At 66.4% G+C, this 115,343-nt stretch carries 105 protein-coding genes and 1 pseudogene (1 of these 106 running past the window's edge); 51 read left to right on the plus strand and 55 right to left on the minus strand.

Features of this window, described 5'->3' with window-relative positions; translation table 11 throughout:
- Nucleotides 1–243 (minus strand): hypothetical protein (locus AAGA11_02100; protein ID MEM9601631.1); only part of this gene is annotated, 243 nt, incomplete at its 3' end.
- A gap of 9 nt (nt 244–252) precedes the next feature.
- On the opposite strand from AAGA11_02100, the gene AAGA11_02105 reads away from it, so the two are divergent.
- The 4 genes from AAGA11_02105 (at nt 253) to AAGA11_02120 (ending at nt 5,028) form a co-directional block, all read left to right on the plus strand.
- On the plus strand, nt 253–930 hold the full coding sequence (locus AAGA11_02105) for a hypothetical protein (GenBank protein MEM9601632.1): 678 nt from the start codon (nt 253–255) through the stop codon (nt 928–930).
- Between the two features lie 88 nt (nt 931–1,018).
- Nucleotides 1,019–2,842 (plus strand): DNA helicase RecQ, encoded by a 1,824-nt coding sequence (gene recQ, locus AAGA11_02110; GenBank protein ID MEM9601633.1) that lies wholly within the window; start codon nt 1,019–1,021, stop codon nt 2,840–2,842.
- Between the two features lie 189 nt (nt 2,843–3,031).
- Nucleotides 3,032–3,535, plus strand: a complete 504-nt coding sequence (locus tag AAGA11_02115; protein MEM9601634.1) for a GTPase domain-containing protein — start codon at nt 3,032–3,034, stop codon at nt 3,533–3,535.
- On the plus strand, nt 3,532–5,028 hold the full coding sequence (locus tag AAGA11_02120) for a HAMP domain-containing sensor histidine kinase (GenBank protein ID MEM9601635.1): 1,497 nt from the start codon (nt 3,532–3,534) through the stop codon (nt 5,026–5,028). The genes AAGA11_02115 and AAGA11_02120 overlap by 4 nt, the downstream gene beginning before the upstream one ends.
- 68 nt (nt 5,029–5,096) lie before the next feature.
- On the opposite strand, the gene AAGA11_02125 is transcribed toward AAGA11_02120, so the two are convergent.
- The 10 genes from AAGA11_02125 to AAGA11_02170 all read right to left on the minus strand — a co-directional run bounded on the left by AAGA11_02125 (nt 5,097) and on the right by AAGA11_02170 (nt 17,122).
- A complete protein-coding gene (locus AAGA11_02125) occupies nt 5,097–5,462 on the minus strand; it encodes a response regulator (GenBank protein ID MEM9601636.1) in 366 nt (121 codons plus the stop codon).
- Between the two features lie 22 nt (nt 5,463–5,484).
- On the minus strand, nt 5,485–6,699 hold the full coding sequence (locus AAGA11_02130; protein MEM9601637.1) for a hybrid sensor histidine kinase/response regulator: 1,215 nt from the start codon (nt 6,697–6,699) through the stop codon (nt 5,485–5,487).
- A 264-nt stretch (nt 6,700–6,963) separates the two neighbouring features.
- On the minus strand, nt 6,964–10,311 hold the full coding sequence (locus AAGA11_02135; GenBank protein ID MEM9601638.1) for a DEAD/DEAH box helicase: 3,348 nt from the start codon (nt 10,309–10,311) through the stop codon (nt 6,964–6,966).
- A 44-nt stretch (nt 10,312–10,355) separates the two neighbouring features.
- Nucleotides 10,356–12,083, minus strand: a complete 1,728-nt coding sequence (locus tag AAGA11_02140; GenBank protein ID MEM9601639.1) for a BatD family protein — start codon at nt 12,081–12,083, stop codon at nt 10,356–10,358.
- A complete protein-coding gene (locus tag AAGA11_02145) occupies nt 12,083–12,805 on the minus strand; it encodes a tetratricopeptide repeat protein (protein ID MEM9601640.1) in 723 nt (240 codons plus the stop codon). The genes AAGA11_02140 and AAGA11_02145 overlap by 1 nt, the downstream gene beginning before the upstream one ends.
- Nucleotides 12,806–12,810: 5 nt before the next feature.
- Nucleotides 12,811–13,788 (minus strand): VWA domain-containing protein, encoded by a 978-nt coding sequence (locus AAGA11_02150; GenBank protein MEM9601641.1) that lies wholly within the window; start codon nt 13,786–13,788, stop codon nt 12,811–12,813.
- Complete coding sequence (locus tag AAGA11_02155; GenBank protein ID MEM9601642.1) at nt 13,785–14,747, minus strand: VWA domain-containing protein; 963 nt, start codon at nt 14,745–14,747, stop codon at nt 13,785–13,787. The genes AAGA11_02150 and AAGA11_02155 overlap by 4 nt, the downstream gene beginning before the upstream one ends.
- Entirely contained in the window at nt 14,740–15,288 is a 549-nt protein-coding gene (locus tag AAGA11_02160; GenBank protein MEM9601643.1) for a DUF4381 domain-containing protein, read from the minus strand. Before AAGA11_02160 ends, AAGA11_02155 begins: the two co-directional genes overlap by 8 nt.
- On the minus strand, nt 15,285–16,163 hold the full coding sequence (locus AAGA11_02165) for a DUF58 domain-containing protein (GenBank protein MEM9601644.1): 879 nt from the start codon (nt 16,161–16,163) through the stop codon (nt 15,285–15,287). The genes AAGA11_02160 and AAGA11_02165 overlap by 4 nt, the downstream gene beginning before the upstream one ends.
- On the minus strand, nt 16,160–17,122 hold the full coding sequence (locus AAGA11_02170; GenBank protein ID MEM9601645.1) for a MoxR family ATPase: 963 nt from the start codon (nt 17,120–17,122) through the stop codon (nt 16,160–16,162). The genes AAGA11_02165 and AAGA11_02170 overlap by 4 nt, the downstream gene beginning before the upstream one ends.
- A 225-nt stretch (nt 17,123–17,347) precedes the next feature.
- Here AAGA11_02170 and AAGA11_02175 point away from each other — a divergent pair, with 225 nt between their 5' ends.
- Genes AAGA11_02175 through AAGA11_02195 form a run of 5 tightly spaced genes read left to right on the plus strand, consistent with a single transcriptional unit; the run spans nt 17,348 to nt 20,829 of the window.
- Complete coding sequence (locus AAGA11_02175; protein MEM9601646.1) at nt 17,348–17,788, plus strand: flavodoxin domain-containing protein; 441 nt, start codon at nt 17,348–17,350, stop codon at nt 17,786–17,788.
- On the plus strand, nt 17,785–19,038 hold the full coding sequence (locus AAGA11_02180; protein MEM9601647.1) for a valine--pyruvate transaminase: 1,254 nt from the start codon (nt 17,785–17,787) through the stop codon (nt 19,036–19,038). The genes AAGA11_02175 and AAGA11_02180 overlap by 4 nt, the downstream gene beginning before the upstream one ends.
- Nucleotides 19,035–19,487: a GNAT family N-acetyltransferase gene (locus AAGA11_02185; protein ID MEM9601648.1), complete on the plus strand. Its 453-nt coding sequence runs from the start codon at nt 19,035–19,037 to the stop codon at nt 19,485–19,487. The genes AAGA11_02180 and AAGA11_02185 overlap by 4 nt, the downstream gene beginning before the upstream one ends.
- 27 nt (nt 19,488–19,514) lie before the next feature.
- The gene (xthA, locus tag AAGA11_02190; protein ID MEM9601649.1) at nt 19,515–20,333 is read left to right on the plus strand and encodes an exodeoxyribonuclease III; all 819 of its coding nucleotides are present in this window, start codon (nt 19,515–19,517) and stop codon (nt 20,331–20,333) included.
- On the plus strand, nt 20,323–20,829 hold the full coding sequence (locus AAGA11_02195; protein MEM9601650.1) for a gamma-glutamylcyclotransferase family protein: 507 nt from the start codon (nt 20,323–20,325) through the stop codon (nt 20,827–20,829). Before xthA ends, AAGA11_02195 begins: the two co-directional genes overlap by 11 nt.
- Before the next feature lie 24 nt (nt 20,830–20,853).
- Here the strand turns inward: AAGA11_02195 and AAGA11_02200 are convergent, their stop codons facing one another.
- The 9 genes from AAGA11_02200 to hfq all read right to left on the minus strand — a co-directional run bounded on the left by AAGA11_02200 (nt 20,854) and on the right by hfq (nt 29,231).
- Complete coding sequence (locus AAGA11_02200) at nt 20,854–21,675, minus strand: methylated-DNA--[protein]-cysteine S-methyltransferase (GenBank protein MEM9601651.1); 822 nt, start codon at nt 21,673–21,675, stop codon at nt 20,854–20,856.
- 86 nt (nt 21,676–21,761) lie between these two features.
- Nucleotides 21,762–22,736 (minus strand): HTH-type transcriptional regulator CysB, encoded by a 975-nt coding sequence (gene cysB, locus AAGA11_02205; GenBank protein ID MEM9601652.1) that lies wholly within the window; start codon nt 22,734–22,736, stop codon nt 21,762–21,764.
- Nucleotides 22,737–22,755: 19 nt separating this feature from the next.
- Nucleotides 22,756–24,051: an adenylosuccinate synthase gene (locus AAGA11_02210; GenBank protein ID MEM9601653.1), complete on the minus strand. Its 1,296-nt coding sequence runs from the start codon at nt 24,049–24,051 to the stop codon at nt 22,756–22,758.
- A 3-nt stretch (nt 24,052–24,054) separates the two neighbouring features.
- On the minus strand, nt 24,055–25,233 hold the full coding sequence (locus AAGA11_02215; protein MEM9601654.1) for an ATP phosphoribosyltransferase regulatory subunit: 1,179 nt from the start codon (nt 25,231–25,233) through the stop codon (nt 24,055–24,057).
- Nucleotides 25,234–25,307: 74 nt separating this feature from the next.
- Nucleotides 25,308–25,490 (minus strand): DUF2065 domain-containing protein, encoded by a 183-nt coding sequence (locus AAGA11_02220; protein ID MEM9601655.1) that lies wholly within the window; start codon nt 25,488–25,490, stop codon nt 25,308–25,310.
- 20 nt (nt 25,491–25,510) lie between these two features.
- Complete coding sequence (gene hflC / locus AAGA11_02225; GenBank protein MEM9601656.1) at nt 25,511–26,383, minus strand: protease modulator HflC; 873 nt, start codon at nt 26,381–26,383, stop codon at nt 25,511–25,513.
- 2 nt (nt 26,384–26,385) lie between these two features.
- Nucleotides 26,386–27,540: an FtsH protease activity modulator HflK gene (hflK, locus tag AAGA11_02230; GenBank protein ID MEM9601657.1), complete on the minus strand. Its 1,155-nt coding sequence runs from the start codon at nt 27,538–27,540 to the stop codon at nt 26,386–26,388.
- Between the two features lie 129 nt (nt 27,541–27,669).
- On the minus strand, nt 27,670–28,956 hold the full coding sequence (gene hflX / locus AAGA11_02235; protein ID MEM9601658.1) for a ribosome rescue GTPase HflX: 1,287 nt from the start codon (nt 28,954–28,956) through the stop codon (nt 27,670–27,672).
- Nucleotides 28,957–28,979: 23 nt separating this feature from the next.
- The gene (hfq, locus tag AAGA11_02240; GenBank protein MEM9601659.1) at nt 28,980–29,231 is read right to left on the minus strand and encodes an RNA chaperone Hfq; all 252 of its coding nucleotides are present in this window, start codon (nt 29,229–29,231) and stop codon (nt 28,980–28,982) included.
- Between the two features lie 265 nt (nt 29,232–29,496).
- Here hfq and AAGA11_02245 point away from each other — a divergent pair, with 265 nt between their 5' ends.
- The 4 genes from AAGA11_02245 to mce are packed head-to-tail and all read left to right on the plus strand — an operon-like array spanning nt 29,497 to nt 35,367.
- Nucleotides 29,497–31,401 carry a propionyl-CoA synthetase gene (locus AAGA11_02245; protein ID MEM9601660.1) on the plus strand — a complete coding sequence of 635 codons (1,905 nt, stop codon included), beginning with the start codon at nt 29,497–29,499 and terminating at the stop codon, nt 31,399–31,401.
- A gap of 8 nt (nt 31,402–31,409) precedes the next feature.
- Nucleotides 31,410–32,942, plus strand: coding sequence for an acyl-CoA carboxylase subunit beta (locus tag AAGA11_02250; GenBank protein MEM9601661.1), 1,533 nt, complete (start codon nt 31,410–31,412; stop codon nt 32,940–32,942).
- A gap of 32 nt (nt 32,943–32,974) precedes the next feature.
- The gene (locus AAGA11_02255) at nt 32,975–34,966 is read left to right on the plus strand and encodes an acetyl/propionyl/methylcrotonyl-CoA carboxylase subunit alpha (protein MEM9601662.1); all 1,992 of its coding nucleotides are present in this window, start codon (nt 32,975–32,977) and stop codon (nt 34,964–34,966) included.
- Nucleotides 34,963–35,367: a methylmalonyl-CoA epimerase gene (gene mce / locus AAGA11_02260; protein MEM9601663.1), complete on the plus strand. Its 405-nt coding sequence runs from the start codon at nt 34,963–34,965 to the stop codon at nt 35,365–35,367. Before AAGA11_02255 ends, mce begins: the two co-directional genes overlap by 4 nt.
- 20 nt (nt 35,368–35,387) lie before the next feature.
- Here mce and AAGA11_02265 read toward each other — a convergent pair whose 3' ends face one another.
- The 5 genes from AAGA11_02265 to hrcA form a co-directional block, all read right to left on the minus strand.
- Nucleotides 35,388–36,221, minus strand: coding sequence for a tRNA threonylcarbamoyladenosine dehydratase (locus tag AAGA11_02265; protein ID MEM9601664.1), 834 nt, complete (start codon nt 36,219–36,221; stop codon nt 35,388–35,390).
- 6 nt (nt 36,222–36,227) lie between these two features.
- Nucleotides 36,228–37,352, minus strand: coding sequence for a molecular chaperone DnaJ (gene dnaJ / locus AAGA11_02270; protein MEM9601665.1), 1,125 nt, complete (start codon nt 37,350–37,352; stop codon nt 36,228–36,230).
- A gap of 72 nt (nt 37,353–37,424) precedes the next feature.
- Complete coding sequence (gene dnaK, locus AAGA11_02275; protein MEM9601666.1) at nt 37,425–39,359, minus strand: molecular chaperone DnaK; 1,935 nt, start codon at nt 39,357–39,359, stop codon at nt 37,425–37,427.
- Nucleotides 39,360–39,444: 85 nt separating this feature from the next.
- Nucleotides 39,445–40,107, minus strand: a complete 663-nt coding sequence (grpE, locus tag AAGA11_02280) for a nucleotide exchange factor GrpE (GenBank protein ID MEM9601667.1) — start codon at nt 40,105–40,107, stop codon at nt 39,445–39,447.
- 99 nt (nt 40,108–40,206) lie between these two features.
- Nucleotides 40,207–41,265 (minus strand): heat-inducible transcriptional repressor HrcA, encoded by a 1,059-nt coding sequence (gene hrcA, locus AAGA11_02285; GenBank protein ID MEM9601668.1) that lies wholly within the window; start codon nt 41,263–41,265, stop codon nt 40,207–40,209.
- A gap of 146 nt (nt 41,266–41,411) precedes the next feature.
- On the opposite strand from hrcA, the gene AAGA11_02290 reads away from it, so the two are divergent.
- The 4 genes from AAGA11_02290 to AAGA11_02305 are packed head-to-tail and all read left to right on the plus strand — an operon-like array spanning nt 41,412 to nt 44,626.
- Entirely contained in the window at nt 41,412–41,588 is a 177-nt protein-coding gene (locus AAGA11_02290; GenBank protein ID MEM9601669.1) for a hypothetical protein, read from the plus strand.
- Nucleotides 41,575–42,759: an FAD-dependent 5-carboxymethylaminomethyl-2-thiouridine(34) oxidoreductase MnmC gene (gene mnmC / locus AAGA11_02295; protein MEM9601670.1), complete on the plus strand. Its 1,185-nt coding sequence runs from the start codon at nt 41,575–41,577 to the stop codon at nt 42,757–42,759. The genes AAGA11_02290 and mnmC overlap by 14 nt, the downstream gene beginning before the upstream one ends.
- A gap of 49 nt (nt 42,760–42,808) precedes the next feature.
- The gene (locus AAGA11_02300; protein MEM9601671.1) at nt 42,809–43,672 is read left to right on the plus strand and encodes a ribokinase; all 864 of its coding nucleotides are present in this window, start codon (nt 42,809–42,811) and stop codon (nt 43,670–43,672) included.
- 3 nt (nt 43,673–43,675) lie between these two features.
- Complete coding sequence (locus AAGA11_02305) at nt 43,676–44,626, plus strand: nucleoside hydrolase (protein ID MEM9601672.1); 951 nt, start codon at nt 43,676–43,678, stop codon at nt 44,624–44,626.
- A 23-nt stretch (nt 44,627–44,649) separates the two neighbouring features.
- Here the strand turns inward: AAGA11_02305 and sthA are convergent, their stop codons facing one another.
- Entirely contained in the window at nt 44,650–46,113 is a 1,464-nt protein-coding gene (gene sthA, locus AAGA11_02310; protein MEM9601673.1) for a Si-specific NAD(P)(+) transhydrogenase, read from the minus strand.
- Entirely contained in the window at nt 46,061–47,758 is a 1,698-nt protein-coding gene (locus AAGA11_02315) for an alpha/beta hydrolase (protein ID MEM9601674.1), read from the minus strand. The genes sthA and AAGA11_02315 overlap by 53 nt, the downstream gene beginning before the upstream one ends.
- Before the next feature lie 181 nt (nt 47,759–47,939).
- Here AAGA11_02315 and AAGA11_02320 point away from each other — a divergent pair, with 181 nt between their 5' ends.
- From AAGA11_02320 to AAGA11_02335, 4 genes are read left to right on the plus strand one after another with little or no spacing between them, the layout of a single operon-like run.
- On the plus strand, nt 47,940–48,533 hold the full coding sequence (locus AAGA11_02320; GenBank protein ID MEM9601675.1) for a gamma-glutamylcyclotransferase family protein: 594 nt from the start codon (nt 47,940–47,942) through the stop codon (nt 48,531–48,533).
- Complete coding sequence (locus AAGA11_02325; GenBank protein MEM9601676.1) at nt 48,526–48,798, plus strand: hypothetical protein; 273 nt, start codon at nt 48,526–48,528, stop codon at nt 48,796–48,798. Before AAGA11_02320 ends, AAGA11_02325 begins: the two co-directional genes overlap by 8 nt.
- A 28-nt stretch (nt 48,799–48,826) precedes the next feature.
- The gene (locus AAGA11_02330) at nt 48,827–50,191 is read left to right on the plus strand and encodes an amidase family protein (GenBank protein MEM9601677.1); all 1,365 of its coding nucleotides are present in this window, start codon (nt 48,827–48,829) and stop codon (nt 50,189–50,191) included.
- A gap of 21 nt (nt 50,192–50,212) precedes the next feature.
- Nucleotides 50,213–51,607, plus strand: a complete 1,395-nt coding sequence (locus AAGA11_02335) for a hypothetical protein (protein MEM9601678.1) — start codon at nt 50,213–50,215, stop codon at nt 51,605–51,607.
- Nucleotides 51,608–51,665: 58 nt separating this feature from the next.
- Here the strand turns inward: AAGA11_02335 and AAGA11_02340 are convergent, their stop codons facing one another.
- The 7 genes from AAGA11_02340 to AAGA11_02370 are packed head-to-tail and all read right to left on the minus strand — an operon-like array spanning nt 51,666 to nt 59,895.
- Complete coding sequence (locus AAGA11_02340; GenBank protein ID MEM9601679.1) at nt 51,666–53,585, minus strand: O-antigen ligase family protein; 1,920 nt, start codon at nt 53,583–53,585, stop codon at nt 51,666–51,668.
- Nucleotides 53,557–54,342 (minus strand): polysaccharide deacetylase family protein, encoded by a 786-nt coding sequence (locus AAGA11_02345; protein ID MEM9601680.1) that lies wholly within the window; start codon nt 54,340–54,342, stop codon nt 53,557–53,559. Before AAGA11_02345 ends, AAGA11_02340 begins: the two co-directional genes overlap by 29 nt.
- Nucleotide 54,343: 1 nt before the next feature.
- Entirely contained in the window at nt 54,344–55,498 is a 1,155-nt protein-coding gene (locus AAGA11_02350; GenBank protein ID MEM9601681.1) for a glycosyltransferase family 4 protein, read from the minus strand.
- 16 nt (nt 55,499–55,514) lie between these two features.
- Entirely contained in the window at nt 55,515–56,888 is a 1,374-nt protein-coding gene (locus AAGA11_02355; protein MEM9601682.1) for a hypothetical protein, read from the minus strand.
- A 3-nt stretch (nt 56,889–56,891) separates the two neighbouring features.
- On the minus strand, nt 56,892–57,743 hold the full coding sequence (locus tag AAGA11_02360) for a CpsD/CapB family tyrosine-protein kinase (GenBank protein ID MEM9601683.1): 852 nt from the start codon (nt 57,741–57,743) through the stop codon (nt 56,892–56,894).
- A complete protein-coding gene (locus AAGA11_02365) occupies nt 57,743–59,263 on the minus strand; it encodes an XrtA system polysaccharide chain length determinant (protein ID MEM9601684.1) in 1,521 nt (506 codons plus the stop codon). Before AAGA11_02365 ends, AAGA11_02360 begins: the two co-directional genes overlap by 1 nt.
- Before the next feature lie 59 nt (nt 59,264–59,322).
- Nucleotides 59,323–59,895: an XrtA/PEP-CTERM system exopolysaccharide export protein gene (locus AAGA11_02370; GenBank protein ID MEM9601685.1), complete on the minus strand. Its 573-nt coding sequence runs from the start codon at nt 59,893–59,895 to the stop codon at nt 59,323–59,325.
- Nucleotides 59,896–60,281: 386 nt separating this feature from the next.
- Here AAGA11_02370 and AAGA11_02375 point away from each other — a divergent pair, with 386 nt between their 5' ends.
- On the plus strand, nt 60,282–60,797 hold the full coding sequence (locus AAGA11_02375; protein ID MEM9601686.1) for a J domain-containing protein: 516 nt from the start codon (nt 60,282–60,284) through the stop codon (nt 60,795–60,797).
- A gap of 28 nt (nt 60,798–60,825) precedes the next feature.
- Here AAGA11_02375 and AAGA11_02380 read toward each other — a convergent pair whose 3' ends face one another.
- A complete protein-coding gene (locus AAGA11_02380) occupies nt 60,826–62,211 on the minus strand; it encodes a TIGR03013 family XrtA/PEP-CTERM system glycosyltransferase (protein ID MEM9601687.1) in 1,386 nt (461 codons plus the stop codon).
- Nucleotides 62,212–62,569: 358 nt separating this feature from the next.
- Here AAGA11_02380 and tviB point away from each other — a divergent pair, with 358 nt between their 5' ends.
- Complete coding sequence (gene tviB / locus AAGA11_02385; protein ID MEM9601688.1) at nt 62,570–63,847, plus strand: Vi polysaccharide biosynthesis UDP-N-acetylglucosamine C-6 dehydrogenase TviB; 1,278 nt, start codon at nt 62,570–62,572, stop codon at nt 63,845–63,847.
- Between the two features lie 21 nt (nt 63,848–63,868).
- Entirely contained in the window at nt 63,869–64,876 is a 1,008-nt protein-coding gene (locus AAGA11_02390; GenBank protein MEM9601689.1) for an NAD-dependent epimerase, read from the plus strand.
- A 27-nt stretch (nt 64,877–64,903) separates the two neighbouring features.
- Here the strand turns inward: AAGA11_02390 and AAGA11_02395 are convergent, their stop codons facing one another.
- Nucleotides 64,904–65,173: a GIY-YIG nuclease family protein gene (locus AAGA11_02395; protein MEM9601690.1), complete on the minus strand. Its 270-nt coding sequence runs from the start codon at nt 65,171–65,173 to the stop codon at nt 64,904–64,906.
- Nucleotides 65,174–65,294: 121 nt separating this feature from the next.
- Here AAGA11_02395 and AAGA11_02400 point away from each other — a divergent pair, with 121 nt between their 5' ends.
- Nucleotides 65,295–65,552 carry a hypothetical protein gene (locus AAGA11_02400; GenBank protein ID MEM9601691.1) on the plus strand — a complete coding sequence of 86 codons (258 nt, stop codon included), beginning with the start codon at nt 65,295–65,297 and terminating at the stop codon, nt 65,550–65,552.
- An 11-nt stretch (nt 65,553–65,563) separates the two neighbouring features.
- On the opposite strand, the gene nagZ is transcribed toward AAGA11_02400, so the two are convergent.
- The 9 genes and pseudogenes from nagZ to AAGA11_02445 form a co-directional block, all read right to left on the minus strand.
- A complete protein-coding gene (nagZ, locus tag AAGA11_02405) occupies nt 65,564–66,613 on the minus strand; it encodes a beta-N-acetylhexosaminidase (GenBank protein ID MEM9601692.1) in 1,050 nt (349 codons plus the stop codon).
- A pseudogene (gene ispF, locus AAGA11_02410) lies at nt 66,610–67,034 on the minus strand (2-C-methyl-D-erythritol 2,4-cyclodiphosphate synthase). Before ispF ends, nagZ begins: the two are co-directional and overlap by 4 nt.
- Nucleotides 67,035–67,178: 144 nt before the next feature.
- The gene (locus AAGA11_02415; protein ID MEM9601693.1) at nt 67,179–67,565 is read right to left on the minus strand and encodes a 2-C-methyl-D-erythritol 4-phosphate cytidylyltransferase; all 387 of its coding nucleotides are present in this window, start codon (nt 67,563–67,565) and stop codon (nt 67,179–67,181) included.
- A gap of 141 nt (nt 67,566–67,706) precedes the next feature.
- Nucleotides 67,707–67,997: a cell division protein FtsB gene (ftsB, locus tag AAGA11_02420; GenBank protein MEM9601694.1), complete on the minus strand. Its 291-nt coding sequence runs from the start codon at nt 67,995–67,997 to the stop codon at nt 67,707–67,709.
- 33 nt (nt 67,998–68,030) lie between these two features.
- Nucleotides 68,031–69,317 carry a phosphopyruvate hydratase gene (gene eno / locus AAGA11_02425; protein ID MEM9601695.1) on the minus strand — a complete coding sequence of 429 codons (1,287 nt, stop codon included), beginning with the start codon at nt 69,315–69,317 and terminating at the stop codon, nt 68,031–68,033.
- Between the two features lie 76 nt (nt 69,318–69,393).
- Nucleotides 69,394–70,245, minus strand: a complete 852-nt coding sequence (gene kdsA, locus AAGA11_02430) for a 3-deoxy-8-phosphooctulonate synthase (GenBank protein MEM9601696.1) — start codon at nt 70,243–70,245, stop codon at nt 69,394–69,396.
- Between the two features lie 5 nt (nt 70,246–70,250).
- Nucleotides 70,251–71,891, minus strand: coding sequence for a CTP synthase (locus AAGA11_02435; GenBank protein MEM9601697.1), 1,641 nt, complete (start codon nt 71,889–71,891; stop codon nt 70,251–70,253).
- 61 nt (nt 71,892–71,952) lie between these two features.
- Complete coding sequence (tilS, locus tag AAGA11_02440; GenBank protein ID MEM9601698.1) at nt 71,953–73,284, minus strand: tRNA lysidine(34) synthetase TilS; 1,332 nt, start codon at nt 73,282–73,284, stop codon at nt 71,953–71,955.
- Complete coding sequence (locus tag AAGA11_02445) at nt 73,259–74,215, minus strand: acetyl-CoA carboxylase carboxyltransferase subunit alpha (protein ID MEM9601699.1); 957 nt, start codon at nt 74,213–74,215, stop codon at nt 73,259–73,261. Before AAGA11_02445 ends, tilS begins: the two co-directional genes overlap by 26 nt.
- Nucleotides 74,216–74,344: 129 nt before the next feature.
- Here AAGA11_02445 and AAGA11_02450 point away from each other — a divergent pair, with 129 nt between their 5' ends.
- Complete coding sequence (locus AAGA11_02450) at nt 74,345–74,974, plus strand: hypothetical protein (protein ID MEM9601700.1); 630 nt, start codon at nt 74,345–74,347, stop codon at nt 74,972–74,974.
- A gap of 108 nt (nt 74,975–75,082) precedes the next feature.
- Entirely contained in the window at nt 75,083–77,212 is a 2,130-nt protein-coding gene (locus AAGA11_02455) for a hypothetical protein (protein ID MEM9601701.1), read from the plus strand.
- On the opposite strand, the gene AAGA11_02460 is transcribed toward AAGA11_02455, so the two are convergent.
- From AAGA11_02460 to AAGA11_02470, 3 genes are read right to left on the minus strand one after another with little or no spacing between them, the layout of a single operon-like run.
- A complete protein-coding gene (locus AAGA11_02460; protein ID MEM9601702.1) occupies nt 77,141–77,365 on the minus strand; it encodes a SlyX family protein in 225 nt (74 codons plus the stop codon). The two genes, AAGA11_02455 and AAGA11_02460, sit on opposite strands and share 72 nt — an antisense overlap.
- On the minus strand, nt 77,356–78,075 hold the full coding sequence (locus tag AAGA11_02465; GenBank protein ID MEM9601703.1) for a response regulator transcription factor: 720 nt from the start codon (nt 78,073–78,075) through the stop codon (nt 77,356–77,358). The genes AAGA11_02460 and AAGA11_02465 overlap by 10 nt, the downstream gene beginning before the upstream one ends.
- Nucleotides 78,072–80,036, minus strand: coding sequence for a PAS-domain containing protein (locus AAGA11_02470; GenBank protein MEM9601704.1), 1,965 nt, complete (start codon nt 80,034–80,036; stop codon nt 78,072–78,074). The genes AAGA11_02465 and AAGA11_02470 overlap by 4 nt, the downstream gene beginning before the upstream one ends.
- A gap of 214 nt (nt 80,037–80,250) precedes the next feature.
- Between AAGA11_02470 and AAGA11_02475 the strand changes: the two genes are divergently transcribed.
- From AAGA11_02475 to meaB, 10 genes are all read left to right on the plus strand, one after another.
- Nucleotides 80,251–82,221 (plus strand): AMP-binding protein, encoded by a 1,971-nt coding sequence (locus tag AAGA11_02475; protein ID MEM9601705.1) that lies wholly within the window; start codon nt 80,251–80,253, stop codon nt 82,219–82,221.
- Entirely contained in the window at nt 82,218–83,060 is an 843-nt protein-coding gene (locus AAGA11_02480; GenBank protein MEM9601706.1) for an ABC transporter ATP-binding protein, read from the plus strand. The genes AAGA11_02475 and AAGA11_02480 overlap by 4 nt, the downstream gene beginning before the upstream one ends.
- Before the next feature lie 39 nt (nt 83,061–83,099).
- Nucleotides 83,100–84,101, plus strand: coding sequence for a branched-chain amino acid ABC transporter permease (locus AAGA11_02485; protein MEM9601707.1), 1,002 nt, complete (start codon nt 83,100–83,102; stop codon nt 84,099–84,101).
- 3 nt (nt 84,102–84,104) lie between these two features.
- Nucleotides 84,105–85,181 (plus strand): branched-chain amino acid ABC transporter permease, encoded by a 1,077-nt coding sequence (locus AAGA11_02490; GenBank protein MEM9601708.1) that lies wholly within the window; start codon nt 84,105–84,107, stop codon nt 85,179–85,181.
- A gap of 67 nt (nt 85,182–85,248) precedes the next feature.
- Nucleotides 85,249–86,538 (plus strand): ABC transporter substrate-binding protein, encoded by a 1,290-nt coding sequence (locus tag AAGA11_02495; protein ID MEM9601709.1) that lies wholly within the window; start codon nt 85,249–85,251, stop codon nt 86,536–86,538.
- Nucleotides 86,539–86,613: 75 nt separating this feature from the next.
- Nucleotides 86,614–87,444, plus strand: coding sequence for an ABC transporter ATP-binding protein (locus AAGA11_02500; GenBank protein MEM9601710.1), 831 nt, complete (start codon nt 86,614–86,616; stop codon nt 87,442–87,444).
- Nucleotides 87,444–88,667 (plus strand): phenylacetate--CoA ligase family protein, encoded by a 1,224-nt coding sequence (locus AAGA11_02505; GenBank protein MEM9601711.1) that lies wholly within the window; start codon nt 87,444–87,446, stop codon nt 88,665–88,667. Before AAGA11_02500 ends, AAGA11_02505 begins: the two co-directional genes overlap by 1 nt.
- 125 nt (nt 88,668–88,792) lie before the next feature.
- Nucleotides 88,793–90,490, plus strand: a complete 1,698-nt coding sequence (locus tag AAGA11_02510) for a methylmalonyl-CoA mutase family protein (GenBank protein MEM9601712.1) — start codon at nt 88,793–88,795, stop codon at nt 90,488–90,490.
- Entirely contained in the window at nt 90,487–92,631 is a 2,145-nt protein-coding gene (gene scpA / locus AAGA11_02515; protein MEM9601713.1) for a methylmalonyl-CoA mutase, read from the plus strand. Before AAGA11_02510 ends, scpA begins: the two co-directional genes overlap by 4 nt.
- Entirely contained in the window at nt 92,628–93,614 is a 987-nt protein-coding gene (meaB, locus tag AAGA11_02520; protein MEM9601714.1) for a methylmalonyl Co-A mutase-associated GTPase MeaB, read from the plus strand. Before scpA ends, meaB begins: the two co-directional genes overlap by 4 nt.
- Here the strand turns inward: meaB and AAGA11_02525 are convergent.
- Nucleotides 93,600–94,040: a GNAT family acetyltransferase gene (locus tag AAGA11_02525; protein MEM9601715.1), complete on the minus strand. Its 441-nt coding sequence runs from the start codon at nt 94,038–94,040 to the stop codon at nt 93,600–93,602. The two genes, meaB and AAGA11_02525, sit on opposite strands and share 15 nt — an antisense overlap.
- Nucleotides 94,041–94,199: 159 nt before the next feature.
- On the opposite strand from AAGA11_02525, the gene ttcA reads away from it, so the two are divergent.
- The 7 genes from ttcA (at nt 94,200) to AAGA11_02560 (ending at nt 101,023) form a co-directional block, all read left to right on the plus strand.
- A complete protein-coding gene (gene ttcA / locus AAGA11_02530) occupies nt 94,200–95,054 on the plus strand; it encodes a tRNA 2-thiocytidine(32) synthetase TtcA (protein MEM9601716.1) in 855 nt (284 codons plus the stop codon).
- 46 nt (nt 95,055–95,100) lie between these two features.
- Entirely contained in the window at nt 95,101–96,681 is a 1,581-nt protein-coding gene (locus tag AAGA11_02535; GenBank protein MEM9601717.1) for a hypothetical protein, read from the plus strand.
- 86 nt (nt 96,682–96,767) lie between these two features.
- On the plus strand, nt 96,768–97,493 hold the full coding sequence (cmoA, locus tag AAGA11_02540; protein MEM9601718.1) for a carboxy-S-adenosyl-L-methionine synthase CmoA: 726 nt from the start codon (nt 96,768–96,770) through the stop codon (nt 97,491–97,493).
- Nucleotides 97,490–98,464, plus strand: coding sequence for a tRNA 5-methoxyuridine(34)/uridine 5-oxyacetic acid(34) synthase CmoB (gene cmoB, locus AAGA11_02545; GenBank protein ID MEM9601719.1), 975 nt, complete (start codon nt 97,490–97,492; stop codon nt 98,462–98,464). The genes cmoA and cmoB overlap by 4 nt, the downstream gene beginning before the upstream one ends.
- A 60-nt stretch (nt 98,465–98,524) precedes the next feature.
- Nucleotides 98,525–99,454, plus strand: a complete 930-nt coding sequence (locus AAGA11_02550; protein ID MEM9601720.1) for a hypothetical protein — start codon at nt 98,525–98,527, stop codon at nt 99,452–99,454.
- 34 nt (nt 99,455–99,488) lie between these two features.
- The gene (gene mnmD, locus AAGA11_02555) at nt 99,489–100,136 is read left to right on the plus strand and encodes a tRNA (5-methylaminomethyl-2-thiouridine)(34)-methyltransferase MnmD (protein ID MEM9601721.1); all 648 of its coding nucleotides are present in this window, start codon (nt 99,489–99,491) and stop codon (nt 100,134–100,136) included.
- A gap of 275 nt (nt 100,137–100,411) precedes the next feature.
- Nucleotides 100,412–101,023, plus strand: a complete 612-nt coding sequence (locus AAGA11_02560) for a histidine phosphatase family protein (protein MEM9601722.1) — start codon at nt 100,412–100,414, stop codon at nt 101,021–101,023.
- Nucleotides 101,024–101,025: 2 nt separating this feature from the next.
- Here the strand turns inward: AAGA11_02560 and AAGA11_02565 are convergent, their stop codons facing one another.
- The gene (locus tag AAGA11_02565; protein ID MEM9601723.1) at nt 101,026–101,649 is read right to left on the minus strand and encodes a hypothetical protein; all 624 of its coding nucleotides are present in this window, start codon (nt 101,647–101,649) and stop codon (nt 101,026–101,028) included.
- Nucleotides 101,650–101,830: 181 nt separating this feature from the next.
- Here AAGA11_02565 and AAGA11_02570 point away from each other — a divergent pair, with 181 nt between their 5' ends.
- The 5 genes from AAGA11_02570 (at nt 101,831) to AAGA11_02590 (ending at nt 107,215) form a co-directional block, all read left to right on the plus strand.
- Nucleotides 101,831–103,177, plus strand: coding sequence for a UDP-glucose/GDP-mannose dehydrogenase family protein (locus AAGA11_02570; protein ID MEM9601724.1), 1,347 nt, complete (start codon nt 101,831–101,833; stop codon nt 103,175–103,177).
- 94 nt (nt 103,178–103,271) lie between these two features.
- On the plus strand, nt 103,272–104,600 hold the full coding sequence (locus AAGA11_02575; GenBank protein ID MEM9601725.1) for an MATE family efflux transporter: 1,329 nt from the start codon (nt 103,272–103,274) through the stop codon (nt 104,598–104,600).
- Entirely contained in the window at nt 104,590–105,606 is a 1,017-nt protein-coding gene (murB, locus tag AAGA11_02580) for a UDP-N-acetylmuramate dehydrogenase (protein MEM9601726.1), read from the plus strand. Before AAGA11_02575 ends, murB begins: the two co-directional genes overlap by 11 nt.
- 29 nt (nt 105,607–105,635) lie before the next feature.
- Nucleotides 105,636–106,586, plus strand: coding sequence for a TPM domain-containing protein (locus AAGA11_02585; GenBank protein ID MEM9601727.1), 951 nt, complete (start codon nt 105,636–105,638; stop codon nt 106,584–106,586).
- Entirely contained in the window at nt 106,580–107,215 is a 636-nt protein-coding gene (locus tag AAGA11_02590) for a TPM domain-containing protein (GenBank protein MEM9601728.1), read from the plus strand. Before AAGA11_02585 ends, AAGA11_02590 begins: the two co-directional genes overlap by 7 nt.
- A 56-nt stretch (nt 107,216–107,271) precedes the next feature.
- On the opposite strand, the gene AAGA11_02595 is transcribed toward AAGA11_02590, so the two are convergent.
- Nucleotides 107,272–107,745 (minus strand): MarR family winged helix-turn-helix transcriptional regulator, encoded by a 474-nt coding sequence (locus AAGA11_02595; GenBank protein ID MEM9601729.1) that lies wholly within the window; start codon nt 107,743–107,745, stop codon nt 107,272–107,274.
- 366 nt (nt 107,746–108,111) lie between these two features.
- On the opposite strand from AAGA11_02595, the gene AAGA11_02600 reads away from it, so the two are divergent.
- Nucleotides 108,112–108,972, plus strand: coding sequence for a MoxR family ATPase (locus AAGA11_02600; protein MEM9601730.1), 861 nt, complete (start codon nt 108,112–108,114; stop codon nt 108,970–108,972).
- Nucleotides 108,973–108,976: 4 nt separating this feature from the next.
- Nucleotides 108,977–110,185 carry a VWA domain-containing protein gene (locus AAGA11_02605; protein ID MEM9601731.1) on the plus strand — a complete coding sequence of 403 codons (1,209 nt, stop codon included), beginning with the start codon at nt 108,977–108,979 and terminating at the stop codon, nt 110,183–110,185.
- A gap of 8 nt (nt 110,186–110,193) precedes the next feature.
- Here the strand turns inward: AAGA11_02605 and AAGA11_02610 are convergent, their stop codons facing one another.
- The 4 genes from AAGA11_02610 to AAGA11_02625 all read right to left on the minus strand — a co-directional run.
- A complete protein-coding gene (locus tag AAGA11_02610) occupies nt 110,194–111,393 on the minus strand; it encodes an MFS transporter (GenBank protein ID MEM9601732.1) in 1,200 nt (399 codons plus the stop codon).
- A gap of 42 nt (nt 111,394–111,435) precedes the next feature.
- Nucleotides 111,436–112,998, minus strand: coding sequence for a response regulator (locus tag AAGA11_02615; protein ID MEM9601733.1), 1,563 nt, complete (start codon nt 112,996–112,998; stop codon nt 111,436–111,438).
- A gap of 132 nt (nt 112,999–113,130) precedes the next feature.
- Nucleotides 113,131–115,005: an ABC transporter permease gene (locus AAGA11_02620; protein MEM9601734.1), complete on the minus strand. Its 1,875-nt coding sequence runs from the start codon at nt 115,003–115,005 to the stop codon at nt 113,131–113,133.
- Between the two features lie 63 nt (nt 115,006–115,068).
- Nucleotides 115,069–115,343 carry the 3' end of an ABC transporter substrate-binding protein gene (locus tag AAGA11_02625; GenBank protein ID MEM9601735.1) on the minus strand. 703 nt of this gene lie beyond the right edge of the window, so only the last 275 of its 978 coding nucleotides appear in the window; the start codon falls outside the window, past its right edge; it ends in the stop codon at nt 115,069–115,071.

Consider the following 115,343-nt stretch of genomic DNA (forward strand, 5'->3'; position numbering starts at 1 on the left):
GATGGCGGCGATGGCGGCGATGGCGGCGATGGCGGCGACGGCGGCGATGGCGGCGATGGCGGCGATGGCGGCGATGGCGATGGCGATGGCGATGGCGATGGCGGCGGCGATGGCGATAGCGGTGGAGATGGCGGCGGCGGCGGCGATGGCGATGGCGGCGGCGATGGCGATAGCGGTGGAGATGGCGGCGGCGACGGCAATGGCGATGGCGATGGCAGCGGGGGTTCGACACCCGACCAGCACGCCGCAAGCGTGGCCGTGTTGGGCGCCGGCACATCACTGGTCAACAGCATCGACTGGGTCGACGCCACGCTCGACGCGTCAGCGCCAGGGAATAACGCCTGCGAGACGGGCGGCGGCGTGGTGCGCGGCAGCCAAGGTCACACCACCACGTTGCACTACCACGGCTGCACGGCAACGCTCGGCGGCCAAAGCGTCACCTTGCGCGGTGAAGCGCACACCAACTGCGTCGACCACAGCGGCGCGTGTGTCTACGCCCTGACAGGCCTCGGTATTCGCGTGTCGGACCTCGACATCGAACTCACCGGTGACGCACGACGGATCGATTCCGACAGCGCCCGCAGTCTCGACGGCAGCGCACTGTCGGTGACCACCAACGGCAGCTCGGCGCAACTGAACGGCTACACGCTGCACCACGACGCCGCAGGGCTCGATGCGCTCGAGGGCCATTTTCACCACAGTGGTATCGCCTACACACTCGATTCGAGCACCGCGCTGTCTCTGCCGACGACAGGCTGTCTGCAGTCGGGCGAGGTGCGACTGACCGATCCGACCACCGGCACGGTCACGATCACCCCGTACCCCGGCGGCAATCTGTCCGTGGCGTCGCCGACGGGCAGCAGCACGCTCAACTGCAGCGAGGTCACGCCCTGGCCACCCCGGGCAGCGGCGACGCCGGGCCTTCGCTGAGGCCCATCGGGCGGCGCTGAGACACCGGACCGGGCGGCGAGCGCGTTCGACCGGTTTGCTATGATGGGGCACCCTCTGCCCCGAACCCGTGCCCGTGTCCGCGCTCGCCTCTCACTCTGCCGAACAGGTCCTGCGCGACGTCTTCGGCTTCGATCACTTCCGCCCCTTGCAGGCCGAGATCGTCTCGCACGTGGTGGAGGGCAAGGACGCCGTCGTGTTGATGCCCACCGGTGGCGGCAAGAGCATCTGCTACCAGGTGCCGGCGCTGGTGCGTGCGGGCGTCGGCGTGGTGATTTCGCCGCTGATCGCGCTCATGCAGGATCAGGTCAGTCACCTGCAACAGCACGGCATCGCGGCGGGGTGCCTGAATTCGTCGCAAACGCCGGAGCAAAACCGCGACGTCCTCGCGCAGCTTGAGAGCGGCACCCTGAAACTCTTGTACGTCGCCCCGGAGCGGGTCGTGCAGGACGCCACCCTGGCGCTGTTCGACCGCCTGGAACTGGCGCTGTTCGCCATCGACGAATGCCATTGCGTGTCGCAGTGGGGTCACGACTTCCGTCCCGAGTACGCGCAACTCGATGTCCTCGCAACACGCTACCGGGGCGTGCCTCGCATCGCCCTGACCGCCACCGCTGATCGCACCACGCAGGGCGACATCCGCGCCCGCTTGCAGCTCACACACGCCGAGACGTTCCTCAGCAGCTTCGACCGCCCCAACATCCACTACCAGATCGAGGCACGCCACAGCGGCATCGAGCAGCTCACCCGCTTCCTGAGCGAAGAACACCAACAGCACTGCGGCATCGTGTACTGCCTGAGTCGAAAGAAAGTTGACGACACCGCGGCGAAACTGGTCGCCCGGGGATTCAATGCCCTGCCCTACCACGCCGGGCTCGACGCCCAGGTGCGTGCTGACCACCTCGAACGCTTCCTGCGCGAAGACGCGGTGGTGGTGGTCGCCACCGTGGCCTTCGGCATGGGCATTGACCGGCCCGACGTCCGCTTCGTCGCCCATCTGGACCTGCCGCGCAGCATTGAGGCCTACTACCAGGAGACCGGCCGGGCCGGACGGGACGGCCTGCCCTCTAGCGCCTGGATGGTCTACGGCCTGCAAGATGCGATGACCCACCGGCAAATGATCGACGGCGGCTCGGATTCCGCGCAACAGCACGTGGAACGGGCGAAGCTCGAGGCACTGCTGGGGCTCTGCGAGGCGACCACCTGCAGACGCTGTGCGCTGCTGAGCTATTTCGACGAGACGCGAAGCGAGGCCTGCGGCAACTGCGACAACTGCTGCTCGCCACCTGAAACCTGGGACGCGACAGACGCCGCGCGGATGGCACTCTCCTGTGTGTACCGCACCGGTCAGCGGTTCGGCGTGGCCTACGTGATCGATGTCTTGCGCGGTGAAGGCGGCGAGCGCGTGCGGCGACTCGGCCACGACACGCTCTCCACGTTCGGCATCGGCAACGACATCAGCACCGCCGAGTGGCGGAGCGTGTTCCGGCAGCTGATTGCGCTGGGCTACCTGCACAGCGACAGCGCCCGCATGGGTGCGCTGGTGCTCGACGAGAGCGCCCGGCCCCTGCTGCGCGGCGAACACACCCTGGCCTTGCGGCGCGACGCGGTCGTCAAGCGGGGCCGGCGGCGACGCGGCGGCCGTTCGGCCACACCGGCGCACATCGACCCCGACCTCTGGGCCAGACTGCGCGCCCTGCGGCTCGATCTGGCCGCCGTGGACGACGTGCCCGCCTACCGCGTGTTTTCCGATGCCACCCTTGCGGAACTGGCCAGCGCCCAACCCACGCACCTGGCAGACATGTTGGGGGTTTCCGGCGTGGGTGACGCCAAGCTCGACCGCTACGGCGAGGCCTTCGTGTCGTTTTTCAGGTCACACAAATTGACCACTTGAAGTGGCGTAGCCGACCACCCGCGCCACCGCCCCGCGGCCAGGGCGCAGCCCGCTTTCGACTGGACCAATGTTTGCTGTACCCCAAGGCAGCAGCACGGGGCGCGTCGCTCCGTCACGAGGCACCAGGATTCCAAGCGTGCAGCACGCCAAGACGTCATCACTGTGGTACACCCTGACCGGGAGGACGGCATGAGTCCGCGCCCGGCAAAAATACTGCTTCTGGGCGCACCGGACGCCGGCAAGACCGCGCTGGCCCGGCAGCTCAAGTTCCACCGCTTCTGGGCCGACCGGACTGAACGCGACCTGCCCTGGTACGAGATCACCACCCTGGTGGACGGCAAGGCGTTGCCGCTCGTGCTCTGGGACACGACGCCGACGCTGGACGACACCGCCGACGCACGCGCCTCGATGCGCGGTGCTGACGCTGCCATGGTGGTGGCCGACACGCAGTGCCACAACAGCGTCTCCCGCATGCTGGAGATCGCCTCCGACTTTCGCGACTCCCTGCCCGGGAAACCGCTCGCCTGCGTGCTCAACAAGATCGATCTGCAGCCGCCGAGTGACTTGCTGGTCAACAGTGCAAGCCGGCATGCCGATTTCGTCACCTTCTGCAGCGCGCGCACGGGCCAGGGCACCGCGGCCACCTTGCACCGCATGGCCGCAGCGATCTACCGGCGCAACACCTCGGTATGAGCGTGCAGTCGGCCCAGGGCGCTGAGAGCTCGCTGGCCAGCCTGGCCTACGCCGACGCACAAGGCCGTGTCACCGAGACCCGCGGGCCGCTGAGCCACTGGCTGCGGGTCGGCGAGGTCGTCACCGAGAGCAACCCGGCGTTGATCGGCCAGGAGGACACCTTTGCCGAGCTGATCCTGTCGCCCGACGACGTGCTGACCTTGACCGACATCAGCTTCAGCGGACCGGACCAGGACGCGTTTTTCACCATCCGGGTGTGGTGGGAGCAAGCACACGAACGCTTCGTGATCGAAACCGCGGCGGTCGACGATCCGGGCCATCGGCACACCGACAGCGTCCGCGCGGAGCGCGCCGCGCAGTATGACAACCAGCTGCTCGAGCTCGAGCGCGAGCACTTCCGCACCATTTACGAACACAGCCCGCAGCTCGCCGTGTGTCTGGCACGCGACGGCACGGTGGTCGCGGCGTCCCACATGCTGCGTGACCGGTTTCTGCAAGGCGTCGACCCGGCGGATGAGCGTGCCCTGCTGCACGTGTTGACCAACCACCGCATCTGGACCTCGCTGTGGCGCGGCCGGGAACCGATCGGCTTCCCGATTCGCGCCTGCGACGTGGATGGCCACCGATGCGATCTGGAGGTGTCGGCACTGGCGGCCCGCCACCCGAACCAGATGCGCGAGGAGGTCTACTTCACGTTGATCGACATCACGGAGCGCAACGCATCACGCATCGCCCTGATGGAGCGCAGCGCCGATCTCGAAACGCTGAGCAAGCGCCTGCAGGATTCAAACAAGAAGCTCGACCAGTTTGCGTCGGTCGCTGCACACGACCTGCTGGCGCCGCTTCGGCGCATCGCGGCGTTTGCCGACATGCTCGACGACGAGTTGGGTCAGTCGGAGCACGACTCCGTGTTGTACGCCTTGAATGCAATCCGCCGCTCCGCGACGGCGGGTCAGCGCCTGGTGGAGGACATCCTCCAGCTGTCGCGCATGTCGAGCCTGGATCCGCGCCTCGAGCCGTTTGACGTCGCGACCGTGTTTGCCGAAGTCTCAGCCGAATTCGAGGACAGTTTGAACGAGATCGGCGGCACGGTGGTCTGCGACGGCGAGCCGCTCACGGTCGAAGGGGATGCGCGCCTGGCAAAGCTGATTCTGCGCAACCTGCTGTCGAACGCCATCAAGTACCGCCAGCCAGACCGGCCACTGGGTATCCGATTTCGGCAGTCGACGACCGGCACGCCACACGCGCGTCTGGAACTGATCGACAACGGGGTCGGTATGGATTCGAGCCAGGCACAACACGCCTTCGACCCGTTTGTGCGGCTGTCGGAGAACAGCGATGTGCCGGGCCACGGCCTCGGTCTCGCGATCGCCGAAGAGGCGGCCATCGCCATGGGATGGCACGTGTTCGCCCACTCCGAGCCCGATCAGGGCACACGCATGGTGGTCACGGCACCCTTGCCCAGCGCCGACGCGAGCCGCGCCCGAGACTGATCGACAGCCGACACAACAGCCTGCCTTGTCGCGCAGTCTCGACGGGCATTCGGTCAGGGACCCGCGCGTCAGGCGGCGAGTGCGGACTCGATGTTGTTCACCAGTTCACTGGCCAGAAACGGCTTCTCGAGGAACCCGGTCGCACCGAGCGCCGAGGCCTGCTTGCGCAACCCGTCGCGCCGACTCGCGGTGATGAACATGAAGGGAATGTGCTCGGTCTCCGGCGACTGGCGGATGCGCTCGGCCACCTGGAAGCCGTTGCCGGCGGGCAGGTTGATGTCGATGATGACCATATCCGGTTTGGCACTGATCACCTGAGACTGGGCGAGCGCGGCGTCGTAGGCAAAGGCGACGCTGTAGCCCAGCGCCCGCAGTCGTGCGTTGAGCGCCTTGGCAATGTTCCGATCGTCCTCGATCACCAGGATCTTCTTCATCTTTGCCTCCTCGAACTCCGTCTCAGGCCGCTCGCCGCCCCTGGCGGTCGACCGGCATCGTGAACATGAACGTGCTGCCCTTGCCCAACTCGCTGGACACGGTCAGCTCGCCGCCGTGCTGTGATACCAACTGCCTTGCAATCGACAAGCCCAAGCCCAGTCCCTGCCTGGCTTGCAATTCATCACCGTTGTGTTTCACCTGGTAGAGGCGGTCAAACACGAGCTTCTGGTCTTCAGCCGAGATGCCGCAACCCGAATCAGTGACAGCAAACCTGAGACACCTATCGGCCACGCCGCTGTCAACTTCAATGTCCACGCGCCCGCCCTCCGGGGTGAACTTGATCGCGTTGGAGAGCAGGATCGTCATGATCTGCAACACCCGGTGTGCGTCGCAGTAGGCATCGGGTAGCGCCGTCTGGCAGTGCACAGTGAGCGTGATACCGGCGCGCTCTGCCCGCCTGGCAAACTGGCGCTGCAGCTTCTCGACAGTGTCGGCCATCGAGACCGCCTGGCAATCCAGGCGAAAACTCCCGGTCTCGAGCGCGACGGAGTCCGTGAGGTCGTTGAGGTGACCGCAGAGGGTGTCGCAGCTCTCGAGTGCGCTCCCGAGGAATTCGGCCTGCTCGCCGTTCAGCTCGCCACAGACGCCCTCCTGCACCATCGACACGAACTCGCGCAGGGCAGTCAGCGGCGACTTCAACTCGTGCGACACGCTGTGGTAGAAGCTCTTGATCTCGTCGTTCTGCTTCTGCAGCTTCTGGTTCGCGGCCTCGAGGTAACGCCGGTGCGAGACCAGCTTCTTGCGCAGCCGACTCTTCTCGACGGCGTTGCTGATCGACCGGCCGAGCGAATCGACCGAGACGCTGGATTTCTGCAGGTAGTCCTCCGCGCCGTGCTTCATCAGCTCCGAGGCGTTCTCCACCGTGCCGTAGCCCGTGAGAATCACGACGGCCGGGTGGGTATCGGGGTTCAGGCTGACCATCTGGTCCAGCACTTCGAGGCCGGTGAAGTTGGTCAAGTGGTAGTCGAGCAAGACGCAATCGAATTTCTCGCTGTCGTACAGCGCCAGCCCTTCCTGTGCGGTGTTCGCCTCGACCACGTTGAACACCAGACGCTCGTGCATCGACAGGCAGCGGCGGTAGATTCGCCGGTCCATGTCGTTGTCGTCGATCATGAGGACCTTGATCGTCATCAGGTCCAACACGTCGTCAACGAATTCGGGGTCTCGCGTCAGCATGCAATCGCTCTTCTCTGCCCACCAATACCGCGTGCGGCGCCACGGCAATCAGCCAATCGGATCGAGGCCGGGGCTTCCACCCCGGTCGCGGAGCCCGTGGAAGCGCGGCGTCTCGGCGGCCTCATGACCGCGGATACCCCTATACAGCGGATGCGGCAGGCAGTTACTTGAGAGAATTGCGATCAAATGGCGACGCAGAGCGCGCCCGTGGCTGCGAATCGGACAGCACCACGCGACGAGGAAGCAGTCTGTGGCCGCGGGGGATCAGCCGGCGACCGGTTGCAGCAACTCGATGACCTGCTCCTCGGTCAACTCGGTTGGCAGGGCGTCACCCTGCTCCACCAGGCCGGTGGCGAGCGCCCGTTTTCGCGCCTGGAGCTCGAGGATTTTTTCCTCCACCGTCGAGGAGGCGATCAATCTGTACACAAACACCGTTTGCGTCTGACCGATGCGGTGTGCCCGGTCGATCGCCTGTTGCTCGGCGGCCGGGTTCCACCAGGGGTCGAACAACACCACGGTGTCCGCCCGCGTCAGGTTCAAGCCCACACCGCCGGCCTTCAGGCTGATCAGGAACACCCCGACCTCGCCGGACTGGAAGCGGTCGATCAACTCCTCCCGGCGGCGACTGCGTCCGGTGAGGCTGACGAAATCGATCTGCCGCTCGCGCAGGGCGTCGCCGATCAGGTCGAGCATCGAGGCGAACTGCGAGAAGACCAGCACGCTGCGTTTTTCCGCCTGCAGCGTTTCGACCAGTTCGAGCAAGTGCTCGAGCTTGGCTGACCCGGCCGCATCGCGCTCACCGTAGCTCGGCGGCAGCAAGCGTGGGTCACAGCACGCCTGGCGCAGTTTCAGCAAGGCATCGAGCACCATGATCTGGCTGCCGGCGAGCCCCCGGCTGAACAAGGCGTCGCGCACCCGGCTCTCCATCAGCGCCCGCACCGCCTCGTACAGCGCCTTCTGCCTGGACGTCAACTCGAGCCGTTGCACCATCTCGTTTCGCGCCGGCAGGTCACGTGCGACGACGTCCTTGGTGCGACGCAGAATGAACGGCGCCGTTCGCCGTCGCAGTCGCGCCAGGGCGCCGGTGTCCGCCTGTTTTTCGATCGGGTCACGAAACAGCCGACGGAAGGTTTCCTTGTCCCCGAGAAACCCCGGCATCAGGAAGTCGAACAGCGCCCAGAGCTCACCGGTGTGGTTCTCGACCGGTGTCCCGGAGAGGCAGAGCTTGCGCTCGGCGCGCAGCTCGCGCACGGCGCGGGCTGTCTTGCTGCCCGGGTTCTTGACCCACTGGGCCTCGTCCAGCACCACCAGCGCCCAGGGCTGGTCGGTCAGTGCATCGACGTCCCGCTGCACCACGGCGTAGCTCGCAATGGCAATGTCACACTCGTCGAGGGCTGCGTAGCTCGCCTTGCGGTCCGGCCCCGAGAGCACGACGACCGCAAACGAGGGCACGAAGGCTGCACACTCGCGTGCCCAGTTGCCGACCACGCTGGTCGGTGTGACCACCAACACCGGCCCGCGCAACCGTCCGGCCTGGCGTTCGTCCAGGACATGGGCGAGGGTCTGAACGGTTTTGCCAAGGCCCATGTCATCCGCCAGGATGCCGCCCATGCCGGTGTCGGCGAGGAAGGTCAGCCAGCCCAGTCCCTCGCGCTGGTAGGGCCGCAACTCGGCTTGAAACCCCGGCGGGGCATCCCGTTCGGCGGTGGCGGCATTGGCGCGCAGTGCCGTCGCGAGCTGCTGCAGGGCGGCTGGCGGCCGCCAGGGCCGCGTCGGCAGCTCGTTGAGCACGGCATCGAGTTGCGCGTAGCCAGCGCGCGGCAGTTGCATGCGCGTCTCGACATCGGCGAGCACGTCGGCCAGATTCACCACGAGGGGGCGTAGCACGCCCGCGGGGATACGCAGTTCGCGCTGGTCCACCACACCCAGCGACACAGGCGCCCCGTCGTCGAGTTGCTCGAGTGGCTCGGTGCGCAGGCCGTGCTGCTGCAACCAACGCGCCAGCAGCGGCAACAGCGGGATCGACTCCTCGCCGACGTCCACGGTCAGGCCGACCGAGAACCACCCCGCCGCATCACCAGCCTGCTGAAAATCGACGTTCAGGTCGACAATGTCGTGCCGTTCGAAGCGAAGCTCGTCGGGCAGCTCAACCCGCCAGCCCTGCTCGATGAGCTTGGGCACCGAGACGGTCGAGAACTCGACCCAGCCGGGGTGATCCGCCCAGACCGGGGGTTGCGCGTGCAGCGGCACGAACACCGCCGGGGTGTCAAACACCGGGGCACTGTCGGTGTCCCGCAGGTGCGCTGCCACGTCCTCGGCATCGAGCAGGCGCCCGTCGGGCAACACCAGCGAGAGGTCCGCGTGGTCGAGCGCATCGCGCAGCCAGGCAATCTCGGCCTCGCGGTCGCGCGCCTGCCAACGGCGTTTGTCCGGGTCGTAGCTGCGTTCCCGATCGACCTGCAACGGCAAGCTGCCGATCGGGTAATCGACGGTGGCGTGCAGCGCGTACCCCCGACCGGGTTCACTGCGGGCGACGAGGGCAGCGCGGCTGGCCCGCCCCGGCAGGGTTTCGGCGTCCCGTGCCTGCGCGGAGAGCGCGAGGACGAGCTCGTTGCGACAGATGTTCGGGATCTGCGCTTCGACCAGGCGCCGCTGGTCCGGGTCGAGCAACGGCAACTGCATGATGTCCTGTACGTTGCGCTCGGTGAGGCTTGTTCGCACCGGGCCCACGCGCCCGGCGAGCCGGTCGACGTACCAGAAGCCGTTGTCGCTGCGCACCAGCCTCAAACGCTCGCCGAGCGCCGCACCACCGAGTTTCAGGCCGAGCCGACCGCCGGCGTCCGAGACCCACGCCGGTTCCAGGGTCCGCACCCCGCCGTCGACCAACGGCCGACCGGCGTCGTCGATTTCACCGATGCCGAGCGCGAGCAGGCGCCGCAGCACCGTGGCCACCAGTGGCGGCGGCAGGCGGCAATCGAGCTGGCGGCTGTTGTAGAGGCTGCCCTGCAAGCTGATGAAGAGATCGAGCAGCTGCAGCTGCTCCTCGGGCAGCTCGGTGTCCAGAGGCCGCGCCAACGCGAGCTTCTTGCCGCGGCTCCATGCGCCGCTCTGCAAGCGGGAGCAGACGCGACCGGAGATGCGAACGGCGACGATGGCACTGCCCGGTTCGAGCGACAGCGCAAACTTGAGCGTGGCACGCGCGGTGTCCGGCGTGTTCGTATCGCTCTGCTCCAGTGACGCCAGCACATCCAGGACATGCGTCACATCGCGGTCGTCGCGGGGTTGCAGTGCGGTCTGCCCGTCGAAGGCCCCTTCGAGCACCATGTGGCCGAAAAACGCCGCCGCAACGTACTTGTTTGGCGCCGCCTCCACTCCGGCGGCGCTCTGGGGCACCACACGCGTGCCCGACGTGTCGGTTTCCACCCGGAGGCTGACGGTGTGGGTCTCGTCGCCGCGCACCGTGGCGACGATCAGCGATTCGTCCTCACTGCGCTCGAAGCGCACGCGGCCCTGCTCGAAGTAGGCGATGCCACGCCGCAGCACTTGCGGGTTGAAGTGCAACCCCACCTCTGACATGACACCGAGTAAGGCGTCAATTTCAGCCTGCTGCACGAAGGTGCCTCGAGAGCGTTAAACCGGACATGTTACCGTTTTTTTCAGTCTGCAGAGTGTGCCGCGCTGTCCCACGCCGCACCGAGCGACGGCAGGGCACCGGCCGACCGCTGTTCGGGCGTCGGCGCCGTGTGTTGCACCGGCACGCGCGCGAGATCACGTGCCAGTGTTGGGTCTCGCCACGCCCCGTCACTCGCTGCGTGCAGGGCGCGGTCGAGAGCGCGCACGCGGTCTGCCAGTGCTCCGTGGCGGCCAAGCCGGTCGGCCACGCCTTGCAGCGAGCGTGGCCTTGCCACCGGCCAGACCCGAGACGCCCAGTGCAACAGCGCCTGCTCGGCCGATGTGCGGTCACCGTGTCGCATGGCCCGGGCGAGCACGCGGCGCGCCGCATGTGGGCTGTCACGGTACCGACGCCACAAGCGGCGGCCGAAGAACGCACAGCCGACGGCCCCCGCGACGAGCATGACCACGGGCGCCGCGCCGGCCAACAGCGACGCCCAGTCGATGGCGGAGAGCCGCTGCCAGACCGTGGCCCGTGCCGACGGCGCCGGCACCGGATTCGGCGTCGCCGCCGTCGACTCGCCCGCGTCCGGTTGGGCTGGCGTGGGCAGCGCCGGCGAAGCCTTGTCGGCCGCGTGGCCCACCGCCGGTAACACGGCGAGGCTCGGCACGGTCACCGTCGTGCGTTGTGTTGCGTTGTCGGTGGTGCTCCACCACGCAACCGTCAGTGGCGGCACAGCCAACTCGCCGCTCGCGGTGGGCACGATCTGGTGTCGGACCCGCCGCTGCCCGACCAGACCGCTGGACAGGCTCTGTTGACCGGTTTCAGACCGCCCAGGGTAGCGTTTGGCATCCATGACCTCCGGCAACGGCAACTCCGGCAGCAACGACGCCTGGACGCCGTGGGCCGTGAGCACGATCTCCAGCGTCACAGGGTCGCCCACCCGCACCGCCTCGGCCTCTCGCCAGTTGGCGGTCAGGCTCAGCGTGGCGGCAGGCAGCCACCAGCCGGCGTCCACCGGGGCGGGTTGCACGTCGAGCTGCACGCGCTCGCTGCGCAGTCGAATCTGCCGTGTGCGGCGGTTGAAAAACGAGGTGTTGTCGGTGTCGGCAGCCACCCTCGCCAGCAGGCGAACCGGGTCGAGCGTGATCTCGCCGCTGCGCTGCGGGAACAGCGCGTAGCGCCGTTCGTGGACATCCCACGACAGGCCGTCGCGCGTTTCCCGATAGCTGCGGTCCGTACCCAGCCGTTCGAGTGCAACACCGTCGGCGAGCGGCTCGGTCAGGCTGCCGTCGATCACCGGCGTGCGCTGAAAAATGCGCACGGTGTAAAGCACCTGCTGTTGCACCCAGGGTGTCGTCGTGGACACCTCGACCTCGATGAAATGGCTGAGATCACTCGGGTCGAGCGCGTCGTTGCGCACGACCGTCAGTGTCTGCGGTTCAGACACACTGCCGTTGAAACTCAGGCTTGGCACCACCAACTCGCCGGTGCGGAGCGGTGCGAGCTGCAGGGTGAGGATCTGGCGGACCCGGATTTCACCGTTGACGATGCGGGTGTGGTGACTTCGCGAACGCCCGACAATGTCGAAATCCGCCGATAACGGCGACATGTCGGGTTCCAGCTGAGGCTCACCGCTGTACGCGAGTGTCAAGGCGACGGTCTCGTGCTCCTGGATGCGTGTGGTGTCGAGCTGGGCGACCAGCGCCGGTGACCCGTGGGCGAGCGTGGCCCACCACACCGTCGCAACCAGCGTGACAAGGCCGCGCATCACCACGGTCTTGGCGCGTCGGTCGCGCCGCCATGGCGACGCTGGTGTTCACGCACGATGCGGGCCCGCAGCAGCCCGGCCGGATCATCCGGCACCCGCCGCAAGAGCTGGTCGGTCGCTTGCTGCGATTCGCGCTCGGTGCGGGCATCCTCCGGCGCCGGCACAGGTTCGGCACCGTCCGCGTCGGGCGGGGTGCCCTCGTCGGGCGAGGGCTGCGGCGGGCTGTCGCCGCTGTCCTCGGCCTCGCCGTCTCCGTTCGGGTCCTGTGCCGTCGCCGCCGAGGGCGTTTCAGATTCACTCGCCTCGCCGCCCTCGCCCGATTGCGGCTCCGACGGTGCCTGTTGTTGCAAGGCCAACAATTGCTCCGCAATCGCTTTGTTGTGTGCTGTGTCTGCCGGTGGGTGCGGAAGTTCCATCGCCCGGTCAAACGCCTGTATCGCACGCGTGTAGTCACCGAGCCGGGTCAACGTCGTGCCAAGGTTGTATTCACTGGCCGCATCGCCCAGCGACTGCCAGATCGCCAATGCACCCGCTGTGTCACCGGCGTTGTGCAGCGCCATGGCCCGGTGCGGTGCCGACTCGAACACCTGCGCAGCGGCCTCGGGCTGGCCCTGCCGCATCAGTGCCTGTCCGGTTTGATCGGGCCGCGCAAACGGGCTCGCTGCCACCACACCGGTGCAGATCAGCACCAGCAGCGTCGTCACACGCTGAGCGGCGGCCACCCGGCTCACACCACCACCCCCCGACGGGCCAGCGCGCAGACTGGCAGCAATGCCAGCCAGAGCAGCCATGCACCGTCGTCGCGCCAGAGCGTCGCTGTGTTAGCCTCGCGGTTTCCAGCCGCACTCGCCCCGGCTGCGGACAGCACGCTCTCCACCGCCACCGCTCCGTGGTCAAGTCGGACCACGCGCCCGCCACCAGCGCGGGCCAGCGCCGCGAGGCTGTCGTGCGCCGGGTCTACGGACACCGGCGCCCCGGCGGCGTCCCGAAGCACACTCTGCCCGATCGGCACAGTCACCGTAGACTCCGTCCCCACCGAGACCACGCTCACCGACACCCCGTTGCGGGCCATGCTCGCAGCGCGCGCAACGGCGGCGTCGGATGCCGCACTGTCGCTGATCAGCACCACATCGCCGGCACGCGCATAGGCCTGGGCAATGACCTCCTCGGCACGCGCCAGGGCCCCGTCCACATCGGCCCCCTGCGCCGGCACCATGTGCGGGGTGATCAGAGGCACCATGTGGGTCAGCGTGCTGGTGTCGTCGGTCACCGGCGTCAGTGTGTACGGGTAGGCCCCGAATCCGATCAAGGCCACAGGGCGGTCACGCGATTGCTCGAGCAGATCGAGCAGTTTCAACCGGGCCTGCGCCATCCTCGACGGTCGCAGGTCTGTCGCCGCCATCGAGCGTGACATGTCGAGCACGAACACCCGCACCCGGCCTTCGCGATCGACCGGCACCTCGGTCTTCGTCCAACTCGGTCCAGACAGCGCCACCACGCAGATCAGCCCCAACAGCAGCAGCATCAACACCGCACTCAGACTGCCGCCACTGCGCTTGGCCAACATCGGTTGCAGCAAGTGCGCGTCGACAAACCCACCCCAACCGCCGTCCGCTCGTCGATGCAGCCAGAACAGCGCGATCCAGAGCAGAGCCACCGGGGCCAACACCAGCCAGTCGGGCCGCAGGAACTGGGGCGCGCTCATACCGCGCTCCACCAACGCAAGGCCAGGCCGAGCGAGAACAGGCCCAGCGCAGCGCCAAGCGCGAGATGGAACAGCGGTTGCCGCGGTTTCACCAACGGCGCATCGGCGTTGCTAGGCTCGAGTCGGTCAATGCGCTCGTACACAGCCGTCAGGTCATCGGTGTTCGCCGCCCGAAAGTACTGCCCCCCGGTGCGTTCGGCGATTTCGACCAGTGCGTTTTCATCGATGGGCGTGCTGTTGACGCGACTGCCGAACAGCGGTTGTTGTGCGCCACCGACGCCGATCGTGTGCACCCGCACGCCGAACCGCGTGGCCAGCGTGATTGCGTCGGCCACCGACAATTCGCCGGAGGTGTTGCTGCCGTCGGTCAACAGCACGATGACGCGCGCGTCCACCGGCCGGTCCTTGAGCCGCTTGATCGACAATCCGATCGCGTCGCCGATCGAGGTCGAGCGCCCCGCCAGGCCGACAATCGCATCGCGCAGGAACCAGCTCACGCTGTCGAGGTCGAACGTGAGCGGCACCTGCACATAGGCGCGTTCGGCAAACACGACGAGGCCAACACGGTCACCGACGCGGCGACGGGTGAAATCGCTGGCAACCTCACGCACCGCGGCTATGCGGCTCATGCGACGACCCTGCCAGACGAAATCGCGCTCCTCCATGCTGCCCGATATGTCCATGGCCATGATCAGGTCACGGCCTGTCTGAGGAAGCGCAAGCGTGTCTCCAAGTCGGTGGGGTTGGCACAATGCGCCGACCAGGCACAGCCAGGCGAGCACGATCAGCAACGCGCTGCTGCGACCCCGCAAGGAGACACCCGAGGTGACAAAAACGCCTGTGCGCGGCACGCGCAAGGCAACCACCGAGCCCGCCGCGGGGCGCGTCAGGCGCCGCACCAACCACGGCAGTGGCAACACCAGCGCCGCCAGCGGCAATCCGAAGTGCAACTCAGCCACGGCGAAGTGCGCCAGCGGTGGCGCTGCCCACCCGTGCGGTGTTCGGCGCACGGCGAACACGGCGCAACAACGCACGCGCGAGCGCGATCAGCTCGCGCACGTCGGCCTCCGCCGGTTCGTCTGCACGAAACGGTTGTTCGACGAGGCGGCGACCGGCTCCGTGCGTAAACGCGTTGCTGCCGCTGAGTCGGTCGAGCATATCCAGCCAGGCTCTGCCGTGCACGCGCGCAACCGTGCTTCGCCCGAGCTGCAATATGGCGATGCGGCGCAGCAGCACCGAGACCCGGGACACGAGCGACACGTGCGAGACCCCGCTGTCGAGTTCGCGTTCAATCCGGTCCAGTTCGGCGTGTGCCTGTCGGCGCCACCGGCGCTGCGCCACGGCGTCACGGTAACGGCGGACGGCCCAGACCACCGCGATCAACAGCAAGCCGCACAGGGCCCACCAGCCCCAGGCGGGTGGCCACCAACTGATCGCGGGCGGCGAGGCGAGGTCGGCCAGCTGCGCCAGCAGGGCTGCGGTGTCCGGGCTGCCGTTCACGTGCCGCGGCCCGTGGCGAGCAGACGCCGCAGCGCCTGCGGGTCACCGTCAACCGTCGACACCTGTGCGTAGCGGTGCGACGGGCGAGCGCACGCAGACTCGAGCGCAGCGACCTGCGCAGCATGGCGGTCGGCATGCTGTTGACGGGCGCGCCGAGTGACGGCCAGACGGCGCTGGCCTCGGCTGTCGCGTACCCAGGCGCTGCGCGTCGGCAGGGCGCTGTCGAGCGGATCCACCAGGTGCCAGCAGGTCACCGATACGCGTGGCGGCAGCACGGGTTCACCGTCGGCAAAATCGCTGATCACGTGCCAATCCGCTTTGGACGCCACACCCCGCCCGATGCCGCGCAGGCTGTCAGCCAGTGTTTGGGTTTCCGCCTCGGGCGCGGCCGCATGCCTGGCCACAAGCGCGTGGCAGAGCCGCCGAACACCGGATTCCTGCGCCACGTCCGCCAGACGTTGGACGTGATTGTCGGTGAGGATCCAGGCGCCGACGCGGTCGCCCGCCTGCCATGCCCGCCAGCCGAGGCCAGCCGCGAGGCGCGCGGCCAGAACCGATTTGAAACAGGTCCGGGTGCCGAAACGCAAGGCACGGCGCAGGTCGACCATCAAGTACACCGCGCGCGCGCGCTCGTCCTCGAACACTTTGACGTGGGTTTGCCCTCGACGCGCGGTGACCTTCCAATCGATTGCCCGGACCTCGTCACCGGGCTGGTAGCGCCGCACCTCGGCGACGTCCAGCCCGCGCGACACCGCCGTGTTGACCGACTGACCGTCGGTTCGCGGGCGGTTTTCCCCAGCACGCGGTGTGTGGCGCAGACCCCGCATGGCGATCAGCTCCGCGAGTGACACGTCCACGCCTACACGGTGTGTCACGGCACGGACACCGCGTCCAGCACGGCGTCGACCACCGCGTCGACGGTGAGCCCCTGGTCCTCGGCGTCGAAGTCGAGCGCGAGGCGGTGCCGGAAGACGTCGTGCACCACAGCCTGAACGTCAGCGGGCGAAAGGTAATCACGCCCGGCGAGCCACGCGTGGGCGCGGCTTGCAATATCAAGGGAGAGCGTAGCCCGCGGGCTGCAGCCGTAGGCGAGCTGCTCGGCGAGCTCGCCCTGGCGTGTCGCCGCGACCAGCGACACCATGTAACGTTTCATGTTGTCGTTGACGTTCAGCGCCAGTACCTCCGCACGCGCGGCCTCAACGTCCGCGAGTCCGACCAGTGGCGGCGTTGCGCTTCGCCCGGGCGAGGTCACCTCGCCCCGGTCTTCGGCGCGCACCAGATCGAGAATGCGCAACTCGTCGGCAACCGAGGGGTAGTCGACTGTCACGTGCAGCAGGAAACGATCGAGCTGGGCTTCGGGCAAAGCGTAGGTGCCGGCCTGCTCGAGTGGGTTGCGCGTTGCCATGACCAGAAACGGGGACGGCAGGCCGTAGGTCTGGTCACCGACCGAAATGTCCCCTTCCGACATGGCTTCGAGCAGGGCCGACTGCACCTTGGCCGGCGCGCGGTTGATCTCGTCAGCGAGGATCAGGTTGTGGAACAGGGGCCCGGCCTTGAACTCGAACTCACCGGTCTGGTTGCGGTAGATTTCGGTGCCGGTCAGGTCGGCGGGCAAGAGATCCGGGGTGAACTGGATCCGCTGAAAGTCCCCTTCGATGGCGTCGCCCAGCACCCGGATGGCCCGCGTCTTGGCCAGGCCTGGCACGCCTTCAACCAACAGGTGCCCGTGCGCCAGCAACGCGATCAGCAGACGCTGCACCAGCGCCGCCTGCCCGACCACGCGGGTGGCGAGGAAGGTGCCCAGCTCGGCGAAAAGGACTTGATGGTGTGTCACGGTCAGCGTCTCGAAACAGTCTGGGTTGCGGTGCAACAGCCGCACCGGTGCTCAATCGGCCAAGTATAGCGCCGCGCGCTTGGCCGGCGGCCTGTCCGAAACCGCCGACTTTGACGTCTTTGGCGCGCGCACGTTCCCGAATCACGTAGAATACCGGCCCCGCGCCGGGTGGCCCGCAGCGCGCACACGCAACCCATCACCCACCGACAATCTCGCCAACCCACTATGTCCCAGATCGCCATCTTTGCCGGCACTGTCTACGGCAGCGCCCAGTTCGTCGCCGAGGAAATGGCCCAGTCCCTGACCGACGGGGGCCACGACGCCACCTTCATCGAACAGGCCGAACTCGACGCCATCGGCACGCACCACGACACCCTGGTGGTCTGCACTTCGACCACCGGCAGCGGTGACATCCCGGACAACCTGCAGCCGTTCGTCACCGAGCTCAAGAACGGCCCCGACTTGTCGGCGTTGCGTTTCGCTGTGGTGGCGCTCGGCGACTCCTCGTACCTCGACAGTTTCTGTGGGGCGGGCCACACCGTGCACGCCGCGCTCGAGGACTGCGGCGCCGAAGCGCTGTCGAGCCCACTCGAGATCGACGCCTGCGAGGTGGACACCCCCGAAGACGTCGCCCTGCCCTGGGTCGAGGACCTGCTCAAGCCGTGACCTACAGATTGAGTGCGTTTGGCGAACGGTTCGACGACTCGCTCGGCACGTTGAGCCTGATGAACGACCTCGGTGATGCCACCGAGAGCCACGACACGCTGATGCTCGGTGGCGGCAACCCGGCGCGGATTCCCGCCGTGGAAGCGCATTTCGGGGCCGCGCTGAACCGCTTGGCGGCCACGCCGTCTGCGTTCGCCGACCGCATGGCCGCCTACGCGGATCCGGCCGGCGACCGTGACTTTCGTCGCGCGGTGGTCACGCTGCTCAATCGGGAATACAGCTTTGGCCTGGGGCTCGACAACGTGTGCCTGACCAACGGCAGCCAGAACGGGTTCTTTGCGGTGATGAACCTGCTCGGCGGCCGACGTCAGGACGGCAGCCTGCAACGGATCCTCCTGCCGATCACGCCGGAGTACCTCGGCTACGCCGACCTCTGGGTCGGCGATCCGGCCTTTGCCGCGCACCGCCCCACTGTCGAGTTGCTCGACGGCCGGCTGTTCAAGTACCACGTGGACTTCGACGCCATCGACGTGGGCGACGACATCGGTGCGCTGTGTCTGTCTCGCCCCACCAACCCGACCGGCAACGTCGTCACCGACGACGAACTGCGTCAGCTCGACCGCATGGCGCAGTCCGCACAGGTGCCGCTGATCGTGGACTGCGCCTACGGCGACCCGTTCCCCGGTATCACGCGCGGCGGCGTGACACCGGTCTGGAACGACAACACCGTCCTGTGTCTGAGCCTGTCAAAGGTCGGCCTGCCCGGGGTCCGCACCGGCATCGTGGTCGCCCACCCCGATCTGGTTGAGCGGGTCGCTGCGATGAACGCCGTGATGAACCTCGCACCCGGCAATTTCGGCCCGGCCCTGATGTCCGCCAGCGTGCAGTCGGGCGCGATCCTGTCGCTCGCCCGAGAGCACATCCAACCGCACTACCGCACGCACTCGGAGCGGGCGATGTCCGCCCTGCTGGAAGCGACACGCGGCACGCCCGTTCGTCTGCACAAGCCCGAGGGCGCCATCTTCCTCTGGCTCTGGGCTCCCGAGCTGCCGACCACGGCCCACGCGCTCTACCACGAGCTCAAGGCCCTCGGCATCGTGGTGGTCGCGGGCCACCATTTCTTCCCCGGCCTGGACGACTCCTGGCCGCACCAGCACGAATGCCTGCGCATCAGTTTCGCCTCCGGGGCCGACGCCGTCGAGCGTGCCGCCCCCCGGATCGGTGACGTCCTCCGGCAGCGCTACGCATGAGCCTGTCCGTTCGACCCGCCACACCCGACGACGTGGCGACGCTGGCGCAGTTCAACGTCGACATGGCACTCGAAACCGAGCAGCTCGCGCTCGACCCCGCCACGGTTCACCGAGGCGTCGCGCGGCTGATCGATGCACCACAACGCGGCTTCTACCGGGTTGCCGAGCACGGCGGATGCGTGGTCGGCAGCCTGATGGTGACGTCCGAGTGGAGCGACTGGCGCGACGGCGACATGTGGTGGATTCAAAGCGTGTTCGTGGCGCCCGAGGCACGACGGATGGGTGTGTTTCGCGCGCTCTATACGCACGTGCTCGACGCGGCGAAGCGGGACGCGGACGTGCGCTGCGTTCGGCTCTACGTCGAAAAAGAAAACCGCAGCGCGCAGGCCACCTACGCCCGACTCGGCATGCTCGAGACCGCGTACCGGGTATACGAAATCGGCGCGTGACCGCCGCCGCAACACAGGCTTTCCACCATGCGAATCGTCTCTTTCAACGTGAACAGCGTGCGCCAACGGCTCCCGCACCTGGCCGAGGTGGTGGCGCAGCACGACCCGGACGTGATCGGTCTGCAGGAGACCAAGGTCGCCGACGAGTCGTTCCCGCACGACGAGCTCGCCTCGCTCGGGTACCACGTCGTGTTTCACGGACAGAAAACGCACTACGGCGTGGCGCTGCTGAGCAAGGCCTCGCCACGGCGGGTCTACAAGGGCTTTGTCGACGACGACGCGGACGCACAACGCCGGTGGATCGGCGTCGAGATCGCGGCCCCTGACGGCGTCCCGTTGACGGTGTACAACGGGTATTTCCCGCAGGGTGACAACCGCGCCCACCCGACCAAGTTTCCCGCCAAGGCAGCGTTCTACGCGCGTGTGCTGCAATACCTGACCGACACCCACTCGCCCAACGACGCCGTGGTTGTCATGGGCGACTTCAACGTCGCACCGGGCGACAGCGACATTGGCCTTGGCGAGGACAACGCCAAGCGCTGGTTGCGCACCGGCAAGGCCAGTTTTCTGCCCGAGGAGCGCAGCTGGTTCGACGCCCTGCTGGCGTGGGGACTGGTCGACACCTACCGCGTCGTGCACCCGAACGCTGACGCCGTGTACAGCTGGTTCGACTACCGCTCCCGGGGGTTTGAGCGCGAGCCCAAACGCGGTCTGCGCATCGACCTGATTCTGGCGACGGCAGCACTGGCCGCGCGCACCAGCGACGCCGGCTCGGACTACGCTGTGCGCGCCATGGCAAAACCCTCAGACCACTGCCCTGTCTGGAGTCACTGGCATGACCGATGAACTCACCCTGCCGGAGAACTGGTTTTTCTTCGGCAGTCTGCTGGACGCCGATGTGCGGGCGGTGGTGATCGGCCGTCCGGTGCCCGACCGGGACTGTGCCGCCGTGGTGCTCGACGGTTACCGCCGCGTGCGCGTGGTCGACGAGAGCTACCCGGCGCTGGTTGCGTCCCCGGGCGATTCGGTGGACGGCATCCTGGTCAGCGGCCTGAGCGCAGAGGAGGCGTTGCGCATCCTCTGGTTCGAGGGCGAGGAGTACCAACCCGAAGCCGTGCAGGTTCGGTTCGAACGCGGTGGCTTCGACGAGGCGTATACCTTCCTCGCCGCCCCCGACCTCGGGCTCACCGCCGAGCCGTGGGACTACGCGGCGTGGGCGAACGACGCCCTGCCCGACTACGTCTCGATGACCGCAGAGTGGATGGACGGGTACGGAGAGAATGACTTCGCCGCGCAAGACGCCATCTGGCGCGCCGCTCAGGACGCCCCGCGCACCCCCTGAACCCGGCTCAGTGTACCCCCCGTTTCAGCTTGCGCGCGCCAGCGCCTCGTGGGCGAGCAGCGTGGCCTTGCGCGCGGCGCCCCAGCGGTAGCCACCGAATTCGCCCGACGCGCGGATCACCCGGTGACACGGTATCAGCACGGCAATCGGGTTGGCGGCAACCGCATTGGCCACGGCGCGGTGGCCACCGGACCGGCCAAGCGCCGTCGCAAGCTGGCCGTAGCTGACCCGCGTCCCGGGCGGCACATTGATCAGCGCACGCCAGACCTGTATCTGAAAGGCGGTACCCGAGAGCAGGATCGCTGGCTTGGCCTGGCCCGAGGCCGCCAGCACGGTGTCTCCGAGTGCCGGCGCCACTGCCGGGGCCTCGACGAACTGTGCACGCGGCCAACGCCGCCGTACCCGTTCCACTGTGTCGACCACAGAGCCCTCGACGAAATCAACGGCGGCGATGCCGCGGTCGGTCTCGCACACCACGATATCCCCGAGCGGTGTCGGCTGCACAGCCCAGCGCACAACCAAACCCGACCCCTGACGTCGGTACTCGCCGGGCGTCATCGCCTCCACACTGACAAACAGGTCATGCAGCCGCGACGGACCGGACAGGCCGGCGTTCAGGGCGGTGTCCAACACGGTTTGGTCGGCGTCGAGCATCGCGCGTGACCGCTCCAGCGTCAGCGCCTTGAGGTACTGCTTCGGGCTCAGCCCGACTGCGCGCTTGAACTGCCGCTGCGCGTGCGCCGGCGACAGGTTCAGCCGATCGGCGATGTCATCCAGGGTGGGTTGCTCAGCCTGACGCGCCGAGAGCCAGTCCAGACAGTCCGCAATCTCGTGAAACCGGTGCATGGTGTTGTCTCTGGTAGCCTGGCGACAGGGTGCGCGATGCCACACGGCCTGACCACCCGATTCTTGCGCGCCACGTGCGCGGGGCCTCAGCGCAGCGGCAGGCGGCTCGGGTCGATCGACACCGGCTCGCCGCTGAGCGCCGCATCGACAGTCTCGCGCACGAGATGGGGCGCAAAGCGTTCAATCAGGTCGTAGGTGTAGCCGCGCAGGCGGCTGCCGCGCGCCAAGGCCACGTTCGTCGTGCTCGGTTGGAACAAGCCGGAGGCATCGAGAGCCACCAGCGTGTCGCCGGCCGGCGTGTCGGGCGGTACCGCCAGCGTGGCGACGATGCCCACGCCGAGCCCGAGCGCGACGTAGGTGCGGATCACTTCGACATCCGACGCACTGAGCACCACGTTCGGGCTGAGACCCCGCTCGACGAAGGCGGTGTCGAGCCGGGATCGAGCGGTGAAGCCGAAGGTGTAGGTGACAATCGGGTACTGGCTGAGTGCTTCGAGTGTCAATTCACCCAGCGCGTGGAGCCGTTGCAACGGGTGGCCTGCGGGCACCAACAACGAGCGGTTCCAGCGGTAACACGGCAGCTGGATCAAATCGTCGAACAGCGCGCCACCTTCGGTGCTGATGGCGAGGTCCGCCTCGCCGCCGAGCACCATCTCGGCAATCTGTGCCGGTGTGCCCTGGTGGAGGCGGAGCGCGACGTGCGGGTAGGCATCGCGAAATCCCTCGATCACCGGCGGCAGGACGTACCGCGCCTGCGTGTGTGTGGTCGCGATGGCGAGCTCGCCGACGTGTGGGTTGGCAAACTCGCGGCCGGCTGTGCGGATCGCGTCAACCGCGCTGAGCGCCTCGTTGGCGAGGGCGACGACGCGCTCCCCCGCCTCGGTCAGGCTGACAACCTGCTTGCCCCGACGCTCGAAGAGTTCGACGCCGAGTTCGTCTTCCAGCGCGCGAATCTGCTTGCTGACACCGGGTTGAGAGGTGTACAGCGCGTCCGCGGTTTGCGACACGTTCAGGTTGTGCCGCACCATCGCCACGATGTAGCGCAGTTGCTGCAGCTTCACGGGGCGCCCACCGCAGACATCAGGCCAGCGGGTCGTGCAGCACGATGTTGGCGTTGCGCTCCGGGCCGGTGGAGACCATGTCGATCGACACGCCGAGCAGCGCCTGCAAGCGCGCGATGTAGGCTTGTGCCGCCTCGGGCAAGGCGTCCATCGACGTCACGCCCTCGGTCGACTCGGTCCAGCCCGGCAGGGTTTCGTACACCGGTTGACAGGCCTGGAACGCAAGGTGGTTGCCCGGCGGCCAATCGACGGTGTTGCCCTGGTCATCCCGGTAAGCCACGCAGATCTTGATCTCGCGCAGCCCGTCGAGCACGTCGAGTTTGGTCACTACCAGCCCGTCGATGCTGTTGAGTGCAATGCCCTGGCGCATCACCACCACGTCGAACCACCCGCAGCGCCGTGCCCGGCCCGTGGTCGCGCCGAATTCGTGGCCGCGCTCGGCGAGGTGCGCACCAACGCTGTCGAACAGCTCCGTCGGGAACGGCCCCGCGCCGACCCGCGTCGTGTAGGCCTTGACCACGCCGAGCACATAATCAATGTGCCGCGGACCGACACCGCAGCCGGCGCCGACACCGCCCGCGGTGGTGTTGGAGGAGGTCACGAAGGGGTAGGTGCCGTGATCGATATCGAGCAGGGTGCCCTGTGCGCCTTCGAACAGCACCCGCTCACCCGCCCGCCTCAACACGTCGAGCTCACGCGCCACGTCGGCGGTCTGCGCAGCGAACCTGTCAAACAGCCGGAACTGTTCGGCGACGATGGGATCGGGCTCCACCGCATCCTGCCCGAGTTGTTCGGTCAGCAGGAAGTTGTGCCAGTCGATCAGACCACGCAGGCGCGCTTCGGCGTGCTTCGCCTCGCGCAGGTCACCGAAATGCACGGCACGACGCGCGACCTTGTCTTCGTAGGCCGGACCAATGCCACGCCCGGTTGTGCCGATCGCATCGCGGCCCTTGGCCTGCTCACGCGCCTGGTCGAGCGCAATGTGCGTCGGCAGGATCAGCGGGCAGGATTCGCTGATGAACAGGCGCTCGCGCGCCGGCACGCCGGCGGCCTCGAGTTCGTCCACCTCAGCCGCCAGTGCGTCAAGCGAGAGGACCACCCCGTTGCCGATGAAACACGAGACGCCCTCGTGCAACACGCCCGACGGCACCAGGTGCAGGACGGTCTTCTCGCCGTTGATGACCAGCGTGTGGCCTGCGTTGTGCCCGCCCTGGAACCGCACCACGGCGCGCACGCGGTCGGTGAGGTAGTCGACAACCTTGCCCTTGCCCTCGTCGCCCCATTGGGTGCCGAGAATGATGATGTTCTGATTCATGGTCTAGATCTGTCTCGGCGTCCAGTGGCCGTCTTGGAAAACCAGGGTGCGGTCGCACCCCAGCGCACGTGCGTCGTCGTCGGCACTGAGCGCGACAACGACCCGCTCGCCCTGCTCACGTAATGCCGTGATAGCGGACCACAAGCCCGGCTCGTCATGTTCGGGTGCGAGGATGCCGGCGGTGCCGGGCTCGTTCGCCGCGTCCAGGCCACTGAGTTGCTTGAGGTCACAGCTGAAACCGGTCGCGGGCCGAGCGCGGCCAAACGACGCCCCGATGTTGTCGTAGCGACCACCGCGCGCGATCTCGACCATCGCGTCGCTGTGGTACGCCGAGAACACCACACCGGTGTGGTAGTTGTACCCGCGCAACTCGCAGAGGTCGATCAAGACCGGTACGCCGGGGTGACGCTGGTTGACGTGCTGTACCAGCGCACCCAACTCGGCGAGTGCAGCCAGCACGGCGTCGGACCCGCCGAGGCCGAGTTCGCCACGGGCTCGGATCAGCACCGAGGGGTCACCTGACAGGTTCAGCAAGGCCCGCAGCGCGTCGGCGATCGCATCGCCGAAACCGAGTCGGTCAACCAGCCCATCAAGCTCGGGTCGTGCCTTGCGCAGCATGATGTCGAACAACCGGTTTTCATCGGCCGCGTCGAGCGCCAGGGGCTGGACAACGGCCCGGTAGACACCGACGTGCCCGAGGTCGAGCTGCGGTGTGTCGATGCCCGCTTCGGCAAGCGACGCCAGCATCAACGACACGATCTCGGCGTCACTCTCGACGCCCTGGTGGCCGAACAGCTCGGCTCCGAGCTGCATCGGCGACCGCCCCACGCCGACCGAGGTACGCTGCGTGCGCAGCACCGTGCCGGCGTAGCTCAGCCGCACCGTGCCCTCACGCTGCAAACGGCTGGCATCAATGCGCGCGACCTGCGGGGTCATGTCCGCGTGCACACCCAGGGAGCGGCCGCTCAACGGGTCGATCAGTTTGAAGGTGTGCAGGTCGAGCGCGTGACCGGTGCCGGTGAGCAAGGATTCGAGGTGCTCCACGATCGGCGGGTACACGAGCTCGTAGCCCCAGCGGGTGTGCAGGTCGAGGATGCGACGTCGCATGGCCTCGATGCGCGCAGCAACAGGCGGCAGGATCTCCTCGATGCCTTGTGGCAACATCCACAGCGGTTGGGTCATGCGCGAGACACTGGCCGAGGCCGAACGGGCCACATGGGACGAAAACAGCCCCTCAGTCTACCGCGAAACAGACCTCAATGAAACGCGTAGAGCAGCGCAACCCCGGTCACCATGAGACACAGGGCCGTCACGCGCACCGCCTGGTCGGACACCGCGTGGATCTGCGCCAGCATCCGCTTGTAGCCGCGCGGGCTGATGAACGGGTAGAGCCCCTCGATCACCAGCACCAGCGCGACAGCTATCAACAGTTCAGACACGCCCGTGGCGTCCGCTCGACTCAGCGATTTTCCGAGAGGGCGTCAAAGTAGCGGAAGAAGTTGGAGTCCGGCTCCAACACCATGACGTTGCCCTGGCCGCTGAAGCTCTGCTTGTAGGCCTCGAGTGAGCGCGTGAAGCTGTAGAATTCAGCATCCTCGCCGAAGGCGTTGGCGTAGATCGCCGCCGCCTGCGCATCGCCTTCACCGCGAATCACCTCGGACTCGGAATACGCCCGTGCCAGAATCTCCTCGCGTTGGCGGTCGGCGTCGGCGCGAATGCCCTTGGCCTGCTCCTGCCCGGACGAGCGAAACTGTTTCGCAACCGTGTCGCGTTCCTTGATCATCCGGTTGAACACCGAGTCGCTGACATCGTCAGGGAATTCGACCTTCTTGACGCGCACGTCGGTGACCTCGATGCCGAGCTCGTTCGCCCGCTGGTTGGCGGCGTCGCGAACGGCCAGCATCACGGTGCCCCGCTCGCCGGCGAGCACTTCCTGCACCGTGCGCAGGCCGAAGGCGTCCAATGTCGCCTTGCGCACCACCTGCGAGAGCAGCGTGTTGGCGCGCCGCTCGTCGCCGCCGGTTTTGGTGTAGTAGGCCTCGACGTCGCCGATGCGCCACTTCATGAACGAGTCGACGATCACGTTCTTCTTCTCGCTCGTCAGCACCCGCTCCGGTTGCACGTCGAGGGTGAGCAGCCGCGCGTCGAAGGTGTGCACGGTGTTCACGAAGGGGATCTTGAAATGCAGCCCGGGCTTGTAGTCCGAGCGTGCGATCTCACCCAGCACGAGCTTGATGGCTTTTTCGTTCTCCCGCACCGTGAAGGTGCAGGTGGCGAGCACCGCGACCACGATTGCGGCCACGATCCCGGCTGTGCGCAGTGTTGCGTTCATGTTCAGCGCTCCCGTGTGCGGCGCGACCGCGAGTCGGTGGATTGAGGCAAGGTGCTGGACGACCCGTCAAAGCTCGGCAGCACCTGACGCGGCAGCGGGTTCGGCCGCGCGCCGCCCGCCGCGCCGCTGATGTTGTCGATCGGCAGGTACAGCAGGTTGTTGTTGCCCGCGTCCATCATCACCTTGGTGGAATTGCCCAGGATGCTGCCCATGGCATCGAGGTAGAGACGCTCGCGGGTGATCTCCGGCGCTTTCTGGTACTCGACCAGCAGGTCGGAGAAGCGCTGCGACTCACCTTCGGCGGCCTGCACCACCCGGGTGCGGTGCGCCTTGGCCTCTTCGAGCAGGCGCGCCGCGTCACCGCGCGCTTGCGGAACGACCTCGTTGCGGTAGGCCTCGGCCTCGTTGATGTAGCGCTGCTCGTCCTCGCGCGCCTTGTTGGCGTCGGAGAAGGCTGCCTGCACTTCTTCAGGCGGCTGCGCGCGCTCAAGGTTGACCGCCGTGACCTGGTAGCCGGTGCGGTAGCTGTTCATGACATCCTGGATCTGCGTCGACGTGTCACTCGCCACGGCATCCCGGCCCTGGGTCAGGATGAAGTCCATGGTGTTGCGGCCAATGACTTCACGCACGGCGCTCTCGAGCACCTGCTCCATCGAGCGGGTTGGCTCGCGTGTCTGGAACAGAAAGTCCTCCGCACTGAGGATGTTGAACTGAACGGCGATGTCGATCTCGACAATGTTCTCGTCCTGAGTCAGCACCTGTTGCGAGCGCAATTGCAAACTGTTGTTCTGGTCTACGTTGACGCGCTCAACGGCCTCGATCGGCCAGGGCATGCGCCAGTGAAGACCGGGACCGGTCGTCACCGTGTGGGCGCCGAATCGGGTTACCACGCCGCGTTCGGCGGCCTGGATGATGTAGAAACCGGAGAAGATCCAGCCGGCCAACGCAATCGCCGCGATGATGCCGAGACCGACACCGCCGATACTGGGTGCCGAACCGCCCCCCGAGCTGCCGGAACCCCCGCCACGCCGACCGAATATCTTGTCGACCTGGGCCTTGAGGTTACCGAACACCTCGTCGAGGTCGGGCGGGCCCTTGTCCTTGTCGTTGCGACCCCAGGGGTCCTGCGAATTTCCACCTGGTTCATTCCAGGCCATGGCGTATCTCCGTAAGCGTAAAAGTTGGGTGGCGCCCCCGCACCGGGGACCGCCGGATTCTGCTGCCGTCCGTGTCTGAGGCAGTGTAGTTGTCGGTGTTGGCACCCGCAAACACCGCGCCGCGTTCCGTCAGGACCGCAATTGGCTCTCCTTGAGCCCGGCGTGCTTGACCAGCCGCTGCCAGTCCACCGCGTCCATGTCGAGGTCGAGTTCCATCGCACCGTCTTCCAGGTTCCGCTCCTCGCGCACCGCGCCGATGTGGTACAGCGTTGCACGCAATTTTCCCTCTCGCGGCGACAACCGCAACGCACCACGCACGCGCTCGCCGCCAACACACTCGGCGATCGCCCCACGCAACAGGTCGAGCCCGTCGCCGCTGACGGCCGAGACCCACACGCGGTTCGGCCGGCCGTCGGCATCGCGCTCGACTCGCGCACGTTCTTCTCGCAGGTCAGCCTTGGTATAGACCTCCAGAGTGGGCACGTGTTCCGCACCCACACTCTGCAAGACCACGACGACGGCGTCGCTCAGCGACTGCCGTGCCGGGTCGGCGCAGTCGATCACATGCAACAACAATGTGGCCTCTGCGCTCTCTTGCAAGGTCGCGTGGAAAGCTTCGACCAATTCGTGTGGCAGATCGCTGACGAAACCGACCGTGTCGGCGATCACCGCCTCGCGTCCACCCGGCAACTCGAGCTGCCTGAGCGTCGGGTCGAGTGTGGCAAACAGGCGATCGGCCGCGTAGACCTCGGCGTCAGTCAGGGCGTTGAACAGGGTCGACTTGCCGGCGTTGGTGTAGCCCACCAGCGACACGGTCGCGACGTCGGCCTTGCGCCGCGCCAGGCGCCCACGCTCCCGTCTGGCACGCACCCGCTCGAGCGTGCGCATCAGGCGCTTGATCCGGTGGCCGATCAGCCGGCGGTCGGTTTCGAGCTGCGTTTCACCCGGACCCCGCAGACCGATACCCCCCTTCTGGCGTTCGAGGTGCGTCCAACCGCGGACCAGCCGCGTCGAGAGATGGCGCAGTTGCGCCAACTCCACTTGCAGCTTGCCCTCGAAACTGCGCGCACGCTGGGAGAAGATGTCGAGAATAAGCCCCGTGCGGTCGAGCACGCGGCACTGCAGCACGCGCTCGAGGTTGCGCTCCTGAGAAGGCGCAAGCGCGTGGTTGAACACCACGAGATCGGCTTTGTGCGCACGCACCCGCTCGGCGATGTCCTCGGCTTTGCCCGAGCCGACAAACAGCCGAGGGTCCGGTCGCGCGCGGGTGCCCCGGACGCACTCGAGCACGGTCGCACCGGCCGACACAGTGAGCTCCTGCAGCTCGGCCATGGCCTCGGCCGGGTCGCGCGCGCTGTCGGGAAACTGCAGTCCGACCAGCACCGCACGCTGGCCGACATCGAAACGCTCAAACAAGCAGGTGTCCGCGCAACGGCCGCTCAGTCACTCGGGGCGTCGGCCACATCGCTGTCGTCGATCGGCATCTTGATCGCGCGCTGCGGCACCACCGTGGAAATGGCGTGCTTGTAGACCATCTGGCTGACGCTGTTCTTGAGCAGCACGACGAATTGGTCGAAGGACTCGATCTGGCCCTGAAGTTTGATCCCGTTGACCAGGTATATCGACACCGGCACGCGCTCGCGCCGCAAGGTGTTGAGAAAAGGTTCCTGCAGCGTATGACCCTTGGCCATGGGGGATGACTCTCCGCTCGCGCACGGAGCCGGCCTCACGAGCGCGCTGGATGTTGTTATTCGAGGGGGAGCTGACCGGTTTTGCACGACGATATCAGGTGTGTAGGCAACACTCAACGGAGCGACGACAGGGCCCGCGCCCCATCGAATTTTATTTTACGTTTACGTTAACGTAAACTTTGAGCCCTGCACGATGCCGCACCGCCCCACACCGGTGCAGAGCTGCGTATCATGGCGCAGCCATGCCACTCGGAGAGACTTGCCCATGTCAGGGGAATTTGACCGCGTCTACACGCACGCCAGTGAACAGCCCGAGGCCTTCTGGGCCAAGGTGGGTGCCGCCCTGGTCTGGGATACACCGCCCACACGCGTGCTCGACGACAGCGACTCCCCGTTCAACCGCTGGTACCCCGACGGGCAACTCAACGCGTGCTTCAACACCCTCGACGTGCACGTCGACGCGGGTCACGGCGACCGCACCGCCCTGATCCACGACAGCCCTGTCACCGACAGCGTGACACGCTACAGCTACCGTGACCTGCGCGACGCGGTCGCGACCCTCGCCGGCGCCCTCAGCGCGCGCGGAGTCGGCCCGGGCGACCGCGTGATCATCTACATGCCGATGATCCCGGAAGCCGCCATGGCCATGCTGGCCTGCGCCCGCATCGGCGCGATCCACTCGGTCGTGTTCGGCGGCTTTGCCGCCAACGAGCTGGCCGTGCGCATCGACGACGCCGAGCCCGCAGCGATCCTGACAGCGTCCTGCGGCATCGAGGGTGCACGCGTGGTCGAGTACAAACCGCTGCTCGACAAGGCGATCGAGCTCGCCACCCACACACCCGCGTTCAACCTCATCCTGCAACGCCCTCAGTGCGCAGCGGCGATGCACGCCGGGCGCGACGTCGACTGGCAAGACGCGGTGGCAGCCGCCTCGCCGGTTGGCTGCACCCCCATGCCGGCCAACGCGCCGCTCTACATCCTCTACACCAGCGGCACCACCGGCCAGCCCAAAGGCGTTGTGCGCGACACCGCGGGCTACCTGGCCGCGCTCAAGTGGAGCATGAAACACATCTACGACATCGAACCGGGTGAGGTGTACTGGGCCGCGTCCGACGTCGGCTGGGTCGTTGGCCACTCGTACATCGTCTACGCGCCGCTGGCGAACGGCAACACCACGGTGATGTACGAGGGCAAGCCGGTCGGCACACCGGACGCCGGCGCCTTCTGGCGGGTGATCAGCGACCACAAGGTGTCGAGTCTGTTCACCGCACCGACCGCGTTCCGCGCGATCAAAAAGGAAGACCCGAACGGCGAACTGCTGGCGCACTACGACCTGTCGTCGTTGCGCAGCCTCTTCCTCGCTGGCGAGCGTTGCGACCCAGACACCTTGCACTGGGCCGAGCGACACCTGGAGGTGCCGGTGATAGACCATTGGTGGCAGACCGAAACCGGCTGGTCGATTGCGGCGAATTGCATGGGCATCGAACACCTGCCGGTCGTGGCGGGCAGCCCGACGCGGCCCGTGCCGGGGTACCGACTCGAGGCGCTCGACGATGCCGGCAAGCCGGTTGCGCCCGGCGAGATCGGCGCGCTCGCCGTGCGCCTGCCCTTGCCGCCGGGTTCGTTCACCACACTCTGGAATGCCCCGGAACGCTACCGCTCGGCCTACTTCGACACCTTTCCGGGCTACTACGAGACCGGTGACGCCGGCTACCTCGACGACAACGGCTATGTGTTCGTCATGGCCCGTACCGACGACGTGATCAACGTGGCCGGCCACCGCCTGTCCACGGGCCAAATGGAGGAGGTGCTGGCCGAGCACCCGGACGTTGCCGAGTGTGCCGTGCTCGGCGTGGCCGACACCCTCAAGGGGCAGTTGCCGCTCGGCTTGCTGGTGCTCAACGCCAACTGTGACCGCGCCCACGACGCCATCGTCGACGAGTGCGTGCAGCGTGTCCGCGAGACCATCGGCCCCGTTGCCGCCTTCAAATTGGCCACCGTGGTCCCGCGGCTGCCGAAGACCCGCTCGGGCAAGATCCTGCGGGGCACGGTGCGCTCGATCGCGGACGGTCGCGCGTGGAAGATGCCGGCCACGATCGATGACCCGGTGATCCTCGACGAAATCACCGGCGCCCTGAAAACCCTTGGCTACCCCCTCACCACGACTTGAGCGCTGACATGCAAAGCATCACCGATCAACTTCAGGCCAAGCGCGCCGCAGCACGGTTGGGTGGCGGGCAGGCCCGCATCGACAAACAACACGAACGCGGCAAACTCACCGCGCGTGAGCGCCTCGATGTGTTGCTCGACCCGAGCTCGTTCGAAGAGTGGGACATGTTTGTCGAGCACGACTGCCACGACTTCGGCATGGCCGCGCAACGCACCCCCGGTGACGGCGTTGTCACGGGGGTCGGCGCCATCAACGGGCGCCAGGTGGCGGTGTTCAGCCAGGACTTCACCGTCTACGGTGGATCGCTCTCCGCTGCGCACGCGCGCAAGATCTGCAAGGTCATGGACGCGGCGATGAAACTCGGCATCCCGGTCATCGGGCTGAACGACTCCGGCGGCGCACGCATCCAGGAGGGCGTGGCGTCGCTCGCGGGCTACGCCGACGTCTTTCAGCGCAACGTGCTCGCCTCCGGTGTGGTGCCACAGTTGTCGATGATCATGGGGCCCTGCGCGGGCGGTGCCGTGTATTCGCCGGCGATGACCGACTTCATCGGCATGGTGCGAAACACCTCCTACATGTTCGTGACCGGCCCCGAGGTGGTCAAGACCGTCACGCACGAGGACGTCAGCCAGGAGGAACTGGGCGGCGCCCAGACCCACAACAGCGTGTCGGGTGTCGCGGATTTTGCCTTTGCGAACGACATCGACGCCCTGCTCCAGCTGCGCAAGCTCGTTGGCTACCTGCCGTCGAACAACCGGGAAAGGCCGCCCCGTCGACCCGCAACCGATCCGGCCGACCGGCCCGACCCCGCGTTGGAGACGATCATCCCGGCCAACCCCAACCAACCCTACGACATCAAGAGCGTTATCCACGCGATCGTGGATGCCGGTGATTTCTTCGAAACTCAAGCCGACTACGCGAAGAACATCGTCACCGGTTTCGCGCGCTTCGAGGGTGCCCCGGTCGGTATCGTGGCCAACCAACCCCTGGTGCTCGCCGGGTGTCTGGACATCAATTCGAGCAAGAAAGCCGCCCGGTTCGTGCGATTCTGCGACGCATTCAACATCCCGCTGGTGACGCTGGTCGACGTGCCCGGCTTTCTGCCTGGCACCGCCCAGGAGTACGGCGGCATCATCAAGCACGGCGCCAAGTTGCTCTACGCCTTCGCCGAAGCCACCGTGCCGAAGATCACGTTGATCACGCGCAAGGCCTACGGCGGCGCCTACGACGTGATGGCATCAAAACACCTGCGTGGCGACCTGAACTACAGCTGGCCCACCGCCGAGATCGCGGTCATGGGCGCCAAGGGCGCCGTTGAGATCATCTTCAGGCAAGACAAGGACGACCCCGAGGCCATCGCCGCCCGGGAAGCCGAGTACAAAGACAAGTTCGCCAACCCCTTCGTCGCCGCGAGTCTCGGCTTCATCGACGAAGTCATCCAACCGGCCAACACGCGACGCCGCATCTGCAACGGCTTGCGGTCCCTCGCCAGCAAACAGCTGGCAAACCCGTGGAAGAAGCACGGCAACATCCCCCTGTAAGGCGTCGCGGCGGAGCAAATCGAATGGCCAGTGTGTTCAAGAAAATCCTGATCGCCAACCGCGGCGAAATCGCGTGCCGCATCGCACGCAGCTGCCGCAGGCTGGGTATCGCAACCGTCGCAATCTACTCGGACGCCGACGCGGACAGCCTGCACGTGAAACTGTGCGACGAAGCGGTGCACGTCGGCGGCAATGCGAGCAGCGACAGCTACCTGCGGATCGACCGCATCCTGGACGCGATCGCGCAGACGGGCGCCGAGGCCGTGCACCCGGGTTTCGGGTTCCTGTCCGAGAACAGCGAGTTCGCCGAAGCACTCGAGGCGGCCGGCGTGGTGTTCATCGGACCGGGGCAGCACGCCATCGCGGTCATGGGCGACAAGATCGAATCGAAGAAGCTCGCCGAAAGCGCCGGTGTCAACACGGTCCCCGGCCACCCCGACGCACTCGACTCGGCCGAACAGGCCCGTGCGCTGGCGGAGCAGATCGGTTGCCCGGTGATGCTCAAGGCGTCGGCCGGCGGCGGTGGCAAGGGCATGCGCATCGCCTGGACCCTCGACGATGTCATCGACGGTTTCACCAGTGCACAGAACGAGGCACGCAACGCCTTCGGAGACGACCGCGTTTTCATCGAGAAATACATCGAGGAACCGCGGCACATCGAAATTCAGGTGCTCGCTGACACGCACGGCAACACGCTGTACCTGCAGGAACGCGAGTGTTCGATCCAGCGCCGTCACCAGAAAGTCATCGAGGAGGCCCCCTCGCCTTTTCTCGACGCCGCCACCCGGCAGGCGATGGGCGAGCAGGCTGTGGCCCTCGCCCGGGCCGTCGACTACCGGTCGGCCGGCACGGTGGAGTTCATCGTCGACAAACACCGCCAGTTCTATTTCCTCGAGATGAACACCCGGCTGCAGGTCGAACACCCGGTCACTGAAATGATCACCGGCCTCGATCTGGTGGAACAGATGATCCGCGTGGCCGCTGGCGAGCACCTCGCCATGCAGCAAAGCGACATCCCGATGAACGGCTGGTCTCTCGAGTGTCGCGTGTACGCCGAGGACCCGGACCGCAACTTCATGCCCTCGACCGGCCGCCTGAGTCGGTACGCCCCACCGGCCGAAAGCGACCGCGTGCGCGTCGACACCGGCGTAGAGGCGGGTTCCGACATCTCGATGTTCTACGACCCCATGATTGCCAAGCTGGTCACCTGGGGGCCGGACCGCGACACCGCCATCCGCGAGATGCGCCGTGCACTGGACCACTACGTGATCCGCGGCGTGCAGCACAACATCCCGTTTTTGAGCGCGTTGCTCGGGCAGGACGATTTCGTCTCCGGTGCCCTGCACACGGGTTTCATCGACACCCACTACCCGAGCGGCTTTGACAGCGCCATGGTGCCTGGCATGCCGGCGCTCTCGCTGGCCGCCGCGTGCGTCTGTCAGTGCCGTGAAGACGACGCCGACGCACAGATCGAGGGGCAGCTTCGCGACACGCCAACACCCACCGAACGGGTGTACTGCAGTGTCATCGACGGCGACACCGTGGCGGTTCACAGCGTGCACGACGGCGCGCAGTTCACGGTGCACTGGGCGGACAACCGCGTTGAGGGGCACTGCGACTGGCAGCCGGGCCAGACGCTGCTCACGCTGAACGTCGACGGTGCCGAACACTGTCTCCAGGTCGACCGTGTGGGACGGGCCTGGCAGGTGCAGTGCGCCGGACGCGTCGACCGCTGGCAGCTCTACCCCGGGCACATCCAGGCGCTCCTCGCCCACATGCCCGCGGACGTCGAGGCCGACATGAGCGGCTTCCTGGTGTCACCGATGCCGGGCCTGCTCGTTCGGGTGTCGGTTGCTGTCGGTGACACGGTCAAGGCCGGGCAGGAGCTCGCGGTGGTCGAGGCGATGAAAATGGAGAACGTGCTCAGCGCCGAGCGCGACGGACAGATCAAGTCGATCGAGGCCAGCGCAGGCCAGAGCCTCGACGTCGACCAGGTGATCCTCGCCTTCGAGGACGACGCGTGATCGGCCGCCTGAACCACGTCGCGCTCGCGGTACCCGACCTCGACGCGGCCAGCGCGACCTACCGCAGTGCGCTCGGTGCCACGGTGTCAGCGCCGCAGGCGCTGCCGGAACACGGTGTGACGGTGGTGTTCGTGGAGCTGCCGAACACCAAGGTCGAGCTGCTCCACCCGCTCGGCGACAACTCGCCGATCCAGGCCTTCCTCGACAAACACCCCAAGGGTGGCATGCACCACCTGTGCTACGAAGTCGAGGACATTCGCGCGGCGCGTGACGCCTTGGAGGCCACCGGCGCGCGGGTTCTGGGCGACGGCGAGCCGCGCATCGGTGCCCACGGTAAGCCGGTGCTGTTTCTGCACCCAGCCGATTTCAGCGGCACACTGGTCGAATTGGAAGAGGTCTGAGGCGACGCGCGATCGCGCGTTCAACGTGCGCTGGCGGGCCGCGTCTGCGCGGTCAATCGGCGCAGCAGCTCGGCCGCCGCCGCGAAACCGAAGCTCGCGGTGACCATGCTCGTTGCGCCAAGTGCACCTGCGCAATCGAGTCGCCCGCCCGCGCCGTCAACCGGAAGCCCGGACGCCAGCTGCCCGGACGCCGGCCTGCCCTGGCGTGCTTCGCCGTCGGCGTGCTGGTGTCGCACGGGCTCGCCCGAAAACACCGTCGGGATGCCGTAGCGCCGTTTCGGGTTCCGGCTGTAGCCGTAGCGGTGGCGCAGTCGCGAGCGCACCCGCGCCGACAAGGCGTCGCCGCGCACCGTGTTGAGATCGGCGATCTCGATTCGGGTCGGGTCGAGGCGGCCGCCAGCGCCACCGGTCGAGACCACCGGCAGCTTGGCGCGCCGGCACCAGGCCAGCAGGTCGGATTTCGCCACCACGCTGTCGATGCAGTCGAGCACGCCGTCGAGTGGCGCAGCCAGCACGGTGTCGAGGTTGTCCTGCGTGGCGAAATCGATGAGCGCTTCAACGTCGCAGCCGGGGTGGATGTCACGCAGGCGCGCCGCGAGCACCTCGGCCTTGAACTGGCCCACCGTGCCGCCGAGCGCGTGTGACTGGCGGTTGGTGTTGCTCACACAGACGTCGTCGAGGTCGACCAGCCGAATCCGCGCGACGCCGGTGCGCACCAGCGCCTCGGCGGCCCAGGACCCGACGCCGCCGAGGCCCACAACGCACAGACTCAGCGACCGGATCCGGTCGGCCGCGTGCGCGCCGTAGACGCGCTCGATGCCACCGAAGCGCGCCTGCCAGTCGCTCGCGTCCATCCTGAATCAGCTGCGTTCGAAGAAAGACTTCACCGAGTCGATCCAACTGCTGTGCTCCGGACTGTGCCGGTCGCCGCCGAGCGACTCGCCAAGCTTCTCGAGCAATTCGCGCTGCTCGGCGTTGAGGTTGACCGGCGTCTCCACACGCATTTCGCACATCAGATCGCCGACAGCGCCACCGCGCACCGGCTTCACACCCTTGCCGCGCAAGCGAAAGAGCTTGCCGTTCTGCGTGCCGGCCGGGATCTTCAGTTTCACACGGCCGTCGAGCGTCGGCACTTCGAGCTCGCCGCCGAGGGAGGCCGTCACCATGTTGATCGGCACACTGCAGATGAGGTTCGCGCCGTCGCGCTCGAAGATGTCGTGCGGCTGGACCCGGATCTGGACGTAGAGGTCGCCCGTCGGGCCACCGCGCTCCCCGGCTTCGCCCTCGCCGCTGAGCCGGATGCGGTCACCGGTGTCGACACCGGCGGGAATCTTGACCGAGAGCGTCTTGTTCTCCTGGATGCGTCCGCGTCCGTTGCAAGGGGCACAGGGATCTTTGATGACTCTTCCGGTGCCGCCGCAAGTCGGACAAGTTTGTTGCACAGAGAAAAAGCCCTGCTGCATTCGAACCTGGCCCAGTCCATTGCACGTGGTGCAGGTTGTCGGGCTCGTACCGGGTGCAGCGCCGTTGCCATCACACGTATCACACTCCACCAGCGTTGGCACCTGGATCTTGACTTCGGTGCCGCGCACCGCGTCCTCGAGTGCGATGTCGAGGTTGTATTGCAGATCGGATCCACGCGATGCGCGCGAGCCTCGGCCTCCAGCGCGTTGCCCGAAGATGTCGCCGAAGACATCGCCGAAGATGTCGCCGAAGTCGCCGCTGAAGCCGCCCGCACCGCCGCCGCCGCCCATGCCGCCTTCGAGGCCGGCGTGGCCGTACTGGTCGTACACGGCGCGCTTGCGCTCGTCACTCAGGACATCCCAGGCCTCCTTCGCCTCCTTGAATTTGGCCTCCGCTGTGTCATCGCCGGCATTGCGGTCCGGGTGATACTTCATGGCCAATCGGCGGTACGCTTTCTTCAGCGTGGCCTCGTCGCTGCCCTTGGCAACGCCGAGCACCTCGTAGTAATCGCGTTTGGACATACCTGACTACCTGTAAACAGAAAAACCGGGGCGCTCAGATGCAACCCCGGTTCAGACTCGCGACGGTCGGGATCAAGCCGACTTGTTGTTGTCGTCCTTGACCTCTTCGAACTCGGCATCGACGGCGTCGTCCGATGCCGCGTTGCCGCCGGGCTCGCCCGGTGCCGCGTCAGCTGCCGGGTCTGCTGCGCCCGCGTTGCTGTACGCACGCTGGGCGAGATCGCCTGCCGCCGCTGACAGCGCCTCCATGGCCGCGGTGACCGCGTCCTTGTCATCGCCGTCGAGCGACGCGCGCAAGGCGTCGATCTTGGAACGGATGTCCGCCTTCTCGTCGTCGGTGACCTGCTCGCCGAGTGTCTCGAGCGATTTCTCGGTGCCGTGGATCAGGTTGTCAGCCTGGTTGCGCAGTTCGACCATCTCACGCAGCTTGCGGTCTTCGTCCGCGTGCGCCTCGGCGTCGCGCACCATCTTGTCGATTTCGTCGTCCGACAGGCCCGAGGAGGCCTTGATCACGATCGACTGCTCCTTGCCGGTGGCCTTGTCCTTCGCCGACACGTTCAGGATGCCGTTCGCGTCGATGTCGAAGGCGACTTCGATCTGCGGTACACCGCGCGCCGCCGGCGGGATGTCGGTCAGGTCGAACTTGCCGAGCGACTTGTTGCCCTGGGCAAGCTCGCGCTCGCCCTGCAACACGTGCACGGTGACCGCGCTCTGGTTGTCGTCGGCCGTCGAGAACACCTGCTGGGCCTTGGTCGGGATCGTGGTGTTCTTCTCGATCAACTTGGTCATCACGCCACCGAGTGTCTCGATACCGAGCGACAACGGCGTCACATCAAGCAGCAGCACGTCCTTGACGTCGCCGCCAAGCACACCGCCCTGGATCGCCGCACCGAGGGCCACCGCCTCATCGGGGTTGACGTCGCGCCGCGGTTCCTTGCCGAAGAAATCCTTGACCACGTCCTGGACCATCGGCATGCGCGTCTGTCCGCCGACCATGATCACGTCGGTGATCTCGGACGATTTGATGCCCGCGTCCTTGAGCGCAATCCGGCAGGGTTCGATCGTGCCTTGCACGAGGTCTTCGACCAGCGACTCGAATTTGGCCCGGGTGATCTTGATGTTGAGGTGCTTCGGACCGGACTGATCGGCCGTGATGTACGGCAGGTTGACGTCGGTCTGCTGCCCGGACGACAACTCGATCTTGGCCTTCTCGGCGCCTTCCTTGAGGCGCTGCATGGCCAGGGGATCGCCGCGCAGATCGAAACCCTGATCCTTCTTGAACTCGTCGACGAGGTAGTCGATCAAGCGGTTGTCGAAGTCTTCGCCACCGAGGAAGGTGTTGCCGTTGGTCGAGAGCACTTCGAACTGCTTCTCACCGTCGATCTCCGCGATTTCGATGACCGAGACGTCGAAGGTGCCGCCGCCGAGATCGTAGACCACGATCTTGCTGTCGCCGGAGTTCTTGTCCATGCCGTAGGCGAGCGCCGCGGCCGTGGGCTCGTTGATGATCCGCTTGACTTCAAGTCCGGCGATCTTGCCCGCGTCCTTGGTGGCCTGGCGCTGGCTGTCGTTGAAGTACGCCGGCACGGTGATGACCGCTTCAGAGATACTCTCGCCCAGGTAGTCCTCGGCCGTCTTCTTCATTTTCATCAGCACACGGGCGGACACCTCGGGCGGGGCCATGCGGTTGCCGTCGACCTCGACCCAGGCGTCACCGTTGTCCGCCTTGGTGATGGTGTACGGGACCAGCTCGATGTCTTTCTGAACCTCCTTGTCCTCGAACCGACGCCCGATCAGACGTTTGACCGCGTACAGCGTCTTGGCCGGGTTCGTGACCGCCTGGCGCTTGGCCGGCTGGCCGACCAGGACCTCGTCGTCGACGAAGGCCACGACCGACGGGGTGGTGCGGTCACCTTCGGAGTTCTCGATCACGCGCGGTGCGCTGCCTTCCATCACGGCCACGCACGAGTTCGTGGTGCCGAGATCTATACCGATGATTTTTCCCATGTTTTCAACCTTTTCCAGGAAGCTGTGCGACCGCGGGTGGCGGCCTTGTTAGATGTCAGTGAACGTGGGGACTGTGCCTGTATTTTCAAGCACCTGAGTCCGCCGCCTTGGAAACCATGACCAGGGCCGGCCGCAGCAACCGGTCGTTGAGCGTGTAGCCCTTCTGCATGACCGCGAGGACCGTGTTCGGCGCGTGCTCCGCGCTCTCTTGCAGGGTCATGGCCTGGTGTCGTTCGGGGTCGAAGGCCTCGCCGGTCGGGTCGACGGCGACGAGCTGGAACTTGTCCATCGCCGACACCAGCATCTTCAAGGTGAGATCGGTGCCCTCCTGGATGCGCTGGAGGTCAGCGTCGTCCTGCTGGGCGGCTTCCAGACCCATTTCCAGGCTATCGCGCACCGGCAACAGCTCGTTGGCGAACTTCTCGAGCGCAAACTTGTGCGCGTTCTCGACATCGCGTGCCGAGCGCTTGCGCAAGTTCTCCATGTCGGCGTGCAGCCGCAGCGCCAGCGCGGCCTGCTCATCCGCGCGCGCCGCCTCCGCCTCGCAGCGTGCCTGCCAGTCGATCGCCTCCGGCGTGTCAGCGTCCGAAGACGCGTCGACCTCCTCGCCAGCGTCGACCTCGGCGTCGGCTGAGACGGCGTCGCCGGCAGGGCTGCCGTCAGCCGGGTCAGCCGGGTCAGCCGGCTTTTCGATCGGGTCGTCGGCTGCCTCAGCAGGTTTTTCAGGATCAGGTGATTGCGACGCCATGGCGCTCTCCATCAAGGCAATTGCGGGTGGACGGCACGCGAAACGCCGCGCACCGCCGCACGCGGTGCCGGTGCACCGAGATTGCGCCAAGCATGGGGATCAGCGGTTGGAATTCAAGGCCGCGCCGAGGATTTTCGAGGTCACGTCGACAACCGGTACCACGCGGTCGTACGCCATCCGGGTGGGACCGATCACACCGAGCATGCCGAGGACCTCCCCGTCGACCTCACAGGGGGCACTGACAAGGCTGTAGTTGTCGAGCACCTCGTGGCCGGCCTCGGCCCCGATGAACACCCGAACGCCGTCGGCACCCATGCAGCGTTCAAACAGGTGGTACATGTCGCGCTGGTTGTTGAAGGTGTCGAAAAGCGTGCGCAGGTGTTCGACGTCCGACGCCGAGTTGACGCCCATCAGGTTGGTCTGGCCCGCGACCGCGTAGTCGCCCGAGGCTTCGCGGTCGGGTGCGGCCAGCACCTGGCCCGCCACGGTGATCATGTGCTCCATCTGCGAGGCCATGTCGTCGCGCAGATCCTCGAGCGCGTCGAGCAGCCGTTTGCGCACCTCGTGCAAGCTCAGCCCGCCGAACTTCGCCGTGATGAAGCGCGCGGCGGCGGCCAGTTCCTCAGCCGAGTAGTCGCGGTCGAGGCTGACCACGCGGTTCTGCACGTCGTGGTCGTTGGTGACCAGGATCACCAGTGCGCGCTGTTCGGAGAGCGCGACAAATTCGATCTGACGCAGGGTCTCCTCGGCCGGCCGGGGGGCAAACACCAGCCCCGCCATATGGGTCATTCCCGAGAGGTACTCGGACGCACGGGCGATCAGTTGCTCGCGGTTCAGGTCGGCCGAGAGGTGCTGGCGCAACGCGTCCACGCTGGCGTGCTCAAGCGGTTGGTACTGGACCATGCGGTCGACGAACAACCGGTACGCCTGCTCGGTCGGCACCCGGCCGGCCGAGGTGTGCGGCGCACGCAGCAGGCCGAGTTCCTCGAGGTCGCACATCACGTTGCGGATGCTGGCAGCGCTGAGGGCGATGCCGGAGCGCTTGCTCAGGGTACGTGAGCCGATCGGTGCGCCCTCGCGGATGTACTCGTCGACCAGCGCGCGCAGGATGGCCTCCTCGCGGTCCGACAACAGCGCTTGCGGCGATTCCTCGGTCATGGTCCCGTGCTCACTTCTCAGCGCACCGTGCACTCAGTGGGAGGGTGCCCGCTGCGCGGCAGCCGGCGTTGTCGGCGTGGCTGTTTGCCGCGCCGTCATCCCGTAAACTACACCAAAGTAATGCGCCCGACTGACAGAATATCAAGATGACTCGCCGAAAAGGGCACGCTGTACGCATTGGCAACGTCACGCTGGGTGGTGACGTCCCCGCGGTGGTGCAGTCGATGACCAACACGGACACCGCGGACACCCTCGGAGCCGAGGCGTTTCAGCAGCTTGTCGAGGCCTACGTCGAAAACCGCTACGGCCTTGCACGCCACTGAGTCGGGACTGACCACACCGCCGTCCGGCGATCCCCGGGCCGCGCTGGTCATCGGCGGCGGCATCGCCGGTGCCGCGATCGCACGGGCCCTTGCCGACCGCGGCAGCGAGGTCAGGGTGCTGGAAGCCGGTGACCAACCGGCACGCGGTGCCAGCGGCAACCCGCGCGCCGTCGTACGACCGGTGCTGGCGCGGAGTCGCCACGATCCGCTCGCCACGTTCTACAGCCGCGCGAGCGAACACGCGCGCCGATCCCTGGTGTTGCACCCCGATCTCGACCGCCCGAACCTCTGCTGTCTGGCGGGCGCGCACGTCGAAACCGAGCATGCCCACGAGCTCGATTGCAGCGCACACGGTGTGACCCTCCTCGACGCGGCCAGCGCGAGTGCACGTCTCGGGCTTGACGCCCGCGCCGGGTTTTTTTTGCACGACGCCTTGACACTCGCCCCGGCCGCGCTCTGTGCCGCCCTGCTCGCTCATCCGGCGATCACACTGAGGCAAAACGCCACGGTGGCGGCACTGCAGCGAAACGGGTCGAACTGGGCAGCGCTCGACACCGCGGGACAGGTGATCGGGCGGGCGCCCACCGCCGTTGTGGCCACCGGCCCCGCTCTCGACACCCTCGCGCCGACGCTCGCACGCGCGCTGCACCGCACAACCGGCGTATCGATCCAGCACGCCCCGACACCGTCAGCGCAGCGGCCCCGTGCATCCCTGCTCGGCCCTATGTCCTTGTCACCGACGGCGGACGGCATCGCCGTCTACGGCGGCCATTGGCGCAACAGCGAACCGCTGAAGACCCAGCTCGCGGGTCTCCCGTCGCGCTTTGCCACGCTCGTCGATGGGGCAAGCGACCACCGTGTTGTGGCACGCCTGCACACACCCGATCGGTTGCCACTGGTGGGTCCGTTGCCCGACATGGCAGCGACAGCCTCACACTTCGCGCCGCTGCGACACGGCAAACCGCCCGCGGGAGAACCGATCTACCAGCGCGACGCCTATGTGCTCGGCGCACTCGGCGGGCGCGGCATCACGTCGGCCCTCTGGTGTGCCGACCTGCTCGCGTCGGCGGTCTACGGTGCAGAACGGGCGGCGCTGCGGCCGCTTCACCCGCTGCGTTTTCTGGTGCGTTCGCTCCGGCGCAACCTACCGCCGTACGCGACTGGACGCTGATCCCGGGTGCTGCTCAAATAGCAGGCCCCTGACACAGGTTCACCGTGTGATGCGTGTCTACAACTTCGGCTCCGTCAACATCGACCACGTCTACCGCGTTGCGCACTTCGTGCAACCGGGCGAGACCCGTGCGGTGACGTCGTACCACCGCTTTCTCGGTGGCAAAGGGGCCAACCAATCGCTTGCACTGGCCAGGGCAGGTGCGCCAGTCAGCCACATCGGTGCAGTGGATCACGGCAGCGAGTGGGCGCTCGACGAACTGCAGGCCAGCGGCGTCGATGTCAGCGGTATTGCAACCGTGAACACACCGACCGGGCACGCCATCATTCAGGTCGACGACAGCGGTGAGAACTGCATCCTGATCGAAGCCGGCGCAAATGCGCGCGTGTCCGTGGACGCCTTGAAAGCGCACCTCGGCTCGGCCGCCGCTGGCGATTGGCTGCTGTTGCAAAACGAGACCAACGGCGTCGAGGACGCGGCACGCGCCGCGTGCGCGCGCGGCCTGTCCGTCGCCTACAACCCCGCCCCGTTTGACGCCGAAACCGCTGCAGCCATGCTCGACCACATCGCCCTGCTGATCGTGAATGGCAGTGAGTTCGAGGCGCTCCGGGCAACCCTTGGCGACGCGGTGCCAGCGCAGGTGGACCTGCTGATCACGCACGGCGAACACGGTGCCGAGTACCGAAGCCGAGGCGACCAGATCTTCGTGCCAGCCCGAAAAGTGAAAGCGATCGACACCACCGCGGCCGGCGACACGTTCATCGGCTATTACCTCGCAAGTGTGTCAGCCGGACTCGACCGCGTGTCCGCACTCGAGCGGGCCGCTCTCGCCAGCGCGCTGTGCGTGAGTGTGGCAGGTGCTGCCGTGTCGATTCCAACTGCGGACGCCGTGAGCCACTTCGCGAGACACTGAACCATGGCCCAGAAAATCATCATCGACACCGACCCCGGCATCGACGACGCCCTGGCCATCCTGTTTGCCCTGGCGCACCCGGCACTCGACGTCCTCGGCTTGACCACGGTCTTCGGTAATGTGCCGGTGTCGCTCGCCACCGACAATGCACTGCGCATCGCGGACACGGCCGAGAGTACGGTGCCCGTCGCCGCGGGCGCGGCCACGCCGCTGCTCATACCACCGCGCGGGTACGCGGATTTCGTGCACGGCCAGGACGGGCTCGGTAACACTCACCCCGCGCCGAGTGTGCGTCAGGCGCTGGACCTCAGTGCCGCCGAGTTCATTGTGCAACAGGTGCGTTCGGCACCCGACGACATCACACTGGTGCCTGTCGGGCCATTGACGAATCTGGCACTGGCCCTGAAGCTCGCACCCGATATCGCCCACAAGACGCGGGTTGTGCTGATGGGCGGTGCCGTGCACGAGCCCGGCAATTGCAGCCCTGTCGCCGAAGCCAACATCTGGCAGGACCCACACGCGGCGGACGTCGTGTTCGCAGCCGATTGGCACGTGACGATGGTCGGGCTCGATGCGACGCACCAGGTCCGCCTCGACCAGGCGTTCTTCGACGCGTGTGCCGCAGCGGCGCCCCGCGTCGGCGGGTTCCTGAACGACGTCCACCAGTTCTATCTGGATTTCTACGCCAAGCGGTTCGGTGAACGGGTCTGCGCTGCACACGACGCGCTCGCGGTGGCGGCAGTGGTCGACCCGTCCGTGATCACCACCGAGCCGGGGGCCATCCGGGTGTGCACCGACGGCGTGGCCGAAGGCCAAACCCTGCTGGCCACGCCGGGGGCGTTCGACGATCAGCCGTGGTGGCAGGGGCGACCGGTGCACCGCGCGGCGCTCGGCGCGGATGCCGACGCGGTGCGGCAGCTGATCCTCGGCACGCTGGCCGACAACGCCAGCTGAGGCTCAGCCGTCGGGGGCGCCGCTCAGGTGTCCGCGCCCGACGTGTCCCGCGGCATGCGGTTCCAGGCATCGAGTGCCGCGACCTTGTACGCCTCGGCGAGGGTCGGGTAGTTGAACGTGTTCTCGAGGAAGTAGTCGAGCTTGCCCTTGTGCCCCATGACCGCTTGCGCAACGTGGATCAGCTCGGTCGCGCCCTCGCCGACGATGTGCGCGCCGAGCAAGCGGTGCGACTTGATGGAAAAGATCAATTTCATCATGCCGCTGTTGAGGCCCATGATCTGACCGCGCGCGGTCTCGCGCAGCCGTGCCGTGCCGACTTCGTAGGGGATCCCCCGCTCGGCAACTTCCTGCTCGGACATCCCGACCGTGCTGATCTCGGGCACCGCGTAGATGCCGTAGGGTATGTGTTTGTCCGGTTCCGGCGCCTTGTTGTCAAACGCGTGCGCGGCGGCCAGACGCCCCTGCTCCATCGAGGACGATGCCAACGAGGGAAACCCGATCACGTCGCCCACCGCGTAGATGTGCGGTACGTCGGTGCGGTAGAACTCGTCCACCTTGAGCCGATTTCGGTGGTCGACCTCAAGACCGGCTTTGTCCAGTTCGAGCGCACCGGTGGCGCCCATGCGCCCGGCACAAAACAGCACCATGTCGCTCGAGGCGATGCGCCCACCGCCGAGGTGGCAGATGCAGCGGCCCTCGGCATCGCGTGTCACCTTGTCGACCGTGTGGCCCAGTCGCAGGGTCACGCCGCGTTCGCGCAAGTCGTGCAACAGGTACTGGACGATGTCGTGGTCGACAAATCCCAACACGTCCGAGCGCGGGTCGATCAAGGTGACCCTGACATCCAACGCGCTGAAGATCGTCGCGTATTCGACCCCGATCACGCCGGCGCCGATGACTGTCAGCGAGGCCGGGATACGATCAAGTGAGAGCAGTTCATCCGAATCGATGACGGTCGAGCCGTCGAAAGGGATGCTGTCCGGGCGAAACGGCTCCGTGCCCACCGCGAGCAGGATCTTCTCGCCGCGCAAGCGCCGCGTGTTGCCATCCGCCTGGCCGACATCGAGCGTGTGCGTGTCGACAAATCGCGCGACCCCGCACACCGTGTCGACGTGGTTGCGCATGAACTGGTGCTCCTGGATTTCCACTTCGTGGTCCAGCGTCCGGCGCAACCGGTGCAGCAGGTCGCTTGCCGTGATGCTCTGTTTGACCCGGTAGGTGCGCCCGTAGAATTCGCGTTCCCGCCACCCGGTCAGATTCAACACGGTCTCGCGCATGGTCTTGCTCGGGATCGTGCCGGTGTGGACGGACACGCCACCAACGCGCCGCCTCTTCTCGATCACCGCCACACGGCGCCCGAGTTTGGCCGCCTGGATCGCCGCCCGGCGCCCGCCGGGCCCACTGCCGACAATCACCAGATCGTACTGATCGGCGTCAGCCACGGTGATGGCCGGTTCGATGCGCGACACGGTCGCTTTTTTTGGCATGGCTGCGCCCTCGGTTCTGCGCGGTGTGCATGACAGTCTTGTAAGCAAGTGCGGTGCCGGTGCCGGCGCACCGGTGCCGGATGAGCCTGACGCAAAAAAGCCAGCCGATCAACCACACGCCCAGCCCACCACCGCCGCCAGCCGACGCGCTGTCGGCACTGGGGTCGGGGTCGCTGTCCACCGGGTCGGTCACGTCAGCGTCGTCGCCCTCGACCCCGCCCGGGTCGGTGCCCGACCCGTCGCCTCCCGGCCCGGGCGGCGGGGGCACGGGGGCGTCGATCGCCGCCTCCGCGCGCGCCGCCAGCCAATCGTAGGCGTCGGCCAGTGCGTCTCGGGCCACCACTGCATCGAGCAGGTCACCGGCCTGACACGCAAGGCCCGGCACACACACTTCGAGCGCGTGGTCCGCGCCACGCAGCAGGTCGAGTTGGCCCCCCTGGCCGCACGCGATGCGTTCGCGCCGCGCCGTGAGCGTCGGCGCCTCCAGTGCATCGTGCACCGACAGCCACTGCGTCCGCGAGCGCGTCGCCGCACAGAGCAGCCGCGACTGCCGGGCCGGCACCAGGGCATCGGCACCGCCGTGCACGGCGCGCAGCGGTGCGACCGGCGCACCCTCGGCCACCCGGTTCGCCAACGACAGCCGCTGCAGCCGCGGCGAGCTCACCGTCCAGTCTGAGGCGGGCACACCCAGGAACCGTTCCAGGATGCGCACCCCGTCGTCGTTGCCGTACCGGCCTGACGCCACCTGAGACGCAAAGTCCGCGACATCGGTGGGCGGATACATCAGCAGCGCAGCCGCGACCGACGCGCGACGCTCCACCGCCAGCCACGCGGCGAGGTAGCCGCCTGCCGACTGACCAAACAGCACGGGCGACCCGGTTGCCGCGCCGTAGCGCGTGCCGTGGGTTTGCACCCAATCGAGCGCGGCCTCGGCGTCGGCGAGGATGTCCTCGGCGAGCCAGCCGCGACACGCCGCCGGACCGTCCTCGTCTCCGGCCAGACGGTAGAACGGGGCGAAGACCACGAGACCGCGGTCGGTGAAGTGTGCGATCAGGCTCTCGAGTCCGGGGTAGCCCGTCCGACGGGCCGACCAGCTGCCACCGTGAAAGGCGATCACCGCCGGCTGCGCCCGCGCGCCCGGCCGCGCGGTGTACACCCGCATCTCGAGCGCGCACACGTCGTCCCCGTCGGCGCGCGACACGCTGCGGTACGCGACACGCCCAAGGTAGGGCTCGGCACTGTCGCGCAACCCGGGCAACGTCAATGGCATGCGCGTGCCCGGTGTGCTGAGCCAGGTTTGCACGGTATCCGGCAGGTCGGTGGCGTCGCCGAGCACACCGGGTACACCGAGCTCGGCGCAGTAGCGGGCCATCGGCACCACCGCCGTGTCGACCGGCTGACTGCAGCCCGCGTCGAGGTAGCGCGTCCCGCCGAGGGTCGCAGACACGGTGCACTGCCCCTGGGTACGGGCGTACAGCGGTTCGCGCGGCAAGCTGAGCACCAGTTGTTCGGCGACCTCACACGCGAGCTCGCCGCCGATGTCACCGGCCGTCGCGCCGAACGATAACGACGGCCCGCACGCCCCCCCTAGCAGGAGTGCGAGCGTGAACGCACAACGCGACCGTGTGAGCTCCATCCTCAGCATGCACCTCACCTGAAAACGCGTCCGACGGCCGTTGAATTTGGGCCAACCGGCTGTTGTGCACAAGTCGCTTGGCCGTGCGTGCCACGCCGAGCCCGGTGTCAACGCCGTCGCCGATGCATTGCCGCGACAAATTGACATAGACTGAAACGCAATCGAAGGCGGGCTTGGGAGCACAGGGCGGGTGACGGTATCGCGGTGGTTTTTCGGCTACGGCTCGTTGGTCAACGACCACACCTTGCCCGAGGGCACGGAGTGGCAGACCGTCACGGTGCGCGGCTGGCGACGGTGCTGGGGTCACACGATTCCGCGCGACCCAGCCTGGTTCGCGCTCTCGCTGGTGTCCGACCCCGACGGCGCGGTCGATGGCGTCTTGATCCGTGAAACCGCCACACTGGCGCCGGTGCTGGTCGAGCGCGAGTCCGGCTACAGCCCGCACCCGCTGACGCTCGATACGCTCAGCGCGGCGCTGCCTGATGGCGACACCCCCTGGGTGTGGCTGAGCGACCACCTCGCCGAGCCCGACGCATCAGGCTGTCTGCTGCAAAGCTACGTGGACTGCGTGATGGCCGGGTTTCTGCGCCACTTCGGTGCCGACGGGCTCGACCGCTTCATCGCCACCACCGACGGCTGGACACACCCCGTCATCGCCGACCGCGGCGCGCCCCGCTACCCGCGCGCCGTCACGCTGCAGGACGACGCAACCCACGCGATCGATCAACGCGTCGCGACCGCGCAACGGCGCGCGCGCGCCACCGGAGAACCGTCCCGTGCTTAGGCTCATAGCCGGTCCGGTCGGGTTGGTGGTCTGCGGCGTGCTCGCCGCCCTGCTCGTGGCCTACCTCTGTCAGGCACGCGGTCGCTGGCTCGCCGCGATCGCGGTGATCGCCGTGCCCACCACTTTTGTCGGCATCCTGATCCACGACCTGCTCGACCTCGACGTCGGCTTGTCACCGCTGACCAGCACGCTGGTCGTTGTCTCCACCACCACCGGTGTTGTCGCCGGCCTGATCGCCACCCTCTTTGCGTCGCGGGCCACGTAGAACGCCACTCCGTTTCAGGGACACTGTCATGCCAGACGCCGTTGCATGGGCCACGCTCCGCACACTCTCCGAGCAACTCCAGCGCGGCGAGGTGCAGGCCGCCGATCTGGTCGAGGCGGCGCTGGCGCGGATCGATGCGGCCGACACCCCCGACGGCCCGGTGTTTCTGCGTCGGTTTGACAGCGAGGCGCGACGCGAGGCCCTGGCCGTCGACAACGCGCGAGCGCGCGGCGAGGCGGTCTCACCCTGGGCCGGGATCCCGTTCGCAGTCAAGGATCTGTTCGACGTCAGCGGGCACGTGACCCACGCCGGCGCCGTGGCCACACGAGATGACCCGCCCGCACGACACGACGCCACCGTGGTCGCGGCCCTGCGCCAGGCCGGGCTGATACCGGTCGGCGCGACCAACATGACCGAATTCGCGTTCTCCGGCATTGGCATCAACCCCCACTACGGCACGCCGGAGGCCGCGCCCTGGCCCGGTGAGCGGCGGGCCCCGGGTGGCTCGTCGAGCGGCGCAGGTGTGTCGGTTGCACGGCAGATGGTGCCGTTGTCGCTCGGCACCGACACCGCGGGCTCCTGCCGCATCCCGGCGGCCTGGAACAACGTCGTCGGGCTCAAGCCCAGTCAGTCTCGGGTGTCGCGCGACGGCGTCTTTCCGCTGTCCACCACACTCGACGCACCCGGCCCGCTTGCGCAGAGTGCCGACTGTTGCCGCATTGCCGATGCCCTGATGCGCGGCGTGATGCCAGCGCCGGCGCCGTCGGCTTCGCTCTCTGCCTTCCGCTTCATAGCGCCGGTCGGCGATCGCCTGCCGCCGCTCGACGACGACGTGGCCGAGCACTACCGCGCCGCACTGCAACAGCTCGAAGACGCCGGCGCCACCGTGGTCGAGCAACCGGCACCCGCGTTCGAGCAGGCGGCCGAGGCGTTTCTGTCGCGCCCGATTGCGGGCTACGAAGCCTGGCTGGTACACCGCGATCGCCTTGCCGCACGGGGCGGCGAGTACGACCCCAACGTCGCGGCGCGTCTGCGTGCCGGCGCCAATGTCGACCCTGCCGAACACGCCCGCACGGTCGCCGAGCGACGTCACGTCGCTGACGCCTTCCGCGCTGACACACCACCAAAAACGGTCCACCTGCTGCCCACCACGGCAAACACACCGCCGTCGATCGATGCGCTGGCACGAGACAACGACCTGTTCGCAAAACAGAACCTCAGAGCACTGGTCTACACCTCGATCGCGAACTACCTGGACGGCTGTGCCCTCTCACTGCCGATCGGGCGTGGCGTGGGACTGAGCCTGATTGGCCCGAGTGGCACCGATGATGCGTTGTTTGACGCAGCAGAGGCCGTCGAGCACGTGTTGTCGAGGTCCCGCTCCACACCCTGACCGCACAGCGACCTGCACGACATGAGACTCCAACGCGCGCTGGCCGTGGCCGCATTGCTCACGGCGACCCCCACCCTGTTCACTGTCACAACGCACGCGCCGCACGGCACTGGCGCAGCGGCTGCGGCATCCTGCCCGACCATCGACGAGCCCCGGTACGTCGACCTGTGCGCCGGTGTGGAACCGCAGTTCGGGGCGGTCCGCATGTTGCGCCAGAAGCGACCCGCGCAGTACGAGGCGATGACCGACCCGACCTTCGGCACCACGATCCGGCGCATCACCGACGCGTCCGAGGGCGAGATCCACAAGCCGGTGTACAGCACGATCCAGGCGTGGAACGCCGACGAGAGCTACCTGGTGCTGTATTACCAGCCCGGTGACGGGGACGGTGAACACCGGCTGTACGACGGCCAGACCTACCGCTACGTACGCACACTCGATATCGACCCCGCCGACCTCGAAGAGGTGTTCTGGCACAACACGGACCCGGACATCCTCTTCTACGCCGAGTCCTACTACCGCAAGCTCTACCGCTACCACGTGTCGGAGCACCGCAGCGAACTGTGGATGGACTTCAACAAGGTGTGCCCAAAGGGCAACGACCTCGTCAGCGGAGGCGATGTCCACATGCCGAGCTGGGACAGCCGGTACATGGGGTTCCGCTGCGGCGGCTACAGCGACGCGGCTGCCAAGACCTACATCGTCGACCTGCAGGAACGCCTGCTGCTGAGCGTGGGCACCAGCGGGGTGGGTGACGCGGACGACGACCCCCGCGGCTACGACGCCTACTCGGCGCCGATGCCGGGGCCGTCCGGGAAGACCTACTTCTACCAGGGCGACGTGCTCGATGTGAAACAACGCAAGCTGCGCTCTCTCGCCGTCGCACAGGAAGAACACAGCTCCCTCGGTCGCCTGCCCGACGGCAGCGACGCGTTCTTCGCCGTCGGCTTCATCGACGCACCCGACAAGCGCTGCGGCGGCAGCATCGGTCAGGTCGTCGCACACAACCTCGAAACCGGCGAGTGTTTCATCGCCCTGGGGCCCGAACAGGGCATCGGCTACCCGGCGACGAGCACGCACCACTCTGCCCTGGCCCGTGCGGCACCGGGCTGGGTCGCGAGTTCCTCGGTGGGCGAGACCGGCCGGGATCTGATCGGCAGCTACCAGAAGATGCCCGGTCAGGAGATCTACCTGACCTACGCGGACAAGGCCAACCCGCAACACTGCCGGGTGGCCCACCACCGCAGTTTCGGCAAGGACAACACCCGTTTGCACAACGGCTACTTCGCCGAGCCGCACGTGACCATCAGCCCGAGCGGCACGCGGCTGCTGTTCGGCAGCGATTGGCACGGCGAGAACCGCGTCGACACCTACGTGGTCGAGTTGCCGATCCACGCAGCCTGCGCAACCCCCTGAGCGTCAGTCAAACGCCCGGTCGTTCACGGGGCTCCACGCCACCGCGTGTCATCGGGCCTCACCGGCGCTGTCGACGCGCGCGGCGCGACTCCGCCGCCGGGTGCGGTCTAGCCGTTCTATCTGGATCAAGACTGCCAGCATCTGCTGCACTGTGGGCACCGTGTCTGAAGCCGATTTTCACATCCCTGTGCAGTACCCCGTCGTCGGTCGACGCCTCCGAGCCGTCATGGCCTATGCGCTTTATCTTTTCCTGGTCCTTCGACTGGTCCAAACCGACCTTCGCGCGCACGGTGCGCGCCGTGGCTTGGCGACCCAATTTGCTGCGCAGGCTCACCGGGTCCTGCGACATACCGAGCACCGAAACCAATTGTTCTTTGCGCCCCACCTCAGGCTGGTCAGCAGGATCGAAAGCGCCACGGTTAGCCTCGACCCGCAACAGGTTGGTGTAGAGCACCTGCATGATCACGAGGTAGGCGTAGAAATAGGCCGTGAATTCCAGGTTCACCATGCGTGAGCCGAACACGTTGATCAACGCGAGGCAAAGCACCATCGAGGCGGCACTCGCCCCAAGTATCCGTTCAAAGCGCTGTTCGCTTCGTCGGTAAATTTGCCAGCCCATCCACATGAACATGGCTTTCATCGACAGGAAAATGAAGAAGGCCGGCAGCCCCATCTGCGCGGCCACGTAAAAATACATGCTGTGCGGGTCGCCCTCTTTCACCTGTTCCCGTGTGTACTGGGACTTCAGGTACGGAAAGGCCTTGAAGCCCTTACCGAGGATCGGGCTCTCAGCAATCATGTTGCCCGCGGCTTCCCAGAGGATGAAACGGATCTCCGAACTGCGGTCGAGCTGCCCCTGTTGGCCAGTTTCGGTGGTCTGGTTGAGCCGCGCCATGATGGATTGCGGAATCAGCGACGGAAATGCAGCCAAGGTCCCAACGCCGAGCACCGCTGCAAGCACAAGAAACCGTTTACCACGGAAATACGTGAGCAGCCCACCGCCTGCCGCCAGCGCCACGTAGGCGCCGCGCGAGAAGGTGGCGATCAGCACTTTCGCGGTCAACAACAGGTACGGCGCCAGCACCCAATAGCGCACCTTGGTCAGATTGAACAGCAACAGGGCGGCGATCGGCAGTGTCGTGAAGGCGAGAAAGCCACCGAAATCGTTCGGCTGTTCGAAGGTACCGCCCACACGTGCCTTTTCGATCGAAGACGCGCCGCGCTTCTCCACCCACTCCTTGGCGCCCAGGCCGACAACCAGCAAGGTGCCGATCATGCTGTAGATCGCCATCCGCTTGGCCTGCCCCGGGGTGCGAACAAGGCCGATGACCGCGACGTAAAACCCGGCCTGGGCAACCCAGGCCGTCGCCTGTGAGAGCTCGTTGCCAATGACCCACGACAAGGCGCCCGGTGTGAAGACGAGGGTCGCAATCGAACCGCAACTCAGGACCCACCACGCCAACACCAGGTTTCGTCCCTTGATCGCCGGCAGAAACGGCGTGCCGGATTCCTTGGCGCTCTTCCACGCGAAGAAGAGACACAGCGCAATGAAGATGTTCGTGCCGTTCACCAGCGGCGCAATCGACACCGCGTACAGTTTGGCGAACGGCAGGTAGAGCAAGGACACCGCGAGAATGATTTCAGGCTGCTCGCGCGCACGCAGGATGATCGAGCCGAGGATGGCCCCAGCGATGCCGTACAACACCAGTTTGGGCATCGGGATTTGCAGCAGCACGATCGCGCCCATGAACAGACCGGGCACGATCAGGAAACGCAGAATCTCGAACACCCGCTCGATGTTGAGGTCCTCGTCCTCGATCTCGCGTGCCGTCGCGGCGTGGCGCTGCTTGATTTGGCCACCGACCGATGCCAGACCCGCCGTCGGGTCGTGGCCGATGCGCGGGCCGTCTTCGAGCGTCTCGCCGCCTGCGTCCGGCGCGCGGCCGATTTTAGGTTGCAAATTGCCGATAGATCGCATCGTAGACCCCGTTTCCAAGCACCCGCTTGGCGGTCGATTTCAACAGTGAATTGCGCCGTGCCCGCCGGTGCTGGGTCGACTCAGGGTCGCACAACGCGACCACGGTGTCCGCTGCCATGCCCTCGCGCACCGGCAGTCGGCCGATCAATTCACGCTGGCCCCAGCGGTGAAGCTTGAACTCGCTGCCGTACACCCAGCGGTAACCGAGTTCGAAGGCCAGTTCCACATCGCGTCGACCACAGCGGCCGCCAGGGAAACTGATCGTGTCGACCTCAGCGCCGAGCACACCCTCGAGAATCGCCTTGCTGTCAGCGAGTTCGGCGCGTGCCGCGCTGGCGTCGAGGTCAGCAATGAACCGGTGGCTGCAGCCGTGGCTGCCGATCTGCATGCCGAGCGCGCGCATCTCGCGGAGGTCAGACGCGGCACAGAAATGCGGGCGTGCGTCGACCCAGTCGGTGGTGATGAAGAACACGCCGTTCAGTTCGCGCTCCGCCAGCGTTGGCGCAACGAAACGGGCGTTGCTCACATGACCGTCGTCGAAGCTCAGCAACACAGTCCGCTCGGTCCTAGGTGTGTCGACTGCGTTGACGTCGGCAATACCGTAGCCGGCAGTTTGCAAGGCAACCAGGTGCGCGACGAAGGCTGACTCCGACACCGCGTAGGGTCTGTCAGCGGCCTCGATCGCGGACTGCGGCGTGCACGTGCCGTAGGTCGCATGGTACATCAACACCGCCAGTTGCTCGCCTCGCGCGCCCATGTCAGGAGGACTCGAGCGCGGGCGCAAGGGACTCGCCGCGGTAGCAGCGCTCGATCGCAGAGACCACCTGCTCGACGCCGAAACGCGCCTCGATGCCACGGCGGGCCGCAGTGCCCATCTCCCGGCACCAGGTGCGGTCGGCCTGCAACCGCTGCAGCGCGTCGGCGATCGATTCAGGGTCGCCGACCGGCACGCCGAGGCCGTTGCTGCCATCTCGCAGCAAATCGGCGTTGCCCTGAATCAGCGACAGCACGCACGGCAAGGCACTGGCCATGGCCTCGAGCACGCTGTTGGAGAGGCCCTCGATGTACGACACCTGACAATACACATGGGCCTCGGAGAGGAAACGGTCCACGGCGTCGATCTCGCCGAGAAAGTGCACGGTGTCCTGTACATGACACCGTGCGACCAGCGCCTCGAGCTCGCTGCGCAGGGGGCCGTCGCCGGCGAGTCGAAACTCGATGTCGGTGACGCCGCGCTCGCGCAGCACCGCAGCCGCCCGCACCAGGTCCGGCAGGGATTTTTCCTTCACCAGGCGCCCGGTGAAAACGACGACCATCGGACCGTCTTCGGGGCCGGCGTGCAAGGCCGCCGACGGCGTGAAGCGGTTGAGGTCGATCGCGTTGGGCAGCGCCAGGATCCTGTCGGCGGGCAAGCCGAGCGCGTTCAGCCGCACCACGGTGTCCTGGCTGATCGCCTGGAACACACCGATGTTGAGCGTCAGACGCCGTCTGAGGGTGGCCCACCAACCGGTGTTGCGCGTGTCGAATACGCCGCCGCCATCGAATTCCGTGGCGCCGGCGACCTTGGCCAGCACGCGCGCGCGCAGAAAAGGTTTGACCAGCGCGAGCGCAAGCGCGAATTTTTCAACCATGTGCACGTGGATGACGTCGTACCGTCTGCCGTGGCGCAACAGGAACCACGCAGCGTTGAGCACGTAGGTAACACTTGCCAAGCCTGGCACACGCAGAAAGCCGAGCCGTTGGCAGCGGATGCCGTTCAGCGATTCGGTTTGCGCTTGCTGTTCCAACAGCCAGGGGCAGACGTAGTCGACATGGTGCCCGCGCAGAACGAGGTTCTCCGCGATCAGGATGGCTTGCTTTTCACTGCCGCCGGCGCTCGGGAAGAAGCCGTCAACCGCAGAGAGGATGTTCATGCCGGTGCATCGGACATCAGAGCACCGGTTGCAGGGCGCGCTGCTGACGAGACTGGTTGATCAGGTCCAGGCGCGACCGCGGGTTCCAGGTGAGGCTATACCAGGTCGCCTCTTCGTCAAACTGGCCGAGCCCGTCGGCGCCGGTGCTCTCGATGGTGTTCTCACGCCAGCCGAGGCGCGAACGGAATGCCACGGTGTGTTGCCAGGACAGGCCGACCTCGACCTCTTCCGAGACGTCCTCACGGTCCTGGGTGGACGGTGAAAACTCGAGGCTCTCGTAGGACGCGTTGGCAAAGAAACCCAACCGCCCGGTCACGGCGTAGTTGATGCCGAAGTTCGCGCCATAGGTTGTGGTGTCGTCTGCCGGGTCTTCGAAGGTGTTCTCGGCCCACGAGAAGCCCGCCCCCATGCCCCAGATGGCACCCTGTCGGTTCAGATCGAGGCGAACGAGGTCCTCGAGAAACACCCCGTTGCCGTCGTCGAGCGTGTCGTCCTGACCCGCGATCACGTCCGAGAGCTGCGACAACACCGAATCGGTGTAGCTCCGACCGATCTGCAGGCTCGCGCTCCAGTTTCGCGTCAGGCGTTGGTTGGCCCGCAGTTGGAAGAACAACGCCGAATCGGTGGTGTCGCTGCCGTCGTCGTTTTCGCTCACGTTATAGCTGACGCCAAGGTCGGTCTCGAACAGACCCTGCCGCGGCAGTTGGTTGGTGAGTCGAGCAAAGATGTTGTTGATGGCGTAGCCCGCACCCGGGTCGGCGTTGAGCAATTGCGTGTGTTCGATGTTGCCGCTTAGCGTCTGGCGTGCGTTGAGCCGCCGCGCGAGTGATGTGCGAGCGAGCAACAGCTCCTCGTCCGGGTCGTTCTCGTTCCAGAAGTGCAGGTAAAAGGCTTCGCCGTTCAGCGAATCCACGCTGTTGATCCGGTAGGTCAGCACAGGACCCGTGATCACCGCGTTGGACTGGTTGCGCTCATCCTCCTGCCCAAGGGCGACGAGGTCGTCCGCCGTGATGAAGTAGTAGTCGGCCAGCACCCACTTCGCCGTCGCCGGTCGGATGCGGTACTCCGCCTGAAAGCCGCCGCGCCCGGACACCTGGTCGCTCAGCACATTGTCTTCGTAGGTCGTGCCCTCGGCAAACAGCGCGAGGTCGTAGTCGAGCTTCGCTGCACGTTGCTCGCCGCGCAACGCGATGTCAACGCTCTGCCGAATGCCCGGCACGATCGGTTCCGGGTCCACAGCCTGCTGGCTCGCTTCAAGGCTGGTGTTGGTGAGATTGGTGCTGTCAGTGATGGTGTAGCCGGCGGACACATCGAATTCCACGGCCAGCGCCGGAGACACCGTGAGTGCCAGTGCGATTGCACAACTCGGTACCGCGCGTGGAGTGGTCATGGTTCAGCTCAGCTCCGCCAACGGCTCGTTGTTCAACACGGTTCCGACCAGCTTGCGTTGGTCGATGTCCTGACACGCTGCGACAATCTGCGACGTCGTGACACGGCCGTAGGGAATCACCAGCACGATGTAGTCGGCGAGGTTTGCGAGAATCTTCGCGTCGGCCGAACTCACCAGGCTCGGTGAATCAATGATGATGAAACGGTCCTTGTAGCGCTGCTTCGCTTCGGCCAGAAAGGCCCGCATGGTCGACGAGGAGAAGTACTCGACACTGCTCTGCGTGCTCGACCCGACCGGAACGATGCGCAGGCGTGGAATCCCGGACGGCCGCACCACGGACTCGATGCCGATGCTCGGGTCTGACAAGTAATCCGTCAGGCCTGTGCCGGAATCGAGGCGTGCAAGCTGCAGCACCTTGTGGAAATACGGGTTTTGCAAGTTGCAGTCGACCAACAGCGAGGTCTTGCTGTCCTCGAAGGCGATCGACGCTGCGAGGTTCATCGACACGAAGGTGCCACCGCCCTCGGGTGACACCGAGGCGATCATCATGCTGAAGTTCTCACCGCGCCGCAGGCCGAGAAGCCGCGTGCGCAGCTCGCGAAACGTGTCGACCAGGCGGCGGTTCTGCGACTGCGGGTGAATGATCTTCATGAAGTCGAGTTGCTCGGGCGAGAACAACCGGGGTTCTTGCATGAGCATGATCGACCGCGACGTGGACACCGGGTCGTGTGCGACCGACCGGCGCTTGATGCGCGCGAGGTCGCGGCCACTGGAGCGCAAGCGCGCGCGCCGCTCGGCGAGTTCGTCGCGCGCCGTCGGACGCTGGGTCGAGCGATTTCTACGAATGAAAGACATCAGAGAATTCCACCTGTCCAGCGAATCCAACCAGCAAGCATATACACCACGATCACGCCGGCAATCACCGACCCGAGGATCAGCGGGCTGGTCAGAATGTTACCAATTTCGCCCTTGACCCTGGCGTGTGGCACGACCGCGAGCACCGGCAGCCCGAGGTTGTTTTGCAGCGCACTGGGCAAGCGCAGTTTCGGGTCGAGGTAGAGCAAGCCGAACAGCGCGCCGAGCGGCAACAGGATCGCGAGAATCGGGCCCACAATGCCGAAGTGCAGGAAACGCAGGCCTTTGGGCAGGTTCGGCAATTGGGCTGGCTCCTGGATCTTGACCGCCGAGCCCTGGCGTTTCTCGTCGAGGTTCATCGACACGCGCGCGCTCTCCCGCCGGCGCAGCATTTCCTGGTAGATCTCCTGGTCGACCTGGTAATCGCGCTGCAAATCCGCAAGCTTGGCGCCAAACTCGTTCGACGACGCCGCCCGTTCGCGTTCTTTCACGAACAGCGCGCGCTGCTGCTGCAAACGGGCGCGCAACGAGGAGACCGCCGTCTCCGCGCCGGAGAGCTGCTGGCGCAAGCGTTGGTATACCGGGTTGATCGACGACTGTTCCTGCACTTGCTCGTCGCTCAAGCGGGTTTCACGCTCGTTGGCTGCGAGCTGCCGCAGGTCGGCGATCTGCTGTTTCAGGCGGACGATGTCAGGGTAGGTGTCGGTGTAATCGAGTCGCAACCGGTCGATTTCGTTCTGCATGCCCGCAATCTGCTGCTGAAACTGCGACTCGCGAAAATCCTTGACTGCGGTGACCGACTCGCTCTGCAACTGACGTGCGAGCGACGCGCGCCTTGCCTCCGCCTCGCTCAGTTCGAGCTGGGTGATGTCGATGTTGCGGCGGAGCTCGATAAGTTCTTCGTCGATGTCGACGGCGTTTGCTGCGACACCCTCGCCAAAGCGCGTGCGAAACTCGCGCAAGCGCGCCTCCGAAGCGGCCAGCTTCCGACGGTAGATATCGACCTGGTTCTCGATGAACTCGAACGCGTCGTTCGACTCGCGCGTCTGCTCGCGCACACTGCGCTCGACGTAGCGATCTCCGAACTGCTTGGTCACGCGGTAGGCACGCACCGGATCGACGTCCTTGTAGGACACCATCGTGAGGTTGCTGCCGAGGTTGCTGACCGTGGTCTGGCGGTAGAGGTCGATGCGCGCCAGTTCCATCTGGGTCGGGTTGTTGACGTCCTTGGCGAGGCCATTCGTGACGATCACGTCGTCGACGATGTCACGGGAGAAGATGATCTCCCGCGCGATGGCTTCGCTGTCCGCCACCTGGGTCTGCGCAGTGGCACCCTCAAGGATCGGGGCAATGACATTCTGGTTGTCGGCGAAGATCGTCACCGAGGACTCGAACTTCGGTTTGTAGAACCACCCCAGCACGAGCATCAGAATCGCGATCACCGCAAACGCCACGGTGAGTGCACCGCGGCGAGCAATGATTTCGCGATTGAACATCGCAATCCATTCTTCAGTAAACATCTCAGACAGATTCACTCAATGTCATGGTGGGTAAGCCCAGTACAACCACAGCGTCCGAATCAGAACTTGCGCTCGGGCACGGTGATCACATCACCGGGTTGCAGCGCGTAGTTAGAACGCAGGTCGCCCTCATTCAGGATGCTACCGAGCTTGATCGAGTAGGTCTTGTTCGACCCGTCGGCGTGACGGCGGTACAGCTTGGCCCGCTGCGCGACGGCAAATTCGTTGATGCCACCGCTCTCGAGCACCAGATCCAGCACCGTCATACCCGGCCGGTATGGCATGGAGATCGGGTTGCGCACCGCACCGGTCACCCGCACACGGGACAGGAACTCGTGGCTGACCAGCGATGTGAGGATCACCGACACCTGCGGCTGTCGGATGAACTTGGACAGCTTGCGTTCGATGTCACGCGCCACATCGTAGGCGGGGCGGCCACCGGCTGCGACTTCGCCGATCAGCGGCACGGAGATGTAGCCGTCGGGACGCACGGGCACCTCGACCGAGAGGTCTTCGTTGCGCCAGACCGAGACCCGCACGGTGTCGTCCACCCCGATCAGGTAGGCACCACGCTCGGACAAGTCGATCTCGTCGGTGTTGGTGGTGGGCGCAGCCGCGTCGGGCGGTTGCACCTGCCGTTCCGTTTGGCGTGGCGCCTGGCTGCACGCAGCCACTGCCATCACCACCGCAAATATTGTTGCTAGACGCACAATCGCCATCTCAGTCATCTCCTTTCAACCACCGGCACGACACCGGCGGCAGGTTTTTGCCGCAGCATCACCGCGCAGCGCGGCGTAGCCACCGGGTCCACACTGTTTGCGGCGGACCACGGAAAATATTGACGTGCATGATTCACATACTGGTGAACCGTCGCGGGCCACCGCCCCTGATGGAGCAGTTTCTGCACCAGCGGCAACCCCCCTGTGTACCCTGTACACGTCCCGGAGGGTTCAACAACGCGTGCGTTGGCCGCTAGGCTAACGGTCACCACCGGACTTCCACTCTCGAATTCGACAGCATGCGCGACCAATTCGACACGGCGTTCAAGCACCTTCACCTGGAACCCAACACGGACCGGGATCGGATTCGGCGTGCCTACAAGCGCCGTGTGCAGCAACTGCACCCCGATCGCGCCGGCGAAAACGCGAGCCCGCAAAAGCAGCAGGAATTCCAGGACGTATTAAACGCATACAAATTGCTCGACGATGCCCTCAAATCGGGAAAACTGTCTGTTACGCACGCTGAGACGCCCGAACCCGAGAGCCGTTCCAGCGCACCCAGGGATGCGCCCGAGGGCCCGGCCGAGCGTCACCCGGAAAACCGGCGGCACGCCGCCAGCGAAACCTTCTACCAAACGAGCAAACCCGCGAGCGCGCTGAAGTTCATCTCGGTTGTCGTGTCCGTGGTGGGACTCTTCGTGTTCACCTTGCTCGCGATCGCCGCGTGGCAGAAGGCCAACACCACGCCCCGACAATGGGATGCAAACGTCCACGAGCAGCGGGCGCAGGGCTCGGACAGCGCAAACCGCCCCTGACCGCGCGAGCCCGAAGAGCGCACGCAGTTTAGCGCGCACCTTTTCCCAACAGCACGACCTCAACGGTTTGTAACAAAATAAACAGGTCCAGGAACAAACTGCGGTTCTTGACGTAGTAGAGGTCGAATTCGTGTTTGCACCGGGCGTCGTCGATGGAGGCGCCGTAGGGGTAGCTCACCTGGGCCCAGCCAGTGACACCGGGTTTAACCTGGTGCCGCTCGGCGTAATACGGAATCGTCTGCTTCAACTCCTCGACAAACGCAGGCCGCTCCGGTCTCGGTCCGACCAGGCTCATGTCGCCTTTGAACACGTTCAGAATCTGCGGCAGCTCGTCGATGCGCAGCGCGCGGATGACGCGGCCCACCCGGGTCACTCGGTCGTCCTGCGCGCTAGCCCAAATGGCCTGGCCGGCGGCCTCGGCGTCGACACGCATACTGCGGAACTTGAGCACGTCGATCAGCTGGCCGCCGAAGCCGACGCGCTCCTGCCGATAGAAGATCGGCGCACGCGGCCCGCTTTCGATCAGGATCGCGATCCCGGTCAACACCATCACAGGCAAGCTGATCAGCAACAACACGCCGCTCGCGAGCAGGTCCACGGCACGCTTCGCGGCATCCCACGCGCGGCCGGATTGAAACCCACCGGCGTAGATGAACCAGCTCGGCCGCACCAGATTGAGCGGCAGAAAGCCGGCCTCGCGCTCGAAGAAGGAAATCAGTTCGATCACATCAATGCCCGCCAGGCGGCATTCGATCAGCTGGTCCGAGGGCAAGTTTTCGCGTTGATCGTTCAACGCCAGAACCAGTTCATGGACACCGTGCTGGCGGCAATAGTGCAGCAGCGAGGGCGGTGGCGTGATCACGTTATCGCGCTCGACCAGAACGCTGCTGGCGCCCTCGATATTGAGGTAATGAATGATCTCGAAGCCGCGCCGATCGGCCCGCCGCTTGAGCCGGCGGTCGATGGTCGCGGCGTCTTCACCGCAGCCCAACACCGCCACCCGACGCTTGAGGTTCTTGCGCTCGACAATCGGCAGATACAGCGGGCGCAGCGTGCCGATGACGAAAAAGGAGATGGTCATCGCGATGGCCGTGACCCCGCGGCCAAGGTAGGCAGACGGCACAATGTAGTAGAAGAGCGCCAACGCGACGCCGCCGGCGACGAAGCCCAGCGCGATCCGCAACAGCACTCCGAGCGCCCCGCCACGGAAGTGAGACTGGTACAAACCGAAGCTCACCAGCGAGAAGGTCATGATCGCGCCAAACGCGGTTGTAGAGAGCAGCGGGGAGTCGAATTGCTCCGAGATGGTTGCGGCGTCGCCCACGAAGCGCACCGTGACAGCCATGATCACAGCGAGCATGCAAATGAGGAACTCGAGTAACCAGAAGAGCACGAACGGTGCCCGAATGGTCATACCCGACACCCGCACTGAGATCACGCTTCCCTACCCCTTCGCGCTGAAAAACTTGGACAACTTGGTCACATTGTATCGAGTGCGTAGCCACAAAGTGTGACGTCACTCACACCCTGCCGGATTGGGGGTGTTTCGACCGCGCAACACGACCGGTGCACGCTCCGTACCGATCTAAACTTGAACATTCAATGGACGCTAACAAGTTTCAGACCCGTTAACGCGCCTCAGCGGCGTCGCAGTGGAAGCTAACGCTGCTGCAACACCCACCCGGCGTCGAGCAACTCCGTTTTCTTTGGCACCCACTCGCCGACGTGTGACGTCCAACGCACACAGGACTGTAAGGACACCCAAAACCATGATCGACCGTGTCAGCGACGCAAAAATTGCAATAATCGGCTTGGGTTACGTGGGCTTGCCGCTCGCCGTGGAGTTCGGCAAGCAGTACCCGACGACTGGCTTTGACATCTCCGCCGAGCGCGTGGCCGAGCTCGAACGCGGCATCGATCGCACGCTCGAAGTCGAATCCGCCGAGCTCGCAACCAGCACGCAGCTGCGCTACACATCGGACCCGGCCGACCTCGCCGACAGCACGGTCTACATCGTGACCGTCCCGACCCCCATCGACAGCGCGAACCAACCCGACCTGACTCCGCTGACCCGGGCGAGTGAAACCCTCGGCCGCGTGCTCAAGCGCGGCGACATCGTGATCTACGAGTCGACCGTCTACCCCGGTGCGACGGAGGAACACTGTGTGCCGGTGCTCGAACGCGAGTCCGGCCTGGTCTACCAGACCGACTTCCATTGCGGGTACAGCCCGGAGCGGATCAACCCGGGCGACAAGGCCCACCGCGTGACGAATATCCTCAAGGTCACGTCAGGGTCCTCAGCCGAAGTGGCAGACACCGTCGACGCGCTCTACCGCAGCGTGATTCCGGCTGGCACGCACAAGGCCCCGAGCATCCGCGTCGCCGAAGCGGCGAAAGTCATCGAAAACACCCAGCGCGATGTCAACATCGCGCTGATCAACGAGCTCGCGCTGATTTTCAACAAGCTCGGTATCGACACCGAGGACGTGCTCGCCGCCGCCGGCACCAAGTGGAACTTCCTGCCGTTTAAGCCCGGTTTGGTGGGCGGGCACTGCATCAGCGTCGACCCCTACTACCTGACCCACAAAGCCCAGGAGATCGGCTACCACCCGGCGGTGATCCTCGCCGGTCGCCGCATCAACGACGGCATGGGCCAACACATCGCCGAGCAAGTGGTGAAAACCATGGCTGGCAAGGGCATTGGTGCCGTTGCCGCCAAGGTGCTGATCTTGGGCCTGGCATTCAAGGAAGACTGCCCGGACCTGCGCAACACACGCGTGGTCGACATCGTCGCCGCGCTCGAAGAGTACGGCGCACAGACCGACGTGCACGACCCCTGGGTCGACGCGGCGGAGGCCCGTCACGATTACGGCATCGACCTCCTCGACACACCGGCCACCGCGCACTACGACGCCATCGTGCTGGCGGTGGGACACCGCCGCTTTGCCGAGTTGGGGGCGCCCGGTATCCGTGCTCACGGCAAACCCAATCACGTGCTGTACGACGTGAAATCGCTGCTGCCCCGCGAACACGTCGACGCGCGCCTCTAACCCCACTTCCCCGGATACACCATGAAAGTTCTGATCACCGGCAGCGCCGGCTTCATCGGCTCACACCTCGCCCACGTGCTGCTCGACCGCGGCGATGAAGTCGTCGGCATCGACAATGTGAATGACTACTACGATCCCGCGTTGAAGGAAGCCCGGCTCAGCCGGATATTCGGCAAGCCCGGTTTCACCGAGGTTCGTGCGAGTCTCGAGGACCGCGAGGCGGTGGAGCGCTGCTTTGCCGAACACCGGCCCGACCGCGTGGTTAACCTCGCGGCCCAGGCCGGGGTGCGGTACTCGCTGGAAAACCCGCACGCGTACATCGACGCCAACGTCGTCGGCTTCCTCAACATCCTCGAGGGCTGCCGCCACCACGGCGTGGAGCACCTGGTGTACGCCTCGACCAGCAGCGTGTACGGGGCACACACAAACATGCCGTTCTCGGTGCACGAGCACGTCGACCACCCGGTCAGCCTGTACGCAGCAACCAAGAAATCCAATGAGCTCATGGCCCACACCTACGCTCATCTGTTCGGATTGCCGGTCACGGGCCTGCGGTTCTTCACCGTCTACGGTCCGTGGGGTCGGCCTGACATGGCGCTGTTCCTGTTCACGCGAAAAATCCTCGCCGGCGAACCGATCGACGTCTTCAACTACGGCAAGCACAAACGCGATTTCACCTACGTGGACGACATCGTCGAGGGGGTGAAACGGGCCCTGGACAACGTCGCCACGCCGAACGACGCGTGGCAGGGTGATGCCCCGGATTCCGCCACCAGCAGCGCGCCCTACCGCATCTACAACATCGGCAACAACAGCCCGGTGGAGCTCGAGCGTTACATTGCCGTGCTCGAAGACAAGCTCGGTATCGAGGCGAAGCGCAACCTGCTGCCGCTGCAACCGGGCGACGTGCCGGACACCTACGCCGACGTCAGCGACCTGGTGCGGGACGTCGGCTACAAACCGGACACACCGATCGAAGTCGGTATCGGCAACTTTGTCGAGTGGTACCGCGACTACTATCGGGTCTAGGTCGCCGCCACACCCTGTCAGCCGGCGCTAGCGCGGTGCTGCGAGGCTCAGCAGCACCGCCGCGCGGTCAGGCGCCGACCGCCACAGCGCCTGCTTGGCGTGCGGCGCCAGCGTCTTGATCCGACGCTCGACGCTGAGCGCCTCTGCGCGGGTGCGCATCGGGGCCTGCCAGCGCAGCGTCAATCGCGCACAACCGCGTAGACAGCGCGCACCGCGGCCCGCGGTGTGGGCGGCAAAGCGCTTGCCCACATCGGTCGACACGCCGGTATACAGGTGACCGCGGTCGGTTTCGAGCATGTACACCCACCAGGTTTTCCCCGCCGGACCAGGCGTGTGTGCGGACTCATGCATGCCCATTGCGAATCATTCTCGTTTAGCCTACCATCGCGCCTAAACAGGTTTTAGTACACTGCCGGTCATGAGCCAAGACGACACTGCAGCCCACCTGCGCCTCGCCCGGCGCCTGATCCGTGTCTACGCCCACGCCCCGGACAACGACACGGCGAGCGACGTCGCGGACGCGTTCGAACGCTGCCTTGATTGCCCGCTGAAGTCCCTGCGCCTGCGGTGCTGCCTGCGTCGCGAAGCAAAGCGCTGGCGCGCACTGAGCGACCGGTGTGACAGTGCGCACGACGCGCCGCCTGACGCGCCGCCCCCGCCCCTGACGCTGCACTGACAGCACCGGCGCTAGGGCGTCGCCGCGCTCTCCTGCCAGGCACGGTCAAGCGTCTGGATACGCGCGGCGTCGCCCACGTGAACGTTCGCCGCCCGACTCGCCGAGCGCTGCCGCAGTGCGTCGACGCGCCGCGCGCGGGCGTCCTGCTCGCCGACATCCCGCAACCCGTCCAACAGCGTGGCGACGGCCCCAGGTCGTTGACAGCTGAGGATCAGATCACAGCCCGCCGCGAGCGCAGCCTCGGCCGAGGCGACAATGCCTCCGGGCATGGCCGCCGCTGCCATGCTGAGGTCGTCGCTGATGATCAGTCCGGCAAAACCCAATTGCTGCCGCAGGACGCCCTGCAGCCACCGTCGAGAGAAGCCCACTGGTCGGTCATCGATCGCCGAAAAGCAGACGTGGGCGGGCAACACACCGTCAATTCCCGCGCGCACCAGGGCCTCGAAGGGCGCCGCATCGCGCTCACGCAGCGTGTCCCAGGGACGGGGGTCCACGGCCTGTGCCGTGTGAGTGTCCTCGACGACCCCACCGTGACCGGGGAAATGCTTCGCCACCGCACCGAGTCCGCCGGACTGGATGCCCTGAACGACGGCGGCCGCCAGCGCCGTGGTCACGGCCGGATCCGCCGAGAAGGCGCGGCTGCCAATCACCGAACCGCCGCCCTGAAGATCGACCACCGGCGCGAGATTGACATCGACACCGACCGCAGCAAGCTCCTGCGCCATGACGCGGCCAACCGCGGCGGCGGTCGCAATCGCTTCGTCCGGGTCACGGCCGTGGAGCCAACCCAGGGCCGCCGCGGGCGGCAACGCGCTGAAACCGTCGCGAAAGCGTTGCACGCGTCCACCCTCGTGGTCGACCAACACCAGCGGGTGCACGCCATGGGCGGCACGGCAGTCTGCGATCAGGGCCCGCAGCTGCGCCGGATCCGCGTAATTGTGCCGAAACAGGATCACCCCGCCGACCAGTGGATGCGCAAGCATGTCGCGCTCCTCCGCGCTCAGTTCGAGCCCGACAGGGTCGAACGCGAGCGGCCCACGCCCAGCTCGGCGCGCGATCACGCAGCCGGTTCGCGCAGGGTCACGACGGCAAACGCCGAAATGCCCCCGGCGCGTCCGCTGAAACCGAGCCGGTTGCTGGTGGTGGCCTTGACAGTGACAGAGCGCCGATCAAGGCCGAGGCCTGCCGCCACGGTCACCGCCATCGTCTCGGTGTGCGGCGCGCGCGTGGGCGCCTTGGCAGCCACGGAGACGTCGGCGTTGTGGCATGCCAGGCGACGTCTGCCACGCGGTCGACAACCGAGCGCAACAGCATGCGGCTGTCTGCGCCACGCCACTGCGGATCGGTGTCGGGCACATGCTGGCTGATGTCACCAAGCGCCGCAGCGCCGAGGACCGCGTCGGCCAGGGCGTGCACGGCTTTGTCACCGTCGCTGTGGGCCACGAATCCCGGGTGAAACGGCACGCGCACGCCGCAGAGCATCGGGTGATCGCCCGGGCCGAGGGCCTGCACGTCAAAACGGTGTCCTGCGCGAATCACCGAGCGCCTCCTGCGGGTTCGTCGGTTTGATGCTCGAGCATAGACGCTGCCAGCGCGAGGTCGCCGGGCCGCGTGACCGGGATGTTGTCATCCCGGCCCGCCACCACCAACACCCGGTGACCGGCCCGTTCCATCGCCGAGGTATCGTCGCTCACCGCCACGCCGTCGCGCCTCGTCAACCCGCCTGATCGTGCCGCGCACGGGCGACGCGGGCGTACCGCCGTCGGCGTCCGATTCACGCACGGCCTGCAGAAGCCGCTGCACACCGGCGAGCGCGACGCACGGGCACTCGGCGTCGTGCACCAACACCCAGCTCGTCGCAGGCTGGTCAGCCAGCGCATCGAGCAGGGCCAACACCGAGCTTGCCCGATCGACGCCACCCGAGACCGTCTCGACCCCCGGCCACCGGCGCACAACGGTGCCCGGGTCGTTCGGCGCAAAGGCCACCAGCGTGCGTTCGACGCCGCGGGGCAACGCGTGGTGTGCTCGAGGGTGTGGGCGATGACCGTGCTGCCGCGCAACGCGGCGCACTGTTCGGGGCGTTCCCCGCCGGTTCGGGCACCGTGTCCCGCAGCGAGGATCAGCGCGATCACGGGTTCAAGGCGAGGCGTCGCGTCACTCACCCGACGCGGCGGTGTCGTCCAGGAGCTGAAAGAACACTTCGTCTTCGCGGATCATACCGAGTTCGGTGCGGGCGATCTCCTCGACTGCATCGAGCCCGGATTTGAGATCGTTGACCTCGGCGAACAGCGCGCGATTGCGTTCGACCAGGCGCTGCGTCTCCTGCCGCTTGTCGTCAATCTGGTCGCGCAGCTGCCACACTTCCTGGACGCTGCCCTGCCCGAACCAAAGCTTGTATTGCAAGCCTGCAATCAGGGCCAGGGCGATGAAGGTCATGGCGCGCACGGGCGTCAACTCGTCAGTTCCACTCGGCGCACATTATGCCAGTTTCTGCCGGAACGCGCCTGCGCCCGGGTATTGCGCGCGGCCACCGAGCGCCTGCTCGATGCGCAGCAACTGGTTGTACTTGGCGATCCGGTCCGAGCGTGACAGCGACCCGGTCTTGATCTGCTTGCTCGAGGTGGCCACGGCGAGGTCCGCAATGGTCGCGTCCTCGGTCTCACCTGAGCGGTGCGAGGTCACCGAGGTGTAGCCCGCGGCGTGCGCCGTGTCGATCGCGTCGAGCGTTTCGGTCAAGGTGCCGATCTGGTTGACCTTGATCAGAATGGAGTTCGCGACACCTTCGTCGATCCCCCGCTTGAGGATGCGGGTGTTGGTGACGAAGAGGTCGTCACCAACGAGCTGGACCGTGTCGCCGATCGCGTCGGTCAACACTTTCCAACCGCCCCAGTCCGATTCGTCCATGCCGTCCTCGATCGAGATGATCGGGTACTGGCGCGTCCAACCGGCGAGGAACTCGGCGAACGCCTCCGGGGTGAACTGCTTTCCCTCGCCCGCCAAGTCGTAGACGCCGTCGCGGTAGAACTCCGAACTCGCCGCGTCCAGCGCCAGGTAGACCTCCCGGCCGATCGCGTAGCCCGCTTTTTCGACCGCATCGAGGATCGCCTCGATGGCCGCTTCGTTGGAACTGAGGTTGGGCGCAAAGCCCCCCTCATCGCCGACCGCGGTGTTCAGACCGCGCGACGACAGCACGGACTTGAGCGCGTGAAAGATCTCGGCGCCGCAGCGTAACGCCTCGGAGAAGCTGTCGACTCCGACCGGCATGACCATGAATTCCTGGAGGTCGACGTTGTTGTCCGCGTGCGCACCGCCATTGATGATGTTCATCATCGGCACCGGCAGGTGCACCGCCCCGTCGCCGCCGAGGTGGTGGTAGAGCATGCGGCCGGCGTCGCGGGCCGCAGCCTGGGCGTTGGCCAGCGAAACGGCCAGCAGCGCGTTGGCGCCCAGTCGGCCCTTGTTGTCGGTGCCGTCGAGCGCGATCATGGCGTTGTCGAGCCCGGCCTGGTCATCGGCGTCGTGGCCCGCGAGTCGTGTGGCGATTTCACCGTTGACGTTCGCGACCGCCTGGCGCACGCCCTTGCCGAGGTACCGCGTGGCGTCACCGTCCCGCAGCTCGATCGCCTCGCGGGACCCGGTCGAGGCGCCAGAGGGCACCGCTGCCCGACCAACGACTCCGTTGGCGAGCGTGACATCCGCCTCCACCGTCGGGTTACCCCGAGAGTCCATGATTTCGCGGGCCTCGATCCGGGCGATGTCAGTCATGTCAGCAGTCCAGTCAGTGGGTCGTCGTCAGTCAAAGGTGTGGCAGCAGCAGCAAGGTTCGTGACAGGGCAGCGGGTCACGCCAGGGGATCCGCCAGCAGCGCCGCTTCCGCGAGTGGCCGGGATTTCACCACCGCATCGAGCTCGAGCAGTTGCTCGACCAACGCAGGCATCGCCGCCAGAGGCCACGCGTTGGGACCGTCGCAGAGTGCCCTGTCCGGATCCGGGTGGGTTTCCATGAATACCCCCGACACACCGGCCGCCACGGCAGCACGCGCCAACACCGGTACAAACTGGCGTTCGCCACCGCTCGCGCCGCCGAGGCCGCCCGGCAGCTGCACCGAGTGGGTCGCGTCAAACACCACCGGACACGCGGTGTCCCGCATGATGGCAAGCGCACGCATGTCAGACACCAGGTTGTTGTAGCCGAAACTCACGCCACGCTCACAGACCATGATCTGCGCGTTGCCCGTCTCGTGCGCCTTGTCAACCACGTTGCGCATGTCGGCGGGCGCAAGAAACTGCCCTTTCTTGATGTTGACGGGTTTGCCGGTGGCGGCGACACGCCGAATGAAATTGGTCTGCCGACAGAGGAAGGCCGGTGTCTGCAGCACGTCGACGACACTCGCAACCTCGTCGAGCGGCGTGTCCTCGTGGACGTCCGTGAGCACCGGCAACCCGGTCTCCTGCCGAACACGCTCGAGAATGCGCAGTCCCTCGGCGACACCCGGCCCGCGGTACGAGGACGCCGACGAGCGGTTCGCCTTGTCAAAACTCGATTTGTAGATCAGGTGGCAACCCAGGCGCGCAGCAAGCTCGCGCAGGGTCTCGGCCGTGGAGAGCGCCAGGCTCTCGGATTCGATCACACAGGGCCCGGCAATGAAGAACAACGCTTCAGCCAGGCCAACCGGTTTGCCGCACAGCTCCATTGCCCTCACCCGCGGTTGTGTTGTTGGGCGTGGCGCAGCGCGGCGCTCACGTAGCCCGTGAACAGCGGGTGGCCGTCGAGCGGGTTGGACGTGTATTCGGGGTGGAACTGGCAGGCGATGAACCAGGGGTGGTCGGGCAGTTCGATCATCTCGACCAGCGGTTCCTCGTCGTCACTGACCGACGAGACGATCAGGCCGGCCGCCCTGATGCGCTCGAGGTAGTCGTTGTTGACTTCGTAACGGTGGCGGTGCCGCTCGACGATGTGCGCTGCCCCGTAGGTTTCGCGCGAGCGCGAGCCTTCGAGCATTTTGCACGTCTGGCCCCCGAGGCGCATCGTGCCGCCGAGGTCCGAGGCGGCGGAACGCGTTTCCGTCTCACCGGAGCGGGACTGCCACTCGGTGACCAGCGCCACCACGGGGTACGGCGTGTCCGGATCGAATTCGGTGCTGTTGGCGTCGTTGAGTCGGGCGCACTGGCGCGCGAAGTCGATCACGGCGACCTGCATGCCAAGGCAGATGCCGAGGTACGGCACCTGTTGCTCGCGCGCGTACTGCGCTGCGCGGATCTTGCCTTCAACGCCGCGGGTACCGAAGCCCCCCGGCACCAGAATCGCGTCGAGGCCATCGAGCACGGAGAGGTCGTCTCGCTCGATGGCTTCGGAATCGATGTAACGGATGTCCACACGGCAGCGCGTGTGAATGCCCGCGTGGCTCAACGCCTCGATCAGCGACTTGTAGCTCTCGGTCAGCTCCATGTACTTGCCAACCATGCCGATGACAACCCGGAACTCCGGGTTGCGTTGCGCGGCGACCACCTCGTGCCAGCGCGTGAGATCGGCTTCGGGCGTTTCGAGTCGAAACTGATCGACCACCAGTTTGTCGAGCCCTTCCCCGGCCATCCGTGCCGGCATGTCGTAGATGCAGTCGACGTCCCGCGCCTCGATCACCGCACGCTCGAGCACGTTGGTGAACAGCGCAATCTTCTTGCGGTCATCGGCCTGGATGGGGCGATCGCACCGGCACAAGAGTACGTCGGGCTGAATGCCGATCGAGCGCATTTCCTTGACCGAGTGCTGGGTGGGCTTGGTTTTCACTTCGCCTGCCGTCGCGATGTACGGCAACAGCGTGAGGTGCATGAAAAGCGCAGATTCCGGCCCGAGCTCGGCCCGCATCTGGCGAATCGCTTCGAGAAACGGCAGCGACTCGATGTCACCGACCGTGCCACCGATTTCGACCAGGCAGACATCAGCCGAGCCCGCACCGGCGCGGATCAGGCGTTTGATCTCGTCCGTGATGTGCGGGATGACCTGCACGGTTTTGCCGAGGTAGTCCCCGCGGCGTTCAGCGCGGATCACGTTCTCGTAGACGCGCCCGGTGGTGAACGTGCTGGCCTGACTGGTCTTGAAATTGACGAAGCGCTCGTAGTGACCCAGATCGAGATCGGTCTCAGCACCGTCCTCGGTGACAAACACCTCACCGTGCTGGTAGGGGCTCATCGTGCCCGGGTCGACGTTGATGTACGGGTCGAGTTTCATCATGCTGACCCGCAGGCCACGGGCCTCGAGCAAGGCGCCAAGTGCGGCGGACGCGAGGCCTTTGCCAAGCGACGACACCACGCCGCCGGTGACGAACACGTATCGAGTCATGGGAGGTAGGAGAGGCCCAAAGCGCAGTGGTCGCAATGGCATTGCAGGTTACCACAGCCCGCTAAGTCGCTCCAACGAAATCAGCCCGCCTGAAGGCGTGGTCGACGCCGAGCTGCTCGACCCAGGCGAGCTCGCCGTCGATATACAAGTACGGCAAGGCCGGGCGCTGCCACGCCGGCACGCCAACGGCGTTGAGCAGCTTCTTGACCCGGGCTCGTGACCGGCGCGGCGGCTTGAGCAAGGCACTGCCGCACGCGAAGCGGACCTGCCAGCGCCGGTGCAGGTGAGCGCGATCGAGCCCGTCGGCGAGCACCGTGTCGGCGTGCAACACCTGCCCGGTGGGCAAGGCCAGTGGTTGCGAGGGGTCGGACCACTCGAGGGAGGCACCGGTGTCGAAGACCGGGACATCCGGCGCCGCGTGCAGTCGTCCCCGGTGCCGCCGCACCGTGAGGCCGCCCACCCGCAGCGCCGGCTGCGCATCCGCACGGGCCCCGGCGACTTCCGTGCGCAACCGGTCGAGGGTCGCGCGCGACGGCACCGGCACCCCGTTCCGGTTGAGCCAGCGGTGGAGCAGCGTGCGCGCGTGCGCGGGCGACGCCCGCGCGAGCAACGCCACTGACACTGTTTCAGCCGCCCCGTCTTGCGCGAGCAGCCCGTCCGCGTGCTGATCGAGCACCAGCGCAGCATCGTCGAAGTTGGCCGCCGCGGTGCCGATCGAGCGCGACAGTGACGGCCACCGCGCGCGCAGCTGGGGCAGCACGCACTGGCGCAGGAAGTTCCGGTCAAAGCGCGGGTCGGCGTTGCTCGGGTCTTCGACCCAGGCGAGGCCCTCGGCCTGCGCGACCGCCGCTATCTCGTCGGCTGTGACGCTCAGCCACGGTCGCCAGAGCACACCCGAGCCAAGCGGCCGCGTCGCTGGAATGCCGGCTGCCCCGTGCGCGCCACTGCCGCGCAGCAACCGCAGCAGCACCGTCTCGGCCTGGTCGTCGGCGTGGTGCGCTTGCAGCAACACCGCGCCCGGGGGCAGGTGATCGGCGAAGGCGCGGTAGCGCGCTGCACGAGCCGCCGCCTCGAGCCCCTGCCCGTCCGGCTGCACCGCGACCGCAAGGACCGTGCATTCCACGCCGAGTTCGGCGCAGACGGCCTCGCAGTGCACCGCCCAGTGCCCCGCCGCCGGCTGCAAGCCGTGGTTGATGTGCAGGGCCGACACAGCCGTGGCGGAGGACGCGAAACACGCGACGACCGAGGTCAGCAAGGTGTGGGAATCCCGGCCTCCGCTGTAGGCCACGACAACCCTGTCGGCGTCTGGCCAGTGCTGCGGCAGGCGCCCGATCAGGGCGCGCAGCCGCGCGGCGAGGGCCTCGGTGTCAGCCGTCGAACTGCCCGTAGCCACGCAACCTAGCCCGGCGACGGGTGATGAGTTCCTCGATGGGCATGTCGACGAGATCGTCGAGGTTGCGCACCAGCGAGGCCCGCAAGGCGTTGCTCGCACCGTCAAAATCGCGGTGTGCGCCGCCAAGCGGTTCCTCGATGATCTCGTCGATGAGATCGAGTTCCTTGAGGCGACCCGAGGTGATGCCAAGCGCGGTTGCCGCGTCGCCGGCTTTCTCGGCACTCTTCCAGAGGATCGATGCACAGCCTTCGGGCGAGATCACCGAGTAGGTGCTGTACTGCATCATGTTGACGCGGTCGGCCACGCCGATCGCGAGCGCACCGCCCGAGCCGCCCTCGCCAATGACCGTGGCGACGATCGGCACCTTGAGTTCGCTCATGACGAAGAGGTTGCGGGCGATGGCCTCGGACTGGTTGCGCTCCTCGGCCTGCACGCCCGGGTACGCACCGGTGGTGTCGATCAGGGTCACGACCGGCAGCGCGAAGCGCTCGGCCATTTCCATCACACGCAGCGCCTTGCGGTAGCCCTCGGGTTTGGGCATGCCGAAATTGCGCCGCAGTTTTTCCTTGGTGTCCCGACCCTTCTGCTGGCCGATGATGGCGACCGAGCGGCCCTCGAGGCGACCGATGCCGCAGACCATGGCCTCGTCGTCGGCGAAGTGCCGATCGCCGTGCAGCTCGTGGAAATCGGTGAAGACCGACTGGATGTAGTCGAGCGCGTAGGGGCGCAAGGGGTGCCGCGCCAACTGCGACACCTGCCAGGGCGTGAGCTTGCCGAAAATGCCCTCGGTGAGCGTCACGAGCTTGCCCTGCAAGCGGGTGATCTCCTCGTTGAGATTGATGTCCACGTCGGCTGTGGCGATCTTGAGCTCGCGGATCTTGGCGTCGAGCTCGGCGATCGGTTGCTCAAATTCGAGAAAATTCGGATTCATGCTTCAATTGTACCGTGCGGTTGACACCGTGTCCGCTGCACACGCGATTTCCGCCCGCGTGGCGGAGTGCCCGAGACCACAGCGCGTGCGCCCGCCGGCGTGCGCGGCCGACCAGGAATCCCCACACCCTTGAACCGAGCCAGTGCCAAGCCCGACCCGGGCACCGTTCACCGTCCGATCCTGTGTGCCTGCCTGCTGTTTCTGGGCGCGCTCGCCACCCTGCCCGTCCGCGCCGAGCAACCCGGGCTCACGCACGGCCGCCTCGCGACATCGGCGGCCATCTCCCCGAGGAGCGTTGAACTCGGCGCGCGCTACGCAAGGGATTTCAGTTACCTTGGCGCGCGCTACAACGCGCGCGTGAGCGACCGTACCACGGCGTTCATCGACCTCGGGTCGACCCGCTTTGACGGCGCATCCCCGGCCAAGACCGTCGGTGCCGGCGCATACTACTACTGGGGTCCGATCAACCACTGGCTGGATTTCGCCGCCCGGGCCGCTGTGCACCACATCGCCGGCCGCAGCGACACCACCTTTCTCGGCTTCGACGCACTCTTCAGCAGCGTACACCTGCAGGCGCTGCCGGCCCGGTGGCAGTGGTACGCCAGCGTCGGCCTGTACCGGCCGCTGAACCGCAGCGACTCGCCCAAGTTGGGCTTGTCACTCGGGCTGGTCAAGCCCACATCGCGAGGCCAGGTCTTTGTTGGCTACGACGCCGACGATGCCGCTGTCGCCGCCGGCTATCGGCTGCGCTGGGACTGATTCCCTGGCACGGTCGGGGCGCCGTACGGGCGACCTGTGTGGTCCGGTGACGCGCGGTCCGAGGCTTGCATGAGGTGCTGTGCGCGCTGAGCGCTTTCGAGACCGATCATGCAGCCTTCACACCTGCTCGCGGCCCGCTGTGTCGGGCTTCTTTTCGCGGCCCTGGCCCACCTCGCCAGTGCGTCGCCCACCCCGCCCCCCGACCAACAGGCTGCACTGCAGGCGTTGTACACCGCGACGTCCGGCGCCGACTGGGTTGACGCCGACGGCTGGTCCGCCAGCGAGACGATCGCCTGCGACGCGACCGGCATCACCTGTGACGCAAACGGCAACGTGCTTGAGATCTTTCTCGTCGACAACGGCCTGAACGGCCCCCTGCCGTCGAGCTTGCCGGCCCTGCGCACGTTGCGCGGACTGGTGCTCAACCGTAACAGCCTCACCGGCACGGTGCCGACACAGTGGGCCGACTTCGAGACGCTGCAGCTGCTGTCCTTGCGCGACAACGCGCTCGAGGGGGCACTGCCGACCGGGCTGGCCGAGGTTGAGTCCCTCAAGGTGCTGGATCTCTGCCACAACCACTTCAGCGGTGAGGTGCCCTTGGCCTACTACGGGATGCCGGCGCTCAACACGCTGGCGCTGTGCCACAACCGGCTGTCGGGCACCCTGCCCGCCGGTTTGCGCACCGGGGAGCTCGTCGATCTCGACCTCAGCCACAACCAACTGAGCGGTACGTTGCCCGTCACACTGTTCGACGCGCCGTCGCTCTGGCGACTCCACCTGGCGGGCAACGGGTTCACCGGGGCACTGCCACAGCCGAGCGCAGCAGACCCGGCCGTGGTGGACATCGACCTCTCCGACAACGCTCTGTCCGGTGAGCTCGAAGACACCTGGGCGCGCTTTGCCAACCTCACATTCCTGCGGCTGGCCCGCAACCGTTTCGAGGGCGCGGTCCCGACCGCGCTCGGTCATCTCGACACCCTTCGACGCCTCGATCTCGCCGGCAACCGCCTGGTCGGCACCCTGCCCGCCGCGCTGGCAGCCCACCCGGTCCTGCTGGCTGCGACGCGGTCCGGCGATCCGTCGATCGCGCTCGACTGGAACGCCGTGGCGCTCGATGGCGTCGACCCGGACTGGGTCGACGCCATCGGCATCGACCGCACTCGCCTGGTCCGCCCGGTGAGCGGCGTCCGGGTGGTGGAGACGGCAGACGGCGGCTGGCAGGTGAGTTGGCAGCCAGCTCCGCTGTCCGGCAACCTGACGGGCCACTACCGGGTCGAGACAGCGCTGGGCGACACCGTGGCTGAAACCGCGTCGCTCGACGCTGCACGCGCCACGGTGCCGGCGAGCGCGGCGGTCGATCCGGCCGGCCTGCGCGTGGTCACGGTGGTGCCGACACACGCACTCAACCCCAACACGGTCCTGAGCGCCGGCGCACGCCCGGGAGACAGCACCACCGCGCGGTGGGCGCCGCCTGAGACCGTGAACCACCCGGCCAACTTCGGCCCCTACGACAGGGCGGACTGGACACAACGTCCGGCGGGCACCACGCTTCGAGTCGCCTCGGTCGCCACGCCAGCGCTCTTCCACGTGCCGCCGCACATCGACGCTGACGGGCGCCTGCAGTTCACGCCGTCGGGAACCCCGGGCCGAAGCCGCGTCACGGTTGACGCGCTGGACGCCAACGGCCGCTACCAGGCGAGCTTCGACATCGTGATCGGTCCGGCAGCCAACCGCGCACCGAGCTTTGTCGCCGGCCCGGACCTCACCGTGCTGCAAAGCGGCCAGATGCAGGTTGTCGAGTGGGCCTCGGCGCTCGACGACGGCGACGGCGGCACGCAGTCGATGCGCTTCGTGATCGACACCGAGCAGGCGGACTGGTTTGCCTTCGCACCCGACCTCAGCGTGCCATCGGGCACCTTCCGGTTTCGCGTCAACGCCGGTCGGACCGGCGAGATCACACTCCGCATTCGGCTGCGCGACGACGGTGGCACCGACAACGGCGGGTCCGATGAGAGTGCCGAGCACACACTGCGCATCACGGTGACCGAGGACGCCTCTGCGGTGGCCGGCAGCGGCCTGTCGTCAGATGGCACCGTCGGGTCGGGCGGTGGTGCGCTGGGTCTGTTGACGCTGTGGTGGGCCACAGGGCTCGTGGCGGCACGACGCTCAGTAGTGCGGCGGCACCTCGTGCCCGGTCGACTCCGCGGCGGTGCCGCCCGCCGACAGCTGCTCGCGTAGACGCTCGGTCAACACGCGCAATTTCTCCTCCAGGCGCGTGATAGCGATCGCCTGTTCGGCGATCGCGGCGTTCAGCGTGTCGATCGTCTGGTCCTGCCAGGCCACTCGGCTCTCGAGCTCATCGAGCCGTTGCTCGCGCGCATCTATTCCCACATCACCTCCCCGACAAACACATAGCCACCACCGTAGATTGTCTTGATCGTCTTCGGGTCGCGCGGGTCGTCATCCAGCTTGGTGCGCAGGCGCGACACGCGCACGTCGATCGAGCGGTCGAAGTTCTCGGTTAGGCTGCCGCCGATCGCCTCCTGGATCTGGGCGCGGCTCAGGAGCTGGTTCGGGCGCTCGAGAAACACGTTCAGCACCGATGCCTCGGCTTGACTGAGTGTCTGGGTGCGACCGCCACGGTGGGCAATTTCATAGGTCGCGAGGTTCGCCACCCACTCACCAAAGCGCACCCGCCGCGCGCGGTCGGATCGCTGCTCACCCGCACGTGCACTTGCGCGCCGCAGAATCGCACGCACCCGCGCCACCACTTCAATGGGGTCGAAGGGTTTGATGACATAGTCGTCTGCGCCAAGCTCGAGGCCGGCGACCCGGTCCTGCACCTGTGCGCGCCCGGAGACAATCAGTATTGCCGCGTCGGATTGCCGCGACACCGTGTTGACCAGCGCCAGGCCATCGTGATCAGGCAAGCCGAGGTCGACGATGCAGACCGCGGGCGCGTGCACCTTGAGCCAGCCGAGGAAGGGCCGCCCGCTGTGGAACACCGCCGTGGACATGTCGGCTTCGGCAAAGGCGTCGGCAAGCAATCGGCAGACGACGGGTTCGTCGTCGACAATGGCCACCTGGATGTCGGTCTTCACGGCGAGAGCGGTTCCGCGATCTGGCGCAGCGCGCGCGCCAACTGGTAGGTGTCAAAGGGCTTGGCCAACACGAGGCCGAGTTCGGCGGCCTGCCCGTGCAAACCGTGGTGCGCGGGCAGCGCCGTCATGATACAGATCGGCGGCGCGCTGTCACCGCGGGCCGCATGCACCCGCTGCACCAGGTCCAGACCGGTGTCCGTACCGCCCAGTTGCAAGTCCGACACAATCGCAGCTATTGCCACCACGCCGGTCAGCTGCACGGCCTCGTCGGCGCTCGCCGCCTCGAGGACCTGACAGCCGATGTCCTGCAACTGCTGGCGAACGTTCTCGCGGATCTCCGGATCGTCGTCGACCAGCAACACCACACCGCCTACAGGCGGTTGCACCGCGACCGGGTCCGGCAGGCGAATGCGCACCCGCGCGCCCGCCGTCGCGCCGCCGTCAACGACGTTTTCCAACAACACCCGCCCACCGGACAGGCTGGCGAAATCGAACACCATCGACAGTCCGAGACCCGAGCCGAGCGTGGCTGCCTTGGTCGTGAAAAAGGGTTCGAGCGCGTGCGCCAGCGCGGCGTCGCTGAAGCCCGGACCGTTGTCCCGCACGCTGAACTCGAGCCCGCCCTCGCGGGTGCGTCGAACCTGCAGGTGGATGTCGCCCGGCTGTTCGGCGATCACATCACGCGCGTTGAGCACGAGGTTCAGCAGCGAGTCCAGCAAGTAGCCCGGGTCGAGGCGCGCACGCGACACGCCCGGGTCGATGTCGGTCACGAGGCGAATGTGGGCCGGCAGCAACGGCCCGACCAGGCGAACCAGCTGTACGACAGCGGCCGGCACGTCCGTGACCTCCGGCGCCAGGGTCCGCGGCGCGGCAATGCCACTGAGGCGATCGAGCAGTTCGCCGCCGCGCCGCGCCGCCAGGTGCACGTCCTCGAGCAGGGAACGGGCCTCCGGCGGCAGCCCGGGCATACGCGCAAGCTGGCCCTGAGCGCCGAGTATCACGGTGAGCAGGTTGGCGAAATCGTGCGCAAGGCCACTGCTCAACTGGGCCGCGAGTTCGCGGCGGCGCGTCTGCGCGACTTCGGCGCGGGCACGCGCCTCGCGCGTGACGTCCATCGTCAACACGAACACGCCAGACACCTCGCCGGACGCGTCTACGTCCGGTGTGAAGGCGCAGCGCACACGGTGGGTGCCCTCGTCGAGGGCAAACTCGAACACGCTCTCCTCGCCCCCGAGTGCCTTCACCAGACGGGGCTGAATCGCGTTGTAGGCCTCCGGCACCAGCACGTCCTGGCAGCGACGGCCGACGATCTCGCGGTCCAGGCCCGCGCTCAAACCGGCAATAGAGTGCAAGCGCCGATTCGAGTAGGTGTAGCGTTGATCGCGGCTGACCCGGGCGATGTGGGCAGGCAGCATCTCGGTTGTGGCGCGGATGCGCGCCTCGGACGCGGTGAGCTCACGCTGGGTCTGTTGCAGCGCAACGACCGACGCCTCGAGCTCGCGGTTGGCGCGGGCCAGCGCCTCAGAGCGCGACAACAGCGCCTCAGAGAGCGAATCCGAGCGCGATTTCAGCATGGACTCCGAACGACGGATGTCGGTGATGTCGGTGTACACGGTCACCCACCCGCCCTGCCGCAGGGGGTGCCCCTCAATCGACACGAACTGTCCATTCGGCCGCTGGCGCTCGAAATAATGGGGCTCGAAGGCCCGCGCCTGTGCCTCTCGGCTCGCGAGGTAGCCCTCGAGATCGGCGATGTCGCCGTACTCGCCGCGGCTGGCGAGCAGCCGCAAGGTGTCACCGAAGCCGGCACCCGCCCGACCCAGGTGCTCGGGCAGATCGAACATCTCGAGAAAGCGGCGGTTGCAGACCACGAGCCGCAGGTCGCGGTCGTAGATGCTCAGCGCCTGCTGGATCAGGTTCAGGCCGGCCAGCGTGAAGTCGAGCGTGTCGCCCGTGTCCACGCCCACTCGATTCTGTGGGCCTTGCAACATTTCGATAGAACTCGGAAAAACTCTCGCAACGAAGAGGATGTATAGTGCAGCCTCTTCGACGCCCGCCAGCTGGCCGCGCGACCGTGTTGCGCTGGCACCGGCCCGCGGACGTCGATTCGATACTACGCCGCTTCGCGTGCGGGCACCCGACCCGTGTGCAGCAGACGATACGGAGACGGGGCGCTTGGCCAGCCGACAACTCGACACCCACCTGAACACCGTGCCTCAGTTGCTGGCGCGCAACGTCCACCAGCACGGCGACCGGCCGGCCTACCGCTTCAAGGAGCTCGGCATCTGGCAGAGCTGGACGTGGACCGAAGTCGCCGCGGAGATCGACGGCATGGCCCTCGGTCTGGTCGACCTCGGGCTCGAGGTCGGCGACCACGTTGCGATCATCGGGCGCAACAACCCGGTGCTCTACTGGGCCATGGTGGCCGTGCAATGCGCGGGCGGCGTGCCGGTCCCGGTGTACCAGGACAGCGTGGCCGAGGAGATGGCCTACGTGCTCGAGCACTGCAACGCCCGCTTCGCGTTCGCCGAAAACCAGGAACAGGTCGACAAGGTCATGGAGGTGGCGGACAAGCTGCCAGGGCTCGACACCCTGATCTTTGTCGACCCGCGTGGCCTGCGAAAATACGACCGCTCGAAGCTCCGGGATTTTCGTGCGCTGCAGCAGGCCGGTCGCGACAACCGCGAGACCACCGCACCCGAACTCGAACGCCGGTTGCAGGAGCAGGACGGCGACACCACCTGCGTGATGCTCTACACCTCCGGGACCACCGGCCGCCCCAAGGGTGTGGTGTTGTCCAACCACAACGTCATCGAGGCCTCCCGGCTGTCGGTCGAATTCGACGGGCTCGACCACACCGACTCGGTGTTGGCCTACCTACCGATGGCCTGGGTCGGCGACTTCGTGTTTTCGATCGGCCAAGCCTACTACACCGGCTTTTGCGTGAACTGCCCGGAGAGCCCGGACACCATGCAGGCCGACTTGCGTGAGATCGGTCCAAGCTACTTCTTCGCGCCGCCACGCTACTTCGAGGGCCTGCTGACCTCCGTGCAGATCCGCATGGAGGACGCGAGCCGACTCAAGCGCTGGTTGTTCAATGCGGTGATGGAGCACGCACGGTCTGTCGGCCCCGCCCTGCTCGACGGCCGGTCCGTGGGGCTGTTGGACCGCATCAAATACCGGCTCGGCAACGGACTCGTGATCGGCCCGTTGAAGAACACCCTTGGTATGAGCCGCGTGCGCCTGGGGTACACCGCCGGGGAAGCGATCGGGCCCGAGATATTCGATTTCTACCGCGCGCTCGGCATCAACCTCAAGCAGCTCTACGGCCAGACCGAGGCGACGGTGTTCGTCACCATTCAACCCGACGGCGAAGTGCGTGCCGACACCGTCGGCGTGCCCGCGCCCGGCGTGGAACTGCGCATCGACGACAACGGCGAAGTGCACTACCGCTCACCGGGCACTTTTGTGGAGTACTACAAGAACCCCGAATCCACCGCCAGCACCAAAGACAGCGAGGGCTGGGTCGCAACCGGCGACGCGGGCTTCATCGAAGCCGACAGCGGTCACCTCCGCATCATCGACCGCGCGAAGGACGTCGGCAAGACGGCCTCCGGTGCGCTGTTCGCACCGAAGTACGTCGAGAACAAGCTGAAGTTCTACCCCGACATCCTCGAGGCTGTCGTGTTCGGCGCCGACCGTGACCAGTGCACCGCCTTCATCAACATCGACCTGACCGCCGTCGGCAACTGGGCCGAGCGCAACAACGTCGCCTACGCCTCCTACCAGGAACTGGCAGGCCACCCGCGCGTGGCCGAGATCATCAGCCAGCACGTCGAGGCCGTGAACCGGTCACTGGCCGAAGACGACATGCTGTCCGGCTGTCAGATTCACCGTTTCCTGATCCTGCACAAGGAACTCGACCCCGACGACGGCGAGATCACCCGCACCCGCAAGGTGCGCCGGCGCGTGATCGAGGAGCGCTACGCCACGCTGCTCGACGCGCTCTACGGTGACGTCGAGACCGTGCACGTCGAAACCGAGGTGACCTACGAAGACGGTCGCAAGGGATCGATCGCGGCCGACATCACGCTGCACAACGCGACGACGCACGCTGTGCGTGCCCCGGTGGAGAGCGCCGCATGACCGCCGCCAACGCCACGCCGTCGGCAGACACCCGCCCCGACACCACCCCCGACGGCCGCCCGCTCGGCGACACGCTGATGGAGATGCGCAACATCACCCTGCGCTTCGGCGGCGTGGTTGCAATCAAGGACATCACCTTCGACATCCGCGAAGGTGAGATCCGCGCCATCATCGGTCCGAACGGCGCCGGCAAGTCGTCGATGCTGAACGTCATCAACGGCTTCTACCACCCGCAGGAGGGCGAGATCTGGTTCCGCGGCGAGCGCCGCAAGCCGATGAAGCCGCACCAGATTGCCCACCAGGGCATCGCGCGCACCTTCCAGAACATCGCCCTGTTCAAGGGCATGAGCACGCTCGACAACATCATGACCGGCCGCTTCACCCACATGCACGCGAGCCTGTTGTCGCAGGTCATCTGGCACGGCAAGGCGGCGCGCGAAGAGGACGAGAACCGCGCCAAGGTCGAGCGCATCATCGATTTCCTCGAAATCCAGGCGATCCGCAAGACCCCGGTCGGGCGCCTGCCCTACGGCCTGCAAAAGCGGGTCGAGCTCGGCCGCGCCCTGGTCGCCGAGCCGAAGTTGCTCCTGCTAGACGAGCCGATGGCCGGCATGAACGTCGAGGAAAAGGAAGACATGTCGCGTTTCATCCTCGACGTGAACGAGGAGTTCGGCACCACCATCGCGCTGATCGAACACGACATGGGCGTGGTCATGGACATCTCGGACCGCGTCGTGGTGCTCGACTACGGACGCAAGATCGGCGACGGCACGCCCGACGAGGTGCGCAACAACCAGGCGGTGATCGACGCCTACCTCGGGGTGCCCAGCGATGACTGAGGTTTACCGCACCGCCACCGTGACCCGAGGACGCGCCTGATGTCGCCCGATTTTCTCTACACCATCGAAGTCATCATCAACGGCCTGATGACCGGGGTCATGTACGCGCTGGTCGCGCTCGGCTTCGTGCTCATCTTCAAGTCGTCCGGCATCTTCAACTACGCCCAGGGCGTGATGGCGCTGTTCGCCGCGATGACCCTGGTGGGCTTCCAGACCGGGCAGATCCCCTTCTCGCACCTGATCAACGCCATCTTCGGCACCAGCCTGCACCACTTCGGCTGGCACATCCCGGCGGTGGTGGCGATCCTCATGACCCTGCTCGTGATGATCGCGTTTGCCTGGCTGGTCGAACGCTACGTGCTCTCGCACCTGGTCAACCAGGAACCGATCATCCTGTTCATGGCGACCATCGGTCTCGCCTACTTCATGGAAGGCTTCGGCGACCTCATGTGGGGCGCCGAGATCAAGAAACTGGACGTCGGCATTCCCTCCGGCGGGTCGTTCTGGATCGAGGATGTGACCGCCACCTGGGCCGCCGAGGGCAGCAACTTCTACGGCTGGTACATTGACAAGCTCGACATCACGGCCGCCATCGTCGCCATCGTGCTCGTCGTCACGCTCACCCTGTTCAGCCAGTACACCGCGACCGGCCGCGCGCTGCGCGCGGTGGCCGACGACCACCAGGCCGCGTTGTCGGTCGGTATCAGCCTGCGCGCGATCTGGGTCATCGTCTGGTCGATCGCCGGTTTCGTCGCACTCGTCGCGGGCATCATGTGGGGCGCCAAATCCGGCGTGCAGTTTTCGCTCTCGCTGATCGCGCTCAAGGCCCTGCCGGTGTTGATGCTCGGCGGGTTCACCTCGATACCCGGCGCGATCGTTGGCGGCCTGATCATCGGCGTCGGCGAGAAGCTCTTCGAGTACGCGATCGGCCCGATGATCGGCGGTGCCACCGAGAACTGGTTTGCCTACGTGCTGGCCCTGGTCTTCCTCGTGTTCAGGCCGCAGGGCCTGTTCGGCGAAAAAATCATCGAGAGGGTCTGAGCCATGTTCTATCGCGAAGCAGGCGACTTCAAAACGAGCTACGGCGCCGACAACCAGACCTTTCCAATCAGCCAGGACCGCTACGCCTACTGGGCGCTGATGGCCGTCGCGGTCGCGGTTGTACCCTTCCTGATCAACGACTACTGGGCCAGCGCCGTGCTGGTGCCGTTCCTGATCTACGCCATCGCCTCGATCGGGCTCAACCTCCTGACCGGCTACTGCGGCCAGGTGTCGCTCGGCACCGGCGGCTTCATGGCGGTGGGCGCGTTCGCGAGCTACAAGCTCATGACGGCCTTCCCGGGCATGAGCATCGTGCTGATCATCCTGATCTCCGGGTTGATCACGGCCGCGGTCGGCATCCTGTTCGGGTTGCCCTCACTGCGCATCAAGGGGTTCTACCTCGCGGTGGCTACGCTCGCAGCGCAGTTCTTTCTCGTGTGGTTGTTCAACAAGCAAGCCTGGTTCTACAACTACTCGGCCTCCGGCCAGATCAACGCCCCCGAACGCACGGTGTTCGGCGTGGCCGTCACCGGCCCGGCCGCGGAGGCCTGGGCGAAGTACCTCTTCTGCCTGTTCTTCGTGGTGCTGCTCGCCTGGATGGCGCGCAACCTCACGCGCGGCCGCAGCGGGCGGTCGTGGATGGCCATCCGCGACATGGACATCGCCGCCGAGATCATCGGCGTCAACCCGCTGAAGACCAAACTCTCGGCCTTCGCGATTTCCTCGTTCTACGTCGGCGTCGCCGGTGCGCTGTTCTTCACCGTGTACCTCGGCGCGGTGGAGGTCGGCGAGGCCTTCAGCATCACGCAAAGTTTTCTGGTGCTGTTCATGATCATCATCGGCGGCCTGGGATCAATCCTCGGCAGCTTCCTCGGCGCCGCCTTCCTGGTGCTGATGCCGGTGTTGCTCAAGAACGTGATGGTCGGCGGCTTCGGCTGGGCGACCGACATCGCAGCCCATTTCGAGTTCATGATTGTCGGCGGGTTGATCGTCGCCTTTCTGATCCTGGAGCCCCACGGTCTCGCGCAGCTCTGGCGCCTGACCAAGGACAAGCTTCGACTCTGGCCATTCCCGCACTGACGGGCTGGCCGGAACCCCCGTGCGACCCTCGGTTCGGCACGCTTTTCACCCTGATGAGGATGACACAATGAAAATGACCCGACTTGCAACAGTCGCCCTGCTGGGCACACTGGCTGCTGGACAGGCGGCTGCCGACTTGGTGTTCCCGTCGCTCAGCTACCGCACCGGCCCCTACGCGGCCAACGGCATTCCCTACGCCGACGGCTACGCCGACTACTTCACGCTGGTCAACGAGCGCGACGGCGGTGTCGGCGGCGAGATGATCCGTATGGTCGAATGCGAGACCGGCTACAACACCCAGAAGGGCGTTGAGTGCTACGAGTCGACCAAGGGCGAAGGCGCGCTGGTGTACCAGCCGCTCTCGACCGGCATCACCTACCAGTTGATCCCGAAGGTCAGCGCCGACGGCATCCCGCTGCACTCGATGGGCTACGGCCGCACCTCGGCCGCCAACGGCTCGATCTTCGAGTGGGTGTTCAACTACCCGGTCAACTACTGGAACGGTGCGTCCATCGGCGTCAACCACCTGCTCGAGCTGAACAGCAGCGACATCGCGGGCAAGAAAGTCGCGTTGGTCTACCACAACTCGGCCTACGGCAAGGAGCCGATCCGCACGCTCGAGGAGCTGTCGAAGAAGCACGGCTTCGACCTGACCCTGATCCCCGTCGATCACCCGGGCCAGGAGCAGAAATCCCAGTGGCTGCAGATTCGCCGTGAACGCCCCGACTACGTCTTCATGTGGGGCTGGGGCGTGATGAACCAGGTCGCGATTCAGGAAGCCGTCAACATCCGTTTCCCGATGGAAAACTTCATCGGCATCTGGTGGTCCGGTTCGGAGAACGACGTGATCCCCGCCGGCGGTGGCGCAAACGGCTACAAGGCCCTGACCTTCCACAACCCGGGCTCGGGCGCGCCGATCTTCGCCGACATCCAGGAGTACGTGGTTGACACGGGCAAGGCGGCCGGCACCGGCGACCAGATCGGCACCGTGTTGTACAACCGTGGTCTCTACGCAGCCATGCTCGCGGTCGAAGCTGCGCGCACTGCGCAGGAGATCCACGGTGTCTCCGATATCACGCCGGCGATGATGCGCGATGGCATGGAAGCCCTGGTCATGGACGAAGCCAAGATGGCCTCGCTCGGCCTGCCGGGCTTCGGACCGGAGTTCTCCGTGTCCTGTGAGAACCACGGCGGCCCGGGCCTCGGCGCGGTGCAGCAGTGGGATGCCTCTGCCGAGAAGTGGAACATGATCACCGATTTCGGTCCGTCCGACATGGACGTGATCGGTGCGCTGATCGACGAAGACTCGGCCGCTTACGCAGCCGAGAGCGGCATCACACCGCGCGCGTGCAGCTGACAGCCTGAACGCTGACAGCGGGCCGGCGCGCCGTGTGCGCGCCGGCCACCCCCCACTCTGAACAAGGTTGCTGACATGCAGGCGGCTGAAACCGAGCCCACAGCGGAGACGCTGCTCTCGGTCAACAACATCGAAGTCATTTACAACCACGTCATCCTGGTCCTCAAAGGCGTGAGCCTGAGCGTGCCCAAAGGCGGTATCACTGCCCTGCTCGGCGGCAACGGCGCCGGCAAGACCACCACGCTGAAGTCGATTTCGACGCTGTTGCAATCGGAGCGCGGCGAGGTCACCAAAGGCACGATCGAGTACCGTGGCACGTCTGTGGCGGGTCTCAACCCCGCTGACCTGGTGCGCCGGGGCGTGATCCAGGTGATGGAGGGCCGTCACTGCTTCGAGCACCTCACGGTCGAGGAAAACCTGCTGACCGGTGCGTATACGCGGCGCGACGGCAAGGGCTCGATCGCCGAGGACCTCGAGATGGTGTACACCTACTTCCCACGCCTGAAGGAGCGTCGGAAATCGCAAGCCGGGTACACATCGGGTGGCGAACAGCAGATGTGTGCGATCGGACGCGCCCTGATGTCACGCCCCGAGACCGTGCTGCTCGACGAACCCTCGATGGGGCTCGCACCGCAGCTTGTTGAAGAGATCTTCAACATCGTCAAGGATCTCAACGAAAAGGAAGGCGTGTCCTTCCTGCTCGCCGAACAGAACACCAACGTCGCGTTGCGCTTTGCGCACTACGGTTACATCCTGGAATCGGGTCGCGTCGTGATGGACGGCCCCGCCGCGCAGTTGCGCGAAAACCCGGACGTCAAGGAGTTCTACCTCGGCATGGCCGAGGGCGGACGCAAATCCTTCCGCGATGTCCGCAGCTACCGTCGCCGCAAGCGCTGGCTGAGCTGATGAGCTATTTCGACGACCTCGAGACACGCAGTGTCGACGAGCGTGAGCGCGCGCTGAAACTGGATTTGCCCAACCAGGTCGCACGGGCGCAGGCCACCACCGGCGGTATGGCCCAGCTGGCCGGGGTCGACGCCGACCTGATTTCGACTCGCGACGAACTGGCCACCCTGCCGGTGCTGCGCAAGTCCGTGCTGGTCGCCGCCCAGGAGCTCGACCCACCCTTCGGCGGTTTCAGCTCACTGCCCGTGTCGCACTACACCAACGTGTACCAGAGCCCCGGGCCGATCTACGAACCCGGCATGGACAGCCCGGACTGGTGGCGCCTGGGCCGGTTCCTGCACGCGAGCGGCATCGGCCGCGGCGATGTCGTGCAGAACTGCTTTTCCTACCATTTGACACCGGCTGGCATGATGTTCGAGTCGGCCGCGCGTGCCGTGTCCGCTGCGGTGCTGCCGGCCGGCGTCGGCCAGACCGAATTGCAAGTCCAGGCCGCCGCACGCATCGGCATCACCGCCTACGCCGGCACACCGGACTACCTCAAGGTCATTCTCGAGGCCGCTGACGCGTCCGGGCACGACCTCAGTCGCATCGGCAAGGCCACGGTCGGCGGCGGTGCGTTGTTTCCGAGCTTGCGCGACTACTACACCGACCGGGGCATCACCTGCCGCCAGTGCTACGCCACGGCAGACCTCGGCAACATTGCCTACGAATCCGACGCGCTCGACGGCATGATCATCGACGAGGGTGTGATTGTTGAAATTGTCAGGCCCGGCACCGGTGACCCGGTCCCCGACGGCGAGGTCGGCGAAGTCATCGTCACCACGCTGAACGCCGACTACCCCCTTGTGCGCTTCGCCACCGGCGACCTCTCCGCCTTCATGCCGGGTATCAGCCCGTGCGGGCGCACCAACCGTCGCATCAAGGGCTGGATGGGCCGAGCCGACCAGACGACGAAGATCAAGGGCATGTTCGTGCGACCGGAACAGGTCGCCAGTCTGATCAAGGCCTGTCCCGACGTCTCGAAGGTGCGCGTCACGGTGACCCGGGAAAACGAGCAAGACGCCATGAGCGTGCAGTTCGAAGGTCCCGACCAGGACCTCGGCACCCTGCAGAACGCGGTTAAGGCGCATCTCAAGTTGCTCGCTGAGGTGTCACTGTGCGCGCCGGGCAGCTTGCCGAACGACGGCAAGGTCATCGACGATCAACGGCACTACGATTCCTGAGCGGCCGGTCCGAACCGCCGGAGCGCGGACCGCCGCACCGCGGTCAGCGCGGCGACGCGTGACGGTGAATCGGGCCGCGTACCGCAACAGGTCGTACACTGGGCGCACCAGCACGAGGTAGACGAATGAGCGGTGACACGATCGCAGTGGACAGGGCGCGTTGGGAGGCCGAGGTGGCTCGCGTGGCGCGGGGCACGCCCATCGACGCCCTGCTGAATCGCCGGTTTCCGGGGGCCGTCTCGGTACCCTGTCTGCACACACCAACCGCGCGACCGAACGACATGCCCGGCGCCGGAGACCGGCGACGCGGGTTCAGCGCGACCACGGCACCGTGGTTGATCGGTCAGTTCTGGCCGTCCGACCCGCGCGTTGCCGCTGACGCGGTTGCCGCCGAAGCCACGCAAGGCGTTCAGGCCTGGCAACTGCCCGCGGACGGCTTCGACGCAGACTGCATCGCGGCGTGCGTCCGCGCAGTCGGCAGCAGCGCCGCCATCGACCTCGGTGGATCAGCGGCGCAGGCGCACGCGGCAATCGACGCTGCGCCCGACACCTGCATCAATGCAAACATCGACTGTTTTGCGCGCGCACTCGACACCGGCGTCCTGGCCGACGCCGCCGACGTTGAGGCGCTGCTCGGCGAGCTCGTCGGTCGGTACCGCACACCGCTCGGACACCGCCTGGTGTCTTGTGACGGTGCGCGTTACCACGCGTCGGGCGCGTCGGACACAACAGAGCTCGCCGTGATGTTCGCGACCTTCGTGGCCTGGCTGCGGCATTTCGACGCACTGGGCCACAGCGTGCCCGACGCGGCCGCCCTGACGGTGCTCCGACCGGCCGTCACCGTGTCCGTGGTGCCCACCCTGGCGAAACTGCGCGCCTTGCGGGCCGGCCTGAGTGCGATATGCCACCACTGCGGCGCGGCGGACGCGGTGGAGCGCCTGCGAATTCACGCGCTGCCCGCCAGCCGCGAGCTGTCGCGCACCGGCCCGTGGGTGAACAGCCTGCGCTCGTCGGCGATGGTGTTGGGCGCGGCGCTCGGTGGCGCGGACACCGTCTTCTCGGCCACCCACGACGGCACCGACACGGCCGCCGCGCGACGGCTGTCGCGCAACACCCAGTTGGTGCTGCAGCACGAGAGCCGACTCGCGGACGTGCAGGACCCCGCCGGCGGCAGCGGGCAGATCGAAGCCCACACCGACGCGCTGTTGGCACAGGCGTGGCAGCAGTTTCAGGACATCGAAACCGCCGGTGGGATGGCTGCCGTGCTGCGCACGGGCGAACTCGCCGCGACCCTGCAGCGCGAAGCCGGGGCGCTGCTGAACGACGTCCGGCACCGGCGCCGCGCGATCACCGGCGTCAGTCTGCACCCCGATCCGGAGGGACCGGCACAGGCACCCGAGGACGCCGACAGCGACGGTCTGCGCTGTCCAACGCTGCGGGCCTCGGACCCCTTCGACCGGCTCAGAGCCCGAGCGCAGGACGCACCGGTGCACGCCACCGTTGTCACGCTGAGCGACGCGCCACTCGCACAGGCGCGCGCCACCTTCTGTCTCAACCTGCTCGGCGCGGGCGGTATCGACACCACCACCAGCGCACAGCCGAGCGCCGTGCTGGTGTGCGGCACCGACGACGACTACGCGCAGCTCGACAGCGCCGCCCTGGCCAGGTTGACACCGGCCACGGAGACGCCGGTCTACGTGGCCGGTGGCAGCACCGACGCCCGCGCCCACCTTGCAACACTCGCCGTCACCGGCCACATCAGCGCGGGCGACGACGTCATCGCCTTCCTCGACGCGCTGCACACCGGAGACGCCCGCGCGTGATCCCGAATTTCAGCCAGTTGCCCCTCACCACCGCGCCAGCGCCGTCGGCCACCGCACCGCGCTCCACGGCCTTCCAGAGTCCCGAGGGGATCGACATCGCGTCGCGGTACGACACCGCCGACAGCGCGTCGCTCGGTGCCGCGCAGACGTTTCCCGGGCTGGCGCCTTACCTGCGTGGCCCCTACCCGACGATGTACGCCCAGCGTCCGTGGACGGTTCGGCAGTACGCCGGCTTTTCGACCGCAGCGGAGAGCAATGCGTTCTACCGCCGCAACCTCGCCGCCGGACAGAAAGGCCTGTCGGTCGCCTTTGATCTCGCGACACACCGCGGCTACGACTCCGACCACCCGCGCGTTGTCGGCGACGTGGGCATGGCCGGTGTTGCCATCGACTCGATCCTCGACATGCGCGCCCTGTTCGACGGCATCCCGCTCGACAGGATGAGCGTGTCGATGACGATGAACGGCGCGGTGCTGCCGGTTCTCGCGCTGTTCATCGTCGCGGGCGAGGAACAGGGGGTACCGCACGCGGCGCTCAGTGGCACGATCCAGAACGACATCCTCAAGGAGTTCATGGTTCGCAACACCTACATCTACCCGCCCGGACCGTCGATGCGGATCATCGCGGACATCTTTGCCTACACCTCCGAAGAGATGCCGAAGTTCAACAGCATCTCGATATCCGGCTATCACATGCAAGAGGCCGGCGCGACGGCCGACCTCGAACTCGCCTACACCCTCGCCGACGGCATCGAATACCTCCGGACCGGCATCGCAGCGGGCCTCGACGTGGATGCGTTCGCGCCACGCTTGTCGTTTTTCTGGGCCATCGGCATGAACTACTTCATGGAGATTGCCAAGATGCGCGCCGCGCGCCTCCTGTGGCACGAATTGCTCCAGCCGTTCGCGCCCAAGAACCCGAAATCGGCCATGTTACGCACCCACTGCCAGACCTCCGGGTGGAGCCTGACCGCACAGGACGTCAACAACAACATTGTGCGCACTGCGGTGGAGGCGATGGCAGCGACGCACGGGGGCACGCAATCGCTGCACACCAACTCGCTCGACGAGGCCCTGGCACTGCCCACCGATTTCTCGGCCCGCATCGCCCGCGACACCCAGTTGTTTCTGCAGCAGGAGGCTGGCCTGGGCGACAGTATCGACCCCTGGGGCGGCAGCCACTACGTCGAGAAGCTCACGGCCGACCTCGCGGACAAGGCGCGACAGCACATCGCCGAAGTCGAGGCCGAGGGCGGCATGGCGCGCGCGATCGAACGCGGCATACCGAAGATGCGCATCGAGGCCGCGGCGGCACGCACGCAGGCACGCATCGACGGCGGCGACCAGACTGTGGTCGGGGTCAACCGCTACCGCGTTCAGGACGACGATGTGCCAGAGGTGCGCGTGGTCGACAATGCCAAGGTGCGTGCAGAGCAGCTGGCCAAACTCGACACGCTGCGACGCGAGCGCGATGACGACCGCGTGCACCGGGTGCTGAGAGCACTCACGGACGGCGCTCAGGCGAGTGGCAACCTGCTCGCGTTGAGCGTGGACGCCGCGCGCGCGGGCGCAACCGTTGGCGAGATGTCGACCGCCATGGAGAACGCCTTCGGCCGCCACGTTGCCGAGATTCGCAGCGTTCAGGGCGTCTACAAAAAGACGCTGGGGGAGGACAGCGACATGCTCGAAAACAGTGCTGCACGCATCCGCGCGTTCGCCGACGCCGAAGGGCGTCAACCGCGCATCCTGATCGCAAAGATGGGCCAGGACGGTCACGACCGCGGGCAGAAAGTGATTGCAAGCGCCTTCGCCGACCTCGGTTTCGATGTCGACATCGGCCCGCTCTTTCAGACACCGGACGAGGCGGCGCGGCAGGCGGTCGAGAACGACGTCCACGCCGTCGGTGCAAGTTCACTGGCCGCCGGCCACCTCACGTTGGTGCCAGCCTTGCGCAAAGCGCTCGATGCCGAGGGCCGGCCGGATATCCTGATCGTGGTCGGCGGGGTGGTGCCGCCCCAGGATGTCCCGGCGCTGCTGGAGGCCGGGGCGAGCGCGGTGTACCCGCCCGGTACCGTGATCGCCGACGCCGCGTCGGATCTCGTCGACGCCATCGCCAGGGCACGCGGCCACTCGCAGCCGTGAGCGCCGCTGCCACACTCGACACGCAGGCCTTCGTCGACGGCGTGTTGGCTGGCAACCGCGGGGTGTTGGCACGCGCGATCACCCTCATCGAATCGCGCAACCCACATCACCGCGACCAGGCCGCCGAGGTGCTCGAGCAGGTTCTTCCGCACACCGGTGGCGCCCGACGAGTGGGACTGTCGGGTGTGCCGGGGGTCGGCAAGAGCAGCCTGATCGAATCCCTCGGCACCGCGCTCTGCGACGCCGGAGAGCGTGTGTCGGTGCTCGCGGTCGACCCGTCCAGCCAACGCACGGGCGGTAGCATCCTCGGTGACAAGACCCGGATGCCCCGGCTCACGGTGCACCCGAACGCATTCATCCGGCCGTCGCCGGCCGGCGAGCAACTCGGCGGCGTCGCGGCCGCCACCGCCGACACGATCAGCCTGGTCGAGGCTGCCGGTTTCTCGACCGTGATCGTCGAAACAGTTGGCGTGGGCCAGTCCGAGACGCTGGTCAGTGCCATGACCGACTGCTTTCTCGTGCTGATGCTGCCCGGCGCCGGCGACGAGCTGCAGGGTATCAAGAAAGGCATTGTCGAGCTCGCCGACATTGTCGCCGTGAACAAGGCCGACGGCGACACCGCCATTGCCGCGGCACACGCGGCGCGTGACTACGAGGCGGCGTTGCGGACATTACAGCAACGCGACGCGCACTGGCCCGTGCCAGTCATCACCTGTTCGGCCACCCAGGCCGGCGGGGCCGACCCGGTCCACGCCCAACTCGACGCCTACTTTCAGGCCGCCCACGGCGCCGGCGCGATCGAGGCGCGGCGCGCCCGACAACGCGTGACCTGGTTGTGGCAGCAGCTCGATGCGGCCATGCGGGCGCGCGCCCGAGCACGTGGCACAACGGCGATCGACGACATCGAGCGCGCCGTGGCCTCGGGCGCACTCAGCACGCGCACGGGCGCCGCGCGCCTGCTCACGGCGCTATTCGGTGACTGAGTCGCCCGCGTCATCGATCAGGCGTTTGCCCATGCTGATGGCAGCATCGGTCTGAAAACCCAGGCGTCGGTAAAACTCGATCGCCCGCGTGTTGCTCTCTCGGATTTGCAGGTTGAGCTTCGGGCAGCCGACGTCGGTCAGCACGCGCTCGGCGTGCGCCACCAGCGCGCGGCCAATGCCGCCTCCCTGGTGTGTCGGGTCCACCGCAAGGTAATTGATCCAGCCACGGTGGCCGTCGTAGCCAATCATCGCGCTGCCAACCAGCCCGCCCTCGGCGCTGAGGGCAACGACAAACCAGTCCGCCTGGACCGCAGCCTTGCGGGCAATGTCGCGCACCGGATCGTTCCAGGGGCGGGTCAAGCCGCAGCGTTGCCACAGGGCAATCACATGAGCCTGATCGCGGTCTTCGAAGGGTCGGATGTGCATGGGCCGTCGCCTGTCTGCGGTGTGCCTCCAGTGTACTGATCCGCGGCCGGTGGTGCCGTGGCACGGCAGCGCAGTGGCGCTTGCGCACCCGATTTCAGAGGACAACCTTTTATACTCAGTGCCTCGCACCCCGGTTTTACCCCCCACCGAGCACACACGATGTCCGCTGACACCCTGTCGAGCACCAATTTCAAACGCCTGCAACGGCGCCTGGAACGCGACACCGGTCGCGCGATCAGCGATTTCAACATGATCGAAAACGGCGACCGCGTGTTGGTGTGCCTCAGCGGTGGCAAGGACAGCTACACGATGCTCGACCTGCTCGAGCGCCTGCGCAAGCGCGCACCGGTCGATTTCGAGCTGATCGCCATGAACCTCGATCAGCGCCAGCCGGGCTTCCCGGTCGACGTGCTGCCGACGTGGCTGACCGGCGAAGGCTACACCTTCCACATCGAGACCGAGGACACCTACAGCATCGTCACCGAGAAGATCGAGCCCGGCAAGACCACCTGCTCGCTCTGCTCCCGCCTGCGCCGGGGCATCATCTACCGCGTGGCCGACGAACTCGGCGCCAACAAGATCGCACTCGGGCACCACCGCGAAGACCTGCTGGAGACCTTCTTCCTGAACCTCTTCCACGGCGGCCGGTTAAAAGCGATGCCGCCCAAGTTGCTCTCGGACAACAAACGGCACACCGTGATCCGGCCGCTCGCCTACATGGCCGAGGCCGACATCGCCCGCTACGCCCGCGCGCGCGCGTTTCCGATCATCCCGTGCAACCTGTGTGGCAGCCAGGACAACCTCCAGCGCGTGGCCATCAAGGCGATGCTGCAGCGTTGGGAGCAGGCCAGCCCCGGGCGCCTGGCCACCATGTTCACGGCCCTGCAAACGGTCGTGCCCTCGCACCTGGCCGACACCGACCTGTTCGACTTTCACACGCTCGCCTCGGCGGCCACGCTGAACGAGCTGGACACGGTGCTGGACACGGAATCCGTTGTGGCGCTGAGGCGCTGAGCGGGCGAGCCGCGCCGGCGTCCCCGCCAGGAGAGCCCCACTGACCATGCAGCCCATCGAACCGCCAACACAGACCTTGTGGGTCGTGCATCACCGCCACACGATGCCACACTGGGTGGCTGCCGTACTCGTCCGTGTGCATGCCCTGCCCGGGCTGTCACTGCGGCAACTGTCGGTGGCCGAGCTGCCGCCCACGCGACACCACAACACCTGGAATCAGCTGATCAACGCGCTGGACAACCTGCTCTTCCCGGCCGCCGACTCGGCCAGCCGCGCGGTAGCCACCAGCACCTTGCCCGACGACCTGTTTGCGCAACGCGCCCACGTCGAGCAACTCGGTCACGTCACGTCAACGCACGCCGGAGACGATTGGGTGTTGAACGCGACGAGCCTGCCCGACGCGGACGTCGCGGCGGCACTCGGCGCCCCGGTGCTCTCCGTCGCCTGCGGTGAAAGCGGCGGGCCACCGGGCCTGCACGAGAGCCTTGAACAGGCCAGCCACACGGCACTGCACGTGGTGCGTACCCCCCCGGGAGACATCCCCGCCGAGGTGCTGGCAAGCGCAACCGAGTGCACCGATCCGGCCTCGATCGGCCGGACCCGAAATGCCGCGCTCTGGGCCGGCGCGGAGTTGCTCCGCCACACGGTAGAGGCCTGGGTTGATGGCAAGGCGGGCACGGTTTCGCAACCGTGGAACGCGCCACGCCGGCGGGCACCGAGCGCGGTCGACGCACTGCTTCGCATGCCCCTTCACATTCACCGCGGGGTCACGCGCAAATGGCGGCGGCGCGGTGCCCTGCGACAGTGGATACTGCTGGCACGCGAGGGAGCTCACACCGAGACGGGCACGGCATCCGAGATCGACTTCGGCCGGTGGCAACGGATTCTGCCACCACGCGACGTGTTCTGGGCCGACCCGTTCCCGGTGGAGCGCGACGGCACACGCTACGTGTTCATCGAGGAAGCCACCTTCACGCCGCGCCGAGGTCACTTGAGTGTACTCACACTGTCGGCCGATGGCCAAGCCGAGGCCTGTGCCACGATTCTGAAGACGCCATACCACCTGTCGTACCCCAACGTGTTCCGTCACGGTGGGGAGTGGTACATGATGCCCGAGAGCGGCGAGGACAAGACCCTGCAGATCTACCGCTGCACGGCCTGGCCCGACCAGTGGGCGTGGCAACAGAACGTGCTCGAGGGCATCGCGGTGTACGACGGCACCCTGCTCGAACACGGCGGCCGCTGGTGGTTGTTTGCCACGGTTCAACATTTCGAGGCCGCCAGCCCGAACGTCTTCCTGCACCTGTGGTACGCCGACAGCCCCTTCGGCCCGTGGCAACCGCACGCCGCCAATCCGATCGTGAGCGACGTGCGCAGCGCAAGACCGGCGGGGCAGTTCTTCGAGCACGAGGGCGTGCTCTACCGGCCTTCACAGGATTGCAGCACCCACTACGGGCACGGCCTGCGGATCAACCGGGTCGACCAGCTCGACCTTGACGGGTACCGGGAAACGGCTGTCACGGCACACGCGCCCTGGGCGCCCGACATCGACGGCGTACACACCGTCAACCGCGCCGGTGCGTTCGCCGTGGCGGACGCGATTCACTGGCGGGGTCAGGCAGACTGACTCGGACTGGCCGGGCCCGTCGGCTGTGCATGTCGGGTGACCGGCCGACGACGTACAATGGGGCCCCGCCTCAAGTGCCGCCAACCATGCCGGACCGCGACCGCTACTACGCGCAGCCGATAGGCGCCGTGCCCGACTTCAGCTTCAACGCTGACGTGGTGCGGGTGTTCGACGACATGATCGGGCGTTCGGTGCCCGGCTACGACACCATCGTCGCGCTGACCGGCCAGCTCGCGGCGCGGTTTGCCGACGGGGGCGATCGTGTCTACGAACTCGGCTGTTCGACCGGGGCGAGCCTGTTTGCCATGCGGCAACACCTCGACCCTGCGGCGCGGCTGATCGGTGTGGATGCCTCCGAACCCATGATCACGCAGTGCCGGGCAAACCTCGCACAGCAGGCGGACGGCTGCGAAGTCGAGCTCGTCACCGGTGACATCACGGCGCTGGCGTTCGAGCAGACCGCCTTTGTGGTGCTGAACTTCACGTTGCAGTTCGTGCCACCCGCACAACGCGACACCCTGCTCGCCCGAATCGCACGCGCAACGCGCCCTGGCGGCGCACTCGTTTTGTCGGAGAAGATCGTGTTCGAGGACCCGGATCAACAGGCGCTGCACGACGCGATGCACCTCGAATTCAAACGGTGCAACGGCTACAGCCAGTTGGAGATCAGCCAGAAGCGCTCGGCACTCGAGCGCGTGATGGTGCCCGAACCCCTCGCCACCCACCGCGCCCGCCTGCTCGCCGCCGGCTACCGGAGTTGCGAAGTCTGGTTTCAGTGCTTCAACTTCATGTCGCTGGTCGCGATCCGGTGATCGACTGGGCGGCTCTGATCCAGGATACCAGGGACAACCCTGCGTTGCTGGCCTGGCTCGCTCAGCTGCGTGCCTCGGGGACCACGACGCTCGACGCGACGCGCTACGGCGACCTGCCACGCTGGTTGTCGGTACTCGATGCGCTCCCCGACATCGGTGATCGCACGGTCGATCTCGACCGGGATGCGCCCCGTGTCACCTGTGATCAGGGCACCGTGGACACGGCGTTGTTACGAGCGCAATTGCAGGCCCTGCACCCGTGGCGAAAAGGCCCATTCCAGATCGAGGGCGTCCTGATCGATTCGGAGTGGCGCTCGGACGCGAAGTGGCGGCGCATTGCACCACACCTCGGTCCGCTGAGCGGCCGCACCGTGCTGGACGTGGGATCGGGCAACGGCTACTTCGGACTGCGGGCGGTGGGCGCCGGCGCGGCGCTGGTACTGTGCCTGGACCCGTCCGCGCTGTTCAACGTCCAGTTCGCCGCACTGAAACGGCTGTTTGGCGCCCTGCCCGTTCACATGCTGCCGGTGCCCGACACCGCACTCGCCGACCTGACCCGCGGCGCTGACACCGTGTTGTCTATGGGTGTGCTCTACCACCGCAAGTCGCCTTTCGAGCACCTGGCGTTGTTGTTCAATGCGCTGAAACCCGGCGGACACCTGTTGCTCGAGACGCTGGTGACCGACGGTGATCAGCACCATGTGTTGGTGCCTTCCGATCGCTACGCACGCATGCGCAACGTGTGGTGCCTGCCGAGCACCGCGGCCTTGACGCACTGGTTGAACCGAATCGGCTTCGACGCCGTGGCGTGCGTGGACTGCACGGCGACAACCGAGGACGAGCAACGCACAACCGACTGGATGCGCTTCGAGTCGCACGCGCACGCGCTCGATCCTGACGACCCGACACGCACCATCGAGGGACTGCCCGCACCGCGGCGCGCGAGTTTCCTGGCCCGGCGCCCACGCTGAGCATGGCTGCGCGCTTCGGTGATACACTCTGCCGCGTTCCGGCCCCTCCGACAGCGACGCATGACGCAGACAGCCCCGTCAAACGGTGACATCCGCGAGACCGACGGCACGCGGCGTATCCACATCGACGGCTATTGGATTCGATACTACGAACCGCCAGAGGAGAGTCCTGCCAACCACCGTGCGCTGATCATCAGCCTGACACGCCGCGCCTTTCACCACACCGAGGCCGGTATCAACACGCCCGGCCACAACCTCGAGGCCGCGCGCGAGGCACACCACCGGGAAACCGACCCCGACCGCAAACGGGTCAACGCCGCGATGCTGGCTGGTGCCCTGTTCAACCGCGCCACGGACATCTTCACCAGTGTGGTCGACCTCGACCGGCGCGGTGTCAAGCTGGCGCGGGAAGACGGCTTGATGCGCGAGTGCAGCGCGTGTTTCGTCGAGGCCATGGAACTCGGCAAGCAAGTCCGGCACTACAGCGGCGAGGAGGGCATCGACGAATTGTGGGGTGAACCCTGCAAGGCCTTCACGATGACCATCGCCGATTTCTACACCCAGCGGTACCTCAAGATCGCGCAGACCATGCGCAGCATCGAAAACCTCGCGAGTTCGATGCACGACGCCTTTGTCGTCGAAGCGGACTGCCGTGAGTTGGACGGTCTGCTCAGCCGCTTTTGCGAAGCCGCATGCGCACACACCGAGACCAGCAAGGGTGACCTCGAATTCTTCACCATTTGGCCGCGCTTCGTCGCCGCAAGCGAACACATCGAGCACTTCGAGCCCGTCCACGGCGAGGCCAACTGGCAAGGCGTCAAGCCGCACTACCACTTCTGCCTGAAGCTGCTGCGAGACGGTCGCAACCTGATCAGCTACATGGCCGGGGCGCGCGTGCCCATGCCGGTGAGTTCGCGCAACTACCTCGCCACCCTGCGTCGATTCATCCGCGACAGCGCACCCTACCTGCGCGACGCCCGCCCTGACTGACACCCCGCTCACCACCGAGGACGGCAGCCGCACCCTGTCCCGCCCCGGGGCCGAGACCTTCCACTCGATCCACGGTGCCGTGACCGAGTCCCGCCACGTGTTTCTGGCGGCACCGTCGCTCGCAAAGCGGCTGCACGCGCGCTCGGTCGTGCGCGTGCTGGAGATCGGCTTCGGGTCGGGCCTGAATTTTCTGCTTGCCGCCGACCTCGCGCTGCGCGCAGGTGCGCAGCTGCACTACACGGCGCTTGAGATCGCGCTGCCGAGCGGCGAGCAGTTTCTCGCGCTCGAACACGCGCAATGGCTCGACCACCCCACGCTCGCCGAACGTGTGGCTGGCAGTCTGCTGGCCGACCGGCGGCAGGGACCCCACACACGCCACCTGCACCACGGTGGCGTGCAGCTCGACCTCTACCTGCAGGACGCCACGGCGGCCGATCTGGGACGACACTGGCACGATGTGGTGTTTCACGACGGGTTCAGCCCGGCGACGTGCCCTTCGCTGTGGACGGATGTGTTCCTCAGCCGTTGCGTCCAGAGCCTGCGGGCCGGCGGTTGCCTGGTCACCTACTGCGCGCGCGGTGCCGTGCGCCGCAGCCTGCTGGCCACCGGGGCGCAGGTGGACCGCCTGCCGGGCCCGCCCGGAAAGCGCGAGATGCTGCGCGCCCGTGTTCCCTTGCCCTGACTCGGCGACAGTGCCGCCGCGCTGACCTGACGGTCTGCCATCGAGCGTGTTGGGGCACGGCGCTTTCAAGCTTCGCGACTTCCCTGCCGATGTGACTCTGACGCCAGTGCGTGAGGTGGGTCTTCGGGTCTCACCGGTCGGGTATCAGGGGACGATGCGCGATTTCATCCGGGCAGAGGGATTTGCCGTATGGCATTGACTCGACAGCGGCGGGTCAATAGAAATACAGATCGCCTTCGAAGGCGGCGCGGCAGGCCCCCGGCCTGAGAGAGACCATGGTTGCACAAGCAAGACGCCTGTACCTGCTTCGGCACGGACCGACGGACTGGAACGCGGAACACCGAATCCAGGGCCACACCGACATCGAACTCAGCGATCTGGGTCGCGCCACGGTCAGCCGACGCGCCCTGAGCGCGCGTCCCCGTGCCGCACGCTGGTTCACCAGCCCCCTGAAACGCGCCCGTGAAACCGCTGCACTGATGCACCTGCACGCGGAGGTCGAATCGTCGCTGATCGAGATTGCTTTCGGCGACTGGGAAGGGATCAGCAAGCACGATCTCCGTATCGACAAGGCGCTGGTCGGTCGTGGCTGGGACCGCCGTCCGCCGGGGGGCGAGAGCCGCCGAGAAGCCCTGCACCGTGTGTTGGCCTGGCTGGCCGCCGTTCCGGGCGACAGCGACGTTGGTGCCGTCGTTCACGGCGGTCTGATCAAGGCGATGTACGCCCACGCGACGGGGTGGGACCTGCGCGGTGACCCCCCACACACACTGCACTGGGAGGCCGTGCACGGCTTCGACATGGACCGCTACGGGCGCATCGTCGGCGACAGCTACTCGAGCGAACTCATCGGCGACAGCGCCGCGTGGGATTTTCCTTTCGCCGCCTAGCGTCAGGCCGCGAGAAAACGCGACAGGTTGGCGCGCGCACCCCGTTCGCAGGCATCACGAAAATAGGTGGTGTGGTAAATCCATTCGCGCTCAAGCAGTTTTGCCAGAAACGCTTTCTGGGCGGCCTCGCACTCGGCTTGACGGGCGTTCGGAAACTCCGCGGAGACCTGCAGACTCTGGTGGTCGAACACGCTGGCATCCGCGCCGAGACCGGCGATGTCGATGTCGGCGAGCACCGCACCGTCCGCGCTCCCCGGGGCAACCAGGTGTCGGGTGTCCAGCACCAGCTCCGCGACGCGGTCGACCGCGCAGGGGGCCAGGTGGTCAGTCGCGAGCCGTCGCCACAGGTCGGCACTGGCCTGCTCGTTGCCGGTTGCGCCGGGTACGCACACCACGTCGTGAAACCAGACCGCCATTCGCACGGTAGCGAGGTCCCCCACGTGGCTGGCGACATCGTCGAGCTGGGCGAGCAGGTTCAGTATGTGGTTACGGTCGTGAAAACGGCGCCAGGGTTCGGTGTAACCGGTTTCCAGGGCGTCATAGAGGTGGCGCACACACCCGCTGTCCGGATTGCCACCCAGCGCAATCCAGTCGTTGCGAAAACGATAGAGAGTGAATTCATTCATTTTTGGACGCGCACACGCAACAGACAACATCCCATGGGGCTGGACACCTTACGCAAATGCCGCGCCGATCGACAATTAGGACTGCACTGATGCCACCGATTGGCCGATACGCAAAGGATAGTTCAAAGAACCTCGATACAATCACCAACACCCCTCGCGCGAACCACACTTCGGGAACACTGTGAACATCACGATTTATGGATCTGGCTACGTTGGTCTGGTCACCGGCAGCTGCCTCGCGGACGTTGGCAACAACGTCCTCTGCGTCGACATCGACGAGGCCAAGGTGGCCCGACTCAAGCAAGGCGACATTCCGATTTTCGAGCCCGGTCTCGACAACGTCATCACGCGCAACGTCGAGATGCAACGGCTGGATTTCACCACCGACATGGACCGGGCCGTGGCGCACGCCGAGGTGCAGTTCATCGCCGTCGGCACCCCGCCGGGTGAGGACGGCTCGGCCGACATGCAGTACGTGCTCGCGGTGGCCGAAACCATAGGCAGTCGAATGACTGAGCCCCGAATCATCGTCAACAAGTCGACGGTGCCGGTCGGCACGGCCGACCGCGTCAGCGCACGTGTGCAGGCTGCCTTAGCCGAGCGCGGTGTGGACGTTGGTTTCAGTGTGGTGTCGAACCCCGAGTTCCTGAAAGAAGGCGCGGCGATCGGCGATTTCATGAAGCCCGATCGGATCATCGTCGGCACCGACAATGCGCACGCCACCGGTGTGATGCGCGAGCTGTACGGGCCGTTCGTGCGCAACCACGACCGGCTGATCTTCATGGATGTGCGGTCCGCGGAACTGACCAAGTACGCTGCGAACGCGATGCTGGCGACCAAGATCAGCTTCATGAACGAGCTGTCGAACCTCGCCGACCGGCTCGGTGCAGACATCGAGAAAGTGCGCATCGGCATCGGGTCTGATCCCCGCATCGGCTACAGCTTCATCTACCCCGGCTGCGGCTACGGCGGCTCCTGCTTTCCGAAAGACGTCAAGGCTCTGGTCGCCACGGCGCGGGAAAACGACTACGAGCCGCAGTTGCTGGCCGCAGTGGAGGACGTCAACGAGCGCCAGAAACGCGTGCTGCAAGCCAAGATCGACACCGAGTTCGGCCAGGACCTCAGCGGCAAGACCTTCGCGTTCTGGGGCTTGGCGTTCAAACCGAACACCGACGACATGCGCGAAGCGCCTGCCCGCGTGCTGATGGAATCGCTCTGGGCGCGCGGTGCAACGATCAAGGCCTACGACCCGATCGCCATGAACGAGGCGCGCCACCTCTACCCGGACGACGCGCACCGCCTGCAACTGATGGGCACCGCGCTCGACGCTGTCCAGGGCGCGGATGCGTTGGTGATCAACACCGAGTGGCGGGAGTTCCGCAGCCCGGACTGGCCGCGCATCGTGCAGTCGATGAGCACCAACAACGTGTTCGATGGACGCAACATGTTCGAACCCGGTGTGCTCGCACAACACGGGGTCCGGTACCATTGCATCGGCCGCCCGAACAGCAGTCAATCGGCCGACTGACGCGACCCTGGCCTGAGGGGCGTATCCGTCAACCGGCCGAGCTGACCGCGACGCCTTGACCGGGCGGCACCCGCTGCCCGCACACGAGACACCGATGCCCGGCTTCGCCAAGCACCGAGACATTTGGCGAATCGCCGGGCCGGTGATGCTCGGCAACTTCAGTGTGCCCCTGGTCGGCGTGGTCGACACCGCGGTGGTCGGCCACCTCAGCGACGCCCGCTACCTTGCCACCGTGGCCTTCGGCGCCGCGACGGTGTCGCTGGTGTTCTTTCTGTTCGGCTTCCTGCGCATGGGCACCGGCGGTCTGGTCGCCCAGGCCTCTGGCGCCGGAGATGCGGACGAGCTGGGTCTGGTCAGCTACCGCGCACTCGCCCTCGGGCTGCTGCTTGGCGCGGTGATCGCCCTCGCCTCGCCCGGGATCGTCGCCGCGGCTGCGTGGGTCAGCGGCACGCAAGGCGAGGTCGCGGCGCTGCTGCCGGACTACCTCTACCCGCGACTGCTGTCCGCACCTGCGGCGCTCGCCAATTTCGTCATCCTCGGCGTGCTGATATCACTCGAGCGCGCCGGCCTTGCATTGCTTGTTCAGTTGCTGCTCAACGGCTGCAATGTGGCGCTGGACATCCTGCTGGTGACCGTCCTGCACTGGGATGTCGCTGGCGTCGCCATCGCCAGCGCGGTCAGTGAAATCCTCGCGTGCGCCGCCGGCGTCTGGGTGCTCCGACGTGCCTTGCATCAGCGCAGCGTGCAACGGCCGCCACTGACCGTGCTGCGCCGCGCACCGGGCTGGCCGCGCTTGCTGCTGGTGAACCGCGATATCCTGATTCGCTCGGCCTGCATCGTGGGGTGTTTCTACACCTTGCCTGTGCTGGGTGCGCGTTTCGGCGAAACGACGCTCGCGGCCAACGGCGTGTTGATGAATTTCTTCATACTGGTCAGTTACACCCTCGACGGCTTCGCACACGCGGCCGAAGTGCAGGCCGGTACCGCCTACGGTGCCCGAGACCGCAAACTGTTGCGCGAGCGTGTCCAACTCGGCACCGCCTGGTCGATGGCCACGGCGGTGGTGATCTCGGCGGTGTACGCCGTGTTGGGTCCAACCGCGCTGGCTGCCCTGACCGACCTGCCTGAGGTCTTGCAGACGGCAGAGCGCTACCTGCCCTGGCTTGTGGTATCCCCGGTGCTGGGTGCGCTTGCCTTTCAGATGGACGGCGTGTACTTCGGCACCACCCACACGGCCACCCTGCGCAACGCGATGTTGCTGTCCTGCGCCCTCTACGCCGGGCTGCTGTTTCTCTGTGTCCCCGCGTGGCAGAACCACGGTTTGTGGTTCGCGTTCAGCGCGTTTATGCTGTCGCGCGGGCTGTTTCTGCTGGCCCGTTACGCCTCCATCGAGCAAACGCTGCCCGCCAACCGTGCTGATTGAATCCGCCTACTCACTCGCCGAGCACAACAGCTTCGGCTTCGATATCTGTGCGGCGTTTTTCGCACGCGCAGGCAGCGAAGACGACTTGCGCGAGGCATTGGCGTGGTGTTCGGACAACAGCCAACCTCTCTGCGCACTGGGCGGGGGCAGCAATACCGTCTTTGCCGGCCAACCGCCCGGGTTGACCGTGCACATCGGCATCAAGGGCATCGAACACGAGGCTCACCCGGACGGCAGTGTGGTGCTGCGCGTCGGCGCGGGTGAGGACTGGCACGCGTTGGTGACACACTGCCTTGAACAAGGGTGGCACGGTCTCGAGAACCTGGCGCTGATACCCGGTGCCGTCGGGTCGGCGCCTATCCAGAATATCGGTGCGTACGGTGTCGAGCTCTCCGACCGCTTTGTCCAATTGGAAGCCATTGACCGGGAGGACGGCGGCGCCGTGACGCTCGACGCCGAGGCCTGTGCCTTCGGCTACCGGGACAGCGCCTTCAAACAACACTGGCGGGAGCGCTTCCTGATCAGCCGCGTGTGGTTGAAACTGAACACCACGGCGCAGCCAGTGCTCGACTACCCGGCTATCCGCAAGGCCCTGCAGGACACGGTTTCGCCCACACCTGAAGACGTATTCAACACGGTCGTGGCGGTCCGGCGCGCGCGCATTCCGGACCCGCGCGAGATCGGCAATGCGGGCAGTTTCTTCACCAACCCGCTGGTCCAGGGCGAGACCCGCGCGCGCTTGCTGGCCGACCACCCGGACTTGCCGAACTGGCCCCAGGCGGATGGCCAGTACAAACTGTCGGCCGGCTGGTTGATCGAGCAGTGCGGCTGGAAAGGGTTTCGCGACGGGGCCGTAGGCGTCCACGAGCATCAGGCCCTCGTGCTGCTGAACCTCGGGGGGGCGACCGGCCTCGACGTGCTGGCACTCGCCGAACGCATCGCCGATTCCGTGCGCGTGACATTTGGTATAGATTTGACCATCGAACCGACGGTCGTGCGACCCTAGCACGCTGTCCTGACGACGAGCCGAATGCCGTGTATGCCCACTCGCTCCTGTCCACCACCGTGGTCGCTCGCGCCCTTGCGCGGTGCCTGTCGCTGCTGACGTGTCTGCTGTGGCTTGCGTCCGCACCGGCCAACGCCGCACCCTACCCCGAATACACAAGCCCGGTCGTGGACGCCGCCGACGTGCTGTCTCTCAGCACGCGTACCCGGCTCACCGAGGCCCTGCAGGCACACCGGGACCGCGTCGGAGACGAGGTCGCGGTGGTCACGGTGCCTGGCCTCGACGGGGTGAACATCGGCCAGTACGCGCTCGGGTTGGCGCGGCAATGGCGCCTGGGCCAGTCCGGGCGAGACAACGGCGTCCTGATCGTGATCGCGCCCGAGGAACGGCGCGTGCGCATCGAGGTTGGCTACGGGCTCGAAGACACCCTGCGTGACAGCGACGCCGCCGACATCATTGCCACGTCGATGACGCCGCGATTCCGGGTCGGCGACCTCGACGGCGGCACGCGTGACGGTGTCGACGCGGTGCTGACACGGTTGCAAAACACCGCCGTGCCCCGCGTCGATCGCGGCGGCAGTGGCCACACCATGGCCATCCCGCTGGTGTTCGCGGCCCTGTTTGCAGCCACGCACTTCCTCGACCGCCGTCGCCGCACACACGTCATCGGCACGCTGATCGCCGCCGGCGTCGCGGCCATGGTCATCAATGCCATCAGCGGCCAGTGGCTGTTCGGTGTTGCCGCGGGACTGATCGCGGGCGGTGCGGTCTTCTTGCGCGGCCAGCGCGCAGCCGCAGCCGGATCGGGGGGCGCCACGCCTCCGCCACCGGGGCACCCTGGCGTGCTTGAACCAACACACGTCGACGACAGCGACCCGGAAGCGCGCAGCCCGTTTCACGGCAACCGCAATGCCCGCCCAGGGGACAACGACGGCGGCGGCGGCGGGTTCGGCGGTGGAGGCGCGTCGGGCGGATGGTAGTGCAGGTGGTGGACCTGACGGCAGCGCAACGCGCCGACCTCGAGTCGGCGGTGGCCTCCGTCGAGACGAACACCGAAGCAGAATTGGTGTTGGTCGTCAGCAACCGCTGCGGCAGTCCGTTCCAGGATGCGCTCGCCCTCGCTGCGGTGGCTGCGCTGTGCCTGCCAGCCCTCGTCTGGTGGTGGTTCGACGGCTCGGCAGCCGCGCTGTACTCCACCCAGGTGCTGACGCTGTTCGTGGCGCTGCTCGCGCTGACACAGTGGCCCGGGCTGCTGCGCGCGCTCTGGCCCCCTGCGCTGCAACGTGAGCGCGTGCGCCGGCACGCCGTTGAACAGTTTCACCGCCTCGGCCTGCACCGCACAGCGCACCGCTGTGGGGTGATGGTGTTCGTCAGCCTCGACGAGCGGCGGGTCGAAATTCTCGCCGATGTGGGTCTGGACGGCCGCGTGAGCCCGGCCACCTGGCAGCGGGCGGTGAACGCGCTGGTCGCGCGCGTAAAGCGACAGGAGTTGCACGTGGGCTTGTGCGATGCAGTGGCGCTGTGTGGGACGGCGCTCGCGGACGCCGCACCCGCGGGGCCGAACGACGCCAAGACGCTCGCCAACGCCGTGGTATTGATCGACAACTGAACCCGACCGCAGCCGTGCTGTGCGTCAGCGCAACCGCGCGGGCTCGGGGTGTCGGGTCAGCGGGTGAGCTTGGCCAGCATCCGCAGAAGTTCGGCGCGTTCCTCTTCCGAGAAATCGGCCAGCGCTTTTTCCTGGATGTCCTGCCCGACGACCATCGCCTCGAGCATGGTCTGGTGTCCCGACTCTGTCAGGGTGAGCTGAACACGCCTGCGGTCGACCTCGTCCGGAACGCGCTCGATCAGACCGCGCTGCACCAGCCGCGTGACGACACCCTGCGTCGTCGCCGGGTCCATGTCGATCAGGCGACCGAGTTGGTTTTGCGAGACCCGACCCTGCTCGCGCAACCGAAGCAGTGCGTTGTACTGAGGCGAGGTCAGCTGGCTGACCGTCATCATCTGCTGGAACAGGCTGGTCAGGTGCTGGTGCGATCGCCGCAACAGGAATGCCAATTGATCGTCCAGCGCCAGTGGCGTCAACGCCGGCTGACGGGGCGACCGGACGAGCGTTTCTGGCATGTCATCACTTTGCATGGCAAGTTAAGTCCTTTGTCAAATGTGTACATCGACAGACCAGTCCGCGGTCTTCACACTGGTGCGAGGAGCGGAAACCACTCGGCACCAGGGCTGAATCGACGTCACGCAGCTCCGCACGCGCAGTGCGCTGGGAGAGCGAGGTGGTCACGCAGCCTGACCACATACTTAACGTATGCACCGCTGCATATCAAGACCGCAAACGGGCTGTTCTCGCGCCAAACCCGCAAATTTGTAACTTTTGCTCAACAATTATTTAAAATCGTGCACAAACGGGGCCAGACGGGTGAGAATGACCCGGGCGGCGCCAGCGCACACCGCCTGCCACCGCCATCACCCCTCTCTCAGCCTCGGCCCGTTGCCCCAATGACCCTCGAATCCCGATTCGCCAGCACCGACACCTACATTGCAACCGAGGAGCTCAGCACCTCGGTCAACGCCGCACTCACACTCGGCCGGCCATTGCTGGTCAAAGGGGAGCCCGGCACCGGCAAGACGCAACTGGCCGAGGAAGTGGCCCGCTCGCTCGGTCGACCGTTGCACCGGTGGCACGTGAAGTCCACCACCAAGGCACAACACGGGCTGTACGAGTACGATGCGGTGTCTCGGCTGCGCGATTCGCAACTGGGCGATGAGCGGGTCCACAATATCGCCAACTACATCGTCAAAGGCGTGCTGTGGGACGCCTTCGAACGGCCTGCGCCGAGCGTTGTGCTGATCGACGAGATCGACAAAGCCGACATTGAGTTTCCGAACGACCTGCTGCTGGAACTCGACCGCATGGAATTCTTCGTGCACGAGACTCAACAGCACGTGTCCGCTGTCACGCGTCCGCTGGTGATCATCACGTCCAACAACGAGAAAGAGCTGCCCGACGCGTTCCTGCGGCGCTGTTTCTTTCACTACATCCGCTTTCCAGACGCCGACACGCTGGCAAAAATCGTGGAGGTGCACCACCCGGGCATCAAATCCGACCTGCTGTCCAACGCCCTGAAGCTGTTCTTCGACATCCGCGACACCCCGGGTCTCAAGAAGAAGCCCTCGACGTCGGAGCTCATCGATTGGCTCAAGCTCCTGCTCGCCGAGGATATCCCGGTCGAGAAGCTGCGTGCCGGCAACGACGACGCCAGCCTGATGCCAGCCCTGTACGGCGCGCTCCTGAAGAACGAGCAGGACGTGCACCTGTTCGAGCGGGTGATGTTTCTGAACAAACGCAACGGCCGCTGAGCCCGTGTTCGTCGACCTCTTCCAGAAGCTCCGCCACGGCGGCATCCCGGTCAGCCTGACCGAGTTGCTGGCCCTGCACGATTGCTTGAAGGCCGGTGTGATCGAGCCCGATATCGACAGCTTCTACGGTGTGGCGCGCCTGTGTCTGGTCAAGGATGAGCGCTTCTACGACCGCTTCGACCACATTTTCGGAGACCACTTCGCCGGGGTCGAGTCGGTGTTCGCCGACCTCATGCAGGCGATCCCGGACGACTGGTTGCGGGCCGGGGCAGAGCGGTTGCTCTCCAAAGAAGAGCTGGCTGCGTTGACCAAGGCCGAGAGCTTCGACGCGCTGATGGACACCTTGCGCGAGCGCCTGGCAGAACAGAACGAGCGGCACCAGGGCGGCAACAAGTGGATCGGCACGGCCGGCACGTCACCGTTCGGCGCCTACGGTGCCAACCCGGAAGGGGTGCGGATGGGGCAACACGCCAGTCGCAACCGCAGCGCCGTCAAGGTGTGGGACAAGCGCGAGTTCAGGAACCTCGACGACACCGTCGAACTCGGCACCCGCAACATCAAGATGGCGTTGCGCCGGCTGCGGAAGTTCGCTCGCCAGGGTGCGGCAGACGAGCTCGACCTCAACGGCACGATCAAGGCCACGGCCGAGCAGGCGGGACTGCTGGACGTCAAGATGATGCCCGAGCGCCGCAACGCGATCAAAGTCCTGCTGTGTCTGGACATCGGTGGGTCGATGGATGCCCACGTGAAGCACTGCGAAACGCTGTTCTCCGCCGCGCGCTCGGAGTTCAAGCACCTCGAGCACTACTACTTTCACAACTACGTGTACGAGGCGTTCTGGCGCGACAACCGCCGCCGTCGTGCTGACACGCAACCCACCCTCGAGCTGATCCGCACCTACGGCCGCGACTACAAGCTGATTTTCGTCGGCGACGCGAGCATGAGCCCGTACGAGATCACCGCGCCCGGTGGCAGTGTGGAGCACTGGAACGAGGAAGCCGGCAGCGTCTGGATGCAACGCCTGTTGAACCAATTTCCACACGCCGTGTGGCTGAATCCCGAACCCGAGGCCTACTGGCAACACATGCCCAGCACCCGATTGATCAACCAGCAGATGCAATCGCGGATGTTTCCGTTGACGCCGCGCGGTATCGAAGAAGCGATGCAAGCACTGCTCTCTCGGCCCGAGACGCCCCACCCCACACCGCAGTGAGTCCGTGCTCAGGTGCGCAGTCGCGCCAACACGCCGGCGGGCAGTCGGATCTCGGTACGCTGATCCGGCTTCGACGGCACCAGTTGCGCCAGCAGCAGTGACATGGCTGCAATCAACGCACCGATCAGGAAGACTACGCTGGCCGAGCCGGCAACCCAGAGAAAACCGAGCGCCGCAGGTAAGCCGACAGCGGCAATGTGGTTGATGGTGAACGCCACGCCCGCAGTGGGCGCGATGTCCGCCGGGTCTGCGATCTTCTGAAAGTAGGTCTTCAGCGCGATGGCGAGCGCAAACAGCGCGTGGTCGATGATGAACAACGCCACGGCGATCGCCGCGTGCTCGACCAACGCGTAGGCAACAAACACCACGATCAGGCCAACGTACTCGACCGTCAGCGCCCGGCGCTCCCCCACCCGGTCGATCCAGGCGCCGAGTCGGGGCGCGATCAGAAAATTGAGTGCTCCGTTTGCCAGGTACATCAGTGCCACCGCCGAGGCGCTGAACTCGAATTTCTCGACCATCAGAAACGCCGCAAAGACAATGAAGATCTGGCGACGCGCACCCGACAGGAAGGTCAGCGCGTAGTACAAGCCGTAACGCTTGCGCAACACCAGCGTGGTGCGTTGCGGCACGGTCGGTTCGAACTGGTCGAATGCCGCACCGCAGTACATCGCCGCGGCGAGGGTTGCAAGGCCGCCGGCGGCCAGCACCCACGCGAGCGACACGCCCCACCAGTGGGTGGCGGCGAAGACCAGGGCGTACGCCACCAGGCCTGACAGCGCGCCGACCGCCATCAACCGACCGAACAGCGCACCGGCCCGGCCGCGGTCGAGCCACTGCATCTGCAGCGATTGGTTGACGGTCTCGTAGTAGTGGAAGCCGACCGACGCGATGACGGTCGTCAGGTACAGACCGAGCACGCTTGGAAAGAGGCCCGTGATGGCCGTGCCAACGCCGAGCAGCGCCAATGACACCAAGGCGAGTCTCTGCTCGCGAATGAACGGCAAGAGCAACACCACCGCAAAAGCCAGAAAGCCTGGCACCTCGCGCAGCGACTGCAGGATACCGATTTCGGCGCCCGAGAAGGCCGCGCGCTCCACCGCAAAGTTGTTGATGACCACCATCCAGGTGCTGAACGCCATCGGCATCGCAGCGGCCATCACACACAACAGCCTGACCTGAGGGGACGCGGTCACGATCCAGCGCATAGCGGAGAGTCACACAGGACAGAGGGGAAATCGGGAACGGCGTCAGTCGACGGCACGCGGATCCGCACGCAAGACCACACCGCTTGCCGCAATATACAGGCGATTGCGGCCGTGCTCACGGGCTTTGCGCGCACCGTCACGGGCCCGGTTGATGAGATCGATGTCCCTTGCATTGGGTCCGCTCGAGGAGACAAGCGCACCGAAGCTGTAGAGGTCGACCTTGCCAAGGCTCTGCCCGATGCCCATGACCGTCAGCATGAGTTGGCGCGCCGCGACAATGCCACTGGCAGCCGTGCGGTGGGCAATCACGATGCTGTAGAGGCCGTGTCCGAGGTACGCGAGCCGGTCCGCCTGGATCACACGCTGCTGCAAACGCTGTGTCAGCACCGACACCAGGCTCGGATTGGCGGCGACACTCGCGGACGCCCCGGACGCCAACGCAAATTCGCACGCCAGCAGCAGCACGCTGAACTGCAGCCCCGCCTCGGCCTGCAGTCCGCCCTCGAGGCCGGCGTCGTGTCGAACGATGGCGGCCCCGCCGTCCGCCAACGGCCGGCAGCTCCAGCCGCCCACGTCCGCGGGTTCGCCAGCGGCCACCGCGTCCGCGAGTGCCTTGCCGGTGCGGCCGGCGAGGTCGGGGTGAACGCCGTCGAGGCGGGTGCCCGACGTCGGCGTCCAGTCGACATCGAGTGCCAGATGGCGCCGCGCCGACGTGCTGAGATCGATCAGCCCGGCGTGCTTGTCGACGTACAACCAGGTCGCGGGCACGGCGTGCACGAGGGCGTTCAATGACGCGATGCGACCCCGCAACCGGGCTTGCTCGGACACCAGGCGACCGATGCCTTCGAGCCGCGCCAGCAGCAGGTCGCCCGGCTCGCTCTTGAACAGGCACGCCACCGCGCCGGCAGACAGGCTTTGCTGGATGATGTGGTCGGCGTAGTTGCTGGTCAGCACGGCACAGGCGAGCCGACCCTCCGACGCGCTGATGAGTTTGCGGATCAGCGTGTCGCCGGTCTGCTCGCCCAGGTAGAAATCAACGACCGCGATGTCGAAGGTCGAGGTGGACACCGCCTCGAGGGCCTCCCGCGCACTGGAGACCACGTCGACGCGGTAGCCCTGCAAGCGCAACAGGTCACCGAAGGCCAGGCGGATGCTTGGCGAATCGTCCACCACCAGCACACTGAGCCCGCCGTCGTTCGCGGCCTGTTCGGCGACAGCGACCGTGTCGCTGCCGAGCAGGCGACGCAAGGCTTCGCCGACGTAGCGTTGCTGGCGCCAGTCCATCAACCGAGCGCGCGCGCGGCCGTCAACCCAGGCGCGCGCGCCCGTGCGTTTGGCCTGGCTCAGCACCATCACAGGCAGGTCGTGGTGATCGGGCAGCTCGAGCAGAGCCATGACGCGTTGCATCGCATCGTTCGGCGCATCCGGCCAACTCAAAACCACACCTTCAAGGGCTGCGCCGTCGTCGTGCAGACGCGATGTCAGCGCGGCCTCGGCGACGTCCGCGCTCTCGGCACCGATCACGGCAAAGCCGGCCGCCTCGAGTGTGTTGTTGAGCACATAGCGTTGCGTCGCGGACGTTTCTATCGTCAGGATCTGCTGCATTGCGGTCGGTCGCCAGCGCTGCAATCACCCGGGCAAGATCGCGGGGTGAGGCGCCAGTCGAAGCATAAAGCATCGGGCGGCCGAACGACAAAAGGCTGACACTCCGAGGCAGCGCGTTGCACGCGCCCGGGCTCAGCCCTGGCCGCGCCAGGGCGTTGCGCGCCGAATAACGGCACGCATCACCACATCAAAGGCGAGCCCCATGAGTCCGAGCAGAATGATCGTGACCCAGATCACTTCGTAGTCCGACTGCTTGCGCGCCACGTTCTCGACAAAGCCCAGCCCGGTCGTGCCGGCCAGCATCTCGGCCGCCACCAAGGTGCCCCAACACACCCCGACGGCGATGCGTACGCCGGTCAGGATATCCGGCAGGGCGTTGGGCAGGATGACCCGCCGGAGGATCTGCCAATGCGATGCGCCGAGCGAGTGGGCCGCGTGCACCTTTGACAACTGTGTCCCGGTCGCACCGGTGCGCGCCGACACCACCATGATCGCAAAGGCCACCATGAACAGCAGGAACACCTTACCGTCATCGTGGATGCCGAACACCGTCAGGATCAGCGGTGCCCACGCCAACGGCGGCACGGGCCGGTAAAGCTCGATCAAGGGGTCGAAGAAGCCCTTGGCCGCGCGCGACAGCCCCATGACCAGCCCGAGCGGCACGCCGAGCACGACACCCATCACCAGGCCGAACAACACCCTGACCAGGGAATCCCAGAGGTGTCCGGTCGGCCATGGCACCGAGACGGCCTCGAACTGCCCGGTCACGATCGCCACCGCACGCCCTTTGGCTGTGGCGGGTACCGAACCGTCTGCCGCGTGGGTTGGCAGTGCACCTGGCACCAGTGCCGCGAGCCCGTCAGGCAACAGCACGCCGACCAGCTCGTTGGCGGGCTTCCACTCCACCCAGAGCAGTGGCAGTCCCTTGTAGCCGATCCGCGGGTCGACCATGCGCAGGAAGGTGGCCAGGGTGTCGGACGGCTTGGGCAACCAGCGGCCGGAGCCCTGCTCGCTGCAGGCGCTGTTGCCCGCGACGATGGTGCCGCCGGGCAACGCCAGGGCGTCAATCCAGCGCAAACTGCCCTCGGCCCGGCTTTTGGCCTGCTCGAGCGTCTGCGCTGCACGGTGGAGCGGTGCGAGCGTGTCCGTGGGGAACACACTGAGGTCGTCAACGCGCCGAAGCACGTTGTTCAGTTGTTTGTACCAGGCGATGTCGGCGGCCACGGTTGCCGACTCGGACGCGCGAGAGAGCGCACCGCGCAAGGCTGACACCTCGGCTTCCCGCGCAGCTGAGGTGTTGCGCAACGCAATGAACTGCGTTGCTGCACTGTCGAGCACCCGGCTGACCGCTGCGAACACGCGACCACGCTCGGTCTCCGGCAGGACCGGAATCTCGGTGGGACCGGCGCCCCAGGCCGGTTGCGCCGCGGCGCGGGCGCGCTCGGCGTCGTCGACAATCACCCGGTAGACCGGGCTGACGAGTGCCGTGGCTGCATTCTCGAGGGTCAATGCGAGCGCTGAGATCTGCTCGCGTGTCGCCGCCGTGACCCGATCAGGGTCAGCCTGCTGAAGCAACAGTGAGCGCACCCGGGCGAGCAAATCTCGCTGTCGTGCCTGCGCTGGCGCGTCCGCCGACGCGCCAAGCTCGGCCAGAGCGTCGAGTTGCCGCTGACTGCGCTGCAGCAGTTGCGTCGACTTGTAGGGTTCACCGCTGAGCGAGAGTGCGCTGGCAAAGGGCCTGAAAGCGTGCTCGACCTTGGCCACCTGACACAGCTCGTTGGCCGCCTGCGGCAGGAACACCCGCGCGGCGTCCCAGGAGAAGGTGAGCCACACCAACAGCAGACTGGACACACCGCACACCACCCAGTGGCCGCCGCCTTCGGTGCGTGCCGGGTTGCCGAAGACGAGCTTGATCGGCGCCTCTCGACGGCCCTGACGGACACTCCACCACAGGAGCACGATCAGGCCGATGAAGACGAGGCCAATGGCAGACTTCTGAAGGTCCATGAGGTCGTTGCGGTCAGCGAATCACCGGCGTCGTGCAGGAACACACTGCGACACGTTGCAGGCTCAACGCAGGTAGTCGGTGTCGATCGTGACGCTGTAGTCATCGAGCGCGGGGTGCTGCTCGGTCGCGAACATCTTTCCCATGAAGCTGAGCATGCTCAACGCGAGCCCGTTGTCACTGAAGTAGTCGTTGAGCTGCTCCTCGACGCTCGGGAACGCAAACCCGGCCATCTGCGTGCGGGTACGCTCGACGGTCATGCCTGCATCGGCGGCGATCACGTCGATCTTGCTGTCGTCCGCCGCGAACGCCGCGTTGGCCTCGTTCGTGACCTCGAGAA

The sequence above is a fragment of the Pseudomonadota bacterium genome (assembly GCA_039196715.1).
In the GTDB taxonomy this organism is placed as follows: Bacteria; Pseudomonadota; Gammaproteobacteria; order CALCKW01; family CALCKW01; genus CALCKW01.

Excerpts from the sequence above, each read along its gene's own strand:
- AAGA11_02115 (MEM9601634.1), top strand. The coding sequence starts at position 3,032 with ATGAGTCCGCGCCCGGCAAAAATACTGCTTCTGGGCGCACCGGACGCC.
- AAGA11_02120 (MEM9601635.1), top strand. The coding sequence starts at position 3,532 with ATGAGCGTGCAGTCGGCCCAGGGCGCTGAGAGCTCGCTGGCCAGCCTG.
- AAGA11_02125 (MEM9601636.1), bottom strand. The coding sequence starts at position 5,462 with ATGAAGAAGATCCTGGTGATCGAGGACGATCGGAACATTGCCAAGGCG.
- AAGA11_02130 (MEM9601637.1), bottom strand. The coding sequence starts at position 6,699 with ATGCTGACGCGAGACCCCGAATTCGTTGACGACGTGTTGGACCTGATG.
- AAGA11_02140 (MEM9601639.1), bottom strand. The coding sequence starts at position 12,083 with ATGCGCGGCCTTGTCACGCTGGTTGCGACGGTGTGGTGGGCCACGCTC.
- AAGA11_02150 (MEM9601641.1), bottom strand. The coding sequence starts at position 13,788 with ATGAGCGCGCCCCAGTTCCTGCGGCCCGACTGGCTGGTGTTGGCCCCG.
- AAGA11_02175 (MEM9601646.1), top strand. The coding sequence starts at position 17,348 with ATGTCCCAGATCGCCATCTTTGCCGGCACTGTCTACGGCAGCGCCCAG.
- AAGA11_02185 (MEM9601648.1), top strand. The coding sequence starts at position 19,035 with ATGAGCCTGTCCGTTCGACCCGCCACACCCGACGACGTGGCGACGCTG.
- xthA (MEM9601649.1), top strand. The coding sequence starts at position 19,515 with ATGCGAATCGTCTCTTTCAACGTGAACAGCGTGCGCCAACGGCTCCCG.
- AAGA11_02195 (MEM9601650.1), top strand. The coding sequence starts at position 20,323 with ATGACCGATGAACTCACCCTGCCGGAGAACTGGTTTTTCTTCGGCAGT.
- AAGA11_02200 (MEM9601651.1), bottom strand. The coding sequence starts at position 21,675 with ATGCACCGGTTTCACGAGATTGCGGACTGTCTGGACTGGCTCTCGGCG.
- AAGA11_02210 (MEM9601653.1), bottom strand. The coding sequence starts at position 24,051 with ATGAATCAGAACATCATCATTCTCGGCACCCAATGGGGCGACGAGGGC.
- AAGA11_02215 (MEM9601654.1), bottom strand. The coding sequence starts at position 25,233 with ATGACCCAACCGCTGTGGATGTTGCCACAAGGCATCGAGGAGATCCTG.
- hflC (MEM9601656.1), bottom strand. The coding sequence starts at position 26,383 with ATGAACGCAACACTGCGCACAGCCGGGATCGTGGCCGCAATCGTGGTC.
- hflK (MEM9601657.1), bottom strand. The coding sequence starts at position 27,540 with ATGGCCTGGAATGAACCAGGTGGAAATTCGCAGGACCCCTGGGGTCGC.
- hfq (MEM9601659.1), bottom strand. The coding sequence starts at position 29,231 with ATGGCCAAGGGTCATACGCTGCAGGAACCTTTTCTCAACACCTTGCGG.
- AAGA11_02245 (MEM9601660.1), top strand. The coding sequence starts at position 29,497 with ATGTCAGGGGAATTTGACCGCGTCTACACGCACGCCAGTGAACAGCCC.
- AAGA11_02250 (MEM9601661.1), top strand. The coding sequence starts at position 31,410 with ATGCAAAGCATCACCGATCAACTTCAGGCCAAGCGCGCCGCAGCACGG.
- AAGA11_02265 (MEM9601664.1), bottom strand. The coding sequence starts at position 36,221 with ATGGACGCGAGCGACTGGCAGGCGCGCTTCGGTGGCATCGAGCGCGTC.
- dnaJ (MEM9601665.1), bottom strand. The coding sequence starts at position 37,352 with ATGTCCAAACGCGATTACTACGAGGTGCTCGGCGTTGCCAAGGGCAGC.
- dnaK (MEM9601666.1), bottom strand. The coding sequence starts at position 39,359 with ATGGGAAAAATCATCGGTATAGATCTCGGCACCACGAACTCGTGCGTG.
- grpE (MEM9601667.1), bottom strand. The coding sequence starts at position 40,107 with ATGGCGTCGCAATCACCTGATCCTGAAAAACCTGCTGAGGCAGCCGAC.
- hrcA (MEM9601668.1), bottom strand. The coding sequence starts at position 41,265 with ATGACCGAGGAATCGCCGCAAGCGCTGTTGTCGGACCGCGAGGAGGCC.
- AAGA11_02290 (MEM9601669.1), top strand. The coding sequence starts at position 41,412 with ATGACTCGCCGAAAAGGGCACGCTGTACGCATTGGCAACGTCACGCTG.
- AAGA11_02300 (MEM9601671.1), top strand. The coding sequence starts at position 42,809 with ATGCGTGTCTACAACTTCGGCTCCGTCAACATCGACCACGTCTACCGC.
- AAGA11_02305 (MEM9601672.1), top strand. The coding sequence starts at position 43,676 with ATGGCCCAGAAAATCATCATCGACACCGACCCCGGCATCGACGACGCC.
- sthA (MEM9601673.1), bottom strand. The coding sequence starts at position 46,113 with ATGCCAAAAAAAGCGACCGTGTCGCGCATCGAACCGGCCATCACCGTG.
- AAGA11_02315 (MEM9601674.1), bottom strand. The coding sequence starts at position 47,758 with ATGCTGAGGATGGAGCTCACACGGTCGCGTTGTGCGTTCACGCTCGCA.
- AAGA11_02330 (MEM9601677.1), top strand. The coding sequence starts at position 48,827 with ATGCCAGACGCCGTTGCATGGGCCACGCTCCGCACACTCTCCGAGCAA.
- AAGA11_02335 (MEM9601678.1), top strand. The coding sequence starts at position 50,213 with ATGAGACTCCAACGCGCGCTGGCCGTGGCCGCATTGCTCACGGCGACC.
- AAGA11_02340 (MEM9601679.1), bottom strand. The coding sequence starts at position 53,585 with ATGCGATCTATCGGCAATTTGCAACCTAAAATCGGCCGCGCGCCGGAC.
- AAGA11_02345 (MEM9601680.1), bottom strand. The coding sequence starts at position 54,342 with ATGGGCGCGCGAGGCGAGCAACTGGCGGTGTTGATGTACCATGCGACC.
- AAGA11_02350 (MEM9601681.1), bottom strand. The coding sequence starts at position 55,498 with ATGAACATCCTCTCTGCGGTTGACGGCTTCTTCCCGAGCGCCGGCGGC.
- AAGA11_02355 (MEM9601682.1), bottom strand. The coding sequence starts at position 56,888 with ATGACCACTCCACGCGCGGTACCGAGTTGTGCAATCGCACTGGCACTC.
- AAGA11_02360 (MEM9601683.1), bottom strand. The coding sequence starts at position 57,743 with ATGTCTTTCATTCGTAGAAATCGCTCGACCCAGCGTCCGACGGCGCGC.
- AAGA11_02365 (MEM9601684.1), bottom strand. The coding sequence starts at position 59,263 with ATGTTTACTGAAGAATGGATTGCGATGTTCAATCGCGAAATCATTGCT.
- AAGA11_02375 (MEM9601686.1), top strand. The coding sequence starts at position 60,282 with ATGCGCGACCAATTCGACACGGCGTTCAAGCACCTTCACCTGGAACCC.
- AAGA11_02380 (MEM9601687.1), bottom strand. The coding sequence starts at position 62,211 with ATGACCATTCGGGCACCGTTCGTGCTCTTCTGGTTACTCGAGTTCCTC.
- AAGA11_02390 (MEM9601689.1), top strand. The coding sequence starts at position 63,869 with ATGAAAGTTCTGATCACCGGCAGCGCCGGCTTCATCGGCTCACACCTC.
- AAGA11_02395 (MEM9601690.1), bottom strand. The coding sequence starts at position 65,173 with ATGCTCGAAACCGACCGCGGTCACCTGTATACCGGCGTGTCGACCGAT.
- AAGA11_02400 (MEM9601691.1), top strand. The coding sequence starts at position 65,295 with ATGAGCCAAGACGACACTGCAGCCCACCTGCGCCTCGCCCGGCGCCTG.
- eno (MEM9601695.1), bottom strand. The coding sequence starts at position 69,317 with ATGACTGACATCGCCCGGATCGAGGCCCGCGAAATCATGGACTCTCGG.
- kdsA (MEM9601696.1), bottom strand. The coding sequence starts at position 70,245 with ATGGAGCTGTGCGGCAAACCGGTTGGCCTGGCTGAAGCGTTGTTCTTC.
- AAGA11_02435 (MEM9601697.1), bottom strand. The coding sequence starts at position 71,891 with ATGACTCGATACGTGTTCGTCACCGGCGGCGTGGTGTCGTCGCTTGGC.
- AAGA11_02445 (MEM9601699.1), bottom strand. The coding sequence starts at position 74,215 with ATGAATCCGAATTTTCTCGAATTTGAGCAACCGATCGCCGAGCTCGAC.
- AAGA11_02455 (MEM9601701.1), top strand. The coding sequence starts at position 75,083 with ATGCAGCCTTCACACCTGCTCGCGGCCCGCTGTGTCGGGCTTCTTTTC.
- AAGA11_02480 (MEM9601706.1), top strand. The coding sequence starts at position 82,218 with ATGACCGCCGCCAACGCCACGCCGTCGGCAGACACCCGCCCCGACACC.
- AAGA11_02485 (MEM9601707.1), top strand. The coding sequence starts at position 83,100 with ATGTCGCCCGATTTTCTCTACACCATCGAAGTCATCATCAACGGCCTG.
- AAGA11_02490 (MEM9601708.1), top strand. The coding sequence starts at position 84,105 with ATGTTCTATCGCGAAGCAGGCGACTTCAAAACGAGCTACGGCGCCGAC.
- AAGA11_02495 (MEM9601709.1), top strand. The coding sequence starts at position 85,249 with ATGAAAATGACCCGACTTGCAACAGTCGCCCTGCTGGGCACACTGGCT.
- AAGA11_02500 (MEM9601710.1), top strand. The coding sequence starts at position 86,614 with ATGCAGGCGGCTGAAACCGAGCCCACAGCGGAGACGCTGCTCTCGGTC.
- AAGA11_02505 (MEM9601711.1), top strand. The coding sequence starts at position 87,444 with ATGAGCTATTTCGACGACCTCGAGACACGCAGTGTCGACGAGCGTGAG.
- AAGA11_02510 (MEM9601712.1), top strand. The coding sequence starts at position 88,793 with ATGAGCGGTGACACGATCGCAGTGGACAGGGCGCGTTGGGAGGCCGAG.
- AAGA11_02525 (MEM9601715.1), bottom strand. The coding sequence starts at position 94,040 with ATGCACATCCGACCCTTCGAAGACCGCGATCAGGCTCATGTGATTGCC.
- ttcA (MEM9601716.1), top strand. The coding sequence starts at position 94,200 with ATGTCCGCTGACACCCTGTCGAGCACCAATTTCAAACGCCTGCAACGG.
- AAGA11_02535 (MEM9601717.1), top strand. The coding sequence starts at position 95,101 with ATGCAGCCCATCGAACCGCCAACACAGACCTTGTGGGTCGTGCATCAC.
- cmoA (MEM9601718.1), top strand. The coding sequence starts at position 96,768 with ATGCCGGACCGCGACCGCTACTACGCGCAGCCGATAGGCGCCGTGCCC.
- AAGA11_02550 (MEM9601720.1), top strand. The coding sequence starts at position 98,525 with ATGACGCAGACAGCCCCGTCAAACGGTGACATCCGCGAGACCGACGGC.
- AAGA11_02560 (MEM9601722.1), top strand. The coding sequence starts at position 100,412 with ATGGTTGCACAAGCAAGACGCCTGTACCTGCTTCGGCACGGACCGACG.
- AAGA11_02565 (MEM9601723.1), bottom strand. The coding sequence starts at position 101,649 with ATGAATGAATTCACTCTCTATCGTTTTCGCAACGACTGGATTGCGCTG.
- AAGA11_02575 (MEM9601725.1), top strand. The coding sequence starts at position 103,272 with ATGCCCGGCTTCGCCAAGCACCGAGACATTTGGCGAATCGCCGGGCCG.
- AAGA11_02590 (MEM9601728.1), top strand. The coding sequence starts at position 106,580 with ATGGTAGTGCAGGTGGTGGACCTGACGGCAGCGCAACGCGCCGACCTC.
- AAGA11_02595 (MEM9601729.1), bottom strand. The coding sequence starts at position 107,745 with ATGCAAAGTGATGACATGCCAGAAACGCTCGTCCGGTCGCCCCGTCAG.
- AAGA11_02600 (MEM9601730.1), top strand. The coding sequence starts at position 108,112 with ATGACCCTCGAATCCCGATTCGCCAGCACCGACACCTACATTGCAACC.
- AAGA11_02610 (MEM9601732.1), bottom strand. The coding sequence starts at position 111,393 with ATGCGCTGGATCGTGACCGCGTCCCCTCAGGTCAGGCTGTTGTGTGTG.
- AAGA11_02615 (MEM9601733.1), bottom strand. The coding sequence starts at position 112,998 with ATGCAGCAGATCCTGACGATAGAAACGTCCGCGACGCAACGCTATGTG.
- AAGA11_02620 (MEM9601734.1), bottom strand. The coding sequence starts at position 115,005 with ATGGACCTTCAGAAGTCTGCCATTGGCCTCGTCTTCATCGGCCTGATC.